This is a genomic window from Streptomyces sp. NPDC052910 (assembly GCF_055585605.1).
This window is the reverse complement of record NZ_JBVJJR010000002.1, coordinates 853,181-968,523: the sequence shown is the minus strand read 5'-3', so window position 1 is coordinate 968,523 and position 115,343 is coordinate 853,181. Positions and strand designations below refer to the sequence as shown.

The 115,343-nt window shown below is 71.6% G+C and carries 89 protein-coding genes, 1 tRNA gene and 3 pseudogenes (2 of these 93 running past the window's edge); 49 read left to right on the top strand and 44 right to left on the bottom strand.

Annotated elements, in window-relative coordinates; genetic code table 11:
- Positions 1–584, top strand: the end of a protein-coding gene (locus ACZ6X9_RS09765; RefSeq protein ID WP_469777396.1) for a Xaa-Pro dipeptidyl-peptidase. 1,384 nt of this gene lie to the left of the window's left edge; 584 of the gene's 1,968 nt are visible here — the last part of the coding sequence; its start codon lies beyond the left edge, outside the window; it ends in the stop codon at positions 582–584.
- A 256-nt stretch (positions 585–840) separates the two neighbouring features.
- Here ACZ6X9_RS09765 and ACZ6X9_RS09760 read toward each other — a convergent pair whose 3' ends face one another.
- On the bottom strand, positions 841–1,797 hold the full coding sequence (locus ACZ6X9_RS09760; protein WP_469777395.1) for an NAD(P)/FAD-dependent oxidoreductase: 957 nt from the start codon (positions 1,795–1,797) through the stop codon (positions 841–843).
- A gap of 353 nt (positions 1,798–2,150) precedes the next feature.
- Between ACZ6X9_RS09760 and ACZ6X9_RS09755 the strand changes: the two genes are divergently transcribed.
- The 3 genes from ACZ6X9_RS09755 to ACZ6X9_RS09745 all read left to right on the top strand — a co-directional run bounded on the left by ACZ6X9_RS09755 (position 2,151) and on the right by ACZ6X9_RS09745 (position 9,474).
- Positions 2,151–3,788, top strand: a complete 1,638-nt coding sequence (locus tag ACZ6X9_RS09755) for an ABC-F family ATP-binding cassette domain-containing protein (protein WP_469777394.1) — start codon at positions 2,151–2,153, stop codon at positions 3,786–3,788.
- Positions 3,789–4,085: 297 nt separating this feature from the next.
- Positions 4,086–8,039 (top strand): Pls/PosA family non-ribosomal peptide synthetase, encoded by a 3,954-nt coding sequence (locus tag ACZ6X9_RS09750; RefSeq protein WP_469777393.1) that lies wholly within the window; start codon positions 4,086–4,088, stop codon positions 8,037–8,039.
- 1 nt (position 8,040) lies between these two features.
- Positions 8,041–9,474, top strand: coding sequence for a M1 family metallopeptidase (locus ACZ6X9_RS09745; RefSeq protein ID WP_469777392.1), 1,434 nt, complete (start codon positions 8,041–8,043; stop codon positions 9,472–9,474).
- Between the two features lie 227 nt (positions 9,475–9,701).
- Here ACZ6X9_RS09745 and ACZ6X9_RS09740 read toward each other — a convergent pair whose 3' ends face one another.
- Both ACZ6X9_RS09740 and ACZ6X9_RS09735 read right to left on the bottom strand, forming a co-directional pair.
- Entirely contained in the window at positions 9,702–12,044 is a 2,343-nt protein-coding gene (locus tag ACZ6X9_RS09740) for a Tex family protein (RefSeq protein WP_469777391.1), read from the bottom strand.
- Positions 12,045–12,120: 76 nt separating this feature from the next.
- The gene (locus ACZ6X9_RS09735) at positions 12,121–13,017 is read right to left on the bottom strand and encodes an SCO6745 family protein (RefSeq protein WP_469777390.1); all 897 of its coding nucleotides are present in this window, start codon (positions 13,015–13,017) and stop codon (positions 12,121–12,123) included.
- A gap of 137 nt (positions 13,018–13,154) precedes the next feature.
- Between ACZ6X9_RS09735 and ACZ6X9_RS09730 the strand changes: the two are divergent.
- Positions 13,155–13,292: pseudogene (locus tag ACZ6X9_RS09730) on the top strand (GlxA family transcriptional regulator); the annotation flags it as partial.
- Positions 13,293–13,347: 55 nt separating this feature from the next.
- Here ACZ6X9_RS09730 and ACZ6X9_RS09725 read toward each other — a convergent pair.
- The gene (locus ACZ6X9_RS09725; protein ID WP_469777389.1) at positions 13,348–14,115 is read right to left on the bottom strand and encodes an enoyl-CoA hydratase/isomerase family protein; all 768 of its coding nucleotides are present in this window, start codon (positions 14,113–14,115) and stop codon (positions 13,348–13,350) included.
- Between the two features lie 266 nt (positions 14,116–14,381).
- Between ACZ6X9_RS09725 and ACZ6X9_RS09720 the strand changes: the two genes are divergently transcribed.
- Positions 14,382–14,927, top strand: coding sequence for an ATP-binding protein (locus tag ACZ6X9_RS09720; RefSeq protein WP_469777673.1), 546 nt, complete (start codon positions 14,382–14,384; stop codon positions 14,925–14,927).
- Here ACZ6X9_RS09720 and idi read toward each other — a convergent pair.
- The 3 genes from idi to galE all read right to left on the bottom strand — a co-directional run bounded on the left by idi (position 14,902) and on the right by galE (position 17,700).
- Entirely contained in the window at positions 14,902–15,513 is a 612-nt protein-coding gene (gene idi, locus ACZ6X9_RS09715; RefSeq protein ID WP_469777388.1) for an isopentenyl-diphosphate Delta-isomerase, read from the bottom strand. The two genes, ACZ6X9_RS09720 and idi, sit on opposite strands and share 26 nt — an antisense overlap.
- A 101-nt stretch (positions 15,514–15,614) precedes the next feature.
- Positions 15,615–16,556, bottom strand: coding sequence for a cation diffusion facilitator family transporter (locus tag ACZ6X9_RS09710; RefSeq protein ID WP_469777387.1), 942 nt, complete (start codon positions 16,554–16,556; stop codon positions 15,615–15,617).
- Between the two features lie 157 nt (positions 16,557–16,713).
- The gene (gene galE / locus ACZ6X9_RS09705; RefSeq protein ID WP_469777386.1) at positions 16,714–17,700 is read right to left on the bottom strand and encodes a UDP-glucose 4-epimerase GalE; all 987 of its coding nucleotides are present in this window, start codon (positions 17,698–17,700) and stop codon (positions 16,714–16,716) included.
- A gap of 262 nt (positions 17,701–17,962) precedes the next feature.
- Between galE and ACZ6X9_RS09700 the strand changes: the two genes are divergently transcribed.
- The 17 genes from ACZ6X9_RS09700 (at position 17,963) to ACZ6X9_RS09620 (ending at position 38,449) form a co-directional block, all read left to right on the top strand.
- Positions 17,963–19,789, top strand: coding sequence for a DUF5941 domain-containing protein (locus tag ACZ6X9_RS09700; protein ID WP_469777672.1), 1,827 nt, complete (start codon positions 17,963–17,965; stop codon positions 19,787–19,789).
- Complete coding sequence (locus ACZ6X9_RS09695; RefSeq protein ID WP_469777385.1) at positions 19,786–20,523, top strand: phosphocholine cytidylyltransferase family protein; 738 nt, start codon at positions 19,786–19,788, stop codon at positions 20,521–20,523. Before ACZ6X9_RS09700 ends, ACZ6X9_RS09695 begins: the two co-directional genes overlap by 4 nt.
- Positions 20,511–21,572 (top strand): iron-containing alcohol dehydrogenase family protein, encoded by a 1,062-nt coding sequence (locus ACZ6X9_RS09690; RefSeq protein ID WP_469777384.1) that lies wholly within the window; start codon positions 20,511–20,513, stop codon positions 21,570–21,572. The genes ACZ6X9_RS09695 and ACZ6X9_RS09690 overlap by 13 nt, the downstream gene beginning before the upstream one ends.
- On the top strand, positions 21,550–22,329 hold the full coding sequence (locus tag ACZ6X9_RS09685) for a CDP-alcohol phosphatidyltransferase family protein (protein WP_469777383.1): 780 nt from the start codon (positions 21,550–21,552) through the stop codon (positions 22,327–22,329). Before ACZ6X9_RS09690 ends, ACZ6X9_RS09685 begins: the two co-directional genes overlap by 23 nt.
- On the top strand, positions 22,326–23,222 hold the full coding sequence (locus ACZ6X9_RS09680; protein WP_469777382.1) for a glycosyltransferase family 2 protein: 897 nt from the start codon (positions 22,326–22,328) through the stop codon (positions 23,220–23,222). The genes ACZ6X9_RS09685 and ACZ6X9_RS09680 overlap by 4 nt, the downstream gene beginning before the upstream one ends.
- Positions 23,223–23,300: 78 nt before the next feature.
- Positions 23,301–24,245: an ABC transporter permease gene (locus ACZ6X9_RS09675; protein WP_469777381.1), complete on the top strand. Its 945-nt coding sequence runs from the start codon at positions 23,301–23,303 to the stop codon at positions 24,243–24,245.
- Entirely contained in the window at positions 24,238–25,026 is a 789-nt protein-coding gene (locus ACZ6X9_RS09670) for an ABC transporter ATP-binding protein (protein ID WP_436778712.1), read from the top strand. Before ACZ6X9_RS09675 ends, ACZ6X9_RS09670 begins: the two co-directional genes overlap by 8 nt.
- Positions 25,027–25,420: 394 nt before the next feature.
- Complete coding sequence (gene hpnC / locus ACZ6X9_RS09665) at positions 25,421–26,320, top strand: squalene synthase HpnC (protein WP_469777380.1); 900 nt, start codon at positions 25,421–25,423, stop codon at positions 26,318–26,320.
- Positions 26,317–27,267 carry a presqualene diphosphate synthase HpnD gene (gene hpnD / locus ACZ6X9_RS09660; protein ID WP_469777379.1) on the top strand — a complete coding sequence of 317 codons (951 nt, stop codon included), beginning with the start codon at positions 26,317–26,319 and terminating at the stop codon, positions 27,265–27,267. Before hpnC ends, hpnD begins: the two co-directional genes overlap by 4 nt.
- Before the next feature lie 103 nt (positions 27,268–27,370).
- Complete coding sequence (gene hpnE / locus ACZ6X9_RS09655; protein ID WP_469777378.1) at positions 27,371–28,822, top strand: hydroxysqualene dehydroxylase HpnE; 1,452 nt, start codon at positions 27,371–27,373, stop codon at positions 28,820–28,822.
- 88 nt (positions 28,823–28,910) lie between these two features.
- On the top strand, positions 28,911–29,975 hold the full coding sequence (locus ACZ6X9_RS09650; protein ID WP_469777377.1) for a polyprenyl synthetase family protein: 1,065 nt from the start codon (positions 28,911–28,913) through the stop codon (positions 29,973–29,975).
- A 119-nt stretch (positions 29,976–30,094) separates the two neighbouring features.
- Positions 30,095–32,116 carry a squalene--hopene cyclase gene (shc, locus tag ACZ6X9_RS09645; protein ID WP_469777376.1) on the top strand — a complete coding sequence of 674 codons (2,022 nt, stop codon included), beginning with the start codon at positions 30,095–30,097 and terminating at the stop codon, positions 32,114–32,116.
- On the top strand, positions 32,116–32,772 hold the full coding sequence (locus tag ACZ6X9_RS09640) for a phosphorylase family protein (RefSeq protein WP_469777671.1): 657 nt from the start codon (positions 32,116–32,118) through the stop codon (positions 32,770–32,772). Before shc ends, ACZ6X9_RS09640 begins: the two co-directional genes overlap by 1 nt.
- Positions 32,773–32,777: 5 nt before the next feature.
- Entirely contained in the window at positions 32,778–33,800 is a 1,023-nt protein-coding gene (gene hpnH / locus ACZ6X9_RS09635; RefSeq protein WP_469777375.1) for an adenosyl-hopene transferase HpnH, read from the top strand.
- Between the two features lie 35 nt (positions 33,801–33,835).
- Entirely contained in the window at positions 33,836–34,972 is a 1,137-nt protein-coding gene (gene ispG, locus ACZ6X9_RS09630) for a flavodoxin-dependent (E)-4-hydroxy-3-methylbut-2-enyl-diphosphate synthase (protein WP_469777670.1), read from the top strand.
- Positions 34,973–35,120: 148 nt separating this feature from the next.
- Complete coding sequence (gene dxs / locus ACZ6X9_RS09625; protein ID WP_469777374.1) at positions 35,121–37,001, top strand: 1-deoxy-D-xylulose-5-phosphate synthase; 1,881 nt, start codon at positions 35,121–35,123, stop codon at positions 36,999–37,001.
- Entirely contained in the window at positions 36,998–38,449 is a 1,452-nt protein-coding gene (locus ACZ6X9_RS09620) for an aspartate aminotransferase family protein (protein ID WP_469777373.1), read from the top strand. Before dxs ends, ACZ6X9_RS09620 begins: the two co-directional genes overlap by 4 nt.
- A 160-nt stretch (positions 38,450–38,609) precedes the next feature.
- Here the strand turns inward: ACZ6X9_RS09620 and ACZ6X9_RS09615 are convergent, their stop codons facing one another.
- Complete coding sequence (locus tag ACZ6X9_RS09615) at positions 38,610–39,380, bottom strand: tyrosine-protein phosphatase (protein ID WP_469777669.1); 771 nt, start codon at positions 39,378–39,380, stop codon at positions 38,610–38,612.
- Between the two features lie 226 nt (positions 39,381–39,606).
- Between ACZ6X9_RS09615 and ACZ6X9_RS09610 the strand changes: the two genes are divergently transcribed.
- A complete protein-coding gene (locus ACZ6X9_RS09610) occupies positions 39,607–40,398 on the top strand; it encodes an SGNH/GDSL hydrolase family protein (protein ID WP_469777372.1) in 792 nt (263 codons plus the stop codon).
- 223 nt (positions 40,399–40,621) lie between these two features.
- Here ACZ6X9_RS09610 and ACZ6X9_RS09605 read toward each other — a convergent pair whose 3' ends face one another.
- Positions 40,622–41,092: an ATP-binding protein gene (locus ACZ6X9_RS09605; RefSeq protein WP_469777371.1), complete on the bottom strand. Its 471-nt coding sequence runs from the start codon at positions 41,090–41,092 to the stop codon at positions 40,622–40,624.
- 165 nt (positions 41,093–41,257) lie between these two features.
- Between ACZ6X9_RS09605 and ACZ6X9_RS09600 the strand changes: the two genes are divergently transcribed.
- The 3 genes from ACZ6X9_RS09600 to ACZ6X9_RS09590 all read left to right on the top strand — a co-directional run bounded on the left by ACZ6X9_RS09600 (position 41,258) and on the right by ACZ6X9_RS09590 (position 43,678).
- The gene (locus ACZ6X9_RS09600; protein ID WP_469777370.1) at positions 41,258–42,124 is read left to right on the top strand and encodes a helix-turn-helix domain-containing protein; all 867 of its coding nucleotides are present in this window, start codon (positions 41,258–41,260) and stop codon (positions 42,122–42,124) included.
- Positions 42,125–42,127: 3 nt separating this feature from the next.
- Complete coding sequence (locus tag ACZ6X9_RS09595) at positions 42,128–42,388, top strand: DUF397 domain-containing protein (RefSeq protein WP_004941345.1); 261 nt, start codon at positions 42,128–42,130, stop codon at positions 42,386–42,388.
- A 462-nt stretch (positions 42,389–42,850) separates the two neighbouring features.
- Complete coding sequence (locus tag ACZ6X9_RS09590; RefSeq protein ID WP_469777369.1) at positions 42,851–43,678, top strand: SAM-dependent methyltransferase; 828 nt, start codon at positions 42,851–42,853, stop codon at positions 43,676–43,678.
- 58 nt (positions 43,679–43,736) lie between these two features.
- On the opposite strand, the gene ACZ6X9_RS09585 is transcribed toward ACZ6X9_RS09590, so the two are convergent.
- The gene (locus ACZ6X9_RS09585) at positions 43,737–44,309 is read right to left on the bottom strand and encodes a carboxymuconolactone decarboxylase family protein (RefSeq protein WP_469777368.1); all 573 of its coding nucleotides are present in this window, start codon (positions 44,307–44,309) and stop codon (positions 43,737–43,739) included.
- Between the two features lie 1,122 nt (positions 44,310–45,431).
- Between ACZ6X9_RS09585 and ACZ6X9_RS09580 the strand changes: the two genes are divergently transcribed.
- On the top strand, positions 45,432–45,995 hold the full coding sequence (locus ACZ6X9_RS09580) for a hypothetical protein (protein ID WP_469777367.1): 564 nt from the start codon (positions 45,432–45,434) through the stop codon (positions 45,993–45,995).
- A gap of 54 nt (positions 45,996–46,049) precedes the next feature.
- Here ACZ6X9_RS09580 and ACZ6X9_RS09575 read toward each other — a convergent pair whose 3' ends face one another.
- The 3 genes from ACZ6X9_RS09575 to ACZ6X9_RS09565 form a co-directional block, all read right to left on the bottom strand.
- Positions 46,050–46,667, bottom strand: a complete 618-nt coding sequence (locus ACZ6X9_RS09575) for a DUF6000 family protein (RefSeq protein WP_469777366.1) — start codon at positions 46,665–46,667, stop codon at positions 46,050–46,052.
- Between the two features lie 117 nt (positions 46,668–46,784).
- Positions 46,785–47,447 (bottom strand): hypothetical protein, encoded by a 663-nt coding sequence (locus ACZ6X9_RS09570; protein ID WP_469777365.1) that lies wholly within the window; start codon positions 47,445–47,447, stop codon positions 46,785–46,787.
- A complete protein-coding gene (locus ACZ6X9_RS09565; RefSeq protein ID WP_469777668.1) occupies positions 47,447–47,911 on the bottom strand; it encodes a DUF2199 domain-containing protein in 465 nt (154 codons plus the stop codon). The genes ACZ6X9_RS09570 and ACZ6X9_RS09565 overlap by 1 nt, the downstream gene beginning before the upstream one ends.
- Before the next feature lie 393 nt (positions 47,912–48,304).
- On the opposite strand from ACZ6X9_RS09565, the gene ACZ6X9_RS09560 reads away from it, so the two are divergent.
- The 3 genes from ACZ6X9_RS09560 (at position 48,305) to ACZ6X9_RS09550 (ending at position 50,960) form a co-directional block, all read left to right on the top strand.
- Positions 48,305–48,952: an alpha-ketoglutarate-dependent dioxygenase AlkB family protein gene (locus ACZ6X9_RS09560; RefSeq protein WP_469777364.1), complete on the top strand. Its 648-nt coding sequence runs from the start codon at positions 48,305–48,307 to the stop codon at positions 48,950–48,952.
- A gap of 217 nt (positions 48,953–49,169) precedes the next feature.
- The gene (locus ACZ6X9_RS09555; protein ID WP_469777363.1) at positions 49,170–50,354 is read left to right on the top strand and encodes an MBL fold metallo-hydrolase; all 1,185 of its coding nucleotides are present in this window, start codon (positions 49,170–49,172) and stop codon (positions 50,352–50,354) included.
- A 27-nt stretch (positions 50,355–50,381) separates the two neighbouring features.
- Positions 50,382–50,960 (top strand): hypothetical protein, encoded by a 579-nt coding sequence (locus ACZ6X9_RS09550; protein WP_469777362.1) that lies wholly within the window; start codon positions 50,382–50,384, stop codon positions 50,958–50,960.
- A 101-nt stretch (positions 50,961–51,061) separates the two neighbouring features.
- On the opposite strand, the gene ACZ6X9_RS09545 is transcribed toward ACZ6X9_RS09550, so the two are convergent.
- The gene (locus tag ACZ6X9_RS09545) at positions 51,062–52,516 is read right to left on the bottom strand and encodes an MFS transporter (protein ID WP_469777361.1); all 1,455 of its coding nucleotides are present in this window, start codon (positions 52,514–52,516) and stop codon (positions 51,062–51,064) included.
- Between the two features lie 64 nt (positions 52,517–52,580).
- Here ACZ6X9_RS09545 and ACZ6X9_RS09540 point away from each other — a divergent pair, with 64 nt between their 5' ends.
- Positions 52,581–53,561, top strand: coding sequence for an ArsR/SmtB family transcription factor (locus ACZ6X9_RS09540; RefSeq protein WP_469777360.1), 981 nt, complete (start codon positions 52,581–52,583; stop codon positions 53,559–53,561).
- Between the two features lie 263 nt (positions 53,562–53,824).
- Here ACZ6X9_RS09540 and ACZ6X9_RS09535 read toward each other — a convergent pair whose 3' ends face one another.
- The gene (locus tag ACZ6X9_RS09535; protein ID WP_469777359.1) at positions 53,825–57,061 is read right to left on the bottom strand and encodes an amidohydrolase family protein; all 3,237 of its coding nucleotides are present in this window, start codon (positions 57,059–57,061) and stop codon (positions 53,825–53,827) included.
- 409 nt (positions 57,062–57,470) lie between these two features.
- Complete coding sequence (locus ACZ6X9_RS09530) at positions 57,471–57,764, bottom strand: YiaA/YiaB family inner membrane protein (protein ID WP_469777358.1); 294 nt, start codon at positions 57,762–57,764, stop codon at positions 57,471–57,473.
- Positions 57,765–57,978: 214 nt separating this feature from the next.
- Here ACZ6X9_RS09530 and ACZ6X9_RS09525 point away from each other — a divergent pair.
- Positions 57,979–58,052, top strand: a tRNA-Pro gene (locus ACZ6X9_RS09525).
- Between the two features lie 59 nt (positions 58,053–58,111).
- Here ACZ6X9_RS09525 and ACZ6X9_RS09520 read toward each other — a convergent pair.
- The gene (locus ACZ6X9_RS09520) at positions 58,112–59,341 is read right to left on the bottom strand and encodes a tyrosine-type recombinase/integrase (RefSeq protein WP_469777357.1); all 1,230 of its coding nucleotides are present in this window, start codon (positions 59,339–59,341) and stop codon (positions 58,112–58,114) included.
- Between the two features lie 8 nt (positions 59,342–59,349).
- Positions 59,350–59,619: a helix-turn-helix transcriptional regulator gene (locus tag ACZ6X9_RS09515; RefSeq protein WP_469777356.1), complete on the bottom strand. Its 270-nt coding sequence runs from the start codon at positions 59,617–59,619 to the stop codon at positions 59,350–59,352.
- A gap of 421 nt (positions 59,620–60,040) precedes the next feature.
- Between ACZ6X9_RS09515 and ACZ6X9_RS09510 the strand changes: the two genes are divergently transcribed.
- Together ACZ6X9_RS09510 and ACZ6X9_RS09505 are read left to right on the top strand one after the other, a co-directional pair.
- The gene (locus tag ACZ6X9_RS09510; RefSeq protein ID WP_469777355.1) at positions 60,041–60,886 is read left to right on the top strand and encodes a DUF5655 domain-containing protein; all 846 of its coding nucleotides are present in this window, start codon (positions 60,041–60,043) and stop codon (positions 60,884–60,886) included.
- A gap of 60 nt (positions 60,887–60,946) precedes the next feature.
- A complete protein-coding gene (locus ACZ6X9_RS09505; RefSeq protein ID WP_469777354.1) occupies positions 60,947–61,903 on the top strand; it encodes an IS481 family transposase in 957 nt (318 codons plus the stop codon).
- Positions 61,904–62,568: 665 nt separating this feature from the next.
- On the opposite strand, the gene ACZ6X9_RS09500 is transcribed toward ACZ6X9_RS09505, so the two are convergent.
- The 4 genes from ACZ6X9_RS09500 to ACZ6X9_RS09485 all read right to left on the bottom strand — a co-directional run bounded on the left by ACZ6X9_RS09500 (position 62,569) and on the right by ACZ6X9_RS09485 (position 65,865).
- Positions 62,569–63,645: a terpene synthase family protein gene (locus ACZ6X9_RS09500; protein ID WP_469777353.1), complete on the bottom strand. Its 1,077-nt coding sequence runs from the start codon at positions 63,643–63,645 to the stop codon at positions 62,569–62,571.
- A gap of 5 nt (positions 63,646–63,650) precedes the next feature.
- Positions 63,651–63,806, bottom strand: a complete 156-nt coding sequence (locus ACZ6X9_RS09495) for a hypothetical protein (RefSeq protein ID WP_469777352.1) — start codon at positions 63,804–63,806, stop codon at positions 63,651–63,653.
- 15 nt (positions 63,807–63,821) lie between these two features.
- Positions 63,822–64,811, bottom strand: coding sequence for a polyprenyl synthetase family protein (locus ACZ6X9_RS09490; protein WP_469777351.1), 990 nt, complete (start codon positions 64,809–64,811; stop codon positions 63,822–63,824).
- Between the two features lie 643 nt (positions 64,812–65,454).
- On the bottom strand, positions 65,455–65,865 hold the full coding sequence (locus ACZ6X9_RS09485; protein WP_469777350.1) for a hypothetical protein: 411 nt from the start codon (positions 65,863–65,865) through the stop codon (positions 65,455–65,457).
- A gap of 185 nt (positions 65,866–66,050) precedes the next feature.
- On the opposite strand from ACZ6X9_RS09485, the gene ACZ6X9_RS09480 reads away from it, so the two are divergent.
- Together ACZ6X9_RS09480 and ACZ6X9_RS09475 are read left to right on the top strand one after the other, a co-directional pair.
- On the top strand, positions 66,051–66,836 hold the full coding sequence (locus ACZ6X9_RS09480; RefSeq protein WP_469777349.1) for an ArsR/SmtB family transcription factor: 786 nt from the start codon (positions 66,051–66,053) through the stop codon (positions 66,834–66,836).
- 335 nt (positions 66,837–67,171) lie between these two features.
- A complete protein-coding gene (locus tag ACZ6X9_RS09475) occupies positions 67,172–67,564 on the top strand; it encodes a hypothetical protein (protein WP_469777348.1) in 393 nt (130 codons plus the stop codon).
- Between the two features lie 25 nt (positions 67,565–67,589).
- Here ACZ6X9_RS09475 and ACZ6X9_RS09470 read toward each other — a convergent pair.
- Positions 67,590–67,874, bottom strand: a pseudogene (locus ACZ6X9_RS09470) (ATP-binding protein); the annotation flags it as partial.
- A gap of 86 nt (positions 67,875–67,960) precedes the next feature.
- On the opposite strand from ACZ6X9_RS09470, the gene ACZ6X9_RS09465 reads away from it, so the two are divergent.
- The 3 genes from ACZ6X9_RS09465 to ACZ6X9_RS09455 all read left to right on the top strand — a co-directional run bounded on the left by ACZ6X9_RS09465 (position 67,961) and on the right by ACZ6X9_RS09455 (position 71,488).
- Positions 67,961–68,176 (top strand): hypothetical protein, encoded by a 216-nt coding sequence (locus tag ACZ6X9_RS09465; protein ID WP_469777347.1) that lies wholly within the window; start codon positions 67,961–67,963, stop codon positions 68,174–68,176.
- A gap of 637 nt (positions 68,177–68,813) precedes the next feature.
- Positions 68,814–69,614 carry a methyltransferase domain-containing protein gene (locus ACZ6X9_RS09460; protein WP_469777346.1) on the top strand — a complete coding sequence of 267 codons (801 nt, stop codon included), beginning with the start codon at positions 68,814–68,816 and terminating at the stop codon, positions 69,612–69,614.
- Between the two features lie 842 nt (positions 69,615–70,456).
- The gene (locus ACZ6X9_RS09455; protein WP_469777345.1) at positions 70,457–71,488 is read left to right on the top strand and encodes a terpene synthase family protein; all 1,032 of its coding nucleotides are present in this window, start codon (positions 70,457–70,459) and stop codon (positions 71,486–71,488) included.
- Positions 71,489–71,685: 197 nt separating this feature from the next.
- On the opposite strand, the gene ACZ6X9_RS09450 is transcribed toward ACZ6X9_RS09455, so the two are convergent.
- On the bottom strand, positions 71,686–72,258 hold the full coding sequence (locus ACZ6X9_RS09450; RefSeq protein ID WP_469777344.1) for a TetR/AcrR family transcriptional regulator: 573 nt from the start codon (positions 72,256–72,258) through the stop codon (positions 71,686–71,688).
- A 145-nt stretch (positions 72,259–72,403) separates the two neighbouring features.
- Here ACZ6X9_RS09450 and ACZ6X9_RS09445 point away from each other — a divergent pair, with 145 nt between their 5' ends.
- Entirely contained in the window at positions 72,404–73,141 is a 738-nt protein-coding gene (locus tag ACZ6X9_RS09445) for an SDR family oxidoreductase (protein ID WP_469777343.1), read from the top strand.
- A gap of 55 nt (positions 73,142–73,196) precedes the next feature.
- On the opposite strand, the gene ACZ6X9_RS09440 is transcribed toward ACZ6X9_RS09445, so the two are convergent.
- Positions 73,197–74,363, bottom strand: coding sequence for an IS30 family transposase (locus ACZ6X9_RS09440; protein ID WP_469777667.1), 1,167 nt, complete (start codon positions 74,361–74,363; stop codon positions 73,197–73,199).
- Between the two features lie 206 nt (positions 74,364–74,569).
- On the opposite strand from ACZ6X9_RS09440, the gene ACZ6X9_RS09435 reads away from it, so the two are divergent.
- Complete coding sequence (locus ACZ6X9_RS09435; protein ID WP_469777342.1) at positions 74,570–75,493, top strand: recombinase family protein; 924 nt, start codon at positions 74,570–74,572, stop codon at positions 75,491–75,493.
- A 244-nt stretch (positions 75,494–75,737) separates the two neighbouring features.
- Here ACZ6X9_RS09435 and ACZ6X9_RS09430 read toward each other — a convergent pair whose 3' ends face one another.
- Both ACZ6X9_RS09430 and ACZ6X9_RS09425 read right to left on the bottom strand, forming a co-directional pair.
- Positions 75,738–79,007 carry an RHS repeat-associated core domain-containing protein gene (locus ACZ6X9_RS09430; protein WP_469777341.1) on the bottom strand — a complete coding sequence of 1,090 codons (3,270 nt, stop codon included), beginning with the start codon at positions 79,005–79,007 and terminating at the stop codon, positions 75,738–75,740.
- Positions 79,008–79,185: 178 nt separating this feature from the next.
- Positions 79,186–79,692: a hypothetical protein gene (locus ACZ6X9_RS09425; protein ID WP_469777340.1), complete on the bottom strand. Its 507-nt coding sequence runs from the start codon at positions 79,690–79,692 to the stop codon at positions 79,186–79,188.
- 481 nt (positions 79,693–80,173) lie between these two features.
- Here ACZ6X9_RS09425 and ACZ6X9_RS09420 point away from each other — a divergent pair.
- A pseudogene (locus ACZ6X9_RS09420) lies at positions 80,174–80,575 on the top strand (transposase family protein); the annotation flags it as partial.
- On the opposite strand, the gene ACZ6X9_RS09415 reads toward ACZ6X9_RS09420, so the two are convergent.
- The 3 genes from ACZ6X9_RS09415 to ACZ6X9_RS09405 form a co-directional block, all read right to left on the bottom strand.
- Complete coding sequence (locus ACZ6X9_RS09415) at positions 80,553–80,855, bottom strand: hypothetical protein (RefSeq protein ID WP_469777686.1); 303 nt, start codon at positions 80,853–80,855, stop codon at positions 80,553–80,555. The pseudogene ACZ6X9_RS09420 and the gene ACZ6X9_RS09415 sit on opposite strands and share 23 nt — an antisense overlap.
- A gap of 140 nt (positions 80,856–80,995) precedes the next feature.
- Entirely contained in the window at positions 80,996–81,838 is an 843-nt protein-coding gene (gene ddaH, locus ACZ6X9_RS09410; RefSeq protein WP_469777339.1) for a dimethylargininase, read from the bottom strand.
- Positions 81,839–81,903: 65 nt separating this feature from the next.
- The gene (locus tag ACZ6X9_RS09405) at positions 81,904–83,190 is read right to left on the bottom strand and encodes a lysine N(6)-hydroxylase/L-ornithine N(5)-oxygenase family protein (protein WP_469777666.1); all 1,287 of its coding nucleotides are present in this window, start codon (positions 83,188–83,190) and stop codon (positions 81,904–81,906) included.
- A 269-nt stretch (positions 83,191–83,459) separates the two neighbouring features.
- On the opposite strand from ACZ6X9_RS09405, the gene ACZ6X9_RS09400 reads away from it, so the two are divergent.
- Positions 83,460–84,104 (top strand): FMN-binding negative transcriptional regulator, encoded by a 645-nt coding sequence (locus ACZ6X9_RS09400; protein ID WP_469777338.1) that lies wholly within the window; start codon positions 83,460–83,462, stop codon positions 84,102–84,104.
- A 137-nt stretch (positions 84,105–84,241) separates the two neighbouring features.
- Here the strand turns inward: ACZ6X9_RS09400 and ACZ6X9_RS09395 are convergent, their stop codons facing one another.
- From ACZ6X9_RS09395 to ACZ6X9_RS09330, 14 genes are all read right to left on the bottom strand, one after another.
- Entirely contained in the window at positions 84,242–84,844 is a 603-nt protein-coding gene (locus ACZ6X9_RS09395; RefSeq protein WP_469777337.1) for an LmbU family transcriptional regulator, read from the bottom strand.
- Between the two features lie 526 nt (positions 84,845–85,370).
- Positions 85,371–86,219, bottom strand: coding sequence for a DUF4097 family beta strand repeat-containing protein (locus ACZ6X9_RS09390; RefSeq protein WP_469777336.1), 849 nt, complete (start codon positions 86,217–86,219; stop codon positions 85,371–85,373).
- 177 nt (positions 86,220–86,396) lie between these two features.
- Positions 86,397–87,536 (bottom strand): alpha-hydroxy acid oxidase, encoded by a 1,140-nt coding sequence (locus ACZ6X9_RS09385; protein WP_469777335.1) that lies wholly within the window; start codon positions 87,534–87,536, stop codon positions 86,397–86,399.
- A gap of 55 nt (positions 87,537–87,591) precedes the next feature.
- Positions 87,592–88,911, bottom strand: coding sequence for an aminotransferase-like domain-containing protein (locus ACZ6X9_RS09380; protein ID WP_469777334.1), 1,320 nt, complete (start codon positions 88,909–88,911; stop codon positions 87,592–87,594).
- 129 nt (positions 88,912–89,040) lie between these two features.
- Entirely contained in the window at positions 89,041–89,832 is a 792-nt protein-coding gene (locus ACZ6X9_RS09375; protein ID WP_469777333.1) for an ABC transporter permease, read from the bottom strand.
- On the bottom strand, positions 89,829–90,827 hold the full coding sequence (locus tag ACZ6X9_RS09370; protein ID WP_469777665.1) for an ATP-binding cassette domain-containing protein: 999 nt from the start codon (positions 90,825–90,827) through the stop codon (positions 89,829–89,831). The genes ACZ6X9_RS09375 and ACZ6X9_RS09370 overlap by 4 nt, the downstream gene beginning before the upstream one ends.
- A gap of 148 nt (positions 90,828–90,975) precedes the next feature.
- The gene (locus ACZ6X9_RS09365) at positions 90,976–91,338 is read right to left on the bottom strand and encodes a DUF1048 domain-containing protein (protein WP_469777332.1); all 363 of its coding nucleotides are present in this window, start codon (positions 91,336–91,338) and stop codon (positions 90,976–90,978) included.
- Positions 91,339–91,340: 2 nt separating this feature from the next.
- Positions 91,341–91,670 (bottom strand): PadR family transcriptional regulator, encoded by a 330-nt coding sequence (locus ACZ6X9_RS09360; protein WP_469777331.1) that lies wholly within the window; start codon positions 91,668–91,670, stop codon positions 91,341–91,343.
- A 116-nt stretch (positions 91,671–91,786) separates the two neighbouring features.
- Positions 91,787–95,011, bottom strand: coding sequence for an AMP-binding protein (locus tag ACZ6X9_RS09355; protein WP_469777330.1), 3,225 nt, complete (start codon positions 95,009–95,011; stop codon positions 91,787–91,789).
- A gap of 5 nt (positions 95,012–95,016) precedes the next feature.
- Complete coding sequence (locus ACZ6X9_RS09350) at positions 95,017–98,115, bottom strand: type I polyketide synthase (protein WP_469777329.1); 3,099 nt, start codon at positions 98,113–98,115, stop codon at positions 95,017–95,019.
- Position 98,116: 1 nt separating this feature from the next.
- Positions 98,117–106,774: a type I polyketide synthase gene (locus ACZ6X9_RS09345; RefSeq protein ID WP_469777664.1), complete on the bottom strand. Its 8,658-nt coding sequence runs from the start codon at positions 106,772–106,774 to the stop codon at positions 98,117–98,119.
- A 142-nt stretch (positions 106,775–106,916) separates the two neighbouring features.
- Positions 106,917–107,654: a thioesterase II family protein gene (locus tag ACZ6X9_RS09340; protein ID WP_469777328.1), complete on the bottom strand. Its 738-nt coding sequence runs from the start codon at positions 107,652–107,654 to the stop codon at positions 106,917–106,919.
- Entirely contained in the window at positions 107,651–108,901 is a 1,251-nt protein-coding gene (locus ACZ6X9_RS09335) for a cytochrome P450 (protein WP_469777327.1), read from the bottom strand. The genes ACZ6X9_RS09340 and ACZ6X9_RS09335 overlap by 4 nt, the downstream gene beginning before the upstream one ends.
- Complete coding sequence (locus ACZ6X9_RS09330; protein ID WP_469777326.1) at positions 108,898–109,149, bottom strand: phosphopantetheine-binding protein; 252 nt, start codon at positions 109,147–109,149, stop codon at positions 108,898–108,900. The genes ACZ6X9_RS09335 and ACZ6X9_RS09330 overlap by 4 nt, the downstream gene beginning before the upstream one ends.
- A 386-nt stretch (positions 109,150–109,535) precedes the next feature.
- On the opposite strand from ACZ6X9_RS09330, the gene ACZ6X9_RS09325 reads away from it, so the two are divergent.
- From ACZ6X9_RS09325 to ACZ6X9_RS09305, 5 genes are all read left to right on the top strand, one after another.
- The gene (locus ACZ6X9_RS09325; protein WP_469777325.1) at positions 109,536–109,751 is read left to right on the top strand and encodes an MbtH family protein; all 216 of its coding nucleotides are present in this window, start codon (positions 109,536–109,538) and stop codon (positions 109,749–109,751) included.
- Positions 109,752–109,856: 105 nt separating this feature from the next.
- Entirely contained in the window at positions 109,857–111,428 is a 1,572-nt protein-coding gene (locus ACZ6X9_RS09320) for an amino acid adenylation domain-containing protein (protein WP_469777324.1), read from the top strand.
- Positions 111,425–111,676 carry a phosphopantetheine-binding protein gene (locus ACZ6X9_RS09315; RefSeq protein ID WP_469777323.1) on the top strand — a complete coding sequence of 84 codons (252 nt, stop codon included), beginning with the start codon at positions 111,425–111,427 and terminating at the stop codon, positions 111,674–111,676. The genes ACZ6X9_RS09320 and ACZ6X9_RS09315 overlap by 4 nt, the downstream gene beginning before the upstream one ends.
- 34 nt (positions 111,677–111,710) lie before the next feature.
- On the top strand, positions 111,711–112,898 hold the full coding sequence (locus ACZ6X9_RS09310) for an NAD(P)/FAD-dependent oxidoreductase (protein WP_469777322.1): 1,188 nt from the start codon (positions 111,711–111,713) through the stop codon (positions 112,896–112,898).
- 42 nt (positions 112,899–112,940) lie between these two features.
- Positions 112,941–115,343: the 5' end (the start) of an amino acid adenylation domain-containing protein gene (locus ACZ6X9_RS09305; protein WP_469777321.1), read on the top strand. The gene runs 5,367 nt beyond the window's last position; only the first 2,403 of its 7,770 coding nucleotides appear in the window; the start codon lies at positions 112,941–112,943; its stop codon lies off the right edge, out of view.

Below are 115,343 nucleotides of genomic sequence, written 5' to 3'. Positions count from 1 at the left end.
ACCTGCGGCTCTCCGGCTCCTCCACGGTCCGGCTGCGGGTCACCCCGTCCACCGCCTCCGCCCACCTCTCGGCGGTCCTCGTCGACCTCGGCCCGGACACCATCCGCGACTACGCCGACGACGCCGAGGGCATCACCACCCTCGCCGACCGCACCTGCTGGGGCGCCGGCACCCCCGGCGACACCGGCTGCTTCAAGCGGACCGAGGCCAAGACCGCCCGCGTCGACCACACCGTCTTCAGCCGCGGCTGGGCCGACCTCGGCCACTGGGGGAGCGGCAAGCGCACCCGGGCCGTCACCCCCGGCACCCCCTACACCATCACCCTCGACCTCGCCGCGACCGACCACGTCGTCCCGGCGGGCCACCGGCTGGCACTGATCGTCGCGGGCACCGACCGCGGCCTCATCGAACCCGCCTCCACCACCCCGCGGTTGACCCTCGACCTGCCGGCGACCTCGGCGAACCTGCCGCTGGTCGGCGGGTACACGGCGTTCGTCCGCGCGACGAAGGGCGGCGTCCGGCCCCCGGCCCCGCCCGCCCACCCGCACGGCCTGGGGACACCGCGCCTGACGCGACTGCCCTGACGGCTCCACCGGGGGCGCGCCGTGGCCCGTCGGGTCGCGGCACGCCCCTCGCGCGCCGCTGGGAGCACGGCTCATCCGACGACGGCGAACGACGGCGAGAGGCCGGCGCGCCGCGGTTCCGTGCGCCGTTCCGTCGTGCCCCCGGGTCCCGCAGCCCCACCTCGCCGACGCGGCCTGTGAGGCGGCCGGACCGCGCCCGGGCGGCGCCGCCACCGTCGCCCTGCCGGAGCGGGGCGGACCCGCGGTCCGTCCCCCGCTACGCCCCCGACGCCAGTTCCGCCGCCTCCCGGGCGCACCCCCAGGAGACGGTGACCCCCGACCCGCCGTGCCCGTAGTTGTGCACCAGCCGCGCCCCGCCCGGAAGCCGCTCCGCCTCCACCCGTACCCGGGGGCGGGCGGGACGCAGGCCGACGTGGTGGGCCAGGACGCGGGCGCGGGTGAGATCCGGGTGGATCCGGGCGCACCGGGCGATGATCGCCTGGGCCAGGGACGGCACCGGGGTCCGGTCCCAGGCGTGGGCGTGCGCCGTCCCGCCGAGGACCAGGCCGTACGGCTGGGGGAGCAGGTAGGCCGGGTCGCAGGCGCCGTCCTCGGCGACGGTGAACCACTCGCGTATCCCCGGGTTCTCGACGACGACGAGCTGTCCCCGCACCGGGTGCACGTCCGGGTCGCCGGCGAGCCGGCCGGCGCCCAGTCCGGCGCAGTTGACGACGACGGGGGCCGCGCGGGCGGCGTCGCCCAGGGCGGCCACCGGGCGCAGGGTGACCGTGCCGCCGGCCCGGCCCAGGCGGCGCTGGAGGTAGCCGAGGTGGGCGGGCATGTCGGCCAGCGGCAGGCGGGCGCGGACGGCCCGGTCGTACCCCCGGGGCATCTCGTGCGGCGCCGCGTCGCGCAGTCCGGGCACGCCGGCCGCCCACGGGCCGAGTTCGCCGAGCGAGGCGCCGGCGTGCACCCCGTCCACCATGCGGACTCCGGTCTCCTCCGGATGCCGGGCCAGACCGGCCAGGACCGGCAGGGACGCGAGCGACCAGGCGGCCACGGCCCCGGCCGGTTCTGCGCGGTACGGCCACCACAGGCCCCCGGCCACCGCGGACGTGGTCCGCGCGGCGGCCTCCCGGGTCCAGACCTCGACCCGCAGACCGCGTTCCGCGAGGACGACGGCGGTGGTCAGGCCGATGACACCGGATCCCACGACGATCGCATCGCTCCCCATGGAGTGAAGGTACCGACAGGGCGGGCCGGTTGGGCGGGGATTGCCGAGCGGTGGGGGAGCGCTCGGCACACGACCGTGGAGTACGCGCCCCTCGGGCCCGCGCGCACCACCCGTGCCGGCGGGGTCCCGGACGGACAGGGTTCCGACGGACAGGGTCCCGGACGGACGGACGGGCTGAGGGCCCCGGCGACGCACCGGCTCCACGGCCCCCGCGGGCGCGCCGCCCCCCGGCGGTGCGGACGCTGAAAATCGCGGCGGCGCCCGACGCCGGGGCGGCGCCCGCACCGGCGGACGTCCCCCGCCCCGCACCGGCGGCGGCCCCCCGGCCCCGCACCGATAGAGTCGCCCCCGACATGAACGCCACCCTCGTCGCCAAGAATCTCGCCGCCGGCCACGGCGACCGCACCCTCTTCTCCGGGCTCGACCTCGTCGTCGCGCCCGGTGACGTGATCGGGCTCGTCGGGGCCAACGGTGCCGGGAAGTCCACCCTGCTCCGTCTGCTCGCCGGGCTCGCGGAGCCCGACGAGGGCACGGTCAGGACCAGCCCGCCCACCGCCACCGTCGGGCACCTCCCGCAGGAGCCGGAGCGGCGGCCGGGGGAGACGGTGCGTGCCTTCCTGGCCCGGCGCACCGGGGTCGCCGCCGCGCAGGCCGCCCTCGACAGCACCACCGAGGCCCTGGCCGCGGGCGCGCCCGGCGCCGACGACGCGTACGCCACCGCGCTGGAGCGCTGGCTGGCGCTCGGCGCCGCCGACCTGGACGAGCGGGCGGAGGAGGTCGTCGGCTCGCTCGGCCTCACCGTCGGCCTCGACCGGCCCATGACCGACCTGTCGGGCGGTCAGGCGGCCCGTGCCGGACTGGCCTCGCTGCTGCTCAGCCGCTACGACGTGTTCCTGCTCGACGAGCCCACCAACGACCTCGACCTGGACGGCCTGGAGCGGCTGGAGAGCTTCGTCACCGGGCTGCGCGCGGGCACCGTCCTGGTCAGTCACGACCGCGAGTTCCTCACCCGGACCGTCGACCAGGTGCTGGAGCTGGACCTGGCGCAGCAGCAGGTCACCCTGTTCGGCGGCGGCTACGGCGCCTATCTGGAGGAGCGCGAGCGCGCCCGCCGGCAGGCCCGTGAGGCGTACGAGGACTACGCGGACACCCGGGCCGCCCTGGAGGCCCGGGCCCGCACCCAGCGGAACTGGATGGAGAAGGGCGTCCGCAACGCCCGGCGCAAGGCCAACGACACCGACAAGATCACCCGGAAGACCCGGACCGAGGCCAGCGAGAAGCAGGCGTCCAAGGCCCGGCAGACCGAGCGGCTCATCGAGCGGCTGGAGACCGTCGAGGAGCCGCGCAAGGAGTGGCGGCTCAAGATGGAGATCGCCGCCGCGCCCCGCTCGGGCAACGTGGTGGCCACCGCGCGCGGGGCCGTGGTGCGCCGCGGCTCCTTCACCCTCGGCCCGGTGGACCTCCGGATCGACTGGGCCGACCGGGTCGCCGTGACCGGCGCCAACGGTTCCGGGAAGTCCACCCTGCTGGCCGCGCTGCTCGGCCGGCTCCCGCTGGACGAGGGCTCGGCCGCGCTCGGCCCGGGCGTGATCGTCGGCGAGGTGGACCAGGCGCGGGCCCTGTTCTTCGGCACGGAGGCGCTGCTGGACGCGTTCGGGGCGGCCGTCCCGGAGCTGGTGCCCGCCGACGTCCGGACGCTGCTGGCCAAGTTCGGCCTCAAGGCCGAGCACGTGCTGCGCCCCGCCGTGACCCTCTCACCGGGCGAACGGACGCGCGCCGCGCTCGCGTTGCTCCAGGCCCGCGGCGTCAACCTGCTGGTGCTCGACGAGCCCACCAACCACCTTGACCTGCCCGCCATCGAGCAACTCGAGTCCGCCCTCGCCTCGTACTCCGGGACGCTGCTGCTGGTCACGCACGACCGGCGGATGCTGGACGCCGTGCACACGACCCGGCGGATCATGGTCGAGGACGGCCGCATTATGGAGCGTTGAGCGCGCGGTTCCCTGTTTTCCTGCCCCTTTCGAGCGAATTTCCGACCGAAAAAACCTTCCTTCGCAGGTCAACTCTTCGCCAAGGCGTCACCATCACCCGCCCGGCCGAAAACCGTGGTTATCCGGTGAAACGGCACGTACCGTGGGAAAAGAGTGCGCCCGAGGCACCTCCGCCACGCGTTCGATATGCGGAACGTTGGCAACGCTTTGACGAACCCGTGGGCGCGGAGCGACGTCTGTGGGTGCGGACGTCCGTGGGGCGTCCGCTTCCCCACCGTCGAATCGAGGCGTAAGGCCATGTCCCCGACTCTTTCCCGTTCCACCCCCACCCCGCTGGCGCCGCCGGCGGGGCGGGCGCTGTACGGCAGCGCCCCGCCACCGGGGGAACGCACCCTGATCGACGTCCTCGACGCCACGGCCGCCGACCACCCCGACGTCCCGGCCCTCGACACCGAGACCGGTGTCCTCACCTACCGGGAGCTGTGCGCCGAGGTCGAGACCCGGGCCGAGCGGCTGCGCCGGGCCGGCATCGGACCGGGCGACCGGGTCGGCATCCGCATCCCCTCCGGCACCGCCGAGCTCTACCTCGCCATCCTCGCCGTCCTCCGCTGCTCCGCCGCCTACGTCCCCGTCGACGCCGACGACCCCGAGGAACGCGCCGCCACCGTCTTCCACGAGGCCGAGGTCTGCGCCGTCCTCACCGGCGACGGCGCCCTCACCCCCGGCCGCCGCAAACCCGGGGCCGCCGGGCCCCGCACGCCGCTGCCCGAGGACGACGCCTGGATCATCTTCACCTCCGGCTCCACCGGCGCCCCCAAGGGCGTCGCCGTCTCCCACCGCAGCGCCGCCGCCTTCACCGACGCCGAGGCCGCCCTCTTCCTCCAGGACGAGCCGCTCGGCCCCGGCGACCGGGTGCTCGCCGGCCTCTCCGTCGCCTTCGACGCCTCCTGCGAGGAGATGTGGCTGGCCTGGCGGCACGGCGCCTGCCTGGTGCCCGCCCCCCGCTCCCTGGTCAGAGCCGGCCACGAGCTCGGCCCCTGGCTCGTCGAGCGGGGCGTCACGGTCGTCTCCACCGTCCCCACCCTCGCCGCCCTCTGGCCCCGCGAGTCCCTGGACCGGGTGCGGCTGCTGATCGTCGGCGGCGAGGCCTGCCCGGCCGGCCTCGTCGAGCGGTTCGCCGTCCCCGGCCGCGAGATGTGGAACACCTACGGGCCCACCGAGACCACCGTCGTCGCCTGCGCCGCCCGCATGGAGCCCGGCGAACCCGTCCGCATCGGCCTGCCGCTCGACGGCTGGGAGCTCGCCGTGATCGACGAGGACGGCGAGCCCGTCCCGTACGGCGCCGAGGGCGAGCTGGTGATCGCGGGCGTCGGCGTGGGCCGCTACCTCGACCCCGCCAAGGACGCCGACCGCTTCCGGCCCTGCCCGGCCCTCGGCAGCGACCGCGCCTACCGCACCGGCGACCTCGTCCGGGCCGACGAGGAGGGCCTGGTCTTCACCGGCCGCGCCGACGACCAGGTCAAACTGGGCGGTCGGCGGATCGAGCTCGGCGAGATCGACGCCGCCCTCGGCGACCTCCCGGGCGTCCGCGGCGCCGCCGCGGCGGTCCGCACCACCCCGTCCGGCTCCCAGTTGCTCGTCGGCTACCTGGTCCCCGGCCCCGCCTTCGACCCGGCCGCCGCCCGCGCCCGGCTCAGCGAACGGCTGCCCGCCGCACTCGTCCCCGTCCTCGCCGAGGTCGACGAGCTGCCCACCCGCACCTCCGGCAAGGTCGACCGGAACGCCCTGCCCTGGCCGCTCCCCACCACCGGCGGTACCGCGCCCGGGCCGGCCGGGGAACTGCACGGCACGGCCGGCCGGCTCGCCGACCTCTGGGAGGAACTGCTCGGCGTCCGGCCCGGCGCCGACTCCGACTTCGTCACCATGGGCGGCACCAGTCTCACCGCCGCCCGCATGGCCTCCGCCCTGCGCGAGCACCACCCGGGCGTCTCCGTCGCCGGCCTCTACCGGCACACCGTCCTCCGTGACATGGCCGCGCACATCGACACCCTCGACACGCCCGTCGAGGACCCGGGGCCCCGCCGGGTCGTCCGCCCGCTGCGCCGCCGCACCGGTGCCGCTCAGATCCTGGTGCAGACCGTCCTCTACGGCGTCCAGGGGCTGCGTGCCCTGACCGGGCTCGCCGTCGCCGACAACCTCCTCGGCATCCTCGCGCCGCGCGTCTGGGCGCCCCACACCTCCTGGTGGCTGGTGGCCGTCGCCTGGCTGCTGCTGTTCAGCGCCCCCGGCCGGTTCGCGATCGGCGCCCTCGCCGCCCGCGTCCTCACCCGCGGGATCACCCCCGGCGCCCACCCGCGCGGCGGCCGCGTCCACCTGCGGCTGTGGACCGCCGAACGCACCGTGGCCGCCTTCGGCGTGCCCGCCCTGATGGGCACTCCCTGGGCCCGCTGGTACGCCCGCGCCCTCGGCTGCGCCGCCGGGCGGAACGTCGCCCTGCACGCCATGCCCCCGGTCACCGGCCTCGCCGAGTTCGGCGACGGGTGCAGCGTCGAGCCCGAGGCCGACGTCGCCGGCTGGTGGATCGACGGCGAGACCCTGCACATCGGCCCGGTCCGGCTCGGCGCCGACTCCCGGGCCGGCCACCGCAGCATGCTGATGCCCGGCTCCTCCCTGGGCGAGGGCGCCGAACTCGCGCCCGGCGCCTGCCTCGACGGCCACGTCCCGGCGGGCGAGACCTGGGTGGGATCGCCCGCCCGCCCGGACGCCGCCGCCCACCACCCGAGCGGCCCGGTCCGCCCCGCCGAGGACTGGCCCGCGCCCCGCCGCGAACGCTCCCGGCGCTGGTCCGCCGCCTACGCCCTGGCCCTCATCGGCCTGCCGCTGCTGCCCGTCCTTGCTGCCGTGCCCGCCCTCGCCGCCACCTTCTGGCTGATCAAGGACAGCGCCTCGCTCACCTCGGTCGCCGTCAGTCTGCTGCTCGCCGTCCCCGTCCTGACCGTGGTCACCACGGTCTGCTGGACGCTCGTCGTCGCCGGCACGGTCCGCGTCCTCAACCGGGGCATCCGCGCCGGCCTCCACCCCGCCTGCGGCGGAGTCGCCTGGCGCGCCTGGGTGATCACCCGGCTGCTGGACGGCGCCCGGCGCAACCTCTTCCCGGTCTACGCCAGCCTCGCCACCCCGGTGTGGATGCGGATGCTCGGCGCCCGGATCGGCCGCGGCGCCGAACTCTCCACCGTCCTGCCGCTGCCGTCCCTGCTCACCGTCGACGACGGCGCGTTCCTCGCCGACGACACTCTCGTCGCCCCCTACGAACTGCGCGGCGGCTGGCTCCGCCTGGGGACCGCGCACGTCGGCCGCCGGGCCTTCCTCGGCAACTCCGGCATCATCAGCCCCGGCCGGTCCGTCCCCGACCACGGCCTGGTCGGCGTCCTCTCCGACGCGCCCGAGCACAGCGAGCCCGGCACCTCCTGGCTGGGCCGGCCCGCCATGCCGCTGCCGCGCGTCGCCACGGTCGCCGCCGCGGAACGCACCTTCGCCCCGCCCCGGCGGCTGGTCCTGGCCCGCGCCGCCGTCGAACTCTGCCGGATCCTGCCGCTGATGTGCGGCCTCGCCCTCGCCGACCTGGTGCTGATCGGCGAACAGTGGGCCCTCACCCACGGCGGCCTCGGGCTCGCCGCGCTGATCGCCGCCCCCCTGCTGTTCCTCGGCGGCATCCTCGCCGGGCTCGTCGCCACCGCCGCCAAATGGCTGCTCATGGGCCGGTTCCGGAGCGGCGAACACCCGCTGTGGAGCTCCTTCGTCTGGCGGAACGAACTCTTCGACACCTTCGTGGAATCCCTCGCCGTCCCCTGGTTGGCGGGACCCTTCACCGGCACCCCCGTGCTGAACTGGTGGCTGCGCACGCTCGGCGCCCGCATCGGCCGGGGCGTGTGGTGCGACACCCACTGGCTGCCGGAGACCGACCTCATCACCCTCGGCGACGGGGTCACCGTCAACCGCGGCTGCGTCCTCCAGACCCACCTCTTCCACGACCGGATCATGCGCATGGACACCGTCCGCCTCGCCGAAGGCGCCTCCCTCGGCCCGCACGGCATCGTGCTCCCGGGCACCACCGTCGGCGCCCACACCGCCATCGCCCCGTCCTCCCTCGTCATGCGCGGCGAGACCGTCCCGCCGGGCACCCGCTGGGCGGGCAACCCCATCGCCGGGCAGCGGCCCGCGGCGGCACCGCAGCGAGAGGCCGCCGCGTGACATGGCAGTACGACACACGAGGACGGGCGGACACACCTGCAGCCGCCGCGTCCTGCTCGCGGCGCTGGCCGTCCCGATGACCGCCGCCGTCGTGGGCGGCGGCTCCCGCCACCGGCCCGCCCGCGACCAGCACTACTTCCCCCGGCACGGCTCCTACGCCCACCGCACCCTCGCCTACCACCTGGAGATCGCCTACGACCCCGGCCGCGACCGGCTCGACGGCCGCGCCCGCATCGAGGCCACCGCCAACGGAGCCCTGGACTCCGTCGAACTCGACCTCGCGAAACTCACGGTCGACGAGGTCCTCCTGGACGACCGGCCGGTGCCCTTCCGGCACCGCGACGGCAAACTCCGGATCACCGCCGACCGCACACTCGAACCGGGCCGCCCCTTCATCCTGGACATCCGCTACGGGGGCCGGCCCCGGCCCGTCCACTCGCCGTACGGCCCCATCGGCTGGGACCGCACGGGGGACGAACACGACGGCACGCTCGTCGCCTCCCAGCCGGTGGGCGCGCCGTCCTGGTTCCCCTGCAACGACCGCCCCGACGACAAGGCCGCCTACACCTTCGAGGTGACCGTCCCGGCGGGCTACGACGCCCTCGCCAACGGCTCCCTCGTCGACCACCGGGAGGAGAACGGCTCCGCCCGCTGGACCTACCACCACCCCGGCCCGATGGCCTGCTACCTCGCCGCCCTCTACACCGGCCGCTTCCACCGCGAGACCTGGAGCGAACGGGAGACCGACGGCACACCCGTACCGGTGCACGTCGCCTGCCCCACCGGCCTGGTCGACCGCGTCCGCCACGACCTCGCCCGCCAGGGCCGCATCCTCCGCCTCTACACCGACCTCTTCGGCCCCTACCCGTTCGAGTCCTACGGCGTGACCGTCGTCGACGCCGACCTGGCCGCCCCCGTCGAGAACCAGACCCTCTCCGTCTTCGGCCGCAACCACATGGACGGCCGGCGCGGCTGGGAGACGCTCGTCGCCCACGAGACGGCCCACCAGTGGTTCGGCAACAGCGTCAGCCTCGCCGACTGGCAGCACATCTGGCTCAACGAGGGCTTCGCCACCTACGCCGAGTGGCTCTGGTCCGAACACCTCGGCGAGGACGACGCGGACACCCTCGCCCGCCGCTCCCGCACGGACCTGGCCGGCCGCCGCCAGAACCTGCGGATCGCGGATCCCGGACGGCGGCATCTGTTCGACGACCGGGTGTACGTGCGGGGGGCTTGCGCCCTGCACGCCCTGCGGCTGGCCGTCGGGGACGACCCCTTCTTCCGCGTGCTGCGGACATGGCACGAGGGGCGGCGGGGCGGGAGTGCGGACACTCCCGGATTCCTCGCCCATGCGGGGCGCGTTGCCGCGCGGGAGGTGGGGGATGTGCTCGGGCCGTGGCTGTACGAGAAGCGGGTGCCGGAGTTCCGGCGGTAGGGGGGTGTGCCCCGGTCCCTCCCTTTCACCGTTTCTTGCGGGGGCGAGCCCCCGCACCCCCGAAGCGCCCTGCGGGCGCTGTCCTCAAACGCCGGACGGGCTGAAGTGCACGCCCGGGGCGGCACTATCCAGCCCGTCCGGCGTTTGAGGGCGAGCGGCGAAGCCGCGACAAGGGGGTCTGGGGGCGCAGCCCCCAGGAAACGGCGAAGGGGAGGGTCCGGGGCTCCCTACCTGCGGCCTTCCGGCCGCACAAGGCCCGCGCGCCGCAGCGCCTCGGCCATGGCGCCACCCGCCGCGGGCGGGGAAGCCTCACGCCGGGGCCGAGGCGCCCCACCGCGCCGGTTCTCCCGCGGCTCCCGCCGGCCGGAGGAGGCGGAAGCCTCGTCCTCCAACCGCAGCGTCAACGAGATCCGCTTCCGCGGAATGTCGACTTCGAGCACCTTCACCCGCACGATGTCCCCGGGCTTGACGACATCCCGCGGATCCTTGACGAACGTCTTCGACATCGCGGACACGTGCACAAGCCCGTCCTGATGCACCCCGATGTCCACGAACGCCCCGAACGCGGCGACGTTGGTGACGACGCCCTCCAGGATCATCCCGGATGCCAGGTCGCCGATCTTCTCGACGCCGTCCTTGAACGAAGCCGTACGGAACGCGGGCCGCGGGTCCCGCCCCGGCTTCTCCAGCTCGCGCAGGATGTCCGTGACCGTCGGCAGACCGAACGAGTCGTCCACGAAGTCCTCGGGCCGCAACGACCGCAGCACACCGGTGTTGCCGATGAGGGCGGCGACCTCACTTCCCGTCCGCTTGGCCATCGCCCGGACCACCGGGTACGCCTCGGGGTGCACGCTGGACCCGTCCAGCGGATCCTCGCCCCCGCGGATGCGGAGGAAGCCGGCGCACTGCTCGTACGCCTTGGGGCCGAGCCGGGCCACGTCCTTGAGCGCCTTGCGGGACCGGAAGGGCCCGTTCGCGTCGCGGTGGGCGACGATGTTGTCGGCGAGGCCGGAGCTGATGCCGGAGACGCGGGAGAGCAGCGGCGCGGACGCCGTGTTGACGTCGACGCCGACGCCGTTGACGCAGTCCTCGACGACGGCGTCGAGCGAGCGCGAGAGCTTCACCTCGGACAGGTCGTGCTGGTACTGGCCCACCCCGATCGACTTGGGGTCGATCTTGACGAGCTCGGCCAGCGGATCCTGGAGCCGGCGCGCGATCGACACCGCGCCGCGCAGCGAGACGTCCAGGCCGGGCAGTTCCTGAGAGGCGAAGGCGGAGGCCGAGTACACCGAGGCGCCGGCCTCGGAGACCATCACCTTGGTGAGGTTCAGCTCCGGGTGGCGGCCGATCAGGTCGGCGGCCAGCCGGTCCGTCTCCCGGGAGGCGGTGCCGTTGCCGATGGCGACGAGCTCGACGCCGTGCTCCTTCGCGAGCCGCGCGAGGGTGGCCAGGGAGGCGTCCCACTTGTTCTGCGGGACGTGCGGGTAGATGGTCTCCGTCGCCGCGACCTTGCCGGTGGCGTCGACCACGGCGACCTTCACGCCGGTGCGGAAGCCCGGGTCGAGCCCCATCGTGGCGCGGGTGCCGGCCGGGGCGGCGAGCAGCAGATCGCGCAGGTTCGCGGCGAAGACGCGGACCGCCTCGTCCTCCGCCGCCTGGCGCAGCCGCAGCCGCAGGTCGATGCCGAGGTGGACGAGGATCCGGGTGCGCCAGGCCCAACGCACCGTGTCCGCCAGCCACTTGTCGCCGGGCCGGCCCCGGTCGGCCACGCCGAACCGGCGGGCGACGGCCTGCTCGTACGCGCTGGGGCCCGCCGCGGGCTCACCGGCCGGCTCCGGGTCCAGGACGAGGTCGAGCACCTCTTCCTTCTCGCCGCGCAGCATGGCCAGCACCCGGTGCGAGGGCAGCTCGGTGAACGGCTCGGCGAAGTCGAAGTAGTCGGCGAACTTGGCGCCCGCCTCCTCCTTGCCGGAGCGCACCTTCGCGACCAGCCGCCCCCGCGTCCACATGCGCTCGCGCAGCTCGCCGATCAGGTCCGCGTCCTCCGCGAACCGCTCGGTGAGGATCGCCCGGGCGCCCTCCAGCGCGGCGGCCGGGTCGGCGACGCCCTTGTCCGCGTCGACGAAGGCCGCAGCGGCGGCGAGGGGTTCGACGCCCGGGTCGGACAGCAGTCCCTCGGCCAGCGGTTCGAGCCCCGCCTCGCGGGCGATCTGCGCCTTCGTCCGCCGCTTGGGCTTGAACGGCAGGTAGATGTCCTCCAGCCGGGCCTTGGAGTCGGCCTCGCGGATCCGCGCCTCCAGCGCGGCGTCCAGCTTGCCCTGCGAACGCACCGACTCCAGGACGGCGGTCCGCCGCTCCTCCAGCTCCCGCAGGTAGCGCAGCCGCTCCTCCAGGGTGCGGAGCTGCGCGTCGTCCAGCGCCCCGGTCGCCTCCTTGCGGTACCGGGCGACGAACGGCACGGTCGCCCCTCCGTCGAGCAAGTCGACGGCCGCCTTCACCTGCCGCTCCTGAACGCCGAGCTCCTCGGCGATCCTGCCTTCGACCGACGTACCGGTTGCCGTCACGATCACGCTCCGCTTTCTCATTCGGACTGCGCTCTGCATTGTGGCAGGTACCTCCGACAACGCGGGCCGCGCCGCCCCCGGCTCAGCCCTCGCCGGCGCCGTCCGCCGCGCGCGGGGAGCCCGTCGGCGATCCTCCGGCGGCGGCGATCCGGGCGGCCAGGCCCTCCGCCAGCTCCGTCAGCCGGGCCGTGCCGTCCGCCCCCAGGTGCTCCCACGGCCCGGCGTCCAGGCGGTCGGTGGCCTCCTCGACGTCCCGGCGCAGCGCCGCGCCCGCCGGGGTGAGCTCCCCGTCGGCGGCGAGCAGCCCGCGCTCGCGCAGCCGTCCCGCGCCGTCCTCCAGCTCCTCCGCGCTCCACCCGCGGGTGCGCAGCAGCCGCCGGGCCGGCGCGCTGCCGTCCCGCCCGGCCGCGTGGCTGACCAGTGCCTCGACGGGGTCGAGACCGGCGGCGGCCAGCGCCGCCAGGTGCCCGCCGCCGCGGTGTTCGCGGAGCATGGTCGCCGCGTGCCACAGGGCCAGGTGCGGGGCGTCGGGGACGGGCTGGTCCGCCTGGGCGGCGAACAGCGGCCGGGACGCGCGCTCGCCCGCCTCCGCCGCGCGCAGCGCGAGTTCCGCGGCCTCCACTGTCTCCGGCGCAGATATGACCCCCTCCCTCCCGTCGCCGAGCATCCGGCGCAGGGCGGCGTCACAGGCACGCAGCCGCGCGGCCACCGCCTCCTCGGGCGCCACCCGCTCCCACACCGCCGGCACGTGACGGGCCACCAGCTCGTGCTTGAACACGTGGAAAGCCGCCGTCACCGTGCCCGCCCCGACCCGCCCCATGGCACCGGCCCGCTCGGCGAAGTACCGGGCGTGCCCGTCCTCCACACCGAACGCGGCGAACTCCCGGGCGGTCTCGGGGGTGAAGTATGTGAAGACGTGCACAGCCTCCAGGGCGCGCCGGCAACGGCGGCCGGCCGAAAGGATCACGTTGGTGGTCATGCCCCGCACGCTAGGCGGCGGGCGGGTCGGTGCGGAAGACCGGAGGGTGCGCGGGGACGCCAGGGAGAGGCGTCATGGGTGGCAGGAAGGGTGGGAAGGACGTCATTGCCGCCGCCCGCCCCCGGGACCAGCATGTGATCACGACGCCTCGCCGCACCGTGCTCATCGTCCTCCACGAGGGGGTCCGGAGCCTCGACGTCACCGGTCCGCTCGAGGTGTTCACCCACGCCGGGGTCACGGTCGGCGACCCCGGCGCGTACCAGGTGCGCACCGCCCCCGCCGAGCTCGTGTCCGAGGGGAAGCGGGCGCGCGGCAAGGACTGACGGCCGGTCAGTTCCCGGCCGGGACGCTCCATGTGAACCGCGGCTCCCTGCGCTCCAGGAACGCCGTGACCCCTTCCGCCAGGTCGGCGCTCCCGCGCCCCTGTTCCGCCCAGTGGGCGACGCGTTCGGCCGGGACCGGGCCGGGGCGGGTGAACTCCTTCGCCGCGGCCTGGGTGAGCTGTGAGCGGGCGGCGAGCAGCCGGGTGAAGCCGGCGACGCGGGCGTCCAGCTCGTCCGGCGCCCACACCTCGTCCACCAGGCCGGTCCGCAACGCCCGGTCGGCGCCGATGAGTTCGGCGGAGTAGAGGAGGTACCGGGCGGTGGCCGGGCCGACCAGGCCGGTCAGCCGGCGGGTGGACGAGGCCGCGTAGACCACGCCCAGCCTGGCCGGGGTGACGCCGAACAGGGCGTCCGCGGCGGCGAACCGGAGGTCGCAGGCGGCGGCGAGCTGGCAGCCGCCGCCGACGCAGTGGCCGCGCACGGCGGCGACCGTCGGTTTGGGGAAGGCGGCCAGCGCCTCCTCGGCGGCGACGGCCAGGTCCTGTGGGTCGCCCTCGCCGCCGGAGGTGAGGGAGGCGATGTCGGCGCCCGCGCAGAAGGTGTCCCCCTCGCCGGTCAGCACCAGGACCCGGACGGCCGGATCCGCGGCACACCGCTCCAGCAGGGGCGGGAGCGCCCGCCACATGGCGGGCGTCATGGCGTTCCGCTTGGCGGGGTGGGCGATGCGGACCGTCGCCGTGCCGTGGGCGACGTCCAGATGCAGTGCGGGCTCCATGGACGGATGCTAACGGGAGGCGGGGGAGGGGCCGCTCGGGGCCACCGGCCGGCCCGGGCGCCCCGGGGTGGGGAGCGACCTGCTCCGGAGCGTTCCGCGAACGACGATCAGGGCAGCCAGGAACAGTCGCGAGAGTGACTGCGGCATACGCACGCGATCAAATAGCGTCGATTGACGGCGACTTCTGATCAGCCGTCCGCGCGGACTGTGGTCTTCCCAACACTCGACGTGTGCGGTGGAGCCACGGCGAGGGGTTGGTATCGGACATGGAGATCGTCGGGAGCGTCCCGCCCGAGCCGGGCCAGGCCCCGCCGCCCACGGCGCCCCGCGAGCCGGCCGGGCCGCCCGGGGCGGCGCCGCGCCCCGCCCGGCCGGGCAACTGGCGGTTCACCGCGCCCGCGCTCCCCACCTCGGTGCCCCGCGCCCGGCACGGCGTCCGCGACCTGATGCGCCGTCAGCGGGTGCCGCTCACCGCCGACCTGCTGGACGGCCTGCTGCTGATCGTCTCCGAGTTGGTCACCAACGCCGTCCAGCACGCCGCGCTGCTCTCCCCGGAGCTCACCGTCGAGGTCTCCATCGGCCCCAAGGAGGTGCGGGTGGCCGTCGAGGACGGCCACCCCTACCGGCCGCGTCCCCTGCTGCCCGACGAGGAGCGGATCGGCGGCCGGGGGCTGCTGCTCGTGCAGGCGGTCGTGGACGAGGCCGGCGGCAGTTACGACGTCGAGCACACCCCGGGCGGCGGCAAGGTCGTCTGGGCCGCCCTGCCGCTCACCGAAGCGCCCGCGCCTACCAGCCCGCCCCGGTGCCGATGACCTCGCGGATGGCGGGCCGCGCCGTGTCCAGCACCGTCATGAACCACGCGGAGAACGTCACCTCGGCCCGCAGCTTCTCCAGTTCGGCGGGGGTCACATAGGCGTACTCCTCCACCTCCTCGGGGTCCGGCTCCGGAGTGGCCCGCAGGGTCCCGACGAAGAGGTGGTTGTACTCCTGCTCCACCAGCCCCGACAGCGGGTCCGGGTGGTTGTAGCGCACCGTGCCCGCCTCCCGCAGCAGCGAGGGGGCCACGCCCAGCTCCTCGGCCGTGCGCCGGGTCGCGGCCAGGAAGGGCTGCTCGCCCGGGTACGGGTGCCCGCAGCAGGTGTTGGACCACACGCCGGGGGAGTGGTACTTGCCCAGGGCGCGGCGCTGGAGCAGCAGCCGCCCCCGCTCGTCGAAGAGGAAGACCGAGAAGGCCCGGTGCAGCCGGCCGGGGGCGAGGTGCGCGGAGACCTTCTCGGCGGTCCCGACGGTTCGGCCGTCCTCGTCGACCAGCTCCAGCATGATCGGTTCGGCGGCGTCGGGGGAGGCGGGGGCCGCGGCGGAGTCGGCGGAGCGGCCCTCGGCTGATGTGATCGGCATTGACCATCCTCGGGTGTCGGTCTTGGCCCTCAAGTCTGCCCCACGACGCCCCGGCGGGAACGCGGGGACCAAGGGGGGACGGGCGCGCGGACGGGCGCGGATCAGTGGCAGAGCCGCGCCTCGCGCTCCGCGTACCCGCCCGGTTCGAGCTGAAAGGTGCAGTGTTCGACGGCGAAGTGCTCCCCCAGACAGCCCTGGAGGTCGAGCAGCATCCGCTCGTGCCCGGCCGCGTCCAGCGCCTCCCGGTCCACCACGACGTGCGCCGACAGCACCGGCATCCCCGAGGTGATCGTCCAGACGTGCAGGTCGTGCAGGCCGGTGACCCCCGGCAGGGCCGTGATGTGCGCCCGGACCTCGTCCATGTCCACGTCCTTGGGCGCCGCCTCCAGGAGCACGTCCAGCGCCTCGCGCAGCAGCTTCAGCGTCCGGGGCACGATCATCAGCCCGATCAGCAGCGAGGCGACCGGGTCGGCCCGCGTCCACCCCGTCGCCATGATCACCAGGGCGGAGACCACGACCGCCAGCGAGCCCAGCGCGTCCGAGAGGACCTCCAGGAACGCCCCGCGCACGTTCAGGCTCTCCTTCTGCCCGCGCATCAGCAGGGACAGCGAGATCAGGTTGGCGACCACGCCGATCAGACCGAACACGACCGTCGTCCCGCCGGGCACCTCGGTGGGCGCGGTCAGCCGCTGCACCGCCTCGAAGAGGATGTAGCCGCCGACGCCGAGCAGCAGCAGGCAGTTCAGCAGCGCCGCCAGGATCTCGGCGCGCGCGTAGCCGTAGGTGCGCCGGCCGCCGCTCGGCCGGTTGGCGAAGTGGATCGCGACCAGCGCCATCCCCACGCCCACCGCGTCCGTCGCCATGTGACCGGCGTCCGCGAGCAGCGCCAGCGAGCCGGTCAGCGCCGTGCCGGCGATCTCCGCCACCAGCACCGACAGCGTGATGCCCAGGGCGATCCGCAGCCGCCCCCGGTAGGCCGCCGCGGCGGTGCCGGTCGGCGGGGGGCCGCTGTGCGAATGGCCGTGGTCGTGCCCTGCACCCATGTACGCCGCCTCCCGTGTCCCACCGGTCCCGGCGGCGGGTGCCGCCCGGCTCCTCAGTGAACTACGGGCGGGGGGCCCTGGGCAACGCGACACCGAACACCGTTGTCATCCCCTCTGACCTGCGGGGATTCCACCGCGGTCCGAGGGCCTGCCGGGCTCACCCGCCGGACGCGTCCGGATGGCGCAGCCGCCAGCCCTCCCAGGCCGAGACGACCATGCTCCGCACGTCGTGGCGCGGACTCCAGTTGAGCGTCCGGCCGATCAGGTCGCCGGCGGCGACGACCCGGGCCGGGTCGCCCGGCCGGCGCGGGCCCACCTCGGGCGTCAGGCCGGGACGGCCGGTGACCTCCCCGACCAGTTCGGCCATCTCGCGCACGGACACCCCGTGCCCGGTGCCCACGTTCAGCGTCAGGTCGCCCGCCTCCGGCCGCTCCGCCAGCCGGCGGGCCGCGGCCAGGTGCGCGGTGGCCAGGTCCTCGATGTGGATGTAGTCACGGACGCAGGTGCCGTCCGGGGTGGCGTAGTCGTCCCCGAAGATCCGCGGCCGCTCGCCCCGGGTGATCCGGTCGAACATCATCGGGATGATGTTGAACACACCGGTGTCGGCCAGCTCCGGCCGGGCCGCGCCCGCCACGTTGAAGTAGCGCAGACAGATGGTCGACAGGCCGTGCGCGGCGCCCACGGCCCGCACCAGCCACTCGCCGGCCAGCTTGGTCTCCCCGTACGGGTTGATCGGCAGGCACGGCGTCGCCTCGGTGACGAGGTCCACGTCCGGCATCCCGTAGACGGCCGCGGAGGACGAGAAGACGAAGCTCCGCACGCCCGCCGCGACGACGGCCTCCAGCAGCACGGTCAGCCCGTGCACGTTCTCCCGGTAGTAGAGCAGCGGCCGCTCGACCGACTCCCCGACCTGCTTCTTGGCGGCGAGGTGCACCACACCGGTCACCCCGTGCTCCTTGAGCGCCCGGTCGACGGTCTCCCGGTCCAGTACCGAGCCGCGGACCAGGGGCACGCCCCCGGACAGCCGCGCCGGGTCACCGCTGGACAGGTCGTCCAGGACGGCCACCCGTTCCCCGGCCTCCGTCATCGCCCGCGCCACATGGGCCCCGATGTACCCGGCCCCACCTGTGATCAGCCACGTCATGACGGCACCCTAGACCAGTCCCGGCCCCGCGCCCGTCCGCGCCGGACCGTGCCAGGGACCGGCCGGGAACCACCGCGGCGCCCCGCGCGTCCTCCTCGTGAGGCCCGGGCCGCACCCGGCGGTGAACGGCGGCTTCCAGTGATCCGATAGCCTCTGCCGACGTGCCGCACGCCACCGACGCCGGGGCCCGCGCGGCACCACCGCTGCCCGGACACCCGATGGACCCGAGGCGGCCAGGCACGCTTCCAAGGAGTGAGTTCGTCTGTCGACCGCCATCCTCACCGGCTTGCCGCCCGTCGGCTCCTCCCTGGAGGGCGACCTGCGGTCCCTGGGCTTCGACGTGCGCGTGGCGGCCGACGCCGCCGCGGTCTCCGCCGAACTGGCGGCCGCCCCGGCGAACGCCCGGGTCGCCCTCGTCGACCACCGCTTCGTCGGCCACACGCACAGCCTCCGGCTCGCGCTGACCGACCCCCGCTTCCCGGCCGCCGCGGTGCACGGCGCCCTCACGGTGCGGCCCGAGGCCCGGGCCGCGCTGCGGGACGTCGTCGCCCTCGCCGACGGCCGGCACCGGGTGGGCGCGTACGCAGGCTTCCCGGACGCCCCGGCCTCCCCGCTCGACGTCCTGCCGGACGCTCTCGCGGCCGGCCTGGAGGCGCACGGCGTCGCCGTCCACCGCCCCGAGCTGGGCGTGCTCGTCGCCGACGTCCCCCCGGACGCCCCGGCCCGGGCGCACGCCGTGCAGGCCGTCGCGGCCACCGACGACGAGGCGGTGCGGCTGCGGAACGCCGTGAAGTCCCGCGACGGGTTCTTCACCACCTTCTGCGTCAGCCCGTACTCCCGCTACATCGCCCGCTGGTGCGCGCGGCGCGGATTCACCCCCAATCAGGTGACGACCGCCTCGCTGCTGACGGCGCTGATCGCGGCGGCCTGCGCGGCGACCGGCACCCGCCCCGGGTTCGTCGCCGCCGGCCTGCTGCTGATCTTCTCGTTCGTCCTGGACTGCACCGACGGGCAGCTCGCCCGCTACTCGCTCCAGTACTCCACGCTCGGCGCCTGGCTCGACGCCACCTTCGACCGGGCCAAGGAGTACGCCTATTACGCGGGCCTGGCGCTGGGCGCCGCCCGTGGGGGCGAGGACGTGTGGGCGCTGGCGCTCGGCGCGATGGTCCTCCAGACCTGCCGGCACGTCGTCGACTTCGCGTTCAACGAGGCCAATCACGACGCCACGGCGAACACCAGTCCGACCGCCGCGCTCTCCGGGAAGCTGGACAGCGTGGGCTGGACGGTCTGGGCCCGCCGCATGATCATCCTGCCGATCGGCGAGCGCTGGGCGCTGATAGCCGTCCTCACCGCGCTCACCACCCCGCGGATCGTCTTCGCCGTGCTGCTGATCGGCTGCGCCTTCGCCGCCTGCTACACCACCGCGGGACGCGTCCTGCGCTCGGTCACCCGCAAGGCCCGCCGCACCGACCGCGCGGCCCGCGCGCTGTTCGAGCTCACCGACTCCGGCCCGATCGCCGAGACCGTCTCCCGGCTCACCCGCGTCAAGGGTGCCGTGACCGTCCCGCTGCTGGGCCTGCTCGGCACCGCCGCCCTGCTGGTCCCGCTGCTGGTCAAGCCCTTCGGCAGCCCCCTGGGCGTCGCCGGTGCCGCGGTCTACGCGCTCCTCACCGGCCTCGCGGTGTCCAGCCCGCTCAAGGGCCCCCTCGACTGGCTGCTCCCGCCCGTCCTGCGGGCCGCCGAATACCTGGCGATCCTGATCCTGGCCGCGCGCTCGGACGTCCACGGGGCGCTTCCCGCGGCGTTCGGACTGGTCGCCGCGGTCGCCTACCATCACTACGACACGGTGTACCGCATCCGCGGCGGCACCGGCGCGCCCCCGCACTGGCTGGTCCGGATGATCGGCGGCCACGAGGGACGGGCCCTGGCGGTCACCGTCGCCGCCGTCCTGTGGCAGGGCCAAGGCTTCACGATCGCGCTGACGGCCCTCGCGGCCGGCATCGCCCTCGCGGTGCTCATCGAGAGCATCCGCTTCTGGGTGTCCTCCGGGGCGCCCGCAGTACACGACGAAACAGGAGAACCCGCATGATCGGCCTCGTGCTGGCAGCCGGCGCCGGACGCCGTCTGCGCCCCTACACCGACACCCTTCCGAAGGCCCTGGTGCCCGTCGATGGTGAGACCACCGTCCTCGACCTCACCCTGGCCAACTTCGCGGAGGTCGGTCTGACCGAGGTCGCGATCGTCGTCGGTTACCGCAAGGAGGCCGTGTACTCGCGGCAGGCGGCGCTGGAGGAGAAGTACGGCCTCAAGCTCACCCTGATCGACAACGACAAGGCCGAGGAGTGGAACAACGCCTACTCCCTGTGGTGCGCCCGTGAGGTCCTCGGCCGCGGCGTGATCCTGGCCAACGGCGACACCGTGCACCCGGTCTCCGTCGAGAAGACGCTGCTCGACGCCCGCGGCGACGGCCAGAAGATCATCCTCGCCCTCGACACGGTGAAGAACCTCGCCGACGAGGAGATGAAGGTCATCGTGGACCCCGAGAAGGGCGTCCAGCGCATCACCAAGCTGATGGACCCGGCCACCGCCACCGGCGAGTACATCGGCGTCACCCTGATCGAGGCCGAGGCCGGCGCCGAGCTCGCCGACGCCCTCAAGGTCACCTTCGAGAAGGACCCCGACCTCTACTACGAGGACGGCTACCAGGAGCTCGTCAACCGCGGCTTCAAGATCGACACCGCGCCGATCGGTGACGTCAAGTGGGTCGAGATCGACAACCACGACGACCTCGCCAAGGGCCGGGAGATCGCGTGCCAGTACTGACGAGGCTCATCCCCTCGCCGGTCGTCGTCGACATCCGGGCCGGGGCCCTGGACGATCTCGCCATGGTCCTCGCGGACCAGCGGATCTCCAGCTCCGGCAAGCTCGCCGTCGCGATCAGCGGCGGCTCCGGGGCGGCGCTGCGCAAGCGGCTCGCCCCGGCGCTGCCCGGCGCCACCTGGCACGAGGTCGGCGGCGGCACCCTGGACGACGCCATCAAGCTGGCCGACGCCATGAAGTCGGGCCACTACGACGCGGTCGTGGGCCTGGGCGGCGGCAAGATCATCGACTGTGCGAAGTTCGCCGCCGCGCGCATCGGCCTGCCGCTGGTCGCCGTGGCCACGAACCTCTCCCACGACGGTCTCTGCTCGCCGGTCGCCACCCTCGACAACGACGCGGGCCGCGGTTCGTACGGCGTGCCCAACCCGATCGCCGTCGTCATCGACCTCGACGTCATCCGCCAGGCCCCCGGCCGCTACGTCCGCTCCGGCATCGGCGACGCCATCTCCAACATCTCCGCCGTCGCGGACTGGGAGCTGGCCAACCGGGTGCGCGGCGAGGACATCGACGGCCTGGCCGCCGCGCTGGCCCGGCAGGCCGGCGAGGCCGTGCTGCGCCACCCCGGCAACGTCGACGACGACGGGTTCCTCCAGGTGCTCGCCGAGGGCCTCGTGCTCACCGGCATCTCGATGTCCGTGGCCGGCGACAGCCGCCCGGCCTCCGGCGCCTGCCACGAGATCAACCACGCCTTCGACCTGCTGTACCCCAAGCGCGCCGCCCCGCACGGCGAGCAGTGCGGCCTCGGCGCCGCCTTCGCCATGCACCTCCGCGGCGCCCGCGAGGAGTCCGCGCTGATGGTCGAGGTCCTGCGGCGGCACAAGCTGCCCGTACTCCCCGGCGACATCGGCTTCACCGAGGACGAGTTCGTCCGCGCCGTGGAGTTCGCTCCGCAGACCCGGCCCGGGCGGTTCACCATCCTGGAGCACCTCGCCCTCACCACCGACCAGATCAGGGACGCATACGCCGACTATGCAGAAACCGTCAGTCGCTGAACTCCGGCCGGTCGTCCACCCCGCGGGGGTGAAGGACCGGCGCAGCGGTGAGCACTGGGCCGGCCGCCTGTACATGCGGGAGATCTCGCTGCGGGTGGACCGCCACCTGGTGAACACCCGTGTCACGCCCAACCAGCTCACCTACCTGATGACCGTCGCGGGCGTCCTCGCGGCCCCGGCCCTGCTGGTGCCCGGGATCGCGGGCGCCGTGCTAGGCGCGATCGCCGTCCAGCTCTACCTGCTGCTGGACTGCGTCGACGGCGAGATCGCCCGCTGGAAGAAGCAGTACTCGATGTCCGGGGTCTACCTGGACCGGGTCGGCGCCTACCTGTGCGACGCCGCCGTCCTCCTCGGCCTCGGCCTGCGCGCCGCCGACCTCTGGGGCGGCGGCCGCATCGACTGGCTGTGGGCCTTCCTCGGCACGCTCGCCGCGCTGGGCGCCGTCCTGATCAAGGCGGAGACCGACCTCGTCGGCGTCGCCCGCCACCAGAACGGCATGCCGCCGGTCAAGGAGGCCGCGGCCGAGCCGCGTTCCTCCGGCATGGCCCTGGCCCGCAAGGCCGCCGCGGCACTGCAGTTCCACCGGCTGATCCTCGGCATCGAGGCGTCGCTGCTGATCGTGCTCCTCGCGATCCTGGACCAGGCCCGGGGCGACCTCTTCTTCACCCGTCTCGGCACCGCCGTCCTCGCCGGCATCGCCGTCCTGCAGACGCTGCTGCACCTCGTGTCCATCCTCGCCTCGAGCAGGCTGCGATGAGCGCCCGGGGCCTGAAGGTCGGCGCGGTCGTCCTCACCATGGGCAACCGCCCCGCCGAGCTGCGCGCGCTGCTGGAGTCGGTCGCCAAGCAGGACGGCGACCCGATCGAGGTCGTCATCGTGGGCAACGGCGCGCCGCTGCCCGAGGTGCACGTCCCCGGGCTGACCGTGCGGACCGTCGAGCTGCCCGAGAACGTGGGCATCCCGGCCGGCCGCAACGTCGGCATCGAGGCGTTCGGCCCGGCGGGACGCGACGTCGACGTCCTCCTCTTCCTGGACGACGACGGGCTGCTGCCGAACCAGGACACGGCCGAGCTCTGCCGCCGCGCGTTCGAGGCCGACCCGAAGCTGGGCATCATCAGCTTCCGCATCGCCGACCCGGACACCGGCGTCACCCAGCGCCGGCACGTCCCCCGGCTGCGCGCCTCGGACCCGATGCGCTCCTCCCGGGTGACCACCTTCCTGGGCGGCGCCAACGCGGCCCGCACCCGGGTGTTCGCCGACGCGGGCTGCCTGCCCGACGAGTTCTTCTACGCGCACGAGGAGACCGACCTCGCCTGGCGGGCCCTCGACGCGGGCTGGATGATCGACTACCGGGCGGACATGGTCCTGCACCACCCGACCACCGCCCCCAGCCGGCACGCCGTCTACCACCGCATGGTGGCCCGCAACCGGGTGTGGCTGGCCCGCCGCAACCTGCCGGCCCTCCTCGTCCCGGTCTACCTCGGGGTGTGGATGCTGCTCACCCTGGCCAGGAAGCCCTCGCTGCCGGCGCTCCGCGCCTGGTTCGGCGGTTTCAAGGAGGGCTGGACGACGCCGTGCGGTCCGCGCCGGCCCATGAAGTGGCGTACCGTGTGGCGCCTGACCCGGCTGGGTCGCCCGCCGGTGATCTGACAAGCTCTTGTCTGAGAGCATCGGGCGCTGCCGGGGGACCGTCCCCGGCAGCGCACCTTGAGGACGAAAGTGTCAACAGTGAGCGAGACAACGCACGACAGTGCGGTCGCCATGAGTGCTGCACCGTCACCTGACGACGGGCTGTCGGCCGCCGAGCTGGCGAAGAAGTACGGCCTGTCGGTGAGCGGTGCGCGCCCGTCGCTGCCCGAGTACACCCGGCAGTTGTGGGACCGGCGGCACTTCATCCTTGCCTTCTCCCGGGCCAAGATGACGGCCCAGTACAGCAAGGCCAAGCTGGGGCAGGTCTGGCACGTGGCCACGCCCCTGCTGAACGCCATGGTCTATCTGCTGATCTTCGGCTTCCTCATGGGCCAGAGCAAGGGCATGGGAATCCCGGTCTACATCCCGTTCCTGGTGACGGGTGTATTCGTCTTCACCTTCACCCAGAGCTCGGCCCTCTCCGGGGTCAGGGCCATCTCGGGCAACCTCGGGCTGGTGCGCGCCCTGCACTTCCCCCGGGCCGCGCTGCCCATTTCCTTCGCACTCCAGCAGCTCCAGCAACTGCTGTTCTCCATGTGCGTGGTCTTCGCGTTCCTGCTCGGCTTCGGCCACATGCCGGCGCTGTCCTGGCTGCTGATCGTGCCGGTGCTGGTGCTGCAGTTCGTCTTCAACACCGGCCTGTCGCTGGTCCTGGCCCGGCTGGGCAGCAAGACCCCGGACCTGGCCCAGCTCCTGCCGTTCATCCTGCGGACGTGGATGTACGCGTCCGGCGTGATGTACAACATGGTCGAGGCGCTGAAGAAGGCCGACGCCCCGCAGTGGGTGGTGGACGTGCTGAGCGCCAACCCGGCCGCGGTCTACATCGACCTGATGCGGTCCTCGCTGATCACCAGCCACGCGGCGAGCAAGCACATCGACCTGCCCCCCCACGTGTGGCCGCTGGCGGTCGGCTGGGCGGCGCTCGTCGGCATCGGGGGCTTCGTGTACTTCTGGAAGGCTGAGGAGCAGTACGGCCGTGGCTGAACAGAGAACCGCCCCCGACGGGGCCCGTATCCCGACCGTGATCGCGGACGACGTGCACATCGTCTACCGGGTCTACGGCGGCAACAGCGGACGCGGCAGCGCGACCGCCGCGCTCAACCGGATCGTCAAGCGCGCCCCGAGCGCGGGCGTGCGCGAGGTGCACGCCGTGAAGGGCGTGAGCTTCACCGCGTACCGCGGTCAGGCGATCGGCCTGATCGGCTCCAACGGCTCCGGCAAGTCGACGCTGCTGAAGGCCATCGCGGGGCTGCTGCCCACCGAGCGCGGCAAGGTCTACACCGACGGCCAGCCGTCCCTGCTGGGCGTCAACGCGGCGATGATGAACGACCTGACCGGCGAGCGGAACGTCATCCTCGGCGGCCTGGCGATGGGCATGACCCGTGAGGAGATCCGCGAGCGGTACCAGGACATCGTCGACTTCTCCGGCATCAACGAGAAGGGCGACTTCATCACGCTGCCCATGCGGACGTACTCGTCCGGCATGGCGGCCCGGCTCCGCTTCTCCATCGCCGCGGCGAAGAAGCACGACGTGCTGATGATCGACGAGGCGCTGGCCACCGGTGACCGGTCGTTCCAGAAGCGCTCGGAGGCCCGGGTCCGCGAACTGCGCCAGGAGGCCGGCACGGTCTTCCTGGTGAGCCACAACAACCGCTCGATCCGGGACACCTGCGACCGGGTCCTGTGGCTGGAACACGGCCAGTTGCTGATGGACGGCCCGACGGACGAGGTCGTCCGGGCCTACGAGAAGGAAACCGCCCGCTGACGGCGGAATCGGGCCTCCCGCCGCGTGGTGCGGCGGGAGGCCCGATTCCGTTGGCGCGGTACGAATTGGCATGGACCCGCATATTGACTGGGACGGTCGAGGCGGGGCGTGGCATTGTATGGATCAAGCACGGACCTCGGCGAAGGCCGCGTGCTTGTACGGCGTACGCTGTAGCGTGCTGTGCCGGGAAGGCGCCGGGAGGCGCCGGGCACGGGGGGCGTTTCAGGGGCGGCTCACGGGGGAGCAGGGCAGGAGGCCGCACTGCGGCGTGTCCGAAATAGGATGTTCTGGGTCGGCAGTGTAGAACGGGAGATGTGACGGCGATGGCTGTGTTGGCTGCGGGGCCTCTCCAGATCAGAGGCGCATACGCCGTCTGTGGTCCGGGCAGCCCGCGATGACCGCGGGGACGGACGCGCACGCGCGTGCCGTGCTCGACAAGGCCGCGCACGAGAACTTCCCGGTCGCGCCGTTCTTCCTGCCGCGCGCCCGGCGTGACGACCTGATGGCGATCTACGGTTACGCCCGGCTGGTCGACGACATCGGCGACGGCGACGTGGCCCCCGGCGGGCGCGACGCCGAGCTGCTGGGCCTCGGCCGCGAGCAGGCGGACGACCGGATCGCCATGCTGGACGCCTTCGAGGCGGACCTGCGGCGGGTCTTCGCCGACCACGGCACGGGCCCGCGCCATCCGCTGCTCCGGCGGATCCGGCCGATGGTCCGGCGGCACGGCCTCACCCCGGAGCCCTTCCTGGGCCTGATCGAGGCTAACCGGATGGACCAGCGGGTGCGCCGCTACGCCACGTACGACGACCTGCTCGCCTACTGCGAGCTGTCGGCGAACCCCGTCGGACGCCTCGTCCTCGGGGTCACCGGGACGGCCAGCCCCGAGCGGATCCGCCGCTCGGACGCGGTCTGCACGGCGCTCCAGATCGTCGAGCACCTGCAGGACGTCGCGGAGGACCTGGCGCGTGACAGGATCTATCTCCCGGCCGAGGACATGGAACGTTTCCGGGTGACCGAGGCCGACCTCGCGCGGCCCAGCGCGGGCGCGTCGGTGCGCGCCCTGGTCGCGTTCGAGGCGGAACGCGCCCGGTGCCTGCTGAATGAAGGGACCCCCCTGGTGGGTAGCGTCCACGGCAGGCTGAAGCTGTTGCTCGCGGGGTTCGTGGGCGGGGGGAGGGCCGCGCTCCGGGCGGTCGCCGCCGCGGGACACGACGTACTCCCCGGACCGCCCAAGCCCACCAAGCTCAGCCTGCTGCGCGAGGTGGGGGCGACACTGCGAAGAGAGGGGTGAGCGGGACCGTGATCGGAACGCCACACGCGTCCGCACCGGTACTCGCCGCGTACAGCTACTGCGAGGCCGTCACCGGACAGCAGGCCGGCAACTTCAGCTACGGGATCAGGCTGCTGCCCACCGCCAAGCGGCGGGCCATGTCGGCGCTCTACGCCTTCTCCCGGCGGGTCGACGACATCGGGGACGGACCGCTGGACATCGAGTCCAAGCGGCTCCGGCTGGAGGAGACGCGCGCCGTGCTCGGCAGGATAAGGGAGGGCGACGTCGAGGAGGACGACACCGATCCGGTGGCCGTCGCCCTGGCGCACGCCGCGCGGCGCTTTCCCATTCCGCTCGGCGCGCTCGACGAACTGATCGACGGCGTTCAGATGGACGTTCGCGGCGAGACCTACGAGACCTGGGACGACCTGGCGGTGTACTGCCGCTGTGTCGCGGGGTCCATCGGACGGCTCTCGCTGGGCGTGTTCGGCACCGTGCCCGGCGCACGGGACAGCGAACGCGCCTCCGAGTACGCCAACACGCTGGGGCTGGCGCTCCAGCTCACCAACATCCTGCGTGACGTCCGGGAGGACGCGGCCAACGGCCGGACCTACCTCCCCTCCGACGACCTCGCCAAGTTCGGCTGCTCGGCCGGGTTCGGCTCCGCCGTCCCACCGGAGGGCGCCGACTTCACCGGCCTGGTGGCCTTCGAGGTCCGGCGCGCCCGGGCGCTGTTCGCCGAGGGCATGCGGCTGCTGCCGATGCTCGACCGGCGCAGCGGCGCCTGCGTCGCCGCGATGTCCGGCATCTACCGCCGGCTGCTCGACCGCATCGCCGAGACCCCGCAGGCCGTGCTGCGCGGCCGGGTCTCGCTTCCCGGCCGGGAGAAGGCCCTGGTGGCCGTCCGCGGGCTGTCCGGTTACGACGCGCGCAGCGTCCACCGGCAGACCGCCAGGGGGCGCGCTTGATGAGCCCCGCCCGCACCGGCGGGCCGGACGCGCGAGCCCCGCTCACGGGCGCAACCTCCTACGGCGCGGACGCGTCCCTGACAGCAGCCAGAAGGGTGGGAGCATGACGGAGACGGACGCACCCGCCGTACCTCCGGCCGACCGGTCCGGCCGCCCCGAGGGGGCGGCCGCCGTGGTGGTCGGGGGCGGACTCGCCGGCGTCACGGCGGCGCTGGAGCTCGCCGACGCCGGGCTGCGGGTCACGCTGGTGGAGGGCCGCCCCCGGCTGGGCGGACTCGCCTTCTCGTTCCGGCGCGGGGAGCTGACCGTCGACAACGGCCAGCACGTCTTCCTCCGCTGCTGCACCGCCTACCGCTGGTTCCTCGACCGGGTCGACGCCGGCCACCTCGCCACCGTGCAGGACCGGCTCGACGTCCCCGTCCTGGACGTCGGCCACCGCTCGGGCCGGCCACGGCTGGGCCGGCTCCGCCGGTCCGCGCTGCCGGTCCCGCTGCACCTGGCGGCGAGCCTGGCCACGTACCCGCACCTGTCGTTCGCCGAGCGGATGAGCGTCGGCCGCGCCGCGCTGGCGCTGCGCGGGCTCGACCCCGCCGATCCGGCCCTGGACGACGTCGACTTCGCCACCTGGCTGCACCGGCACGGGCAGTCCGCGCGGACCGTCGAGGCGCTGTGGGACCTGGTGGGTGTCGCCACCCTGAACGCCACCGCCGACCAGGCGGCGATGGGGCTGGCCGCCAAGGTCTTCAAGACCGGGCTGCTCAGCGAACCGGGCGCCGCCGACATCGGCTGGGCGAGCGTCCCGCTGGGCGAGCTGCACGACACGCGGGCCCGGGCCGCGCTGGACAAGGCCGGGGTGCGGGTCGCGCTGCGCACCCGCGTCACCGGGCTCACCCGGGGCGACAAGGGCGGCTGGCGGGTGGAGACCGAGACCGGTCCGGGCACCGGCGAGCGGCTGGACGCCGACGCCGTGGTGCTCGCCGTCCCGCAGCGCGAGACGCACGCCCTGCTGCCGGACGGGGCGCTGCCCGACGCCGGGCGGCTGCTGGAGATCGGCACCGCGCCGATCCTCAACCTGCATGTGATTTATGATCGCAAAGTCCTGCGGCAGCCGTTCTTCACGGCGCTCGGCTCTCCCGTGCAGTGGGTCTTCGACCGGACGCACTCCTCGGGGCTGGCGGAACGCACCGCGTCCGGGCAGTACCTGGCGGTCTCCCAGTCGGCCGCGCAGGACGACATCGACCGGCCGGTCGCCGAGCTGCGGGCGCGCTACCTGCCCGAGCTGGAGCGGCTGCTGCCGGCCGCCCGCGGCGCCGGCGTACGGGACTTCTTCGTGACCCGGGAGCGGACAGCGACGTTCGCCCCCGCACCGGGCGTCGGCCGGCTGCGGCCGGGCGCCCGGACCGACGCGCCCGGCCTCTTCCTGGCCGGCGCGTGGACCGCCACCGGCTGGCCCGCGACCATGGAGGGCGCCGTGCGCAGTGGTCTCAACGCCGCGGACGCGGCCCTCTCCGGGCTCGGCCGGACCTACCGCAGCCCCGTCCGGGAGGCGGTATGACCCAGCGAGCCGCCCCCGGCGGGGGCACCCCCATGGCGCGCGCCCCCCGAACGGGGTGCGCGTGAGCACGATCACCAGAGGAGAGACCGTGACTTCGGCGATCCCAGCCTGCGACACCGGCGACGTCAGCGCCCTGTTGGAGCGCGGACGGACGCTCGCCGCGCCGGTGTTGCGTGCCGCCGTCAACCGGCTCGCGGCACCGATGGACACCGTGGCCGCCTACCACTTCGGCTGGATCGACGTCGACGGGCGGCCGACCGACGGCGACAGCGGCAAGGCCGTCCGGCCCGCCCTGGCCCTGCTCTCGGCCGAGGCCGCCGGCGCCGCCCCGGAGACGGGCGTGCCGGGGGCGGTGGCCGTGGAGCTCGTGCACAACTTCTCGCTGCTGCACGACGACCTGATGGACGGCGACGAACAGCGCCGGCACCGCGACACCGTGTGGAAGGTGCACGGCCCGGCGCAGGCCATCCTCGTCGGCGACGCCCTGTTCGCGCTCGCGAACGAGGTGCTGCTGGAGCTGGGGACGGCCGAGGCCGGCCGGGCCACCCGCCGGCTGACCACCGCCACCCGCAAGCTCATCGACGGTCAGGCGCAGGACATCTCCTACGAGCACCGCGAACGGGTCACCGTGGCGGAGTGCCTGGAGATGGAGGGCAACAAGACCGGCGCCCTGCTGGCCTGCGCCGCCTCCATCGGCGCGGTCCTCGGCGGCGCCGACGACCGTACGGCCGACGTCCTGGAGGCGTACGGCTACCACATGGGCCTGGCCTTCCAGGCGGTCGACGACCTGCTCGGCATCTGGGGCGACCCGGAGGCCACCGGCAAGCAGACCTGGAGCGACCTGCGGCAGCGCAAGAAGTCGCTGCCGGTCGTGGCGGCCCTGGCGGCGGGCGGTCCGGCCTCCGAGCGGCTGGCGCGCATCCTCGCGGAGGACGCCAAGCTGACGGACGCCCAGCTCGCCGACTTCGACGAGGAAGAATTCGCCAGCCGCGCGGCGTTGATCGAGGAGGCCGGCGGCCGGGAGTGGACCTCCCAGGAGGCCCGCAGGCAGCACGCGACGGCGATCGAGGCACTGGACGGAGTCGACATCCCGTCGGAGATCCGGGCCCGCCTCGTCGCGCTGTCGGACTTCGTTGTAGTACGAAAGAGATGATGAGTATTCACCCGAACTAGCCATCGCGGTCGCCGGCCGGTGCGCTGCTCGCGTCGGTCGACGGAAACCCCAGGTACGGCAGTACGGCAGAGAAGCAACTCACTGCATTAGGGGAAACCATGACAGCGACGACCGACGGCGCCGGGGCTCTCCTGCCCCGTGCGGCCGAGGCCGGTCACAGTGCCACCGCTGTGACAGAAGTGAAGGAGGAGGCGGCCGGCGGAGCACCGGCCGCCGTCCGCGCGGCCGCCGAGCGGGCCACCGCCCGGGCGACCGAATACCTCCTGTCCCGCCAGGACGAGCGGGGATGGTGGAAGGGCGACCTGGAGACCAACGTCACCATGGACGCCGAGGACCTGATGCTCCGTCAGTTCCTGGGGACCGGGGACGACCGCACCTTCCGCGCCGCCGCCCGCTGGATCCGCTCGCAGCAGCGGCCCGACGGCACCTGGGCCACCTTCCACGGCGGCCCGGGCGAGCTGTCCGCCACCGTCGAGGCGTACGTGGCCCTCCGGCTGGCCGGGGACGCCCCCGAGGACCCCCACATGGCCGCCGCCTCCGCCTGGGTCCGCGAACGGGGCGGCATCGCCGCCACCCGGGTCTTCACCCGGATCTGGCTGGCCCTCTTCGGCTGGTGGAAGTGGGAGGACCTCCCGGAGATGCCTCCGGAGATCATGTTCCTCCCCAAGTGGATGCCGCTGAACATCTACGACTTCGCCTGCTGGGCCCGGCAGACCATCGTCCCCCTCACCGTCGTCGGCGCCCACCGGCCCGTCCGGCCCGCGCCGTTCGCCCTCGACGAGCTGCACACCGACCCCCGGCACCCCAACCCGCCGCGCCCGGCCGCGCCGGCCGCCTCCTGGGACGGCTTCTTCGAGCGCCTGGACAAGGCGCTGCACGCCTACCGCAGGGTCGCCGTCCGCCCGCTGCGCCGCGCGGCGCTCAACGCCGCCGCCCGCTGGATCGTCGAACGCCAGGAGAACGACGGCTGCTGGGGCGGCATCCAGCCCCCGGCGGTCTACTCCGTCATCGCCCTCCACCTCCTCGGCTACGACCTCGACCACCCGGTGCTGCGGGCGGGCCTGGAGTCGCTGGACCGCTTCGCCGTCTGGCGGGAGGACGCCGACGGGGAACCCGTCCGGATGATCGAGGCCTGCCAGTCCCCGGTCTGGGACACCTGCCTGGCCACCATCGCCCTCGCCGACGCGGGCCTCGCCCCCGACCACCCGGCCCTGGTGAAGGCCGCCGACTGGATGCTGGACGAACAGGTCCTGCGGCCCGGCGACTGGTCCGTGCGGCGCCCCCGGCTGGCGCCCGGCGCCTGGGCGTTCGAGTTCCACAACGACAACTACCCGGACGTCGACGACACCGCCGAGGTGGTGCTCGCGCTGCTGCGCGTCCGCCACCCGGACCCGGCGCGCGTCCGGGAGGCCGTCCGGCGGGCCATGCGGTGGACCGTGGGCATGCGGTCGAGGAACGGCGCCTGGGCCGCGTTCGACGTCGACAACACCAGCCCCTTCCCCAACAGACTCCCGTTCTGCGACTTCGGCGAGGTCATCGACCCGCCCTCCGCGGACGTGACCGCCCACGTGGTGGAGGCGCTGGCCGTCCTCGGCAAACAGCACGACCCCCGTGCCCGCGGTGGCGTCGAGTGGCTGCTCGCCGAACAGGAGGAGAGCGGCGCCTGGTTCGGCCGCTGGGGCGTCAACTACGTCTACGGCACCGGCGCGGTGGTCCCCGCCCTCGTCGCCGCCGGCCTGCCGGGATCCCACCCGGCCATCCGGCGGGCCGTCGCCTGGCTGGAGAGCGTCCAGAACGCCGACGGCGGCTGGGGCGAGGACCTGCGCTCCTACCGCGACGCCGACTGGATCGGCCGCGGCGCCTCCACCGCCTCCCAGACCGCCTGGGCCCTGCTCGCCCTGCTGGCGGCCGGCGAGCGGGACAGTCCCGCCGTGGAACGCGGGGTGGCCTGGCTGGCCGGCACCCAGCTTCCGGACGGCTCCTGGGACGAGCCCTACTTCACCGGCACCGGCTTCCCCTGGGACTTCTCCATCAACTACCACCTGTACCGGCAGGTGTTCCCGCTCACGGCCCTCGGCCGCTACCTGCACGGCGAACCCTTCGCTGCCCGGGAGGCATGATGGATCCCGGCACGGAACCACCCGTGGCGCCCCTGCTGGTCGCCTGCGCCCTGGGCATCGAGCGACTCGCCCTGCGCGGCGGCCGGCACGGCGCGGCGGGCTCCGCCACCATCCTGCGGACGGGCATGGGCCCGCAGGCGGCGGACCGTGCCGTGACCGCGGCGCTCGGCGGCGACGGCAGGTACGCCGCGCTCGCCGACGCCGCCGTGATCGCCACCGGGTTCTGCGCCGGCCTGGCCCCCGGGATGCACCCCGGTGACCTGGTCGTCGCCGACGAGACCCGGGACGCCGAGGGACGTACCGAGTGCGCCGGTGTGGAGCTCCTCGCCAAGGAGCTCGCCCGGGTGGTACCCAGGCGGACCATCCACACCGGCCCACTGGTAGGTTCCGACCATGTGGTGCGCGGGGCGGAACGATCCGCCCTGCACGCCTCGGGGGCGCTCGCGGCGGACATGGAGTCCGCCGCCACCCTCAGAAGCGCCGTCCGGGCCGGTCCGCGCCCGGTTGCGGCCGTCCGAGTGGTCGTGGACGCTCCCGAACACGAGCTTGTCCGCATCGGGACCCTGCGCGGTGGAATATCGGCATTCCGCGTGCTGCGCACCGTCCTTCCGGCCTTTTTTGCATGGCACCGTTCTTTGCTGCTCCCCAGGAGGTGAGCCAGATGGCAATGCCGCTTCGACAGTCCATCCGCGTCGGTACCTATCTCGCTGAACAGAAGCTGCGCAGGCGGGACAAGTTCCCGTTGATCGTGGAACTGGAACCCCTTTTCGCGTGCAACCTGAAGTGCGAGGGCTGCGGCAAGATCCAGCACCCGGCGGGGATCCTGAAGCAGCGCATGCCGGTGGCCCAGGCGGTCGGCGCGGTGCTGGAGTCCGGCGCGCCGATGGTCTCCATCGCCGGTGGCGAGCCGCTGATGCACCCGCAGATCGACGAGATCGTGCGGCAGTTGGTGGCGAAGAGGAAATACGTCTTCCTCTGCACCAACGCGATGCTGCTGCGCAAGAAGCTCGACAAGTTCACGCCCTCGCCGTACTTCGCCTTCGCCGTGCACATCGACGGGCTGCGCGAGCGGCACGACGAGTCCGTGGCGAAGGAGGGCGTCTTCGACGAGGCGGTGGCGGCCATCAAGGAGGCCAAGCGGCGCGGCTTCCGGGTCACCACCAACTCGACCTTCTTCAACACCGACACCCCCCAGACCATCGTCGAGGTCCTCAACTACCTCAACGACGACCTGAAGGTGGACGAGATGATGATCTCGCCCGCCTACGCCTACGAGAAGGCCCCCGACCAGGACCACTTCCTGGGCGTCGAGCAGACCCGGGAACTGTTCTCCAAGGCGTTCGCCGGCGGCAACCGGAAGCGGTGGCGGCTCAACCACAGCCCCCTCTTCCTGGACTTCCTGGAGGGCAAGGCCGACTTCCCCTGCACCGCCTGGGCCATCCCCAACTACTCCCTCTTCGGCTGGCAGCGCCCCTGCTACCTGATGAGCGACGGGTACGTGCCCACCTACCGGCAGTTGGTCGAGGAGACCGACTGGGACAAGTACGGCCGCGGCAAGGACCCGCGCTGCGCCAACTGCATGGCGCACTGCGGCTACGAGCCCACGGCCGTGCTGGCGACCATGGGCTCGCTCAAGGAGTCGCTGCGCGCCGTCCGCGAGACCGTCTCGGGCAACCGGGACTGACCGCCGTGACCGTGACGGAACCGGTCGCCCTCGGCATGCCCTCCGTCCCCGCCCGGATCGCCGACCGCCGGCCCAGCCGGCGGATCCGGGTGGGGTCGGTGGCCGTGGGTGGGGACGCGCCGGTGTCGGTGCAGTCGATGACGACCACGCGGACGTCGGACATCGGTGCGACGTTGCAGCAGATCGCGGAGCTGACCGCCTCGGGATGTCAGATCGTGCGGGTGGCGTGTCCGACGCAGGATGACGCGGACGCGTTGAAGGTGATCGCGGCGAAGTCGCAGATCCCGGTGATCGCGGACATCCACTTCCAGCCGAAGTACGTGTTCGCGGCGATCGACGCCGGGTGCGCGGCGGTGCGGGTCAACCCCGGCAACATCAAGCAGTTCGACGACAAGGTCAAGGAGATCGCCAAGGCGGCCTCGGAGGCGGGTACGCCGATCCGTATCGGGGTGAACGCCGGGTCGCTGGACCGGCGGCTGCTGCAGAAGTACGGCAAGGCCACGCCCGAGGCGCTGGTGGAGTCGGCTTTGTGGGAGGCGTCGCTGTTCGAGGAGCACGGCTTCCGGGACATCAAGATCTCCGTCAAGCACAACGACCCGGTGGTGATGGTCAACGCCTACCGGCAGCTCGCGGCGCGGTGTGACTACCCGTTGCACCTGGGTGTGACGGAGGCGGGTCCGGCGTTCCAGGGCACGATCAAGTCCGCCGTCGCCTTCGGTGCGCTGCTGGCGGAGGGCATCGGTGACACGATCCGGGTGTCTTTGTCGGCGCCGCCGGCGGAGGAGGTCAAGGTCGGCATCCAGATTCTGGAGTCGCTGAATCTGCGGCAGCGCCGGCTGGAGATCGTTTCGTGTCCGTCGTGTGGGCGGGCGCAGGTGGATGTGTACAAGCTGGCGGACGAGGTGACGGCGGGCCTGGAGGGCATGGAGGTGCCGTTGCGGGTCGCGGTGATGGGGTGTGTGGTCAACGGTCCGGGTGAGGCGCGTGAGGCCGACCTGGGTGTGGCGTCCGGCAACGGCAAGGGGCAGATCTTCGTGAAGGGCGAGGTCATCAAGACCGTGCCCGAGTCGAAGATCGTCGAGACCCTCATCGACGAAGCGACGAAGCTGGCCGGCGCCATGGCGGCGGCGGGCGTGCCCTCCGGGCCGCCCGCCGTCACCGTGACCGGCTAGCGAGAACCGACACGGGACCCGGCGCGAGGGGCCGGGGACGACCGGGGCGCCGACGGGCCGCAGGGCGGCCGGAGAGATCCGGCCGCGCGGGACGGCCCGGCGGCGGCCCGGAACAGAGAAGGCCGACTGAGCTAAGGAGGGGGCCGGCGTGTCGTTGCTGGAGAACATCCGCGGTCCGCGGGACCTGAAGGCACTGGGTACGGAGGAGCTCGACGAACTGGCGGAGGAGATCCGCCACTTCCTGGTGCACGCCGTCGCCAGGACGGGCGGACACCTCGGCCCCAACCTCGGCGTGGTCGAGCTCACCATCGCCCTGCACCGCTCCTTCGACTCGCCGTCCGACCGCATCCTCTGGGACACCGGACACCAGTCCTACGTCCACAAGCTGCTGACCGGCCGGCAGGACTTCTCCAAGCTCCGCAGCAAGGGCGGCCTCTCCGGCTACCCCTCCCGCGAGGAGTCCGAGCACGACGTCATCGAGAACAGCCACGCCTCCACCGTGCTCGGCTGGGCCGACGGCCTCGCCAAGGCCAACCAGGTGCTCGGCCACTGGAACCGGCACGTCGTCGCCGTCATCGGTGACGGCGCCCTCACCGGCGGCATGGCCTGGGAGGCGCTGAACAACATCGCCGCCGCCAAGGACCGCCCGCTGATCATCGTCGTCAACGACAACGAACGCAGCTACGCGCCCACCATCGGCGGCCTCGCCGACCACCTGGCCACCCTGCGCACCACCGACGGCTACGAGCGCTTCCTCGCCCGGGGCAAGGAGACGATCCAGGGGCTGCCCCTGATCGGCAAGCCGCTCTACGAGTCGCTGCACGGTGCGAAGAAGGGCTTCAAGGACGCCTTCGCCCCACAGGGCATGTTCGAGGACCTCGGCCTGAAGTACCTCGGACCGATAGACGGACACGACGTCGCCGCCGTCGAATCGGCGCTGCGCCGCGCCAAGCGCTTCCACGGCCCCGTCCTGGTGCACGTCCGGACGGAGAAGGGCCGCGGCTACCCGCCCGCCCTGGAGGACGAGGCCGACCGCTTCCACACCGTCGGCGTGATGAACTCGCTCACCGGCGCGCCGCTCACCCCCGCCACCGGCACCTCGTGGACCTCGGTCTTCGGCGACGAGATGGTCCGCATCGGCGCCGAGCGGCCGGACGTGGTGGCGCTCACCGCCGCGATGCTCCACCCGGTGGGCCTGACGAAGTTCGCCGAGCGGTTCCCCGACCGCGTCTGGGACGTGGGCATCGCCGAGCAGCACGCCGCGACCTCCGCGGCCGGCCTGGCCACCGGCGGCCTGCACCCGGTCTTCGCCGTCTACGCCACCTTCCTCAACCGCGCCTTCGACCAGGTGCTGATGGACGTGGCCCTGCACAAGTGCGGCGTCACCTTCGTCCTCGACCGGGCCGGTGTCACCGGCACCGACGGGCCCTCGCACAACGGCATGTGGGACATGTCGATCCTCCAGGTCGTCCCCGGCCTGCGGATCGCCGCCCCGCGCGACGCCACCCGGCTGCGCACCCAGCTTCGGGAGGCCGTGGACGTCTCCGACGCCCCCACCGTCGTCCGCTTCCCCAAGGCGACCGTCGGTCCCGACATCCCGGCGGTGGAGCGCGTCGGCGGCATGGACGTCCTGCACCGGGCGGAGACACCCGACGTGCTGCTCGTCGCCGTCGGCACCATGGCCGAGGTCGCGCTGGAGGCCGCCGGCCTGCTGGCCGCCCGCGGCACCGGCTGCACCGTCGTCGACCCCTGCTGGGTCAAGCCCGTCGACCCGGAACTGCCCGCCCTCGCCGCCGGGCACCGGATGGTGGCCGTCCTCGAGGACAACAGCCGCACCGGCGGCGTCGGCTGGGCCGTCGCCCAGGCGCTGCGCGACGCCGGCGTCGGCCTGCCCGTCGAGACCATCGGCATCCCGGAGCAGTTCCTGGCCCACGCCAAACGCTCCGAGGTGCTGGCCGACCTGGGCCTCACCCCCGCAGAGACCGCCGGCCGGATCAGCGCGGTCCTGGCCCGCAAGGAGAACGCATGACCGTCGAACCCACCGAGGACATCAAGGACGCCGGGAACTCCGAGAGCGCCGTGAACACCGGGAACGCCAAGGGCTTCGACCTCGCCCGGCTGCTCGCCGAGCGCGGCGGCGAGCGGTACGAGCTGCACACCCGGCACCTCAACCACCAACTGCCGCGGATGCTGCACACCATCGGCTTCGACAAGGTCTACGAGCGGGCCGAGGGCGCCTACTTCTGGGACGCCGACGGCGACGACTACCTCGACATGCTCGCCGGTTTCGGCGTGATGGGCCTCGGCCGCCACCACCCCGTCGTCCGCAAGGCCCTGCACGACGTCCTCGACGCCTCCCTCGCCGACCTCACCCGCTTCGACTGCCCGCCGCTGCCCGGCCTCCTCGCCGAGCAACTCCTCGCCCACGCCCCCCACCTGGACCGGGTGTTCTTCGGCAACAGCGGCACCGAGGCCGTCGAGACCGCCCTGAAGTTCGCCCGCTACGCCACCGGGAAGCCGCGCGTCCTGTACTGCGAGCACGCCTTCCACGGCCTCACCACCGGCTCGCTCTCCGTCAACGGCGAGAGCGGCTTCCGCGACGGCTTCGCCCCGCTGCTCCCGGACACGGCGATCGCCCTCGGCGACCTGGACGCGCTGGAACGGGAACTGCGGCGCGGCGACGTCGCCGCCTTCGTCGTCGAACCGATCCAGGGCAAGGGCGTGCACCTGCCCCCGCCCGGCTTCCTCCGCGCCGCCCAGGAACTGCTGCACCGGCACAAGGCGCTGCTCATCGCCGACGAGGTGCAGACCGGGATGGGGCGCACCGGAAAGTTCTTCGCCTATCAGCACGAGCTCGGTGTCGAGCCGGATCTGGTGTGCGTGGCCAAGTCACTGTCCGGCGGGTACGTTCCCGTCGGGGCGACCCTCGGCAAGGACTGGATCTTCAAGAAGGTCTATTCGTCGATGGACCGTGTCCTCGTCCACTCCGCCAGCTTCGGCTCCAACGCCCAGGCGATGGCGGCCGGCCTCGCCGTCCTCTCCGCCATGGAGGACGAGCGTGTCGTGGAGAACGCCCGCGTCACCGGCGACCTGCTGCGGTCGCGGCTGTCCGCCCTCGTCGACAAGTACGAGCTGCTGCACGACGTCCGCGGCCGGGGCCTGATGATCGGCATCGAGTTCGGACGGCCGAAGTCACTGGCGCTGCGGGGGCGGTGGACGATGCTCCAGGCGGCACGGAAGGGCCTGTTCGCGCAGATGGTGGTGGTGCCGCTGCTGCAGAAGCACCGGATTCTGACGCAGGTGTCGGGGGATCACCTGGAGGTCATCAAGCTGATCCCGCCGCTGATCATCGGGGAGCGCGAGGTGGATCGCTTCGTGGCGGCGTTCACCGCGGTGATGGACGAGGCGCACGGGGGCGGGTCGCTGATGTGGGACTTCGGGCGGACCCTGGTGAAGCAGGCGGTGGTGAATCGGTGAGGGTGCCCCTGTCCCTCCCCCAGAGGGGGCACCCCCATTTCGCCGTTTCCTGGGGGCTACGCCCCCAGACCCCCCTGTCCTCAAACGCCGGACGGGCTGTTTTCAGCCCGTCCGGCGTTTGAGGACAACCGCGCGGAGCGCGGTCCGGGGCCCCCGGCCGTCAGGCCGTCAGCAAGCGCTGCCGCAGCCGGTCGCGGTCCTCCGCCGAGAACTCCAGCCCCTTGGTCAAGTATCCCTCCACCGATCCCCACTTCTCGTCGATCGTCGCGAACGCCTCCGCCAGATACTCCGCCCGGGCCGCGAAAAGCGGAGCGAGCAGCTCCAGCGCCTCGGGCGAGGACGCGACCTCCCGTCGCACGGGGAACCGCCGGTGCGGCGCGTCGGACAACAGGTAGTCCGCCTCGATGGCGTCGCGCGGCACGCCGAGGGCGAGCAGCGTGACCGCGACGACGAGCCCCGCCCGGTCCTTGCCGGCGGCACAGTGCATCAGGGCGGGCACGTCCCCGTCGGCCAGTGCGCGCAGGACGCGGCCGTGTTCGGCGGTCCGCCCGGTGATGATCGCCCGGTAGGAGGCGGTCATCCGGGCCGCCGCCCGGCCCTCGGCGAGCAGGGCGCGCAACTGCTCGGGACCACCGTGGTGCACCATCCGCCAGAACTCGGTGCCGTCCGCCGGGTCGCTCATGGGCAGGTTGACGTGGCGTACGCCGGGCAGGGACACGTCCCGTCCCTGGTCCGCGATGTCGGCGGCGTTGCGGAAGTCGAAGACGGTGTGCAGGCCCAGCGAGCCGAGGAACGCCGTGTCCGCTTCGGTGGCCCGGGCGAGGTGGCCGCTGCGGAAGAGGACGCCGGACCGGACCCGTCGCCCGTCGGCGGCCGGGAGACCGCCCAGGTCACGGAAGTTGCGGACGCCCGTGAGCGTGGGTTCGGTCATTCCGGTCACGGGGACCTGCGGCGTCTGGGTCACGGGCGCTCCTCCGGTTCGACGGTGGCGCCGGTGGTCGCACGGCGCCGGTACGACCCTACGTCCGCACGGCCGCAGGGCCCCGGGTCGGTCCTATTCCGGATGAGGTGACGCAATCGGGGTGGGATACATCACGGCACGTCAACCCCTGGTTACGGTGGCGTAGGTCACTCGTCAGCAGGAATGATGGGCTGATGTGGCAGACGATTCGAATTCATTGAGCAAGAGCGCGATCGGGTCGTACGCAGCCGTCGGGGACAGCTTCACCGAGGGCGTCGGCGATCCGGGGCCCGGCGACTCGTTCATCGGCTGGGCCGACCGACTGGCCGTACTCCTGGCCGACGAGCGGGAGGAGCACACCTTCCGGTACGCCAACCTGGCGGTGCGCGGCAGGCTCCTCGACCAGATCGTCGAGGAGCAGGTGCCGCGGGCGAAGGAACTCGCGCCCGATCTGGTGACGTTCTGCGCGGGGGGCAATGACATCCTGCGGCCGGGTTCCGACCCGGACGACGTGGCGGAGCGGTACGAGGCGGCGGTGGCCGACCTCCGGACCTCGGTCGGCACGGTGCTGGTGTGCACCGGCTTCGACACCCGGGACGTACCGCTGCTGAAGCACCTGCGGGGCAAGATCGCCACGTATACGGCGCACGTCCGCGCCATCGCCGACCGGCACGACTGCCCGGTGCTCGACCTCTGGTCGCTGCGCTCGGTGCAGGACCGGCGGGCCTGGAGCGACGACCGGCTGCACCTCTCGCCGGACGGGCACACCCGGGTGGCGCTGCGCGCGGCGCAGGTGCTGGGCCTGGCGGTGCCGGCCGACCCGGACCAGCCGTGGCCGGCGGAGGGCCAGCGGACGCCGGCCGAGGTGCGGCGGGACAACATCCACTGGGCGCGCGAGCACCTGGTCCCGTGGATCGGGCGGCGGCTGCGCGGCGAGTCGTCGGGCGACCACGTGGAGCCCAAGCGGCCGGACCTGCTGCCGCTGTAGCGGACGACCCCCCGAAGCGGGACGACGCCCCGGAGCGGGTCGACGCCCCGGAGTGGGACGACGAGTGGGCCGTGGCGCGGCGAGCGGGCCGTGCCGCGCACGGATCGGGCCCCGGTCCTTCCCTCCTGTGTGACGGTGGGGGAGGGGCCGGGGCCCGATCCGTCGGATGCGGTCCTCAGGGGGGCGGGCGTCCCGCCTACGGAGGGGGGGGCGGGCGTCCCGCCTATGGACAGAGCCGCCGGTGCGGCAGGTCGGCCCAGACGATGCGGCCCCGGCCCGCGTCGTCCGGCCGGACGCCCCACGCCTGTGAGAGGGCCCCGACGAGCAGCAGTCCCCGCCCGCTCTCCTCGTCCGTCCCGCTGCAGCGCGCTCGTGGCTCGGTGGAGGCGCGGCCGTGGTCGGCGACCTCTATGCGTACCAGGGCCTCGTTCACCCGCAGATGGCAGCTCACCTTGTCGCTGTCCGTGTGCCGTACCGCGTTGGTGAAGAGTTCGGACACCACCAAGCGGGCGTCGTCGCAGGCGGTTTCGTCGATGCCCCACTCCCGCAGCCGGGTGAGGACTTGTCTTCGTGCCTCCGCCACCGAGGCGTTGAGGGCCGGGAAATTGAACCCGTAGGCATGGGCGGCCTGCGGGCGCCCGCCGAAGCAGCCGCCGCGGCGCCCCAGCGAAGGTGCGTCTTGGGAGGGGACCACTCCGCAACTATGTGCGATGCGAGACAGATGTGGCAAGCTTCAGTCTGTAAATTGCAGATTCGAAAGCGCAGCCTGTCGGCTTCGCGGACTGCGTGGCACACTGCTGGTCGGCGTGGGGTATGCCGCACGCCGGGACGCCAGTTGGCGTGGCAGGAGGAGGGGACAGTGAGGGACGCGCGGCCGGCAGGGGCTCCGACCGTGCTGCGTGTCGTTCTCGGCAAGCGGCTGCACGATCTGCGCGAGCAGGCGGGGCTCTCCTTCCAGGAGGCGGGCCGGGCGCTCGACGTCACCCACGCCACCATCCGCAGGATGGAAAAGGCCGAGGTCGGCCTGAAGGTCCCGTATGTGGAGAAGCTGCTGCGGATCTACGGCGTCGAGGACCCCGCCGAGATCGAGGGCTTCCTCGCCCTCACCCGGGAGGCCAACCGGCCCGGCTGGTGGCACCGCTTCCGGGACGTGCTCCCCGAGTGGTTCAGCGCGTTCGTCAGCCTGGAGGGGGAGGCCAATGTCATCCGCGCCTACGAACCGCACTACGTCCCCGGGCTGTTGCAGACGGAGGCGTACGCCCGGGCGGTGCTCCGCGCCGGGCAGCCGCACGCGCCGGACGCCGAGATCGAGCGGGCCGTAGCCGTCCGCCGCGAGCGGCAGAACCTGCTCGTCCGGGAGAACGCGCCCCTGCTGTGGGTGGTGATGGACGAGACGGTGCTGCGCCGGCCCATCGGCGGCCCGGAGGTCATGCGGGCCCAGATCGACCGGCTCGCCGAGGCCACCGCCATGCCGAACGTGAGGCTCCAGGTCATCCCGTACGCCGCCGGGCCGCACCCGGCGATGTACGGACCGTTCCACATCTTCCGGTTCCCCATCGAGGAGCTCCCGGACATCGCGTACGCCGAAAACCTCATCGGCGCCTCCTATTTCGACCAGCGCGAGGACGTCTCGGCCTTCCTGGAGGCACTGGACCGGATGTGCGCGCAGGCCGCGCCCGCACACACCACCAAGGCATTCCTGGGTGGCATTCGTAAGGAGATCTGAACCATGGATCGCATATACAACGGCATGCCCGCCACCGACCTCGGCACCGAGGGCTGGCGCAAGCCGTGGAGCGGCGGCAACGGGGGAAGCTGCGTCGAGGTCATGCGCCTGCGGGACGGCCGGGTCGCGCTGCGCCAGTCCACGGACCCGGAGGGGCCCGCGCTGATCTACACGCACAGCGAGATGGAGACCTTCATCCGGGGTGCCAAGGCCGGCGAGGCGGACTTCCTGCTCGCCGGGGCGGCGGAGGGGCCGCGGACGTGAACGGCCGGGCCGCCGAGGGGAGCCGGGGCCCGGTCGGCGTGAGCGGCGGAGCCGCGGCCGGCCGGCGGCCGGACGGTACGCGGCGCGCGCGGCGCCGCCGAGGACGACCGTAGGCGTCCCGCTCCGCCGGCGCCGCGCACCGGACGGGGGTCCGCGCCACAGGGACCCCGGCGTCGCCCGGTGCCACGGCGCCCGTACGGTGCACCGCGGGCCACGGGGGTGTCGGCGGAGCCCGTCGGGTACGGCGGAGCGGGACTGAACTGAACAGGGAAAACGCACGGGGGAAGCACAGGGGGAACTCTCCGCACGGGGGGAACCACACGGAGAACCCCCCGCGCAGGGAAACCGCATAGAGGAACCGCACAGTGAAGGGGCACGGCCGTCGGCCGGTCCGGTACGGGGGAGACCCGCCGGCGGGTCACCGGGCGGGCCGGCCGGAACAGCCGAGAGGGGCAGGGAGCAGTGACGGATCAGGGCACGGGCGGCGGGGGATTCGCGGCCGAGGAGATAGACACCAGCCGGCCGCACCCGGCCCGGATGTACGACTACTACCTGGGCGGCTGGGACAACTACGAGGTCGACCGCGCGGCGGCGGAACGTTTCATCGGGGTCCTTCCGGACGTCCGTGTCGCCGCCCGGGCCAACCGCGACTTCCTGCTGCGCGCGGTGCGCGAGGTCGTCGGCAGCGGTGTGCGCCAGATCATCGACATCGGCACCGGCATCCCCACGTCCCCCAACACCCACGAAGTGGCGCAGGGGATCGACCCCGACGTCCGCGTCGTCTATGTCGACAACGACCCGATCGTGGCGACGCACGCCGGGGCCAAGCTGACCAACAACGGCAACGCGAGCTTCCTGCTGGCCGACGTACGCGAGCCGGGGAAGATCCTCGCCCACCCGGATCTGCGCCGCCTGATCGACTTCGACCAGCCGGTGGCCCTGCTGCTCGTCGCGATCCTGCACTTCATCTCGGACGAGGAGGACGCGGCCGGAATCGTCGCCACCCTGACCGAGGCACTGCCCGAGGGCAGTTGCCTCGTCCTCAGCCACGGGACCACCGACTTCCACAGCGAGGCCGCCCGGGTCGCCGAGGACGCCTACAAGAACGCGACCGCCTCGGTGACGCTCCGCACGCACGCGGAGGTCATGCGGTTTTTCGACGGCTTCGAGCTGATGGACCCCGGCGTCGTCCAGGTGCCGAGCTGGCACCCCGACGGGGAACCGCCGACCCCGGAGGAGCTGGCCCGCGTGGGCATCTACGGCGGAGTGGGGGTCAAGGGCGGCCGGTGACGGACGGTCCTCGCGTCGGGGTGACGGCCGGTCCCCGCGCCGGGGCGGGGACCGGTTCCTAGGCCGGGGCGACGGCCGACTCCCGGGCCGGGACGTCACAGGTGTCCTTGAAACCCTGACTGGCCAGTCCCAGCGCGGCGTTGGTACGGGAGCGGAGGTTCTCGACCGCGATCATCTGGGTGAGCTCGACCAGCCGGGCGTCGTCCAGATGCCTCCGCAACCGCTCCACCAGGGCGTCGTCCACCGTGGGCGGCGTCGCCGTCATCGCCTCGGCGTACTCCATCACGTCACGCTCCAGCGGCGTGTAGACGTCGCTGTCGCGCCAGCGCGGCACGTCGCGCAGCTTCTCGTGCGCCATGCCGTGCTGCCGGTTCTCCCAGTAGCCGAAGTCCATGCACCAGGAGCAGCCGATGGACGCCGCCGAGGCCATCACGGCCAGCGCCTTCAGCCCGGGGTCGAGCCGCTTCCAGCGGCTCACGGCCAGCTCGAAGACGGACGTGGCGACCAGCACTCCGCGGTGGTGGCCCAGGGCGAGCAGCGGGTCGAGCACTTTGCCGTAGGCGCGGCGGCAGTACCGGGCCGCGAGACGGTTCAGCGGGGTGGCGGGCGGGTTCAGGGAAATGCGGGCCATGACGGTGACCGGGTCCTCTCGGGTCGCTCGAACGGTCGGCGGCCGGCGGGCGGCGGGACGCCGTTCCGCCGGGCCGTGGGATCGTGGGATCGCTTGCGGGGGTGGGACGGGCGAGGCCGCGCGGATGTGACAGGTTTCGGCAAATTGCATTACCTGCGTCGCCCGGACGTATCCGCCGGAGCTGCTGCCGCTGCCACCGCCGCATGAGAATCTCCGCCCGGGGCCCTGACGGGCCCCTGTGCGGGACCTGTTACGGCAAGGCCAATGCGACGGAATGCGGAGGGTGCGGGCACGTACGGCGCCCCTCGGCCCGCCTGCCTGACGGCAGCGTACGTTGCCAGAGCTGCGCACCCCGTCCACAGCACCAGTGCTCCGTCTGCGGTGAACAAGCTCCCGCCCAGGCCATCACTGAGTCGGGTCCCGTCCGCAGAAAGTGCTACCGGCCGCCCGTCCGTCGGTGCGGCACATGCGGAGAGCTCAGCCGCATCGTTCGGCGCGGCTCCGCCACCCGAGCGGAGAAGCGCCAGAGCTGTTACCGGCCGCCCGCCGAGCCGTGTTCCAACTGCGGCAAGGTCGCTCCCTGCGCACGCCGTCTCAACGGAAGGCCCTTGTGCCAGTCCTGCCATCAGCGTCCTGAAAGTCCCTGCGCACGGTGCTTCAAGGTGGCACGGGTACAAGCGGAGTGGCCTATGGGGCCCGTATGCAAAGCCTGCTACGGCAGCGTCCGGCGAAAGCCAGCAACGTGTCCGCTTTGTCAACAGCGACACCCACTGGTCGCGCGAGATGCCGGCGGAACGGACGTGTGCGGCCCGTGCGTCGGATCGGACCTCACCTACCCATGTGCGGGGTGCGATTCCAGCAGCGACGGCATCTACCGCGTCCGGTTGTGCTCACGGTGTTTCCTCAAGGCCCAACTGGCCGAACGACTCGGAGGCGATGAGGACGTGCTGCCCTCTCCTCTGGCAGCCACATGCCTAGCCCTGACCGGCGCCGGACGACCACACAGCGTGATCTACTCAGCTCGAACTCGACCGGTGGCTCGACGAAGGCAGCATCACGAGAAGGGACGTCAGACCCTTCATCACCTGGGCCGAGCGCCGCGGCCTCGCCTCGAACCTGAACGTGCCGCCCCCACGTATCGCCGCACCCAAGACGTTCATCAAAGAGGAAGAACGGGTTCAGCAACTGCGCCGCTGCCTCTCGGCAGAGGATCTCCCTGGCATCGTCCGCACCGTCGGGGCCCTGGTACTGCTCTTCGGATTTCCCTACGCGCGGCTCCTCGGCCTCACCACCCACAACGTGATCATCGGCGGCGACGTTGTGGAACTCAACATCGATGGGCACAGCCTGCGTTTGCCGCCCAAAGTCGATCAACTACTGCTCGAGCAGCGGAAAGTAAGCGCGGAGCGCTGGACTGTCAACCAGACAGCCGGCACAACACCGTGGCTCTTCCCCGGCCGGGAACCCGCACGATCCATCCGGTCCGAATACCTCGGCCTACTGCTCCGACGTCACGGCTTCGAAGGCCTCGCCAGCCGCAACAGCGCCCGTCTTGCCCTGGCCTCCGACATGCCGGCATCCGTCCTCGCCGACCTCACCGGCACAAGCATCAGCAACGCCACACGGTGGACCGGATACGCCAGACGCGACTGGCTCGACTGCATCGCGTCCCGCACGCAGACCTGACTGCTCCCCGGTCGACGGCCATGGTTCAGAGAGACCATCACGAGATGGGGGCGGTCATAGCACCTCTGCACATTCGTCGACGAATGCGCAGAGCCGACGAATGAGGCTCAAGAAGAAGGGGGTGGGGTCCGAGTCGCCCTTCATATGAGGTGCATCCTGGAGCCACTGCTGCCACAGGCCCCCCGGTTCTCGGAAGCGGTCGGCTTGACCACCTCCAATGTTCAGGTCGATGAACTGGAGAGCGCCCATGACGATGGTCTGGTCGTACGCGAGGTCAGGGCGGCAGAGGTAGCGATCCAGGTAGGCGGCGAGCAGATCAGCGTCGCGCGCCGTTCCGAAACTGGCTAGGGCCACGCAATAGGCCAGACCGGCGCAGCAGACCTCGCTGGCCAGCAGGAGTGCCCCGAGGTGCTCACGGAACTCGGTCCGGCGGGAGACAGCTACGAGCCAAGCCGCAGTTCTCCGCTCACGCCAGCCGCCCTCAAGAAGCTTGGCGACCTCATCTGCGGTGATGAGTCCCGCGTCCTCACGAAGGTCTCGCATAAACCGGTCGCACTCAGGACTTTGCATGCGCAGCAAGCCACCGCCGAGCTTCAGGTAGCGCCGCTCGGGCGTGACATAACGACGAACCAATGCCAGCAACTCAGCATCGTCGTGAGGATGGCGTATCACACTGGCGATCTTGCCTTGCCACCTCGGAACAGAGCCAGTCCTCCCTTGCCCCGATGTGAGTGAGTACGGCAGTTGGCACCTGTGCTGAAGTATGCGCTCAGACCCAAGGCCCGTAGGTCAGCCGCCGTAGAGGCCCCACTCGTCGAGGCCCCCGTAGATGTGCGCTTCGAGGCATTGCGGGGCGTCAAGGCCCACGGCCTCACCCCGGTACACGGCGACGAGGGAGTCCTTGCCCCGCCACCAAGAGTAGGCCACACCCTGTACTTCGGGGACCGGCTCGAATGCGCCAAGATCCAGTGCGTCGACGGCCTCGCGCGTGACCCTTGTGACGGTCGTGGCCCAGCGGCGGGCATGAGCGGCGAGCGCCAGGGATTCCACCCATCCATCAGTGCTGGCATGCAGGGGCGTCCACTGGTGGGCGTCGATGCCGAACGCACCGTCGGGGCCGATCATGAAGCTGTAGGCCATGGACACCCGGCAGTCCCCTGCCGGAAACGACCAGCCTTCCGCAGGCACCTCCTCGGGGCAGTCGGCGTCCAGGATGCGCGGACCGCCTTCGTAGAACGGGGCCGGCGGCAGGGCGAGGCCGCCCCAGCGGTCCTGGAAGGCAGCGGCCCGATCGATCTCCGTAGCGGGGATCCCGTGCTCGATCCACGCGTCGCGGTGTCGCCGGATGTCCTGCCGGCGAACACGTATGCCCTCCGTCTCGATGAACCGCTGGGCCCTGCGGCTCAGGCCGGCAGGCGCGACCGGGACGGACGATCCGGGCTGGTCAGCCATTACTGCTGCTCGCCGTCTCCGGAGTGGAGCACGGCCGACGCAATCTCCCGCACGCGCTCCAGGCTGATCCCTGTGCGCTGCTCGATGGCGAGGGGGTGGTCGGTGGGCTCCAGCTCGACGAAGGGACGCTCGCCGACCGGACGGGTATGGACGCGCGTCTTCAGGTTGAGCGTCGTCGCCGGGTATACCGAAAGATCGGTGCTGAGCCAGCCGAAGTACGGCTTCTCGGCCTCGCGGCCGGGCCTGTCCCACAGATCCGAGGCTCGGGAGAAGCTCTCTCGGCTGAGCGAGACCCAGACGCCCCAGGAGAACAGCTCGTCACTGCCGATGACCGGTATCTCGATCAAGCCCTTGACGAAGTAGTGCTGACCGCGGACCACGCACTGGTCCGTAGAGAGCAAGCAGTCCTCGGCGTCGGCGAAGGCCGGCTCCCACACGGCGGGGGCCTCGGCCGTGTAGCTCATCGGCAGCTCAGGGTGGTGGGCCCCGCAGCACGCGCAGGTGAACCCCAAGTCACTGGTCATGGGCCCGGAGCCTAGCGACGGACTCCAGCCGTACCCGAAGGGGGCTTACTCGGCCACCGCTCTGCGCGGCCAACCACCACGTTCAGTCACAGATGGCTCCCCCGAGGACAGGCGATGGCACGTGGCTTCCTTGGCGCCGGAATACAGCAGCTACGGAACAAGTGCACTCCCCAACATGGCGTGCCCCACACGGCACTCGCCCCCGCCCCGGTGCCGCTCTTGCGCGCTCTTGGGGAGGGCGGGCTCCCGGTACCGGCCTCGCGCGCCCTCCCAGGGCTCCCGTGCCGGGGCCTCGCGCACCCCCCCCCGGACGACAGCGCCTAGCCTGGACGCATGCGCGACGAGCTGTTCCCCCGGGCGCCGGCCGAGGTGGCGCCGGGGGCCGTGCACGTCCCCGGCTGGCTGGACGAGGCCGCGCAGCACCGCCTGCTCCGGGCCTGCCGGGAGTGGGCGAGACCGCCCGCGGGCCTGCGGACCGTCCGGATGCCGAACGGCGGCGAGATGTCCGTCCGTACGGTCTGCCTGGGCTGGCACTGGTACCCCTACGGGTACGCCCGGACGGTCGTCGACGGCGACGGCGCCCCGGTCAAGCCGTTCCCCGACTGGCTCGGCGTACTGGCCCGGGACGCCGTGGCCCACGCCTACGGGACACCGCCCGGCCCCGAGCCGTACGACATCGCGCTGGTCAACTTCTACGAGGCGGGTGCCCGCATGGGCCTGCACCGCGACGGCGACGAGAAGTCCGACGCCCCCGTCGTCTCGCTCAGCCTCGGCGACTCCTGCGTCTTCCGGTTCGGCAACACCGAGACCAGGACGCGCCCGTGGACGGACGTCGAACTGCGCAGCGGCGACCTGTTCGTCTTCGGCGGACCGTCCCGCTACGCGTACCACGGCGTACCCCGGACGTCCCCGGGCACGGCGCCGGCGGGGCTCGGCCTGACCGGGCGGCTGAACGTCACGCTGCGGGTCAGCGGCCTGTGAGGAACGTGGGCGGGGAGGACCGAATGCCGCCCGGTGACCGGCGACCCGTGACCATCGGCGGGTCACCGCGATCGGTGGCCGCTGAACGTGACCGCCGACTGGTTACCGACGGTCGTCCCGGGAGCGCTGTTCGCGCACGGAAAACGATCAAGCATGGCGCGGGCGGGTGGGCCCGTCCGATAATGAGACGGACCCGTTCCCCACACCTGGAGGTGCCGTGACCGGCTTCCGCGTCCCCAGAACCCCTCTCGACGCGCTCCGCCCGGCCGCGTTCGGCGCCGACCCGGCGGGGGAGCGGATGGCCCGCATCCGGCGCTCGCCCCACTTCGCCGGCGGCACCTTCGTCAATCCCCCGGGCCCGGAACGGCCCCCGAGCACCCGCTCGATGCTGGCCTACCTGCCCACCTACTTCCGCAAGGAGGAGCGCGTCCGGCGGGCCCCCGCCCACCCGGTGCCCGTGCACCCGACGACCGTCGCCGACCTGGCCGGGCCCGTCGCGTCGGGGCTGCGGCTCACCTGGATGGGTCATTCCAGCGTACTGACCGAGATCGACGGCCACCGGGTGCTGTTCGACCCCGTCTGGTCCGAGCGCTGCTCGCCGTTCGCCTTCGCGGGCCCCCGCCGCCTGCACCCGGTGCCGATACCGCTCGCCGAGACGGGACGGGTGGATGCCGTGGTCATCTCCCACGACCACTACGACCACCTGGACATGCCGACCGTCCGCGCACTGGCCCGGACGGGGACGGAGTTCGTCGTCCCGCTCGGCGTCGGCGCGCACCTGGAGCACTGGGGGATCCCGGCGGGACAGATCACCGAGCTCGACTGGCACGAGACCACCATCGTCGGCGAACTCACCCTCACCGCCACCCCCGCCCGCCACTTCTGCGGCCGCGCGCTGCGCAACACCCAGCACACCCTCTGGGCGTCCTGGGTCGTCGCGGGCCCCAGGCACCGCGTCTTCCACAGCGGCGACACCGGCTACTTCCCCGGCTTCGCCGGAATCGGCGAGCGCTACGGCCCGTTCGACGCCACCATGATCCAGATCGGCGCGTACAGCGAGTTCTGGCGCGACATCCACATGGAACCGGAAGAGGGCCTGCGCGCCCACCTCGACCTCCAGGGCTCCGCCCCCGCCGAACGCGGCGTCCTCCTCCCCATCCACTGGGGCACCTTCAACCTCGCCCCGCACCCCTGGGAGGAGCCCGCCGAACGCACCGTCACCGCCGCCCGCCGGGCCGGCGTCCGCTACGCCGTCCCCCGCCCCGGCCGGCCCTTCGAACCGGCGGCCGGCCTGGAACCGGACGAGTGGTGGCGGGCCGTCGCCGCCGAGTCCCCGCAGGGCCGGGCCGCCGGCCGGACCCCCGCCCCGGCGGCGCGACTGGACCTCGCGGCGGAACGGTGACGCACGGCGGCGGGGCGGGCCCCGGCGGTGAGTAGTTTTGGCCTGCACCGGCGGCGCGTCCACGACGACCGTCTGCCGGCCGCACACCGCCGGTGTGATCTGCGGTCCTGCCTGGCGAGCTTCGCTCCCTACGGCTTCCGTGCCACCTACCGCCACCTCACCCTGAGCGCGCGGATCCCCGGAAACCCGGAGGACGATCCCGCGTCCCTGGTCCGCGCCGTCGAGGAACTGCACACCGCCCGCGAACTGTGGCTCGCCCACGTGCGGGACCAGGCGGCGGAGCGGCGGGCGGAGAAGGCGCTGGGCCGGCGCCACGAGCCCACCGGCGACGCCTGGCGCGCCGCGTACGGGTGGCGGACCTGGCGGCGGGGCTGGAACAACGTCGCCTGGTGTCCCGACCCGGCCGTCCACCCGACCGAACCGCTGCCGGTCGTGATCGAGCGAGTGATCCGTCGGGCCGCGCCGGCCGAGGGGACGGGCGCGTCCCTCGGGTGCCGGGTCTGCGGGGAGTGTGACGGCATGCGGGACGGGGACGAGCGGCCGTACCGGCCCGGTGGCGGGGCTCCTGGGGCGGCGTGCGGGCGGTGTGGCGTCGGGTGGCTGTAGAGGGCGGTGGGGTGCGCTCTCGCTCGTCAGTTGGGCGCGCATTCGCTCGTCACTTCCGCCTCGGTCCCCCGTCGGTCACTATCACCCCTGTAGCCCTGTAGCTACAGCCCCCGCCGTCCCACGACCACCGCTGCTTGGTGCGCCAGTGCCACCACGGCGAGGAGCCCGGCGAGCGCGCACACGCCCGTCCAGCCGCACAGGCCGTACACCCGCGCGCCCGCCCAGGAACCGGCGCTGCCGCCCAGGTAGGCGCAGGTCATGAAGGCGGCGCTGATCCGGCCGCGGGCGTCGGGACGGATCGCGTGATTGCGGACCGTGTGGGCGACCATGCCGGACTGCATGCCGACGTCCAGGAGCAGGGTGCCCACGGCCAGGGCCGTCAGCCCGGCCGTGCCGCCGAGCGAGCCGGCCGACAGGATCCCGGCCGACGCGACGACGCCGGCCAGGCAGACCAGCCCCACGGCCTCCGGACCGTGCCGGTCCACCAGGCGTCCCGCCACCGGCGTGCACAGCATCGTCCCGGCGTTGACCAGGGCGAGCGCCCCGGCCGCCGGCGCGCCGAGGCCGTACCGGGGGCCGGCCAGCAGCAGGGCGACGCCGGTCCAGACGGCGGAGAAGCCGGCGAAGACCGCGGTCTGGTGGAAGCAGGAGCGGCGCAGGGCCGGTTCGGCACGCAGCAGGCGGAGCTGCTCGGCCAGGAGCGCCGGATAGGAATGGGTGGTGGCGGGCGCGCGGGCCGGCAGAACGCGGGCCAGGACGGCCGCCGTGGCCAGCGTCAGGACCGCCGCCGTCACGTACGGGGCCCGCCACCCGAGCCACTCGCCGAGGCCGCCGCCGGAGGCGCGGGAGAGCAGCATCCCGCCGAGGGCGCCGCTCAGCAGTGTTCCGCTGGTGACCCCGCGCCGGTGTTCGGGTACGAGCCCGGCCGCCAGCGTGCCGGCCAGCGGTGCGACGACCGTCGCCGTTCCGACCAGGGCGCTCGCTCCGACGAGCGGCGGCAGCGAGGGCGCGGCGGCCGCGGCCAGCAGGCCCAGGCCGGTGGTGCCCAGCAGCGCCACGAGCAGCGGCCGGTGCGGCAGCCGGTCGCCCAGCGGTACGAGCAGGAAGATCCCGGCCGCGTAACCGAGTTGGGCCGCCGTCACCACCAGGGCGGCCGAACCGGCGGAGACGTGCAGTCCGGAGGCGATCACCGGGCCGAGTGCCTGCGGGAAGTAGACGTTGCCGACCGCCACCCCGCAGGCGACGGCGAGAAGCAGGACGACCCGGGGGACGGGGGTGGGAGGGGGAGGGGGAGTGGGGATGTGGATGCGGTCGGCCCCCGTAGCGGGTCGCTTGCGAGTCCCCTTGCGGGTCCCCTTGCCAATTCCCGTGATGATCTCCGCGCGGGTTCCCTTGCAGATCCCCGTAGTGGTTCCCGTGCGGATCCCCGTAGTCGTTCCCGAAGCGGTCCCTGTGGTCGTCGTGCCGGGCCCGTCGTCGGTGCGTCGGTCCGGGCCGGTGGCGGCGTCCGGGTGCGGAGAGGCGGCGTCACTCGCCTCGTCGATGTGCTGCGTCATGTACGCAAGTCCACGACCGGAGAACGCCGTTGCCCAGCGATGTAGTGTCCGGCTTAATGGTCCGGTGATCACCTTCGCGCTCGGCGTCGACGACCTCGCGGGCACCAGGTTCGCGATCTCCCCGCTTCAGGAGGTCATGGGCAGCCTCTGGGTGCTGCGCGATCCCGGCCGGTACCCGCTGCACGGGCCCTGGCGCCGGGCGGCCCTGGCCGCCACGGCCGGGCTCGACATCCGGCCGCTGCTCGCCCTGGTCGGTCCGACCTTTGCCCTCCCCGACTTCCTCACGCCGTGGCCGGCGGCCTTCGCCCCGGCCATCGAGGAGGAACTGGCCGTCGTCCGGCGTACCCCCGCCGCCACCGTCCGCCGCGACCTTCTCGCGACGTACGCGCCGCACCGGCCGCCGGACGGCATCCTGCGCGTGGTCACGGCGCCCGGCGACGCGCCCGTCCTCGCGTACCGGGAGGCGGTCTGCGACCTGCTCCAGCGCTACTGGGACCTGGTCTTCCGGCCGGCGTGGCCGCACCTGCGCCAAGTGCTGGAGGCCGACGTCACCCACCGCGCGCGCCGGCTCGCCACGGGCGGCGTGCGGCTGCTCTTCTCCGACCTCCACCCCAACCTGCGCTGGGGCGACGGTGTCCTGCGCATCGACCGGATGATCGGCCACCACCACGTCGACGCGTCCGGGAGAGGACTGCCGCTGGTCCCCTCCCTGTTCGCCTACAAACCCGTCCCGCCCCTGGGCGCCGACCGGCCGCCGGTGCTGACCTACCCCAGCCGCGGCGTCGCGACGGCCTGGGCGCCGCCGCCCGGTCCGGCGCCGGACGATCTGGTGGCGCTCCTCGGCGCGCCCAGGGCCCGCCTGCTCACCCTGCTCGGCGAGGCCGCGACCACGGCGGCCCTCGCCGGACGCCTGGGCGTGACCCCGAGCGCCGTCTCCCAGCACCTGCGCGTCCTGCACACCACGGGCCTCGTCAGCCGCGTCCGTGACGGGCGGTACGTGCTGTACCGGCGGAGCGTGCTGGGAGACCGGCTGGTGGGGGCGTGAGGGGCGTGAGGGGCGGACGGGGTGTCAAGGGCGCGAGGGGTCTGAACGGCGTGAGGGGCGGACAGGGTGTGAGGGGCGGTCTGGAGTGCGGGGCCCCGGCCCTCGGCGACCGCTGATTCCCTGGCGACCGCTGAGCCTTCGGCGACCGCTGAGCCAACCCCTCCGGCGGCCGCTGAGCCAATCCCTCAAGCGGCTTCCCCCGAGCCGATCCCTCCAGCGACCCCCTAAGCCCCCCCTCGGCCGACCCCCGGTTCAGCCGCCCCTCAGTGCCCCGGATCGCAGCAGGAGTCCCGCCGCAGCAGCCGCCCGACCTCCAGCCACTCGCCGTGCGTCGAACTGCCGCGCCGGGCCGCCGGGGCCTGGTCGCCACCGTAGGCGTCGAGCAGCTTCCGCTGTTCGAACGGGATCCCGCCGCGGAGCACGGACTCCGTGCGCACCAGCGAGTCGAAGTCGGTGAAGGGGTCGCCGTCGACGATCGTCATGTCGGCGAGCTTGCCCGCCTCCAGGGTGCCCAGGTCCCGTTCGGCGCCGAACACCCGGGCCGGGATCGCCGTCGCTGTGCGCAGCGCCTCGGCGGGGGAGAGGCCGTGGCGGTGCAGGGCGCGCAGGCCCATGTGCAGGGAGAGACCCACCGGTACCAGCGGTGCGTCGGTGCCGAGGGCGACGAGGCCGCCGCCGGAGAGGATCCGCCGGTAGACGTCCACCTCGGTACGGAGCGTGGCCAGTTGGTCGCCGGTCGGCCGCTCGGCGGCGGTCTTGCGAACCAGCTCCACGTCCCACGGCGGCATCAGCCGGGTCACCCGCGGGTCCTCGGCGAGCCCCGGCTGCTCGCCGAGCAACGGGGTCGAGGTGAAGATGGTCGCGATCATGTGGAAGTCGGTACGGGTGTAGATCTCCCGCACGTCCTCGTACGCCCGGCCGCTCGCCGACGTGGCGTGCCCGAACTCCAGCCGCTGCGTGGCCTGGAGGTGGGTCGTCAGGTCCTGGCCGAGCTGGACGCCCGGGGTGCACAGGTGGGAACCGGTCCGCACCCCCAGCACCTCGTGGGCGTGCCGGGCCGCCTCCTCGATCACCCAGCCGGGCGCGCGGACGTACGTCTTCACGAAGTCCCAGTCCAAGGCCGCGGCCCGGGACAGCGACCGGCGCAGGCCCTCACGGGTGCGGTGCGCCCGGCCCATGCTGTACGCGACCCGGGCGCCGTCCAGCAGCTCGCCGCAGGTCAGCAGGCGCGGCCCGGCGAGGTCGCCAGCGGCCACGGCCTCCCGGATGCGCGCCTGCTCGTAGGAGGCGCCGCCGAGCGAGACGGCCGTGGTGATCCCGTAGGCGAGCTGGAGGGCGGTCTGCCGGCCGCCGTAGGTGATCTGCCAGGGGTGGGTGTGCGCGTCCCACAGGCCCGGGAGCACCGTCCGCCGCGACGCGTCCACCCGGCGCCGCGCGGCGCGCCGCGCCCGGTGCGGTTCGACGGCGTGCACCCGGCCGTCGCGGACCAGGACGTCGACGTCCTCCCGGACGGTGTTCCCGGTGCCGTCCCAGAACCGGCCGGCGTGCACGACCGTGTCGACGGGGGTCGGGCGGCGGTAGCTCAGGGAGACGGGGACGGTCCGGGCCCGGCCCCCGTCCACGTCGAGCAGCCGCAGCTTCCCGGCCGACAGGTAGAGGATCCGGCGCGAGTCCGCCGACCAGGACGGGTGGTCGGCCGCCTCGTCGGTGAGCCGCCGGGGCGCGCCCGCGGGGGTGCCGTCGGGCTTCACCGGCAGCACCCACAGCGCGGACTCGCTGATCACCGCCATGTGGCGGCCGTCCGGCGACCACACCGGGCCGGAGTCGTAGCGGTCGGCGACGGAGGCGTGCGGGGCCAGGGCGTGCAGCCGGGAGGTGCCGTCGGAGGTGTCGACGACGCGGATGAGGTTGTAGCCCTCGCGGAACCGCTGGTTCAGCCGGTTGCGGTCGCAGTACGCGACGTACCGGCCGTCGGGTGACCAGCTCGGCCGGCCCGGCAGCCCGCCGCCGCCCATCGGCGCGGCCAGGACCCGGTCGGTGCCGGCGGCGAGGTCGCGGACGAGGAGGTTGCCGGACAGGTCGAGGCAGGCGAGCCGCTTGCCGTCGGGGGAGAGCGACGGGCTCACCCGGCCGCCGCCGGCCAGCTCGGTCTCCTCACCGGACTCCAGGTCGTGCCGGCGGACGGCGAGCAGCCCGGAGCGGTCGTCGGCGTAGACCAGGGCCTTGCCGTCGGGCGTCCAGGACGGGCCGAGGAGGTAGCGGGTGGCGTCGGCGCGCACCACCCGGCGGGGCGCCGCGCCGCCGTCCACGTCGGCGACCCAGAGCGCGTTGAGCGCGGCGAACGCGACCCGGCGGGCATCCGGGGACAGCGCCGGCAGGTGCACCGCCCGCACCCGGCCCACGCCGCCGACCTCGACGTCGTACCGCTTGACGCGGTACCGCGGCCGGTCGACCGGCAGCTTCGCGGAGAACGGGACGGTGGCGACGGTCGACGCCGTCGGCTCCTTGCCGCCCCCGGCGGGGGCGACGCGGACGACCCGGAACTGACCCTCGACGGTCAGCAGCAGCTCGTCCCGTGAGATCCACCGCGGCGGCACCGGCTCCACGTCACCCTCGACGGGCACGGCCGCGCCGTCGACGACCAGGGCGCAGGACGCGGTGGGGGCGGCGGTCGTCCGCAGATACGCCAGCCGCCCGCCCGGGCTCACGGCCGGCGTCATGACCTGCGCCTTCGCCGTCTCGGTGTGTTCGACGCGGACCGGCCCCCGGCCGTCGGCCGGCACCGAGGCCACCGTCCGGGACACCAGTGCGTCCTTGGTCGCCTGGCCGCGGACGAACAGCAGCCGCTTGCCGTCCGGCGACCAGACCGGGTCGAAGTCCTCCCAGGCGCCGTCCTGGAGCGGACCGTCCTGGCCCTTCAGCCCGGTCACCCGGGTCAGCGCGCCGGTCCGGACGTCCACCGTCCAGATCCGGTACGGGCTGCCAGCCACCGGGTCGCCCTCGCGCTCCGAGGCGAACGCGATGCGGGTGCCGTCGGGCGACCAGGCCGGTCCCCGGTCGTCCCAGGGCCCGTCGGTGAGCTGCCGGAGCGCGGTGCCGTCGGGGCGCAGCGTCCAGATGTGGAAGCCGCCGCCCCGGTACGCGCAGACGGCCAGCAGCCGGCCGTCCGGCGAGTGCACCGGGCGCGTCGGCTCCAGGTCCGGCGGTGTGATCGCCACGGCGTCCCCGCCCTTCCGGGGCAGCGACCACAGCACGTTCTGCACCTCGGCCACCACGCGGTCGCCGAACAGCGACGCCGAGCCGTTGGTGGCGGCGGTGAAGGACAGCACGGGCGACGAAGCGGAGGCCGCCACCCCACCCACGGAACCCGGCGCCGCCTCCGCCGGCACCGCGACCACCCCGGCCACCCCGGCGACGGCGGCGGTACCCGCGGTGGCCTGGAGGAATCTGCGCCGGGAGAGAGGGGAGAGGCGAGTGCCCGAGGGGCCCTGGACGTCCAACTGTCCTCCTGGGGTGCGGGAGTTGCGCGGGGCGCGAGAGGAAGATCTCGACAGGATCATCATCGTTCACGGTGCGCGGTCCCGGGTCAACACCCAGCGGAAACGGGCCGCCCTCGCGGGGCGCCGGCACTCTTGGGACGCCGGCACCCGGGGGGCGCCGGCACTCTGGGTGCGCCGCCCGCGGGAAGACCGCGCCTGAGGAGACCGCGCCTGAGGTCATCGGCGCCTCGGCATCGACACCTCCTCGGGATCACCGCCTTCTCGGGAGCCCCCCTCGCGATCACCACCCTCTCGGAATCGCTGACCATGTGGGAACGCTGACCTCATGGAATGGACCACCGTGGGATGGAATGGACGACCGCGGGATGGAATGGATCACCGCGGGATGGAATGGATCACCGCGGGCCGATCACAACCCCTCCACCTTGAACGCGTCCTGCTCGATGAGCAGCTTGTCGAGCCGTGCCTTGTCGACCCGGTTGGTGATCTCGTCCACCTCCTGCCGGTCCCGCACACACTTGGCCAGCGTGAACGCCGACGACACCACGAAGATCAGCCCCAGCGCCAGGAACCCCCGCTCCCAGGCGCCCACCGGCAGCTTCACGATCCCGACCGCCAGCGCCGCCAGCGACAGTCCGAAGGAGAGGGCGGCCTGGATGTAGAACGCGGTGGTCGTCGGCCGCTGTATCGATGGAGTACTCATGCCCGGCAGCGTCCCGGACCGGGGCCACGGGCCACATGAGTACCCCTACTCATCTCCACCCCCCACTCCCGGGCCCCCTACCCATGCCCCACCGGGCCCCACCCCCGCCCGGCCCCGGCCCACCCCCGCCAAACCCGTGCGCGACCACCCCACGGCGTGCGGTATTGTTCTCTTGCGCGGTCGGCAAGGGCACCAGCCCAAGCCGGACGAGCACCGGGACGTGGCGCAGCTTGGTAGCGCACTTGACTGGGGGTCAAGGGGTCGTGGGTTCAAATCCCGCCGTCCCGACGGTACGAAAGAGCCTCTGATCAGCGGGAAACCGCAGGTCAGAGGCTCTTTTCGTAGGGTCAGCGGACGATGCGCAGGTGCCGCACCGGGGCGGGCTCTGGGACCAGTTTGGGACCAGGGGCCTCTCGGCGGCTTTCGGTGAGGTAGCGGCTGAGGGCGGCGCCGGCCAGGTGTATCGACCGGCGGTCGGGGTGCAGGTACCGCTGTGTCGTGGTGATCGAACCGTGCCCGGCGATCATGCGCAGCACGTGCAGGGGGACACCGGCGTCCGCCATCCACGTCAGCCCCGTGTGCCGCAGATCGTGGCGGCGCAGGTGCTCGTATCCGAGGCGGACGACGACCTCGTCCCAGTGGGTGGCGTCGCGCAGGATGGCGGTGGTGATGCGTCCGCCGAGCGGTCCGGTGAAGAGCCGGGCCATGGGGTCGTGCCCGACCGCGTCGAGCCGCGCACCGACCATGGGGCGGAGCTCGGGAATGATGGGGACCGATCGGCGTCGTTTGCCCTTGGTGCCCTTGTCGATGAGGCCGCCGGGGCCCGGGGTGGTCTGGCGGCAGCAGTTCCACATCCAGGTGCGGCGGTCGATGTCCTGGGCGCGGACGCCGGAGACCTCGCCGATGCGGGCGGCGGTGCAGGCGGCGAAGCGGACGGCGTCGCCCCAGCCCAGGTATTGGTCGTGGGAGCGCTCGACGAGGGCGTTGGCCAGGTCGTCCAGGGCGTCCCAGTCGCGCAGGGCGAGGGAGCGGGGATCGTCGAGTTCGTCCTCGACCTGCTGGTACGTTCGCTGCCAGCCGGTGATCTTGGCGGGGTTGACGTCGATGATGCCGTCGCGGACGGCCTGCTCCATAACGCGGTTCAGCGGGGCGATGGAGTTCTTCACCGTGGAGCGGCCGTGTCCGTCGGCGATCCAGCCGTAGACGGTGCGGTCGACAACTCCGTTGGTGACGACGGGAATCTCGAGGTGCCCGATCGCGGGGACGACGCGCAGCCGCCAACCCGCACCGTACGGGTCCATGGTCTTGGGCTCCAGGCCGCGCATGGCCAGGTCCCACTCCAACTCCCCGTACTCGGCGAGCGACATGGTCGCCACCGCGGGACTGACGCCGCGCCGGGCGATGCGCTCCATCCGTTTGATCCAGGACTGCGCATCGTCGTCGGTGGGCAGCATCTGTGAGCGGGACAGGCGCTCGCCCGACTCGGGGTCGTACCAGCGGACCCGCGCCCGGTGCGGGTTGGGGAAACCCTCCCGATACTCCACGTCCACCGTCAGCTTCACGCCGATCGGCGGCATCTGCTTTATCACCGGGCGGCCCGCGCGGGGTCGATCCGGCAGCCTGAAAGCCACTGTTGCACGTCACGGGCGCTGTACATCACCGCCCGCGGCGAGAGCCGCACGAAGGGCGGCCCCTGCGGCGGCCTGGCGGTGCGCCACCGGCGGATGGTCGAGGGGTCGCGCTTGAGCAGGTGGGCAACCTCCTCGGTGGAGAGCCATTCGGCGTTCACGGTGCTCGCCGGAGCGTCGTCGGTTTCGAAGTGAGCGGATATGTGCGGTGGCGCGTGATCGTGCATGGGCATCCTGGGCGTGAAGAGCGCGGTTCCGAATTCCCGTAGCGGCAACCGGTTGTCCGGCTGATTCCGGCGAGACGCAACAGTAGGTCGATCTCTCCGGAAGTCCACCTGCACGGGCGCCGATTCTCTGACGGAGAACAGGCAGTAGAACCAGTTTCTTCAGCAGCCCCGGTTTGGGTAACCGGTGATCCCTTGGTATAAGCGTGCACAAGCCCGCAGATTCAGCCTCTTGAAAGGGCCTCGTCGCAGAGGGATTCTGGTGGAACGAGCCTCCGCGGTGGTCCGTGGCGTCGGATGGACGGCACGAGGACTCCCCAGCCCCGCGGCTGGTCAATGGAATACTTCCGAGCTCCGATGAGGTTGACTCCGTTCAGTTGACGAGGGGGTGTTGGAAGCGAAGCTATTCCATACGAAAGGCGTCGTGACCGAGGTGACATCGAACCTCGCCGAGGCCGAGGTGGACGTGCAAGCCCTTGTCGAGGCAAACCTCGAGGCGATGCTCGGCGTGCGCTTCCTGGCGAGCGAGTACAGCACGGGGCCTGTGCACGGCGGCCGGATCGACACGCTGGGAATCGACGAGAACGGTGCCCCGGTAGTCATCGAGTTCAAGCGTGCGACGGATGCCGGTGTGATCAACCAGGGGCTCTTCTACCTGTCATGGCTCGTGGACCACAAGGCGGAGTTCGGGCACCTGGTCCACGATCGGCTCGGTGCAGCGGTCGCGGCACAGGTGCTGTGGAGCGCGCCGAGGCTGATCTGCATCGCCGGCGACTTCACCCGTTACGACGTGCACGCTCTCCGGGAGCACCGGCGCAGCATCGATCTGGTCCGTTACCGCTTCTTCGGCGACGACCACTTCGGCCTGGAGACCGTCGCCTCCGTCGCCGCCCAGACGGCACTGCCGCGCGCCCGCCGGACGAGCGTTATCGCGGAACCCCTCCGCGCGGCTGAGGGGGCGATGGAGGAGCTGTACGCGGAAGTTGACCAGGTTCTGCTGGGGCTCGGTGACGACATCACCAAGGTCCAGCGCAAGACCTACCGCGCGTACCAGCGCCTGCGGAACTTCGCCTGCGTCTGCCCACCGCAGAAGAACAAATTGCTCGTCTATCTCAAGGCCAACCCCAAGGAGGTCGAGCTCGTCCCCGGATTCACCCGGGACGTCACGGGGCTCGGCCACCACGGGACCGGCGACCTGGAAGTGCAGATGCGCACGGACCGGGACCTAGATGTATTGATCACGAGCGTTGTTGACACTCGCAGGTCTTGATCATGGCGAAGACCTCCGGTGTGGTGGAGCTGTCTAGGACTGCACCGCACGGAGGTCTTCGTGTCCCACCGTAATGCCCGGCTGACCGTTCACGGCAGGCGGCTGCTCATCGAGCGTGTCCGCTCCGGCCGTCCCGTCGCGCATGTCGCGGCCGAGATGGGCATCTCGCGGCCCACGGCCCACAAGTGGCTGTGCCGCTGGAAGGCAGAGGGAGAAGCCGGCCTGCACGACCGTTCCAGCCGGCCCCACAGGACTCCGCACCGGACGTCGGCGGACACCGAGGACCGGGTCTGCCGTCTGCGGCAAGAGCGCAAGCTGGGCCCGGCCCGCATCGGCCCGATCCTGGGCCTGCCCGCCTCGACCGTCCACCGCATCCTGACCCGGCACGGCCTGAACCGCCTGGCCTTCCTCGACCGGCCCACCGGGCAGGTCATCCGCCGCTACGAACGCAGCCGGTCCGGCGAGCTGGTCCACGTGGACGTCAAGAAACTCGGCCGCATCCCCGACGGCGGAGGCTGGCGCGTCCACGGCCGTGCCGCCTGCCCCGACCGCCGCCGCACCACCGGCTTCGACTACATCCACTCCGCCGTCGACGACCACAGCCGCCTGGCCTACAGCGAAGTCCACCCCGACGAGAAGGCCGCCACCTGCGCGGCCTTCCTCAAACGGGCCGCGGCCTTCTTCGCCGCCTGCGGCATCGTGCGTATCGAACGCGTCCTGACCGACAACGCCTGGCCTTATCGCAAGAGCTTCGCCTGGCGGCAGGCACTCGCCGATCTGGGCGCGACCGGCAAGCTCACGCGCATCTACCGGCCGCAGACCAACGGCAAGGTCGAACGCTTCAACCGCACCCTGCTCGACGAATGGGCCTACCTACGGCCCTACACCAGCAACGACGAACGCACCGCGGCCCTGGCAGACTTCCTGCACGGCTACAACCACCATCGCTGGCACACCGCACTCGGCGGCCACCCACCGATCAGCCGCGTAAACAACGCTTCAGGTCAATACACCTAGAGCGTGCCCAGGACCTGTTCCGGCTCAGCTACGCGGCGGCGTAGGCGCCAGCGGCTGGGTCGGCATGTGCCCGGGCAGCGGGGACTGAGGTTGTCAGTTTGGTCTCGTTGCGACTTCTCGACGCGGCGGTCATGGACGGGCGATGGATTTCCCATGGTGCAGTGGATCCCCAGTTTCGCTAACCGGGGATCCACTGCTAGATGCGCTGCATTGGAGGACGGAAATCCCCGCACTACCAGTCGGGCGGTTCGGCGGTGCCATCGCACGGTTGATGGTGTTCGATGACGCCCCGGTTCGGATTGGCGCGCGGAGACTCACAACGCTGGGTCGCGCGAAGGGAGCCGGTGAGCTCTCGCCGGCTCCCTCCAGTCCAGAGACGAACCAGCAGCATGGCGGCTCTCACCGGCCGGTGTGTCCACGGAAAGGCTGCCATTCGACACGATCTGGGCCGGTGAGGAGGCTGTGGTGTTGCCGTGCTACAAGAAGTCGCTGACCGGTGTTTCGGAAACGGCGAAGGTCCACTTGACGCCGCAGCCGGTGGGGTCGACCGGACGAGGATCACGCTGCCGCCATACGAGAAGTTCAGGCGTACCTGGCTTCGGGGCGGCCGCCACCTCTTGACTCGGGAGCAAGCCGGGCACACCCGGTGACAGCATCAAGTGTCATCAAATGTCCCAGATCCAGGCCAGATCGCTGTAGGGGGGTGGGGTGGTGTCAGCGGGGTTCCAGACCGTGGGATGGTCGACAACGGTGAGTCTGGGCGGGGCGATGGTGAGCCCGGGGTTGGTGTAACGGGCGCTGGTGGCGGTGAAGTGGGCAGTGACCGGGACCCAGGCGGGCAGGTCTGCGGCGTAGCGGCGCAGTGCGGGCCGGGGGTCTTCGAAGAGGCGTTGTTGCAGTTGCAGCATCTTGCCCAGGAGCCGTTCATACAGGTCCCAGACAGCGATGAGACTGGTGGTCAGGTCGGTGCCGTGCTCTTCGGCGACGACGGAGACGATGCTGGAGGCGGCTCCGACCTGGCCGAGGACGAGTTCTTTGGCGATGGAGAGGACGTCGTTGATGAGGGCGCAGGCTTGCAGGACGGTGACCGAGAACGCACGGAGCACGGGGTCGGCGTACTCGGTGGCGGTGAGGGTGTAGCCGCCGCCGGCAGGGGGCAGCGCGCACAAGGTCATCAGCCCCGCCTTCTGCCACCGCATGCGCAGCCACTCGCCTACGGTGGGCGGCTGTGGCCGGGCGTCCAGGGCGATGCGCCAGAGCTGGCCGGTGAACCAGACGGCGTTCTCGGCGAAGAACCGCTCTGCCCCTGACGGTTCCAGCGCGGCGGCGAATTCGGTGCGCCAGTCACGCAACGCGGTCAGCCAATGATCGTTCGGATGCGGGGCCATCGGCGGCCAGTTGACAACACGGATGGCTTCACAGACGTGTGCCATCAAGGCGGGCAGGTTGCCGGCGAGGGTGTCGAGGTGGTCATCCCACAGGAACGCCCAATAGAACCACGCCGCGGCCGCGCGGGCGGCCGGCGGGGTCAGATTCGGCAGTGCCCCCGCCGTCAGGTAGCCCAGATTCTGTGTGGCGCCGTGCGAGTCTTCCTCGCACAGGCCGTGGTCGGTGGCCCATCGGCGGCCGTAAGCGTCCAGTGCTTCGGGCCCGTCGGGGTGGAAGACCAGGGGGACCGGTGACCAAATCTCCACTTGGTCGACGGGCAGGCCGGTGAGCTCCGACAGTGTCTTGGCCGCCATGGCAGTCATCCTTCAAGTGAGGGGAAGGATCGGTCGGTCGCCTGCGGAGCGTTGACGGCGGCCTTGTCGATGGGGTCGGCGTGCGGGCGGCCGCGGAAAGGCACGACCTGCCGGATCCTGATCTCACCCGTCGCGAGCCCCAGCGCCTGGGCCGGTTCCATGGAGGTCTCCTAGGTTCAGATGGTGCGGTGGACCGCCCGGTTGGCCATGACGGCGAGTTCGGACCTGGCTGGGCCGTCGGGGCACAGCCGGTGCAGGATCTCCAGAGCTCGCTCCAGGTGGTGGCGGACCCGGTCGTGAGCGGCGGCCCGGCCTCCCGCCTCCTCGATCAGCTCCGCGCACCGGTCGGCCGCGCCCGCGCGGGAGGCAGCACCCTGGGCGAGCATCGACCGCAGCGAGGCAGCCGCCTGCCCCTGAGAGGCCAGTGCCGCCAGGAGCGGGTAGCTGTTACGTCCCTCGGTCAGGTCGCCGCGGTGTGGCTTGCCGGTCTGTGCGGGGTCTCCCCACAGGTTCAGCAGGTCATCGGTGATCTGAAAGGCAGCCCCTACATGAAGGCCGAACGTCCGCAGCACAGCGATGTGCTGATCGGTGGTTCTCGCGGTCAGGCCGCCCAGTGCGCACGCCGCCCCGATTAGCGCCCCCGTCTTCCCGTCACACACCGCCCCATAGGCATCGGGGTCCTGCGGGACGCGGGTGTCGGCCCACTCGCCGCCGATCATGGCCTGCACCGCTCTGGTCAGCTCCGCCACCCCGTAGGTGTTCAGCGGGTGCCCAGCCGCGTTGAGCTCCTGCACGGCCAGGAAGAACAGTGCGTCCCCGGCCAGGATCCCCGCCGCTGGCCCGTGCCTGGCCCACACGGTCTCCCGGCCCCGGCGACAGCGGTCGCCGTCGATGAGGTCGTCGTGCAGCAGAGAGGCGTTGTGGACCAGTTCCACCGCCACGGCCGCGTGCACGGCCTCGATTCCGTCACCACCCATGGCCCGGTCCCACGCCAGGGTCAGGGCCGCACGGTACAGCTTCCCGGCATCCAACGGCGCCTCCCGCTGCCCGGACGAGCCGAAATGCCAGAAGGCCAGTTCTCCCACGGCGGGAGGAAGGCTTTCCAGTGCCTTGCTCAACCGCGGGACGACCACGTCACTGGCCGTGCCGACAGGTCTCAGGCTCACAGGTGTTCCTCCCATGGCGGCGCGACGTGCCCGCCGGTAGGGGATGCATCCATGGCGGAATGGATTGTGACCGACCGCCACCACGAACTGAGATGCGATAACCAGCCGCTTACTGAGCGTTTCGTCCCCTGGATCTGTGTGGTTCCAGCGGGTCAGGCGCCGCGCGGGTTCGGGGTGGCTTCGCCGGTGATCCACCTGTCCATAACCGACCTCATCGTCCGCCGTCTCACCGGCGACAGCACCCTCTCCTGGCGCGACCCGACGACATCACACTGAAGTTCCCCATCTAGAAAAATACCGGGAGAAAACGGCCTTTGAGATGAATTTCGTCACTACCCGGGTTGGGCTCGGACCGCTTTTCCGCTGGGACTTTGGATGTGTGCTGTCCTGGACGTGCCGGACAGAGCCTCGGCGGCACGACGTTCCGGAATTTTCGTGGTCGCCACGGCTCAGAACCATCGTCTGTTCGCCGGTGGGGCGGAAGCCGTGGACACTGAGCATGGCCTGGGGGCGTAGGGGGCGGTCACGGCGCCAGGGTGTTTGGGGCGTCAACCGAGCCGGACGCGGGCTTGAAGGGTGGGGTCGGGCAAGTGGGCTCGATTCGCGAGGCCCGGACGGACGGGTGCCGGCCGAGGGTGTGGGGTTATCGGGTGATGCGCTGCGTGGGGGATGCGGGAGGGCGGGTGACGCGGGGTGGTCCGGCCCGGGCGGCTGTCGGTGCAGGAGGCGTGAGAGGTCGGGTCGGTGGCGGTGGGGGTGTGATGGCCCGTTGCCAGCGGGTGCGGACGGCGCTCAGCTCGGCGAGGGTGCGGCGGCTGCCGGTGATGAGCTGGTGGGGGCTGTTGGTCGGATCGTCCGTGAACGCCTGGATCCGCAGGGCGGCGAGGTGGGTGTGCGCGAGCAGGGCACGCCGAAGGACGCGCTCACCCCAGTGTTCCGGCGAGCCGACCGGGGTCGACACCAGGGCCATGAGGTGGGCCGGTGTGAGGCCGGCGGTGAGCAGGCCGCGGTACTGGGCCTCCCGGAGCACCGTGACCAGATCGGACGGGATCACCTCGGTGTGCCAGGGCTGTCAAGGATCCGGTAGCGGTACGGCGGGCGCCCCGCGCAGGAGGGGCCGGTCAGGGCGACGGAACCCGTCAGCCCCGCTGACACTGACGCGCTGGGGCACCGTCCCCAGACTGCCAGCTTGACAGGCAACCGGAAGGTTGCCAATCTGGGCGGTAGGGGTTGGATGACATGGACGAAGTGTTCAAGGCGCTCGCGGACGCGAGTCGCAGGCGGCTGCTGGACCGGCTGAACGAGCGGGCCGGGCAGAGTCTGCGCGAGCTGTGCGCGGGGCTGGAGATGTCCAGGCAGGCGGTGTCCAAGCACCTGGCGGTGCTGGAGGGCGCCGGCCTGGTCACGGCGGTCCGGCACGGCCGGGAGAGGCTGCACTACCTCAACCCCGTACCCATCCACGATGTCGCGGACCGCTGGATCGGCAGGTACGAGCGGGGCCGGCTGGCCGCGCTCGGCAATCTGAAGCACGCCCTGGAAGGAACGGCGATGAGCAAGCCCGAATTCGTCTACACGATCTACATCCACACCACACCCGAGAAGCTGTGGGAGGGGCTGACCAGCCCGGAGTTCCTCAAGCAGTACCACGGCGGCTGGGCGCCGTCCTCCGACTGGCAGGCCGGCTCGAAGGTGCTGTGGCCGGTCGAGGACGGCGGCGAGCCGCAGGACCTCGGCCAGGTCGTCACCGAGTCGGAGCCCGGCAAGCGGCTCGCCTACACGTGGCACACGCTGCAGCCGATGCACCAGGAGATGTTCGGCATGAGCGACGCGGAGTTCGCCGAAGCGGTCAAGGAGCGCTCGAAGGTCACCTTCGACATCGAGCCGGCCGAGGATCCGGAGCTGGGCATGAAGCTGACCATCACCCACGACGGTTTCACCTCGGCCGAATCCAAGATGCTGGAGGGCGTAAGCGGCGGCTGGACCATGATGCTGTCGGAGCTCAAGACGATCCTCGAGAAGGCCTGACCGTTTTTCGGCAGGCCGCTGCCACCGGATCGGCGCCACACGTTCGACCTCGGGTCGGCGGATGCCGGGGGCGGCAAAGATATCCTTGATGACCAGTGCGACGGGAGAGCAGTAGTAGGAGGCGCGTGACAGGCCCGCTTCGCACTTCCCGTGCACAGGTGGCAATATCGCTCTGATCCGGCCCCGCTTCTCCGGCTTGAGTGGGCCCCTTTCGTGGATCGACGAGGATTTGATCTCGGGCCGAAGCGGACCCGGCTTCCGGCTCGACTTGGCCCCGCTGGGGCTAGCGGTCGGGTAGCTCCGCTGGCTCGGTGCATGCGTGAGATCGTGGGCAGATGACCGCCACTGCTGAGAAAGCGCTCCCGAGGCGGCCAGACGACCGCAATGCGTCCATCCTGCGCTTCGCAGTGGAACTCGTTGCCTGGGTCACAACGCCCTGGGCACTGGCCGGTTATTCGTGGTTGCTTGCCGTTCTGTCCGTGGTGCTCCTGATCGGCCTCCCAACATGTTTGTCCACTCCGGGTGACAAGAACAGCGTGATCATTGCAGTGCCCGGCTGTGTCACGATTCTTCTGGTCCTGCTCCAGGCCGCCGCGGCCGTGACGTTCTCGTGGTCGGTCTGGCCGGCGTGGGCGGCAGGCTCGGTAACATTGCTGGCTATGGCCATTTTCGTCACCGAGCGCCGACGCTGGCGGTGGCTTCTGTCAGCCCGACAAACCGCCAACTGAGTCCCCTGGCACGGGAGTCCAGGGCCTATTTCGCCTGCTGCCTGGCCTTGGTCCGTGCGAGGCGGTAGGACTCGGTGCCGGTTTCGACGATGGTGTCGTTGAAGGTGAGGCGGTCGACGATGGCCGCGCAGAGACGAGGGTCGGTGAAGGTCTTTGTCCAGCCTCCGAACGATTCGTCGGAGGCAATCGCGACGCTGTTCTTCTCTTCACGTTCGGTGAGAACCTGGAAGAGCATCCCGGCTCCGCGCCGGTCCGGTTCGAGATAGCCCAGTTCATCGATGCAGAGAAGATCGGCACGTCCGTAACGGGCACGCCGACGCCTCGGCGGAGGCGGCCTGCCGTTTCGCCGAGGCCGCGCACCCTACGGGTTGGAGCGCCGTCGCTGTCGAGGACGCCGTGGACGCGATCGGCACCCTGGTGGGGGCGCTCTCTCCCCTGGACCCATACTCCGCGCGGCTCCTCGCCCCGATCACGGACGCGACCGCGGCGCTGCTCGAGCACCTCGTGCGTTCCCAGAGCGATGACCAGACCGCCGTCATCACTGACGTCCCCGCCCGACAACGGCGACGTCGGCTCGGCCCCGGCCGTCAGCACGACCACGGGACGCGATAGCCCCGCCCGGCCGAGACCGCGTCCGCCGCGCTGGTCGAGCCCCTCCCCGTCCACGGAACCGGCGCCTACGGGCTCGTCCTCGCCTCCGGTCGAGCTCAGCGCGGGGCGGAGGCCGCGCGTGGTGTGGAACCTCGTCGCCGCGGTGGGCAGCCGTCCCTCCACCGGTACGCGCACCGACTGGCACTGCGGTCCCGGCCGGGCTGCGAGGGGCTCGCCGGCTGAGGACGCCCGTCCGCCGGCTCCGCTGAGAAGGACGCCGGCCGTCGCGGCCCCGGGGTTCAGCGGGGCGCGGGGCCGGCGGCTACCGCGGCCGCCGCTCTCGGCGACGCGCTCGTCAGGTTCGGACCGAGCACCTACGCCCGCACTCTGGACTCCGGACAGGTCATTGCCGGCATGAGCCCCGACTCGGCGCAGCAAGTCGCCTCTACTCTGGCCGGCAAGGAGGCGGATCGGAAGGGGCGAAGGCGGGGGCTCGGCCACGGCCGGAGGGGCATCGGGGCCACCATCGTGCCCCGGTGGCGAAGGGGCGGCTGCAGGGCACCGTCCGTCTCGGCGCTCTCCCGGCCGGCAGCAGGGACGCCCTACTCGCTGAGCGATTTCGCCCGCACGGCCTGCCCGCGAGCCGTAGGGTCCGTCCATGGGCGACTTCTACGTGCCGCACGCCTTCTCCGACATCGACGCGCACCCCCGCCCCGTGCGCCTGGTCAACGCGCTGTACCGTCTGCGGGCCGATCCGTTCTTCGTCTCCTACAAACAGCGCTTACGCCACCTTTTGCGAGCCCAGGCCGGCCGGCGCTTCCTCGATGTCGGAGCCGGCACGGGAGACGCCGCTCGGGAACTCGCCGAGGAGTCCGGCGCCCAGGTCGTCGCCTGTGACCTGTCCCGGATCATGTGCACCGAGATGAAGCACGCCGGCCTGCGGCAGGTCGCCGTGGCCGACGGCCACCGCCTGCCGTTCAAGAGCGCGCGCTTCGACGGGGCTTGGGCAGACCGCGTCCTGCAGCACGTCGAGGATCCCGACCGGGTGCTGGAGGAGATGCTGCGGGTCGTCCGTCCCGGAGGCAGGATCGTCGTCTGCGACCCGGACACCGCGACCCAGGCCCTGAACATCGAGGACCACCGCTTGGCCGCCAAGATCCTGGGCCTGCGCCAGACGGCCGGCATCCGCCACGGCACCTTCGCCCGCCGCGTCCCCGGCCTTCTCACCGCACGCGGTCTGCTCGACGTCCAGGTCGAGGCACGTACCCTGCTCGTCCGAAACAAGCGCACCATCGACGACATGATGGGCGTCCGCGACTGGGCCGACGCCTTCGCCGACCGCGGCTACATCGACCGGTCCGAGGCACAGCGTTACAACACGCTCCTCGATGAGGCGATCGAGGGCGGTCAGTTCCTGTACTCCGTCACCTATTTCCTCACCTCCGCCACCGTCCGGTAGGCGACGAGGGCGCCGCCACCTGATCCCGTCGGCCTGCCCCACAGTCGGGCCGCAGGGCCCATCGCCCTCACCCTGCTCGGCGCCGACCTCGATGAACAGCAGCGGCACCCGTTCCGCGAGGCGGTGAGCACGATGTCGGCGTGCGCGCTCGCTGACGCCGCCGGCCCGGAGAGCCGGAGCGCGGGCGCGGTGGAGGACGCGGGCCGCCGCCCTGGAGGTGCCGGCCGGCGCCCACGCGCATCTCGACCCGGAGTGCGCGGAGATTCTGTCCGTCGTGCCCGTTGCCGCGGCCGCCGTTCTGGAGCGCGCCGAGCACGCCCGGACCGGCGGCAGCCGGCAGGACCACGGCCCACGGCCGGGGCGGCTCCGGGACCGGCACGGCACTTCGGCAGGCGCTGACCGTGCACGGCCTCACCCGGCACCGCGTCCACCAACTCGGAGCGGCGCTGGTCACCGTGACCTTGGACGCCGCCGATGCGCAGGCCCGGCTGAGGACGACCGGCCGCCCGACGTAGGTGGCAGGGTGCCGGCGGTCCGTCTCCGACTGCGCGACCGGGCGCGGTGTGTGGTTAGCGCAGGAGAACAGAACCTCATGCCATTCGCAAGGGTGCCACCATTCAGCACATGCACGCATCCGAGAACGGACTCGTCTTCCCATGGTGCTGCGTGACTGGTCTCCTGGAAGGGCTCGCACGGTGTGGACGGTGTGAGGCACCCGCTGAAATCGATCAGCGCCGGGCTCTGAGACGCAGGGTTTCGCCCAGCCACGGGAGCTCAGTCTTCCATGGGCCGTACTTCCCCATAGCGTCGCACGATGTGAACAGCGGAGGAGGCGCATACGCATGTATCAGAGCACTCCATTCGACCTGCCCTTCGCTCCGGTGGATTTACCCGACCTCACCGATGCTCGGGAACGTCACCTGCGGTGGGTCAGTCACTTCGGGCTGCTGCGCGGCGAAGCAGCGTTCAAGACGTATGTGGACTGGGCGCTGGATGCGGCCGCGGTACTTTTCCACCCCCAGCCGGTGGGAGCCGATCGTGACCTGGCCATCGACTTCTACGGTTGGCTGGTGTTCTGGGACGGTCAGTTCGACAGTCCCCTGGGGAAAGACCCTGAGGAAGCGGCACGCATCGTTGACCAGGTAGTAAGCGTGGTGCGCCACCGCCCACGCGGGGGGCTCGCGGCCGACAGTCTCGCTCCGGCAGCGCAGGCATTGCAGGACCTGTGGCGCCGCGAAATCGTCGGCATGTCATCACGTTGGCAGGAGCAAGCTGCTGAGAACTGGGCCGCCTACCTCACCGCCCACCTGACCGAGACGGTCAATCGCCACCACCACGTCTCCTTCACCCTGGATGAGTTCCTGCGGGTCAGGGATGCGGCGGGCGGAATGGCCGTGATTCTGGATTTCGCCGAGAGGCTGAACAACTTCGAACTGCCCGGCGCAGTCCGGTCACACCCTGTCGTGCAGGAAATGCGGCAGATCACGGTACGCGTCGTCGACTTCGTCCAAGACGCACTGTCTTTGGAGAAGGAAGCAGCGCGCGGAGAACCGCACAACGCGGTACTCGTCATCGCACACGAGCGCCGGTGCACGCGCGAACAGGCCGTCGGCGAAGTGCAGGCACGGGTACGCGTCCTCACCGACCGTTTCCTTGACCTGGAGGCACGGATGCCGTCGGTGTGCGATGAGCTCCACTTGGCCCTGGCCGAACGGGAGTCCACCTACCGTTACATCGATGCCATGCGCACCACCATGCGCGGCAACTACGACTGGTGCCGCACCTCGCCCCGCTACGCGAGCCGCTCCGTCACACGGCCGGACGAGCCCGGATACCTCACAGAGATCGTCACCATCGGCATGGCCGGCATCTGACCTGGCGCACGGATCGCTAGCGCGGGCACCGCAACCTGAATCTTCTCGGCAGCAACAGCTTCACCGCCAGCGTCCCGGCCGCCGGCGCCCTGCGCCCGCTACGCGACCCCGACGGACCCGAGCCGGACGAGGACGACGACAGCGAGGAATGACCGCCCGAGGCCCTGCGGTGGCGGAGCGGACCCACGCACGAGTCGTCACGGGCGGACCGTAAGGCCGTCCAGGGTGAGGTCGAGCAGGCGCTCGGCCTGCGGTCGGTGTTCAGCACCCGCCGAGGTGAGGGCGATACCTTCCAGGGCCGCACCGATGTCGGTGGGCCGGATGTCAGTGCGGATCGCCCCGGCGGCCGTGCAAGCGTCCATGAGTGAGGTGATGGCGGCCTGGATCATTTCCCGGCTGTGACCATAAGGATTGCTTCCCGTCGCGGCGATGGCGCGCAGGGCGTCGATCATGCCGTACTTGGCGGTGACGTAGTCCAGGAACAGGCGTGTCCACGCACGCAGCGCCTCTACTGGCGGCTTCTGCGCAAGTAGAGCGGGGGCGGCGTCGCACAGGTGGGCCACCTCGTTGCGGTAGACCGCCTCTATCAGGGCCTCCCGGGTGGGGAAGTTGCGGTACAGGGTCGCACTGCCCACGCCTGCTTCCTTGGCGATGCGTTCCAGGTGTGCATCCAGCCCCTCCGTCGTGAAGACGCGTACCGCGGCCGTAAGGATCTTCTCCCTGTTCCGCCGCGCGTCAGCCCGCAGCGGGCGAAGCGTCCCGTCGGTCATCAGTGCTCGCCATCCCCTCTTCGAAGCCTTCCGAACTTGCTAACCGGATGCGCCCCCACTTACGGTGGGGCTAACTGGGGGCACCTCCGGTTTCACTGTAGGTCACAGTACTGACCTGCGCGCACCGCATGGAAGGAAGTCGATCATGTCGGGCATCCAGGGCAAAGTCATCGCGATCACAGGTGCCAGCAGCGGCATCGGTGAGGCAACTGCGGCCTACCTCGCCGAAAGGGGCGCCCAGCTCGTGCTCGGAGCCCGGCGCGAGGACCGGCTGAATGCCGTCGTGGACGGCATCACGGCGAAGGGCGGCACCGCCACCGGCGTCCTCGTCGACGTCACGCGTCGCGAAGACCTCCAGCGCCTGACGGGCACGGCCATCGACCAGTACGGTCGACTCGACGTCCTGGTCTCCAATGCGGGCACGATGGCCGTCTCGCCGTTCGACGACCTGCGCCAGGACGACTGGGACGCCATGGTCTCCACCCACATCACCGGCCTGCTCAACGGCATCGGGGCGGCTCTGCCCATCTTCCGCCGGCAGTGCTTCGGCCAGTTCGTCAACGTCGGCTCCACCGCGGCCTACGTCGTCAAAACCCCACAGGCGGTCTACGCGGCCACCAAAACGGCGGTAAAGGTGCTGACCGAGGGCCTACGCCAGGAGTCGGGATCCAACCTGCGCGTCACCCTCGTCTCACCCGGCTTCACCAACACCGAAGGCGTCGGCAAGGGAGCCAGCCCTGAAGCCGCGGCCGCATTGACCCGGCAGCGGGACGAGATCGCCATGCCGCCCTCGGCGATTGCCTCCGCCATCGGCTACGCCATCGAACAACCCGACGGCGTCGATGTCAGCGAGATCGTCGTCCGCCCCACCGTGCAAGCCTGACAGCGGCGAGTCGGGCTACTCGAAACCGCCGCCCTGTCGTCAAACGATGGCGGGCTCAAACGGTCGGTGCATCACTGCTGTTCAGAAGGTCATCGTAGACCTCTGCGGGAGTGCGGTAGCCGTGGGTCTTGCGTGGACGGTGGTTGAGCTCGTGGGCGATGGTGCCCAGGTCAGCCTGGCTGAACGTGCGGAGGTCAGTTCCCTTGGGGAGGTACTGCCGTAGCAGCTGGTTGGTGTTCTCGTTAGTGCCGCGTTGCCACGGGCTCCGTGGCCTGTAGAGGTAGATCGGCATCCGGGTCTCGGCGGTGATGCCCTGGTGCTCGGCTATCTCCCGGCCGCGGTCCCAAGTGAGCGTCCGCCGCAGTTGGGGCGGGATTCTGAGGAGGCTCCTGGTGAGGTGCGGGGTGACCTGCTCGGCCTTGATGCCGTCGGGCAGCGCGACGATGGTCGTGTAGCGGCTGGTGCGCTCGACCAGCGTGGCGACAGCCGAGGGCCGGGTGCCCATCACGAGGTCGCCCTCCCAATGGCCGGGGACCTTGCGGTCCTCGACCTCGGCGGGGCGGGCGGTGATGGACACCATGCCTCGGATGATCCCCCGGCCCGTGGGCCGGCGGGCGAGCTTCGGACGGCGCATCGGCCTGCCTGACCTCAGCCGCTGGGTGAGGCTGCGGTCGATTGCTTGGCGCCGGCGAGGGTCGTAGAGCGAGAGGTAGATCGCTTCATGCGAGATCTGCATGGAGGCGTCACCAGGAAACTGCCGTCGCAGCCATCCTGCGACCTGCTCGGGCGACCAGCACAGAGCCAGCTTGGCCTCCACCAGGGCGCGCAGAGCGGGTCGTTGAGTGAGCTTGGCCTGCTTGGGTCGGCGCCCGCGTTCGTAGGCGGCTGTATCGGCGGTGGCGGCTCGGTCGCGGTCTCGGCCGCCGTTGCGGGAGATCTCGCGGGAGACGATCGAAGGGGACCGGCCCAGCCGCCTGGCCAGATGCCGGGCCGATTCCCCGGCGGCGATGCCGCGAGAGATCTCCTCCCTCTCGCTGCCATTCAGGTGCCGCTCTGACCGCGTTTGCGGGGCGAGGCGGATGCCGCCGCTCTGGTACAGGGAGCGACGAGCGTTCTGCATCGGCGCCCCGAGCGCCCGCCCGATCAGGCTGAACGACTGCCCCTCGCGCCAGCGTCTCCATATCTCGTCCTGCTGAGCTGACGAGAACCCGTAGTCACGCACCTGTGCCTCCACGATCACATGATCATCCGTGGGTGGTGCGTTGATCACTTGAGGGTGCCATCGTTTGACGGCAGGGCGGCAGGCGCACCCAATGAACCAAAATCCGGGGGTTCAGGCCGGCCCGAATCCAATCAGGTCCGATGGTGATTGCCGACAGGGTTTGACGACAGATAGGGTCCGATCTTCCGTGCGGAAGAGACCCCTCGGTGGCGAATCTGGTCTACAAGCGGGTCTCGACCGACCAGCAGTCCACCGCCCGGCAGCACCTCGTCCTGGACGAAGCCGGGATCGCGGGCCCGGTCGTCTTCGAGGAGGACGGCGGCACCTCCAGCCGCCTCCACCCCCTCCAGCGCCCGAAGTTCCGCGATCTGCTCGCGTACGCGCGGCCCGGGGACACCGTGCACATCTCCGAGATGTTCCGCCTGGTGCGCGGCAACCAGCACATCCTCGACATCCTGGACGTCCTCCATCGCGACCGCCTCGCCCTGTGTATCCATGACGGCGCGTTCTCCGCGATGGACCTCACCGCCCGCCACCCGCGCACCGGCGAGCTGCTGTCCACCGTGAATTTCATGGTGCAGACCCTCGCCGCCGCCGGCGAACTCCAACGCGACCTCCAGCGCGAGCTCACCTACGACGGCCTGCGGGCCGCCGAGGCCAAGGGCAACAAAGGCGGGCGCCGCCCCGCCGTGGCGGCCGACAGGACCGACGCCGTGCGCACCGCGTACCTGGAAGGCCGGTCCATTGCCGCCCTCGCCCGCGACCACGGCGTCAGCCGCGGTGCCATCCGCACGGCCGTCGCCGACCTCCTGCCCGACCACACTGTCAGCGAGGAGGACGCGCCTGCCCTGGAGCTGCCGGTCACGCTCGACATGTCGGGCAAGTTCGCCGGCTTCCTTCACGCGGCCGACCTGGAGCCCGCCAAGCGGGCCGCGCTCGACCAAGGGGGTGAACGTATGGCACGGCCAGGGCTACACCCTGCGCGCGTCAGCGCCGTCCCCGCCGGGCGCACCACAAGTTTGGCCCGGCCTGACCGGCAACGATCCAAGACCGTCAGGCTTTGCAACAGCCCGCCCCCGGGGCATGGTTATTCTCGGCCTACTGGCGGCCTGGCTGCTTTTTCCTCATGATGTTCAGAAACGTTGCCATGCCGGCACAGATGACGACGATAAGAGCCAGGAAGACCCACCCTCCGGAATTCCCGGAAGCTATCAGAAAGACACCGAACAGAACTCCTACCACGGCAAGACATGTGGTGATGGCCGTGTAGCGCTTCACGACCGCGCGCTGTTCCAAGCTCCAGCCGACGCGAGGCATGTGATCTCCTTCTCTCCGATTGAGGGCTGGGAGGAGTTTCCTCCCAGCCCTGTTCTCTTAACCTCCTACGGCATTGGACGCTATCTGACCAGCGCTCCATGAGACGGCCGCGCACTGCAGTGAAGAGCCGAGCGATATGCCAGCCGTTGCCGGCGCAAGAGCCGCGGCAGTTGTGAGGCAGGCCCCTGCGGTGATCCCGCCGGCGACGACGCCCGCGACATCGCCCCAGAGTGCCTTGGTGTCCCTCGTGGCCAGGTGATAAATTCCCGTGCCCAAATCACCTACTGGTCCCAGAGCGTCCGCAATCCCACTCAGACTCCAAGTTCCGTTCGGGTCCATACGGTTGACGGGGTCACCTGCGGCATAGAGGTAGGCGTTGCTTTCCATGCCGCTGGGGTCGGGGTGAGTGAAACGGCCGAGGTTGGGGTCGTAGTAGCGAACGCCCATTTTGTACAGACCCGACGAGTCCTGGTAGGCGCTTGTGTAACGGAAGGGCTGGTTGGTTCCCGAGTTCGTGCGCTGCTCGCCGTAGGGGCCGTAGGAGTAGGTGGCCGTGCGTTTGCCGGACGCGTCGACCAGGCCGATGACGGAGTTCTGGGCGTCGGTCAGGTAGTACTGGCTGGCGCCTCCGCTCTTCATGGCCACCAGCGTTCCCGAGGGCTCGCGGATGAAACCGGTGGCCGCGCCGGAGACGCTCTGGCCGGTGATGCCGACCGCAGTGTTGGTGAAGGTCGTGGAACCGGCCTTCAGGCGTTGGGCGTTGTCGGTTCCGGCGTAGGTCTGCTCGGTGGTGGTGCCGGACTGGGTGTAGGCGCCGAGCTGGGTGAACGGCGTCCAGGACTCGGCAGTGCGGGTGCCAGTGGGGCTGGCGGCCGAGGTCTCGTTGCCCGCGCCGTCGTAGGTGAAGGCGTCGTTGCCGTTGTACGAGGTCAGCTCGCCGGCGTCGTTGTAGACCGCCTTCTGCTCGGCGCCGTCGCAGTCGGACGGCAGGGACGTGCCCGAGGAGCGGCCGGTGCGGTTGCCTGCCTTGTCGTAGCAGTAGGACCAGCCGGCCGTCGTGGAACCGCTCTTGGTCTCCACGGCCTTGGTCAGCCGGCCCAGCGTGTCGTAGGTGTAGGCCAGGGCTGCGCCGTCAGTGGTGCGCTTACGGACCTTGTCGGTGTCCTTGCCCGAGTTGGCGTAGTCGTAGGAGATCGACGACAGGGTCGTGGAACCGGACTTGGCCTCGACCTTCGTGGGACGGCTGGAGTCGTCGGAGGTGACGGTCTGCGTGGTGCCGCCGGGGAAGGTGGTCTTGGTGCGGTCGCCGTTTTTGTCGTAGGTGAAGCTGGTTTTGGCGCCGTCGGGTTCGGTGACCGAGGTCAGCTCGTTGGCGTCGTCGTAGCCGTAGGTCACCGTGCCCGCCGAGTCGGTGGCGGTGGCTACGTTGCCGGTGGCGTCATAGGTGATCGACGTGGCCGGGGTGCCGGGCAGAGCGCGGGTGCGTTCGCGGTTCTGCTCGTCGTAGGTGAAAGTCGACGTGCCGCCGGGGGCTGTGCGGGTCTTGAGGTTGCCGTCGCCGTCGTAGGTGAACGAGGCGTCCGACGAGCCGGCGCTCTGGGTCTTGATGCGGTCGCGGTTGTCGTAGGTGTAGGTGGTGATGGTGCCGCGGCCGTCGGTCACCGTCTTCCGGCGGCCGAGGTCGTCATAGGTGTAGGTGATCGGCTTGAGCGGGGATGGCGGGGTGACCTTGGTCAGGTTGCCCTTGGAGTCGTAGGTGTACGACGTCTTCTTGTCCCGCGGGTCGGTGGCGCTGCAGCGCTGGCCGGGCAGGCCACCGCAGTCCATGGTCCCGGACTTGGGGTTGTAGTCGTAGGTCCACTTGGCGCCGGTGCCGCTCGTGGTGGAGTCGGTGGAGGTGAGCAGGTTGCCGGAGTTGTCGTAGCCATGGGTCGTCTTCTCCGCCGAGGCAGAGGTGGCCGTCTCCGGGAAGTAGCCGCTGCCCTTCTTCACCCACGTCGCCGACGCCGAGGCCCCGGTGGGCAGGGTCGCGGTGGTGGGGTTGAAGGCGCTGTCGTACTTGTAGCTGGTGACGTTGCCGTCCTCGGGCGCCGCGCCCATCGCGTCGGTGGCGGTGGCGATGTCGTTGTCCGGACCCCAGGACTTCGAGCGGGTGTGACCGAGCGGGTCCTCGGTCTTCTTGGTGCGCCAGTAGCCGTCGACCGTCTTGAGCGTGTTCTTGCCGCGCGGGTCGGTGACGCGCACCACGCCTTCGGCGTCGGGGTTGTTGTCGGGGGGCAGGATCCAGCGGAAGGCCGTGGTGTTGCCGGCGCCGGTGGAGTTGGTGACCACTCGGGTGACGGAGGCGACCTTGTCGCTGTCCCAGGTGAACTTCGTCTGCCGGCCCTCCGCCGTCGTGACCTTGGTCAGACGCTTGGAGGTGTCGTAGTCGAAGGTGGTGGTCTTGCCGTCGGTGTCGGTAAAGGTCTTGATCAAGTCACCGCTGTAGGTGTAGCCGATCGTCCGGTCGGTGTTGTCGGTGACCTTGGTGATGTGCGTACCGTCGTTGGTGAATGTCAGCGTCCGGCCCGAGGCAGAGGTGATCTTCGAGGTGAGGTTCCCGGAGTAGGTGATGGTGGTCGCGTTGCCGTTCTTGTCCTCCACCTTCGACACCCGCGCGACGCCGGTCGTGCCGGAGCGGGAGAACGTGGTCTTCTCCCCCGTGCGGCGGCTGGTGAGCGTGAAGGACTTCTTGTCGGATGCCTCGGTCAGGTCCTGCTTGTAGCCCCTGGCGGGGGTGAAGCCGGAACCGGAGCGGGCGAAGACACCCACCGTGCCGGAGGGCCCCTCCACCGAGACGCCGTCGGCGGTGGTCTCCTCGATGCGATAGTCGGCGCCGGACGTGGCGTTCCAGCCGACAGTATTGAGGCTGTTGAAGGTGTTGCCGTAGGCCAGACCCGGGCCGGCGTCGGCGATGTCGAAGCCGTCGACGGTCAGCAGCAGGTTGCCGTTCCCGTAGTTGACCTGGGCGCTGACTCCATCGGAGAGCTGGGCGGTGTAGAACTCCGACCACGGGACCCGGCCGGTGCCGAGGGCGTAGAAGCCGGGCTCGGCGGCGGCCGACTCGACCACCGGCCGCCCGGCTTGGCCGGTCGCCCTGAACGCCGTACTGGCCGGGGCCTTTGTCTTGCCCAGGGGTGAGGGGGGCGGCTTGGCCGCCGCGGCGGTGGCGGGGGCGGTCGCCGGCTGGGCGGTGGCGGGGACAGCGGTGGCCATGGTGACGGTCGCGGTGGCCGCGACCAGGATCGACAGCGGCAGCCAGTGTCTGCGGCGCCGTAGTGCGGGCATGCGAGGATTCACGAAGGTCTCTCCGATGCGTTGAGATATGGAGCAGGACGGGGCGGCACCCATGCAGAGGTGCACCCCGTCCTGCTCGGAGGAGGCCGTACGTGTTACTGGCCGGCGGCGTGTTACTGGCCGGCGGCGTGTTACCGACCGGCGGTGTGGCGCCGGTACGGGACCCGCGTCAGCAGCGCTGGGACGTGCGCGTGTGCAGTGTCTGAGGGTCGTTGGGGATGCTGATCGTCCCGTCGCCCGAGGTGCACTCGTTCGCCGTCTTGGCCGCGTTGCCCCAGAACTCCTGGGAGTGAGTGCCGAACACATCCCTGCGGCCCACCAACGCGTTGCGCTTGTAGGACCACACACCGACCGTCAGGTCGAAATTGATCTCCTTGTCCAGGAACGACTTCCAGGCCCACACGTAGCCGTAGTTCTCATCGCACTTGGCCGAGTAGAACTGCTTGACCGAGGCGATCTTCTCCGTGCCCCGGTAGATGTACTCCGTCGTCCCGATCTGCGCCGCGTCCGAGCACACCCCCGCCGCCGTCGCCACGCTACTCAGCGGATTACCGGCTTCCGTGCCCGCGGTCCCGGCCGCTTCGTTCGCCGCCCGTTCCTGCGGCGTCTGCCCCGGCCCCTTCGCCGCCGAGGCGACCCCGCCGCCCAGAACTGACAACGCTGTCGCCGCAGCCACGGCGAAACCCGTCATACGCGCACGTCTCACGTGCTTTACCCCCTGGGAAAGCGCGCAGCCCCCAGCCGCCCGAACGAGCCTCGGGCGCCGCACACAGTGGACAGCGCACCCGACTGGTGCGCCTCCTCATCCTCATCACACAGCACACCGGAATCCCGCGTTCCATCCGTATGAATACCAGGCGTAATAAAAACTACACAGGGTAAATAAATGGATGCTCGCCGCCTAAGCCTTCGAATCCATGGTTCGCGTGCGTCATTGCCGCTGCCGCCTAGGTGTGAACGAGTGCGCATTGCGCTTTCCCAGGAGATGCATTGAAGTGTGATGTGCGCCACAGGCATGCTTTTCGATGCAGCGGGCACACGAGGACGTTTGACACGCCACCAACTACCTTTGCGGGCAGCCGCGTTGCTGATCACTTCAGCATGAGGTTGGTTCAGGGGCTTGGCGGTTGGGCCGAGATGGCCGCGAAGTTCTGCGGGTGTGCGTTGAGCTGGCGCCGGATGACCTGTGGGAACGTATTGCCCCGCTGCTCCCTCCTCGTCCGCCGCGACGTCGGCGATGCCCGGCCCGGCTGCCCGCTGATGACCGGGCTGCTCTGCGGGCATCGGCTGCAGTGCGGTGACCTGCTGGCGGCGCCTTCGGGACTGGACTGAGGCCGGGGATGTTGCCCCGTCTGCACGAAATCCTCCTGGCGGAGCTGCGGCGGGCCGGCCTACTGAGATGGATGACGCCGCGGCCGACGGCTCACACGCCCGGGCTCTCAAAGGGGGCTCACACCGGACCTTCGCCGGTCGACCGCGCCCGTCCGGGCAGCAAGCACCACCTCGTCGTCGATCGCCACGGCACCCCGCTCGCCGTCACGTTGACCAGCCGAGGCAGGACAGGGGGAGGGTTTCACGGAGGGGCGGGGCGCCCGTGCCGTGGTGTGGGCGGCGGAGGACGTCGATGCTTCGGCCGTCCCTGGAGAGATGGTCGATGCGTTGGGCCACCAACTCCCCGGCCCTGGTGCGGGTGTCGAGTAGCACCGCCAGTATGGCGATGAACCTGGCATGGCCGGGTGAGCGAACCCTCGACAGGTCGCGTCGCAGCCGACGTCGCAGGGATCCGAGCCGCTCGTTCTCGGGGGCGGGCTTCGGCGCGACGGTCCCGGCGGTCTCCATGGCGATGACCGGAAGTCCCGCCGCCCGGCGGATGATCTCCAGGCAGGGCCGGGAGTGTCGAGCGGGAACGGCCTGAATCCGGTCCCGCGTCGGGCGGTCGACGTGGGACCGGACTCCTGGTGGCCCTCAGGGCTCGTGCCTCAGGCGCGGAGTTCGAGGGTGCAGCACTTGACGCTGCCCCCGGCCTTGAGCAGTTCGGTCAGGTCGGCACCGATCGGGTTGTAGCCGCGCTCGCGAAGCTGTGCCGCGAGGCCGGTGGCGGCCCGGGGAAGAACGACGTTGTGCCCGTCCGACAGCGCGTTGAGGCCGAAGACGGCGGCGTCGGCCGGGTCGGCGAGAATCGCCTCGGGGAAGCGCTCGGCCAGGACCGCCCGGCTCTCCGGGGAGAAGGCCGCCGGGTTGTACATGATCTCCCCGTCGCCGAGGACCGACAGCGCCGTGTCCAGGTGGTAGAACCGGGGGTCGACGAGGGTGAGGCCGATCACGGGACGGCCGAAGAAATCCCGCACCTCGTCGTGGGCCCGCGGGTCGGAGCGGAACCCGGTGCCGGCCAGGATTTCCCGGCCGGTCCAGAGGAAATCGCCCTCGCCTTCATTGATGTACTCCGCCTGCTGGACCGCGGACCAGCCGCCGCGCCCGAACCACTCCAGGTAGGCCGCTGACTCGTCCTTGCGCTGGTCGTGCCGGAAGCGGGCCACCAGCACCTTGCCGTCGATGACGATCGCGCCGTTCGCGGCGAAAACCATGTCGGGGAGTCCGGGCACGGGCTCGATGAGCCGGATGTCGTGGCCCAGCTCGACGAAGGTGTCGAACAGGCTCTTCCACTGGGCCAGTCCGGTGTCGGTCGACGTGGGGCGGTCCGGGTCCATCCACGGGTTGATCGAGTAGGTGACGTCGAAGTACATCGGACGACACATCAGGTATCGCCGTGGCGTGACCGTGCGGTGTGCGAGCGCTGTCTGCTCCGACTGGGTGTGCGGCACCTTCGTTCCCTTCGGTTGGGCTGTTGGGGATGGTCGAGCGTTGCTTGACCGGTTCCGGCGGAGGATCAGCCGACCTTGAGCGTTCCCAACCCCTGCTGGCTCCGCCGGTAGATGATGGAGTCGGCGATTTCGCCGCTGCGGACGGCGAGGTTCGACAGCAGGGACGAGGTCAGGCCGTGGCTGTGCTCGGTGCCGCCTTGGAGGTAGATGCCGAAGGGGAGTTCGGGCGTGGTGGCGATCCGATAGTCGCGTTCCATGACGTACCGTCCCGCTTCGTCCCGGAGGCAGTAGCGGTTCAGATCGCCGAGCAGGGCGGTCGGCTCCATGGAGTCGTACCCGGTGGCGAAGATCAGCGCGTCGACCGTGACCACCCGGCGTTCCGGGTCGAGCTGCGCATCGAGGGTGAGCTTGACCGCGTCTCCGGTCCGGTCGACTGACGCGACCCTGGTCAGATTGAGGAAGTGCAGCCGCTTGGTACCGCGGACCTCTTCCTCGTACGAGCGCCGGTAGAGGTCCCGGATGACCTCGTCGTCGACGACCGAGTAGTTGGTGTTCTTGTGGTAGCGCCAGAAGGCGTCCTTGGTCTTGGCGGTGCCGAAGTAGTAGTCGTCAACCGCGCCGGGGTCGAATACCTGGTTGGCGAACGGGGTGTCGTCCGCGATGGAGTAACCGTAGGACGGGATGACGGCGGACACCTCTGCGTGCGGGAGCGCGTCGTGCAGGAACCTGGCGATCTCGGCCGCGCTCTGGCCGGCGCCGACCACGGCCACGTTCTTCAACTCGTCGGGGTTCAGCTCGGAGTACCGGGTCAGGAACTCCGAGCTGTGCCAGACGCGGTCACCGCGCTCGACGCCCTCGGGCATGCGGGGGACCAGCCCGGTCGAGATGACCACATTGCGGGAGTGGACCAGCGTGTGGCCGGCCGGCGTGCCGACCTCGATCTCCAGATGCTCGGGCTCCGCGGAGCCGGCCCGCTCGGGCAGGCGGATCGCCGTGACCTCGGAGCCGTAGGAGACGTCGTAGTCGATCCTCGCCGCCGCCCACTCCAGATACCGGTGGAACTCCTGGCGGGTCGGGAAGAAGTCCTGATTGTTGACGAACTGAGCCAGTCGGCCCGACTCGTGCAGATAGGTGATGAAGGTGAACCGGGACCCCGGATTTCGGAAGGTCGCCAGATCCTTCAGGAAGGAAATCTGCATGGTCGCCGACGGCAGCAACATGTTCCGGTGCCACCCGAATTCGGCCTGCCGCTCGAAGAAGGTGGCATTGAGCTGGTTCGGTGGGCCCACCCGATACTCTTCCAGAGCGATCGCAAGCGACAGGTTCGAAGGGCCGAAGCCTATTCCGACCACATCGTACGGCTCGGATTCATGAGTGCCCACAGTAAGTTCTCCCTCAATGTGGCCTAGGCAGGGAAAGGTCGGGAATACGACGTCAACGTAGGGCAGGCCGGCAGGTGCAATCAAGAGTTCCGGCGGCCGGAACGTCGCCCGCTGTCCCGTCGACAGGACAGCGGTGACAGATTATCGGGAATGCGGCTCGATTGCCTTGGAGGTCGGCTACGTTGGTGCGCCGGGGGCCCGTGCCGGGCCGGAAAACAAAGAAAGGACGGGAGTCCGGAATGTTTGTTCCCAATTTTTATCGCGAACCGGACGGTTCGTGGATGCCCGACCTGATCCGCAGCAATCCCCTCGCGCTGATGGTGTCCAACGGGAACCCGACGGACGGGCCGTTCGCCACGCATCTGCCGATCATCCTGGACCCCGAGCTGGGCGGCGAATGGCCCGATGACCTCACAGGGATCACGCTGTGGGGCCACATGAACCGCGCGAATCCGCACTGGAAGGCGCTCGAATCGGGCAGTGTCGTGCTGCTGACCTTCACCGGTCCGCACGCCTATGTCTCGCCGGCCGTGTACGGGAAGGGGCCGGCCGCGCCGACCTGGAATTTCACGGCCGTCCACGTACATGGCGTGCTGGAGAAGATGGAGTCGCCGGACGAGACGCTGGCCGTGGTCCAGTCCACTGTGCGGGCCTTCGAGACGGACCTTGGCAGCGGGTGGGACATGTCCGAATCCCTCGACCATTTCCGCAACATCGCGCCCGGTGTGGGCGCGTTCAGGATCCGGGTGACAGGGGCCGAGGGCATGTTCAAGCTCAGTCAGGAGCAGGCACCCGAGGTTCGCGCCCGGGTGAAGGAGTCGTTCGAGGGGCGTGGGTGCACCCGCCATGGCATGGTCGCCGAAATGATGGGCCGGCTGACATGAGCGCGGAGGTTTCCATCAATGGCCAACGGGTAGTCAGTTCTGCGGCCGCGTAGTTGAGTTACGCGGCCGCAGAAGCTCCCCTGCCACTCCTCGCGCTGCCCGGACGAGGAGAGCGGTCGTGCTGATTTCGTTTTGGGTCAGCCGGACGACTTGGCCTGGGCCGCGGAGTTTTCCAGTACCTGTCGGGCGGCTCGGTCGAGGGTCGCCAGCACCCACTGCTCGAAGTCGGTGCCCGATTGCTCGGCGGCTTCGTGCCACCACTGCATGCGACTGCCGGGTACCGCGAGCCGCCGTATCGGCTCCGCCTGCCGCTGCTCCGGCACCCGCTCGTCGTTCGCCGCGCGAATGGCATTGCGGAGCTGTTTGGTGGTCCACTTCATCCGCTCGGCCCGGTCGAGCCAGAGGTCCTGTTCGGGGACCGGAAGGGACGCCAGCTCAGCGTGGTGCTGGAATGTCAGGGCCGGCCTCCTCCGCTCGAACTCGAAGCGCCGGGAGACCCAGGCATAGTTCCGCAGGGTCTGGTACCGGAGTCCGACTGCCCTGATGCCCCGCTGATACCGGTCGGTGTAGTGGTCCTTCCCGTACACCAGCCAGTCGCCGAGCCACCAGGATGAAGAATCCACGAGTCCGGCGATCTGGCGCCCGGCCCGCTCCCACTCCTCGAAGGCCATTCCCTGAGGGATCCGGAGTCCCGTCCTGGTCGTCAGAACCTGGTAATTCTGCGCGTCCGGCTCATGCATTCTTCGGTGCATGAGCCGGACATTTCCCTGGTTGCTGACCTCATCCATTGCTGCGATCTCCTGTCGATTGCGCGCCGGGCAGAAAATGCTGACGGGATTCGACACCAGTTGAATGATCTGGATTCAGTCGACCGTCGTCACACAGGGAAAGCCGCGAGCAATGGGCTCTGCGAATGCGTCGACAGCCGGCGCTCTCCAGCCGGCCGGCTGTCCCCCGTGAGTGCCGTCGAAGAGTAGATCTCACTTCGTCCCGAGGATCAAGACAGTTCGGCGCACCTGTCGATCACAGCCCGGCCCACACGGTGGTCCGCTAATCGAACCGGGCCGCTTCTGTGACTTTTACACATCCTTAACGCGTTGGGTCGTCGATGGCGGGCCCGGAGCTTGGCCGTCCCGGCGACGAGCGGGTAACGTGCGGGTCAAGACACCATTATCGGAATGCTTCGTCAAGGAGCATTCGTCCCAAAATCGTGCCATCCAGTTCAACGGGGGAACTTCAATGGCCGAGCCGGCCCTGACGCGCGCCTCAGCTCGTTTCGGTGCGCTGCACCACGATGTCCCCTACCGCCGTGTGGGCGTGCAGCTCGACGGGCTCGGCCGGGGCTTCCGGCGGAGCGAGCACGTTCAGCGACCGGTAGACGTGGCCGGCGGTCGAGCTGAGGTCGAACCGCGGAGCGGTTCCGCGGGCAAGGCCGACCTCCAGATCGCCGAGGACGGTCCGCAGGGCGACCGAGCCGCGCTGGACCTCCTTGACCCGGATGCTTCCGTGCCCGGTCGTGGCCTCCAGTGAGCCGTGCGCGCGGCCGATGTGGATGTCACCGGTCTCGGCGTGGATACGTACCCGGTCGCTGACCTCGCCGACCTCGGTGTGGCCGCTGCTCCGATGGACCGTCGCCGTACCGTCGACCGTCCGGATGAACACGTCTCCGTAGTCGACCCTCATGTACACATCGCCGGTCGCCTGTTCGACGGAGACGTCGCAGAGCCCGAGTCCCAGCAGTAACGGTCCGGTGCGGTGGAGTCGGATGTGGCCGTGGCCGGTGCTCAGCCGGCAGGCTCCGATCCGGCCCTCGCAGGAGAGGTTCAGCGTCATCGCCTCCCCGTGGACGCTCGAATCGAGTGGAAGCTCGATCGCCACGCTCACCTTGCCGTTCCGCTCGGGCGGGCCGGTCGAACCGGGGGCGGCCACCAGGAGCCGGCCGTCCGAGAAGGAGACGAGTGTCCTCTCCGCGCAGATGACGTCGCAGGGCTCGGCGGGGTCGCTCGGGCGGACCTCCACGACGGTGTCGGTGCGGTCGCTGGCGGTGATCCGGACGTCACCGAAGCCGAGTTGGAGCGTGGCGAGAATGGCTCCGGAAGTGTCGAAGGTTGGCAAGGCGAGCCTTCTGGACATATGCGGTGACCGCCGCCCGCGGCGAGTGGCCGGCAGATGACGGGTCGCATGGGGCGGGTGAAGCTTCGGGGGCAACTATGGACACCGGGTCGCACTGTTTCGCGAGCACCAGGATGTCACGTACCGCCAGGTGGGAGCGGAGGTTTGCTGCGACTGCCATCAAGTTTCCTGCGGAACGTCCCACATGGCGGTGCGGAGGTCGGCCGCCTCGCGGACCGACGCACAGCCGGCCAGCCCCAGGGCATCCCGGAACTCCTCGGCCAGCAGGCCGAGTACGGTGTCCACCCCCTGCTCACCGCCCGCCGCCAACCCCCACATCACCGGGCGGCCGACCAGCACCCCCGTGGCACCCAGGGCCAGTGCCCGGAGCACATCGGTTCCGCTGCGGACCCCGCTGTCGAAGAGGACCTCGCAGCCGCCCGCCACCGCGTCGGACACCGCGGGCAGCATCTCGATCGAGGGGATCGCGCCGTCCAGTTGCCGTCCCCCGTGGTTGGAGACCACCAGGGCGTCGACACCGCTTTCGACGGCGCGACGGGCGTCGCGGGGATCGAGAACGCCCTTGAGGATCAGGGGCAGTGCGGTCCTGGCGCGGAGCCTCTCGACGGACTCCCAGGTGAGCGCGGCCGTCATGATCGCGCCGGTGTGGGCCGCCACCGCGGAGGTCCCCCGGCGCGACTCGTGCGCCTTCGACGAGGCACCGCCGGTGAGGTTCGCCGCCGTGACCTCCGGGGGGAGGCTGAAGCGGTTGCGGATGTCGCGTAGCCGGCGTGCCATCCAAGGGACGTCCACGGTGAGCATGAGGGCCTCGCAACCGGCTTCCTCCGCTCTGGCAACGAGCTCGAAGAGCTTGGTCTCGTCGCGGAGCCAGTACATCTGGAACCAGGTTCGGGCTCCCTCGGCGGCGATCCGCTCGATGGGGAAGCTGCTCAGCATGCCGGCCGTGAACGGCACACCGGCCCGTTTCGCCGCCCGGGCCACGGCCAACTCACCCTCAGGGTGCAGGAGTCGATGGTAGGCCACCGGCGCGACGGCCAGCGGCAGTCCGGCGGTCCGTCCGAGGAAGGAAGCCTCGGTGGAACAGTCGGAGACGTCGCGCAGCACGCGCGGCACCAGATGGATCCGGTCCAGGGCCCGCCGGTTGGCCGCGAGGGTGGACTCGGTGCCACTCCCTCCGGCGACGAAGTCCCGGACGCCCTTCGGCAGCAGCGCCGCGGCGGAGAGTTCCAGTTCGGGCAGGGAGAGCGGGACCGGGTCACCGGCGGACCCGGGATCGGTGGACTTGTCGGACGCGCTCACGATTTTCCCATCAGCAGCGGTGTGGTCGGAAGGAGGGAGCCGGCAGCCGTCGGTGTCAGTGCCCGGTCTGCTTCTCGATGAGGAGGGCGAGCCGGTCGAGTCCGGTCTCGATCTCCTCCGGCCGGAGGTGGCTGAAGGACAGCCGCATGACGTTCCGCGGCTTCGAGTCGGCGTAGAAATGATGGATCGGCGTCCACAGGACCCGGTGGTCGCGGGCGCTCCGCTCCAGCAGCTCGTCGTCGGCCGGGAAGGGAACGGTGACGAGGACGAAGAAGCCGCCGGCGGGCGTGTTCCAGGAGACGCCGGGGAATTTCCCACCGCCGAGGCGCCGCTCCAGCCCGGCCAGCACCTGACGGAGGTTCTCCCGGTAGGTGGCGATCTCGCGGGCGTTGGCCGCACGCAGACTGTAGTCGTTCGTCAGCAGCTTCCCTGCGACGACGGCCTGGGCGATCGGCGACGTGTTCACCGTGACCATGCTCTTGATTTTCGAGAGCTGGTCGGCCAGCGTCCGAGAGCCGCCGGAGCCGCCGGTCACCTCTTGGTCCGCGACCACATAGCCGACGCGGGCGCCCGGAATGCCGGTCTTGGCGAACGAGCCCAGGTAGACCACCCGCGCCGAGGTGTCAAGGGACTTGATGGTCGGCGGTCCGGCGGGGTCGCCGAACAAGCCGTACGGGTTGTCCTCCAGGATGAGGAAGTCCTGGTCGGCGGCGATCGCGAGCAGTCGCTCCCGCGCCTCCCGGCTCAGCCTGGCCCCGGTCGGGTTGGCGAAGTCGGGCACGATGTACAGGGCCCGGGGACGCAGCCCGTCGGCCTTGGCGGCGGCGACGACCGTCCTCAGGTCGTCGAGATCGATGCCCTCGGACGACTCCCGGACCGGAAGCAGCGGCATGTCGACGAGCTGGGCTGCTCCGTGGATCCCGACGTAGCTCGGCGTCACCGCCAGCAAGACGTCCTGGTCGCCGGAGCGCAGGGCACGCAGCGTCAGGTACAGCGCCTCCTGGCAGCCGACCGTGACCACGATGGACTCCGGGTCCGCGGTGATGCCCTCGTCCACGGCCAGGTGCCGGGCGACCAGGTCGTGGATGATGCCCTTGGTGCGCCCGTACTGCATGATCGTCCGGCGCACCGCCGGCTCGTCGCCGTCGAGCTTCGCCGTCAGGTGGGCGCGGTAGGCGTCGAGGTAGCGGTGGATGTCGTCGAGGTCGAAGTAGCCCTCGTACGGACGCCCGGCCGCCAGGGAGACGGCGTCCGGAAAGCGCTGCGCCACTTCGTTGAGGAAGTTCATCGATTCGCTGACCGGCGTGTTCAGCGAATCGTGGAGGTCGGCCAAGGACAGTCGGACCGGTCGGTCTGCCGAGAGCTCGTTGTTCATGCGGTGTCCCACCCCTTGGGTCTGTGGTCGTGGTCCTGGCCGGGCACACCGGCCGGGCGGCGTACCGCCGGCGTGAGGCCGGGGTACGCCGCCCTTCAGGGACGGGCTGCGGGGGTTCAGCCCGTCGGCTTATTTGGGGTCGCGGTTGAACTGCACCATCGACCAGCGGTAGCCGAGGGCGGTCAGGGCGACGCACCAGCCGACCGCGATCCAGCCGTTGTTGCCGATCTCGGTACCGAGCAGCAGGCCGCGGAGGGTCTCGATGGCCGGGGTGAAGGGCTGGTACTCGGCGATCGGCTTGAACCAGCCCGGCATCGTGTCGGCCGGGATGAAGGCGCTGGAGATCATCGGGAGGAGGATCAGCGGCTGGGCGCTGTTGGCGGCGGCCTCGGCGTTCGGGCTGCCCAATCCGATGCCGACCGCGAGCCAGGTGAAGGCCAGGGCGAACATCACGATCAGGCCCAGCGCGGCGAGCCACTCCAGGGCGGTGGCGTCGTGCGAGCGGAAGCCGATGGCCAGGGCCACGGCGCCGACCAGGATGACGCTGGCGACGCACTGCAGCACGCTGCCGACGACGTGTCCGATGACCACGGAACCACGGTGGATCGACATGGTGCGGAAGCGGGCGATCAGGCCCTCGCTCATGTCCATGGACATGTACACCGCGGCGCCGATCACGGTGCTGCCGATGGTCATCATCAGGATGCCGGGCACGATGTAGGCGATGTACTCGGAGCGGTCGGCGCTGCCGCCGCCGATGCCCGCGCTCATCACGTCGCCGAAGATGTAGACGAAGAGCAGCAGCAGCATGATCGGCGCGAGCAGCAGGTTCAGCGTGCCGGACGGGTAGCGCCGTGCGTGCAGCAGGTTGCGGCGCAGCATTGTGGTCGAGTCGCGGACAGCGAGCGAGAGGGAGCTCATCGGACGCTCTCCTTGGGCTGGTCGGGGACGGCGGCGGGGACGGTGGCGGGGCCGGTGAGGGCGAAGAACACGTCGTCGAGGTCGGGGGTGTGCACGGTCAGTTCGTCCGCCTCGATGGCGGTGGCGTCCAGCAGGTCGAGGATGGCGCGCAGCTCGCGCGGGGTGCCGTCGCTGGGGATCTGCAGGGCGAGCGCCTCGTCGTCCCGGGTGACCTCGCGCAGCGCGGCGGCGGCGGCCTGGTAGGCGTTCGGGTCGGTGAAGCGCAGTCGGACGTGTCCGCCCGGGATGAGCCGCTTGAGCTCCTCGGCGGTTCCCTCGGCGGCGATCTTGCCGTTGTTGAGGACGGCGATGCGGTCGGCGAGCTCGTCCGCCTCCTCCAGGTACTGGGTGGTGAGGAAGACGGTGACGCCACCGGTGACGAGCCGGCGGATGATCTGCCACATGTTGTGCCGGCTGCGCGGGTCGAGACCGGTGGTCGGCTCGTCGAGGAAAATGATCCGCGGGCTGCCGACCAGGGTCATGGCGATGTCAAGGCGGCGCTTCATACCGCCGGAGTAGGTGTTGGCGGGCTTCTTCGCGGCCTCCACCAGGTCGAAGCGCTCCAGGAGCTCGGCGGTGATCCGGCGGCCCTCCTGCTTGGACAGGTGGTGCAGGTCGGCCATGAGGAGCATGTTCTCCTCGCCGGTGATCAGGCCGTCGACGGCGGAGAACTGGCCGGTGACGCCGATCGCGGCGCGCACGGCCTGCGGATTGGTGGCGAGGTCGTGGCCGGCGACCTGCGCCTGTCCCGCGTCGGCGCCGATCAGGGTGGAGAGGATCTTCACGGCGGTGGTCTTGCCGGCGCCGTTCGGGCCGAGCAGCGCGAACACGGACCCGGAGGGGATGTGCAGGTCGATGCCGTCGAGGACCACCTTGTCGCCGAACGACTTGCGCAGACCGACGGCGGAGATGGCGGCCGACGACGGCCGGCCGTCGCCCCTGCCGGATGTGGGCATGACTGGTGACGCCATGAAGTGCTCCCGTTCGGAGGCTGAGTTGGCTTGGGGGGGAGTGAGGCTTGAGGAGGGTGTTGCCCGGGATGGGGGGACAGGTCCCGTGGCGCGGAGGGGTCCGCGCCACGGGACCATCGGCCCCTCGCCTGAATTAGCGCGCGGCGCGGGCGATGTGGTCGGTCAGCTTCTTCCGGGCGCCGGCCGGTATGTAGGTGCCGCCGGCCTCCGAGTAATTCCGGGCGAACGTGTCGGCGAACTCCGCCGGGTCCTCGCCGACGATCTCGCGGATCGACGTTCCGTCGGCCACGGCCTGCTCGAACAGGTCGAGGAGGTCCTCGAACATCGACGCGTTGCTGTCGGCGTCGATCGGCACGAAGTGCATCAGGTAGTGCTCGATCGCCTCGACCGCGGCCCGGTGGTTCGCGGGCAGTTCTTTGGTGCGGGCCTTGTAGGCCTTCCAGCGCTTCTTGGGCCCGATCACCTTGGCGATGAAACCGGTGCTCTCGTCGGTCATGGTCATTTGTTCCCTTCGCGTAGCTGCTCCAGTCGTTCCGCGAGGAAACTCCATGTCCTCCAGAACTCTTCGAGGTACTCCCGCCCCTGGGCGTTGAGCGAGTGCACCTTCCGCGGCGGCCCCTTCTCCGAGGAGACCTTTCGCACGTCGACGAGACCGCGCTTCTCCACTCGGAGGAGCAGCGCGTAGATGGTCCCTTCGGCGATGTCGGAGAAGCCCTGCTCCCGCAGCCGCGCCGTGATCTCGTAGCCGTAGGCGGGCCGGTCGGACAGCGACGCGAGGATGACGCCCTCCAGGGTGCCCTTGAGCATTTCCGTCACGAGCTTGGCCATGGAGCACCTCCCTCCTGTACTAGTTGGTGACGCTGAGTACTGCTACACAGTAACGCTGACTACTGGTACCTAGCAAGAGGGAATAGTGAATCCGTCGGCCGTCCGAAGGGCGGCGCTCACAGAACCGCGCCGTCCTTCGTCCTGCGGCGCAGGGCGGGCCTGTCGGACCGGGCGACGTCCTCCCACAGGTCGGACAGGCCGGCGATGCTGCGCGCCGCGAACAGCGTGCGGATGGACACCTCCTGGTTCAACTCCGCCCGGATCAGGCCCACCAGCCGGATCGCTCGCAGGGAGTTGCCGCCGAGCTCGAAGAAGTCCTCGTCGATGCCCATCGTCCGGCCCAGTTCGAGGACTTCGGCGAAGGCCTCGGCCAGGATCCGCTCGGTGCGGTTGCGCGGGGCTCGGTACGGTCCGTCGAACGCGGGCGCGGGCAGCGCCGCCCGGTCCACCCAGCCGCCGGCGGTCTCCGGCAGGCGTTCCAGCGGCACGAACACCGACGGCACCATGACCTCCGGCAGCCGCTCGGCGGCGAACCGGCGTAGGTCCGCGGAGGAAGGGCCGGCCCCGGCACCACTGTCGCCCACAGGGACCACGTAGGCCACCAGCCGCCGCTGCCCGGCGTCGTCCGTCCGGGCGACCACCACCGACCGGGCCAGCCCGGGATGCCCGGACAGCACCTCCTCGACCTCGGCCGGCTCGACCCGGACACCCCGGATCTCCGCCCGGGCGTCGGCCGGGCCCAGGTGTTCGAGGAGTCCGTCGCCGGTCCACCGCGCCCGGTCGCCCGTGCGGTACATGAGTCCGCCGGGCGGACCGGCGGGGCACGGCACGAACCGTTCGGCGGTCGCCCCCGGCCGTCCGGGGAAGCCGCGCGCCACACTGGTCCCCGCGATGTACAACTCGCCTGCCACGCCTGCCGGGACGGGCACCAGCCCCGGGCCCAGGACGAGGAGGACGGTGCCGTCCATCGGACGCCCGGCCGCGCCGGGGTCGTCCACCGGTGCGTCCGCGCCCGGGTCGTGCGGCTCGGCGAACACGGTCGATCCCGTCGGGCCGTGGCTGATGACGACCGTCAGCCCGGGGCAGGCGTCCCGTACCGCGCGCACCGCGGCGGCGGGCACCCGGTCGCCGCCACCGGTCCACACCTCACGCAACCCGGCGAGCACCCCGGGGCGTTCCGCCGCGATCGCCGAGAAGACGCCGGCGGGCAGCCAGACCGTGCAGATCCCGTGCGCCGCTCGCGCCCCGGCCAGGGCGTCGGGGTCCGGTTCCCCCGGAGGCGCCACGAGCACCCGGCCGCCGGTCAGCAGCGGCACCCACAGTTCGAGGGGAAGCCCCTGGGAGGTGGCCGGCGTCTGCCACAGCACGCCGACGCCGCCCCGCTCCCGCCACCGGCCGTCCAGGACGAACCGCGTCAGGTTGCGGTGCGTCACGGCGACGGCGGTGGCCGTGCCGGCCGGCCCGGAGCCGTGCGTCAGGGCCAGCAGGCCGTCCGCATGCCCCGGCATCGGAACGTCCGTCACCCGGTCGCCGCCGGCTTCCTGTTCGAGGTCGTCGAGCAGGACCAGCGGCACGGCCGGATCATCGGGCAGCGTGTCGGCCGTCGTCCGGTCGGTGAGCAGGAACCGGGCCGGGAGGCCGCGGACCGCCGAAGCGATCCGCTCCGCCGGGGCCGCCGCGTCGACCGGCAGACAGGCTCCGCCCGCCTTCGCCACCGCCAGCAGGACGACCGCCAGGTCGACCGACCGGGGGAGGCCCACCGCCACCACCGTTTCCGGTCCCACCCGCCGCCGGCGCAGCGCCCCGGCCAGGCGGTCGGAGCGCTCGTCGAGCTCCCGGTACGAGACGGTGGAGTCACCGGACACCAGCGCGACGGCGTCGGGCGTCCGCTCCACCTGGCGGGCGAACAGTTCCGGAACCGTGGCGCCGCTGTCGGCCGGGCCGGCCGGCGCCGCGAGCGCCCGGCCCCACCCGGCGCCGCCCGTCGGGTCCAGCGCCCCGACCGGCCGGTCGCCGTCGGCCAGCAGGGCGTTGATGTGCGCGATCAGGTCCTCGCCGAGGAAGCGCAGCTCGGCGCGGGAGTACAGGCTCGCGGGGGCGTCCAGTCTCAGGTACAGATCGCTGTCGGCGCTGCCGTTGCCGTAGACGCCGATCGCCAGTTCCTCGAAGGTGCCGGTGGTACCGGCGAGGAAGGTGGCCGGGCTGTCACCGAAGAGCAGGCGCTGCGGGAACTCGACGACGTTCACGACGGCGCCGAAACTGCCCCGGCCGTCCAGGACGGTGCCGCTCGCGCGCTGGATCTCCGAGTAGTGACAGGCCGAGTGGCCGAAGATCTCGTACGTTTCGTCGCCGATCGCCTCGGCGATCTCGCCGAAGGTCGCGCCGAGCGGGACCTTCACCCGCACCGGCACCACGTTCACCGCCAGGCCGGGCGTCCGGCTCGCCACCCCCACCCGGTTGCCCACGGCCAGCGAGAAGAGGAACTCCGGACTGTCACAGCGGTGCCGCAGGAACACCGCCGTGGCGGCGGTCACCATCGAGGACAGCCACACGCCCATGGACCGCGCGGCCTCGGCCCACCCGTCCGCCTCGGCACGCGGCACGGTCAGGGTCCGGCTCACCATGCCGATGGGTTCGGTCAGTTCACCCCAGCGGTCGGCGTCGCCCAGCGGTTCGGAGAGCGCGGAGCGCATCGCCGCGGACAGCGCGACGCGCGGCACCTGTGCGGGGGCGGGCGCGTCCGCGAGGTAGTCGCGCCAGAACTCCCGGTCCTGGGCCGCCTGTTCGGAGACGCGGTACCTGGCCGTCTCGGCCGCGAACGACTCGGCGTCCCACGGATGGGCCGGCTCGGGCACGTCCGCACCCCGCGAGAGTGCCGTGTACACCTCGGCGAAGCGCCGCGACAGCAGGAAGGACGCGCCGTAGCCGTCCGAGATCAGATGGTGGTAGACGATCACCAGCAGCGAGCGGGCCGCCGCGAGCCGGACCACGCCCAGCCGGAACAGCAGATCCCGCTCCAGGTCGAAGGGCTGCCGCAGCACGTCGGCCAGCGCCTCGCGGGCCGCCCCCTCCGGATCGTACTCGGCACGGACGTCCAGGAAGAACGGCCGCCAGTCGCCCAGCTCCCGGGGCACCAGGCGCAACCCGCCGTCGCCGTCGACGAAGTTGACGCGCAGCACCTCCGCCTCGCCCATCACGTGCCGCAGGGCGGACTCCATGACCGCCGCGTCGAGCTCGCCGTCCACCTCCCACAGCGTCAACGCGTGGTTGAGCGTGTCGGGGAACATCTCCTGCGCCCGCCACAGCCCTTCATGTGCCGACGACGCACCGAACGAACGCACAGGGATCATCCTTTCAACTCGGTCATGATGTGCTCGGCGACCCGCCGAGGTGTCGGGTGCCGCAGCACGAGGTTCGGCCTCAGCCGGAGTCCGGTCGTCGTGGCCAGGCTTTTGCTCAACTGCATCGAGAGCAGTGAGTCGAAGCCGATCTCCTGGAACTCCCGGTCCGGTTCGATCGCCTGGTGGGAGGCGTGCCCCAGCACGGCGGCGACCTTCTTGCGGACGTGCTCCAGGACGAACGTCGCCGCCTCCTCCGCGGACAGGGCGGCGAGCACGTCCGGCAGGGCGACGGGCTCCTCCTCCGGCGCGGGCACCTCCGGCACCGGCGCCGTCCCGCCCGCCGGTGAGGAGTCCAGCCAGTAGCGCTGCCGCTGGAACGCGTACGTCGGCAGTTCCACCCGGCGGCGCGTCCCGAACAGCGCGTCCCAGGCCACCGGCCCGCCGTGGACGTGCAGTCGGGCCAGCGAACCGAGCACGGCCTCGACCTCCCCGCGGTCCCGGCGCGCCGAGGACAGCACCACCGCGTCGTCCAAGTCCTCGACGGTCTCCTGCACCGGCACGGTCAGTACGGGGTGCGGACCCATCTCGACGAAGACCCGGAACCCGCTCTCGGCCAGCCGGCGGACGGTGGGCTCGAAGAGGACCTGCTCGCGCAGGTTGCCGTACCAGTACTCGCCGTCCAGCGCGGCTGTGTCGACGGCCCTGCCGTACCGGGTCGAGTGGAACGGCACCGCCGACGTCCGCGGGCTCAGGCCGGCCAGCGGGCCGGTCACCCGGTCGCGGACCCGGGCCACATGGTGCGAATGGGAGGCGTAGTCGACCGGGATCCGCTTGGCCTGCGCGCCCTCGGCCCGCATCTTCCCGACGAACTCGTCGAGCGCCTCGGGCTCGCCGGAGACCACCACGGCCCGGGGGCCGTTGACCGCGGCGATGCTCACCCGGTCCTGCCACGGTGCCAGCCGGGCCGCCACCACCTCCGCGGACTCCGCGACCGAGGCCATTCCGCCGTGGCCGACCAGTTCCACCAGGGCCTTGCTGCGCAGCGCCACGACCTTGGCGGCGTCACGCAGCGACAGCGCGCCGCAGACGTGGGCGGCGGCGATCTCGCCCTGGCTGTGTCCCACCACCGCGGCCGGCTCCACGCCCCAGGACCGCCACAGGGCGGCCGTGGCGACCATCACGGAGAACAGCGCCGGCTGGACCACGTCCACCCGGTCCAGCGCCGGTGCGCCCGGCACGCCACGCAGCACGTCGAGCAGCGACCAGTCCACCCACTCGGACAGCGCCCCGGCGCACGCGTCGAGGCTGCGCGCGAAGACCGGGAAGACCTCGTACAGTTGACGGCCCATTCCGACCCACTGGGACCCCTGGCCGGGGAACACGAAGACCGCGCCACCGGGCTCGCCGGCCGCGCCGCGCACCACCGCGGCGGACTCCTCGCCGTCGGCGAGCGCGGCCAGGCCGCTCAGCAACTCCTCGCGGCCGCGGCCCAGCACCACGGCGCGGTGCTCGAAGCGGGTCCGGCCCGACACCAGCGACCAGCCGGCGGCGGCGAGGTCGAGGCCCGGGTCGGCGGCGGCCGCCTCGCGCAGTCTGCGGGCCTGCCGCTCGACGGCGGCCGGGGTGCGGCCGGACAGCACCCAGGGCACGAGGCCGCCGACGACACTCGGCGCGCGCTCCGGCTCGGGTTCCTCTTCCGGTGCCTCCTCCAGGATGACGTGGGCGTTGGTGCCGCTGACGCCGAACGAGGAGACGCCGGCACGCCGCGGATGACCGTCCGCCCGGATCCACTCACGGCCCTCCACCAGTAGTTCGACGGCACCGGACGACCAGTCGACGTGGCGCGAGGGCGCGTCCACGTGCAGAGTCTTGGGGAGGTACCGGTGGCGCATCGCCATGACGGTCTTGATGATCCCGCCGACGCCGGCGGCGGCCATCGAGTGACCGATGTTCGACTTCAGGGACCCCAGCCGGAGCGGCTTGTCCTCGGCCCGGCCCTGGCCGTAGGTCGCCAGCAGGGCACCCGCCTCGACGGGATCCCCCAGCGTGGTCCCGGTGCCGTGGGCCTCCACCAGGTCCACCTCGGCGGCCGACACTCCGGCGTTGGCCAGCGCCGTGCGGATCACCTTCTCCTGGGCCCGGCCGTTGGGCGCGGTCAGCCCGTTGCTGGCGCCGTCCTGGTTGACCGCGGAACCGCGCAGGACGGCCAGCACCGGGTGGCCGTTGCGCCGGGCGTCGGAGAGCCGTTCGAGGAGCAGGACGCCGACGCCCTCGGCCCACCCCGTCCCGTCGGCGCCGTCCGCGAAGGACTTGCACCGGCCGTCGGGCGACAGGCCGCGCTGCCGGGAGAACTCCACGAAGAGCGCCTGCGTCGCCATCACCGCCGCTCCGCCGGCCAGTGCGAGCGAGCACTCCCCGGACCGCAGCGACCGCATCGCGAGGTGCACGGCCACCAGCGAGGACGAGCACGCCGTCTCCACGGTCACCGCCGGTCCGGTCAGGCCCAGTTGGTACGCCACCCGGCCGGTGGCGACGCTCAGCGCGCTGCCCTGCAGCAGGTAGCCCTCCAGCTCGCCGCCGCCGGTTTCCAGGAACCGCATCCCGTACTCGGGGAACATCACCCCGGAGAAGACGCCGACCTCGGAGCCGCGCACATCGGCGGGCACGATGCCCGCCCGCTCGAAGACCTCCCAGGAGGTTTCCAGCAGCAGGCGCTGCTGCGGGTCGACGGCCAGGGCCTCCCGCGGGCTCATGCCGAAGAACGCCGGATCGAAGGAGGTCGCGTCCGTCAGGAAGCCGCCGTGCCGCGTGTACGAGCCGCCGAGCCGGTCCGGATCCGGGTCGAAGACGTCCGGCCACCCGCGGTCCTTCGGGAACTCGCCCACCACGTCCCGGCCGTCCCGGACCACGTCCCACAACTCCTCGGGGGAGGACACGTCCCCCGGGTAGCGGCAGGCCATGGCCACCACGGCGATCGGCTCCCCGCGGCCGGCCTTCAAGGCCTCGTTCTCCTGCCGCAGGCGGTCGCGCTCCTCCAGCAGCGCGCGCAGCGCCCGTTCGACCCGGCCACCGTCCTCCGTCCGGTGTTCCCCGGAGTTCTCCATGTCAGTTACCCCTCTCGTCCAGGGCCAGGTCGATGAGTGCGTCCAGGTCCAGGGCGGCCAATGTGTCGGTGCCGGTGTCCGCCGTGCCGGTGTCCGGCGCCTGGGGCCGGCCGGCGCACGCCAGCACCAGGTCCAGCAGGCCCGCGCTGCGCAGCGCCTCGATCGGGACGGTGCGCAGCACCTCGCGGATGTCCGCGTCCTCGGCCGACCCGGTGACCGGCGCCGGACGCAGCAACTCGTGCAGGTGCCTTCCCAGTTCACGCGGGGTCGGGTAGCTGAAGACGACGGTCGCGGCCAGCCGCTGCCCGGTCGCGGAGGCCAGTCGGTTGCGCAGCTCGACGGCGGCCAGCGAGTCGAAACCGATCTCCTTGAACGCTTTGTCGAGGCTGACGGTGTCGGCGCTGCTGTGGCCCAGGACGAGCGCGGCATCGCTGCGGACCAGGGCGGTGAGGGTGTCCTCGGCTTCCTCGGGGGAGAGCCGGGCCAGCCGGTCGCGGAGCGCGTCGGCGCCGGTCGCCACGGCCGCGGCGACCTTGCGGACGGGAGTGCGCACCAGCCCCCGGAGGACGGCGGGAAGGGTGCCGCTCTCCAGTCGCGGACGGAGCAGGGCCGCGCTGATCCTGGCCGGGACCAGGCAGGCGGTGCCGGCGGCCCGGGCCGCCTCGAACAGGGCCACGCCTTCGTCCGCCGTGATCGGCTTGATCCCGAAGCGGGCCATCCGGGCCAGGTCGGCGTCCACCAGGTGGCCGGTCATGCCGCTGCTGTCGGACCACAGGCCCCAGGCCAGTGAGGTGGCGGGGAGTCCGGCGGCCCGGCGCCGCTCGGCGAGGGCATCGAGGAAGACGTTGGCCGCGGCGTAGTTGCCCTGGCCCGGCATACCGAGCACGCCCGCCACCGAGGAGAAGAGGACGAACTCGGTGAGCCCGGTGTCACGGGTGAGCTCGTGCAGGTGCCAGGCGGTGTCGGCCTTCGGGCGGAACACGCGCTCGACGCGCTCCGCCGTCAGCGAGCCGATGGTGCCGTCGTCGAGGACACCGGCGGTGTGCACGACGGCGGTGAGCGGGTGGTCGGCCGGGACGGCCGCGAGGAGCGCGGCGAGGGCCGCGCGGTCGGACGTGTCGCAGGCCGCGATCGTGACCTTCACGCCCAGCCCGGACAGTTCGGCGGCCAGCTCGGCCGCGCCCGGCGCCTCGGGGCCGCGCCGGCTGGTCAGCAGCAGGTGACCGGCCCGCCCGGCCGCCGCGTACCGACGCGCGATCAGCGCGCCGAGGGTGCCGGTGCCGCCGGTGATCAGGACCGTGCCGCCGGTCGCGTCCACCGGCTCGGCGTCGCTGCCCGCGGCCGACGGGGTCTCCCGGACGAGCCGGGGCACGTACAGCCGCCGCTCGTCGTCCCGCAGGGCCACCTGCGGCTCGCCGCTGACCAGCGCCGCGCGGAACGCGTCGGCGGCGACGGCGTCCGGGTCCGCCACGTCGATCACGCCGAAGCGGCCCGGGTTCTCGGCCTCGGCCGTCCGGATCAGACCCCAGACCGCGGCGTCCGCGGGGCCGGGCGACTCGGCACCGGCGCCGGCCGCGACGGCGTTCCTGGTGACGAACACCAGTCGGCTGTGGTCCAGCCGCTCCTCGGCCAGCCACGACTGGATCAGCTCCAGGGCGTACCGGACGGCCGCACGCGCGGCGCCGGGGACGTCCTCGCCCGAGCCCGCGCCGGTGCCGCCGCGCTCCAGCAGCCCGGTGGCGACGACCAGCTCCGGGAGCGGGGTGCCGGCCGCCAGCAGCGCGGCCGGTCCCTCGTGGCAGTCGACCGTGCCCCCGCCGGACAGGGAAGCGACCAGGGCCTGCGGAACGGCGGCGCCCAGGAACGCCACGCGGCCGGTCGCGGTGGCCGGCAGCTCGGTCGCGGGAATCCAGGCCAGACGGTACAGATGGTCGGGACCTCCCGTCGGGGCGGCCTTCGCCAGATGTTCCGTGCCGATCGGCCGGATCGCCAGCGAGGCCACTTCGGCCACCGGCTGCCCGGTGGGGTCGGCGAGCCCGATGCGCAGCGTGCCCGCCTCGGCGGGGCGGACCCGGACGCGCAGCGCCCTGGCGCCCACGGCGTGCAGCCGGACGTCCGACCAGGCGAACGGCAGCGGCACCTGGTCCGCTCCCGGCTCGGGACCGGTGCCGACGATCGCGTGGAGCGCGGCGTCGAAGAGCGCGGGGTGGAGCCCGTAGTGCTCGGCGGCGTCGGCGGTGCCACCGATGGTGGTGCCGTCGGTGGGCAGGGCGACCTCGGCGTAGAGGGTGTCGCCCTGGCGCCAGGCGGCGGTCAGACCCTGGAAAGCGGGGCCGTAGTGGTAGCCGCGGTCGGCGAGGTCGTCGTAGAGGGTCTCGGTGGGCACGGGGGTGGCGCCGGCCGGCGGCCAGACCGCCGGGTCCGCCCACCCGCCCTGGTCCGGCACCGCGGGTTCCCGGGAGGTGAGGACCCCGGTGGCGTGGCGGGTCCACGACCGGTCGGCGTCGGCGTCCTCGGACCGGGAGTGGATGGTGAGGGCCCGGCGGCCCTCGCCGTCGGGTGCCGCCGCGTGCACCTGGAGGTGTACGCCACCGTCGGCCGGAAGCGGGAGCGGAGCCTCCAGGGTGAGGTCCTCCAGATGCGGGGTGCCGGTCGCCTGACCCGCGTGCAGGGCCAGTTCGACGAACGCGGTGCCGGGCAGCAGGGGAGTGCCGTGGACGGCGTGGTCGGCCAGCCACGGGTGGCCGCGCAACGACAGGTGGCCGGTGAAGACGTCCCCGTCGCCGTCCGCCAGGGCGACGGCCGCGCCGAGCAGGCCGTGGCCGGCCGAGGACAGACCGAGGGCATGCGGATCGGCGGCGGTGGCACTGGACGGCCGGAGCCAGTAGCGCTGCCGTTGGAAGGGGTAGGTGGGCAGGTCGAGGTGGGTGGGTGGGGTGGTGGGGAAGAAGCCGGTCCAGTGCGCGGGGGTGGTGGCGGCGAGCGAGGTCAGCACGCGCTGCCAGGTGTCGTCTTCGCGGCGCAGGGTGCCGGTGATGGTGACGGCGGCCCGGTCGGTGGCGTCGTCGGCCGTCTCCTGGAGGGGGTGGGTGAGGACGGGGTGGGGGCTGACCTCGATGAAGAGGGTGTGCCCGTCGTCCAGCAGACCGCGGGTGGCTTTTTCGAAGGCCACGGTGGCGCGGAGGTTCTCGTACCAGTATTCGGCGTCCATGACGGTCGTGTCGGGCATGGGGCCGTTGGCGTGCTCGCCGACCGTGGAGTGGAACGCCACCTGTGCGGCGCGCGGGCGCACCGGGGCGAGTGTGTCGAGCAGTTCGTCCCGGAGCGCCTCGACGTGGGAGGTGTGGGAGGCGTAGTCGACCGGGATCCGGCGGGCCTCGATGCCCTCGGCTTCGCAGTGGGTGAGGAGCCGGCCGAGCGCGTCGGCGTCGCCGGCGACCACGGTGGCCGACGGTCCGTTGACGGCGGCGACGGCCACGTGCTCCGCCCAGCGGGCGATGAGCTGCTCGGTCTCCGCCACGGTGAGGGGCAGGTGGACCATGCCGCCGTGGCCCGTGATGCGTGCGATGGCGCGGGAGCGGAGGGCGACGATGCGGGCGGCGTCGTCGAGGGTGAGGATGCCGGCGATGTGGGCGGCGGCGATTTCGCCTTGGGAGTGGCCGACGACGGCGTCGGGGGTGGTGCCCAGGTGTTCCCAGAGGCGGGCGAGGGAGACCATCATCGCCCAGAGTGCCGGTTGGACGACCGCGTCGCCTTGGAGGGTGGGGGCGCCGGGGGCTTGGTGGAGGACATCGATGAGGTTCCAGCCGGTGTGGGGTTGGAGTGCGGTGGCGCAGGCGGTGAGGTGTTCGGCGAAGACCGGTGAGGTGCGCATGAGGTGGGTGCCCATGCCGGTCCATTGGGAGCCCTGGCCGGGGAAGACGAAGACGGTTTTGGCGGGGTGGGTCGTCGCGGTGCCGGTGACGACCCGGGGTGAGGGTTCGTCCGCGGCGAGTGCGGTCAGCGCGGCCCGGAAGTCGGCGGGTTCGCGGCCGATCAGGACGGCGCGGTGGTCGAAGAGTGTCCGGGTCGTGGCGAGGGCGTGGCCGATGTCGGCGGGGGTCGTTCGCGGGTGGCGGTCGAGGTGGTCGAGGAGCTGTTGGGCCTGGTCGGCCAGGGCGGCCGGGGACTTCGCCGACAGCGTCCACGGCACCGTCCCGTCCGTCACCACCACCGGCTCCGGTGTCTCCTGGCCGGTTTCGTCCTGCGGGGCCTGTTCGATGATGAGGTGGGCGTTGGTACCGCTGATGCCGAAGGAAGAGACCGCCGCGCGACGCGGGCGTCCCGTCTCCGGCCAGGACCGCTCCTCGGTGAGCAGTTCCACCGCGCCCGCCGTCCAGTCCACGTGCGAGGACGGCTCGTCCACATGGAGGGTCTTCGGCAGGGTGCCGTGCCGCATGGCCATCACCATCTTGATCACGCCGCCCACGCCCGCCGCGGCCTGGGAGTGACCGATGTTCGACTTCAGCGAGCCCAGCAACAGCGGCCGACCCTCGGGCCGGTCCTGGCCGTACGCGGCGATCAGCGCTTGCGCTTCGATGGGGTCACCGAGGGAGGTGCCGGTGCCGTGCGCCTCGACGGCGTCGACGTCCCGCGCCGACAGACCCGCGCCGGCCAGGGCCTGGCGGATCACGCGCTCCTGGGAGGGCCCGTTGGGGGCGGTCAGGCCGTTGCTCGCGCCGTCCTGGTTGATCGCCGACCCGCGGACCACCGCCAGTACCCGGTGACCGTTCTTCCGCGCCTCGGAGAGCCGCTCCAACAGCAGCAGACCCACGCCCTCCGACCAGGCCGTGCCGTCCGCCGCCTCGGCGAACGCCTTGCACCGTCCGTCCGGCGCGAGCCCGCGCTGCCGGCTGAACTCCACGAGCAGGCCCGGTGTCGCCATGACGGCGACACCACCGGCGAGCGCGAGGTCGCACTCGCCGTCGCGCAGAGCCTGAGCGGCCATGTGTATCGAGACCAGCGAGGAGGAGCAGGCGGTGTCCACCGTCAGGGCCGGACCCTGGAGGCCGAGCGTGTACGAGATGCGGCCCGAGGCGACGCTCGCGGTGTTGCCGGTCAGCAGGTACCCGTCGTAGCCGGCGGCGCCGTCGTGCAGTCGCGGGCCGTACTCCTGGGTCATGGCGCCGACGAAGACGCCGGTCCGGCTGCCGCGCAGCGCGGTCGGGTCGATGCCCGCCCGCTCGATGGCCTCCCAGGAGGTCTCCAGGAGCAGTCGCTGTTGCGGGTCCATCGCCGTCGCCTCGCGCGGGCCGATGCCGAAGAACGCGGGGTCGAAGCTCGCCGCGTCGGACAGGAACCCGCCCTTGGCGAGGTACGACGTGCCCTGGCGGCCCAGGTCGGGGTCGAGGAGCCTTCCGAGGTCCCAACCGCGGTCGGTGGGCAGGTCGGAGATGGCGTCGACGCCCTGGCTGACGAGGCGCCACAGGTCCTCGGGACCGCGGACGTCCCCCGGATAGCGGCAGGCCATGCCGACGATCGCGATCGGCTCGTCCGCGTCGACGGCGAGCGGAGAACCGTGGGCGGCGGCGCCGTCGGGCTCGTCGTCCGCACCCAGCAGTGCCATTCGGAGGTGGCGGGCGACGGCGGTGGGGGTCGGGTGGTCGAAGAGCAGGGGCGCCGGCAGCTTGAGGCCGGTGAGGGCGCCCAGGCGGTCGCGCAGTTCGACGGAGGCGAAGGAGTCGAAGCCGAGGTCCTTGAACGTGCGGTCGGCGTCCACGGTGTCCGAGGTGACGTGTCCGGTGATGGCCGCGACTTCGGCCCGGATCCGGTCGGTGAGGATCCGCTCCTGCTCGGTCCGGGACGCCTTCCCGAGACGGTCGAGGAGCGGCGAGGACACGGTGGGAGCGGTGAGCCGAGTGGTGTCCTCGGGGCGATCGGTGACCACCTCGGCGGAGGCCTCGGACTCGGCGTCGGCGGGGCCGTCCGCCGGCAGGTCGATCCAGTGGCGCTGTCGTTGGAAGGGGTAGGTGGGCAGGTCGAGGTGGGTGGGTGGGGTGGTGGGGAAGAAGCCGGTCCAGTGGGCGGGGGTGGTGGCGGCGAGCGAGGTCAGCACGCGCTGCCAGGTGTCGTCTTCGCGGCGCAGGGTGCCGGTGGCGCGGGCGTGCCGGCCGGCCTGGTGGTGATCGAAGGTCTCCTGGAGGGGGTGGGTGAGGACGGGGTGGGGGCTGACCTCGATGAAGAGGGTGTGCCCGTCATCCAGCAGCGAGTCGGCGGCGGTCCGGAAGTGGACGGCGGTCGCCAGGTTCTCGTACCAGTACTCGGCGCCCATCACCGTGGTGTCGGCCACCGGCCCGCCCAGGTGGCCGGCGACCGTGGAGTAGAACGCGACGGTGCCCGGCCGCGCCCGGACGGAGGCGAGGGTGTCCAGCAACCGGTCCCGCAGCGGGTGCACGTGGGAGGTGTGGGAGGCGTAGTCGATCGGGACGCGTCGGGCCCGGATGCCGGCGTTCTCGCAGTGGGCCAGCAGTTCCTCGACGGCGGTGATGTCACCCGCGACCACGGTGGCCGACGGTCCGTTGACGGCGGCGACCGGCAGCCGGCCGTCCCAGCGCGCGGCCAGCTCCGAGGCGTCGGCCAGGCTCAGCGGGAGGGAAACCATGCCGCTGAGACCCGCGATCCCGGCGAGAGCCCGGGAGCGGAGGGCGACGATGCGGGCGGCGTCGTCGAGGGTGAGGATGCCGGCGATGTGGGCGGCGGCGATTTCGCCTTGGGAGTGGCCGACGACGGCGTCGGGGGTGGTGCCCAGGTGTTCCCAGAGGCGGGCGAGGGAGACCATCATCGCCCAGAGTGCCGGCTGGACGACCGCGTCGCCTTGGAGGGTGGGGGCGCCGGGGGCTTGGTGGAGGACGTCGATGAGGTTCCAGCCGGTGTGGGGTTGGAGTGCGGTGGCGCAGGCGGTGAGGTGTTGGGCGAAGACCGGTGAGGTGCGCATGAGGTGGGTGCCCATGCCGGTCCATTGGGAGCCCTGGCCGGGGAAGACGAAGACGGTTTTGGCGGGGTGGGCCGTCGCGGTGGCGGTGACCACTCGGGGTGAAGGTTCGTCCGCGGCGAGTGCGGTCAGCGCGGCCCGGAAGTCGGCGGGTTCGCGGCCGATCAGGACGGCGCGGTGGTCGAAGAGCGTCCGGGTCGTGGCGAGGGCGTGGCCGATGTCGGCGGGGGTCGTTCGCGGGTGGCGGTCGAGGTGGTCGAGGAGCTGTTGGGCCTGGTCGGCCAGGGCGGCCGGGGACTTCGCCGACAGCGTCCACGGCACCGTCCCGTCCGTCACCACCGCCGGCTCGTCCGCCCCGGCCGTGCTGTCCTCGGGCGTCCACTCGCGCAGGACGACATGGCAGTTGGTCCCGCCCATGCCGAAGGAGCTGGTGCCCGCGATCAGCGGGCGGTCCGGCCGGGGCCAGGGAGTGAGGTCCTGCTGGACCCGCAGCCGGAGTTCGTCGAAGGCGATGTCCGGGTTGGGCGTCTCGAAGTTGCGGCTGGGCGGCAGCTCGCGGTGCCAGATGCTGAGCACCGTCTTCAGGAGGCCGGCGACCCCCGCCGCACCCTCCAGATGACCGATGTTGGTCTTCACCGACCCCACGCGCAACGGCCGGTCCGCGGGCAGACCGGTGCCGAGCGCGGCGCCCAGGGCGGCGGCCTCGATGGGGTCGCCCACGGGTGTGCCGGTGCCGTGCAGCTCGACGTACTGAACGTCTTCGGGGGCGGTCCCGGCGTGCTGGTGCGCACGGCGGATGACCTCCGTCTGGGCGCGGGCGCTGGGGACGGTGAGGCCGGGGGTGGCCCCGTCGTTGTTGACGGCGCTGCCCGTGATGACGCAGTAGATCCGGTCGCCGTCGGCCCTCGCGCGGGACAGCGTCTTCAGGGCCAGGTAGACGCCGCCCTCGCCGCGTACGTAGCCGTTGGCCCGGGCGTCGAAGGTCCGGCACAGCCCGTCGGGGGAGAGGGCGCCGAACTTGGTCGAGCCGATGGTGCTCTCGGGGGCGATCGCGAGGTTGACGCCGCCGGCGAGCGCGAGCGTGCACTCACCGGCGCGCAGGCTCTGCGCGGCCAGGTGCACCGCCACCAGCGAGGAGGACTGGGCCGCGTCGATGGCGAGGCTCGGGCCGTTGAGGCCGAGGGTGTAGGAGAGGCGGTTGGCGATGATGCTGCGGTGGAGTCCGGTGACGGTGTGGCGGTTGATGCGCTGGGTGGTGCCGTGCTTGTGGAAGCGGATGGCGTAGTCGTCCCAGATGGCTCCCACGAAGACGCCGGTCCGCGTTCCCGCCAGTTCCGCCGGGATGATGCCGGCGTCCTCCAGCGCCTCCCAGCCGAGTTCCAGCATCAGCCGCTGCTGAGGGTCGGTCATGGCGGCCTCGTTCGGGGAGATCCCGAAGAAGTCGGCGTCGAAGCCGGCGATGTCGCCCAGGTAGCCGCCGCGCGTGGTGACGACCTTGCCGGGGGCGGTGGCATCGGTGTCGAGCAGCCGGCGCGCGTCCCAGCGGTCGGTCGGTACGTCACCGATTCCGCTGCGGCCGTCGCGCAGCAACTCCCAGAAGGCGGTGGGGTTCTCCGCCGCGGGCAGGCGGCACGACACGCCGACGACGGCGATGGGTTCGCGCGCTGACGCCTCCGACTCGTGCGCCACCCCCTCGTGCGGCGGCCGGGCCTCACCGGCGACGTGCGACGAGCGGGATCGGTAGTTGTCGGCGTCCTGCACCGAGGCCTCCACGGTAGTTGCCAGAAGAACAGGTGTAGCTGCGGGTCGTCCGGGGTCGAACGACACCGGGTCAACGCCGGGTGGTCAGCAGCTCCCGCAGTTCGTCCGGCGCGTCCATGAAGTCGTGGTGGCCGCCTGCGACGACCCGGAACTCGACCGAGTCCGCGTACCGGCGCCACCCTTCGAGCTCATCGGGAGTCACCTCGGGGTCGTCCCGCCAGTGCAGGACGACGATGGGGCAGTCCAGCGGCACCGGTTCGGCCCGCCGGTACGCTCGCGCGGCGTCCAGGTCGCGCAGCAGTACGCCCAGGCCCATCTCGATCATGCCGGGGGAGGGCTCGATCCCCCGGTCGCGGACGACCGCCTCCAGTTCGGCGCGCAGCTCGGGCTCGGTCATGGTGAGCATCCGGTCACGCGAGGCGTCGTGCGGCGCCGGCTGGCCCGACACGAAGAGGCGCTCAGGCCGGGGCAGTCCCCGTTCGGCGAGCCGGACGGCGGTCTCGTACGCGGGCAGTGCGCCCGCACAGTGCCCGAAGAACGCGAACGGCCGGTCCAGGAAGGGTTCCAACTGCCCGACCAGTTCGTCGGCGAGGTTCTCGTAGCTGCCGTAGTGGGGCGCGGCCAGCCGGTTCTCGCGGCCGGGGAATTGCACCGGGCAGACCTCGGCGTCGCCGATCGCGGCCGGCCAGGCGCTGAACGCCGAGGCCCCGGACCCCGAGTAGGGGAAGCAGAAGAGCCGCGCGGGGTGGTCGGCGGAACGCGGCCGGACGAACCACGGAGAGGCGGCGGAGGCGGAGCCGGAAGTCATGGCGTCTTTCGTTTCTGGGCGACGATGGGGAGATGGGTCATCCCGGCGATGAAGTACGAGCGCAGGTGCTGCGGTTCACCGGCGGGCTCGATCGACCCGAACCGCTGGGTCAGCTCCTCGAAGAAGACGCGCAGGGTCATCCGGGCCAGTGGCGCCCCGATGCAGAAGTGCGAGCCGAACCCGAACGCGACCTGGCGCTTCGCGCCCTCGCGCGTGATGTCGAAGCGGTGCGGGTCGGGGAACTGGGCCTCGTCCCGGTTGGCCGAGCCGATCCAGGCGACGACCGCCCCGCGGGCCGGCACGGTGCCACCGGCGATCTCCACGTCGTCCACCGCGTACCGCATGAAGTTGCAGGCGGCCGATGTCCAGCGCAGTCCCTCCTCGACCAGGTTCGGGATCAGCGACGGGTCGGCCTGTGCCTTCTCGAACTGCTCGGGCCGCTCGACAAGGGCCTGCACCGTGCCCGAGACGGTGTGCGGCGTCGTCACATTGGCGCCCAGCAGGATGCTGTAGCCGTCGAGGGCGATCTCCTCGTCGGTCAGCGGCGCGCCGCCCGGGCGGACGCTCATCAGGTGGTGGAGCAGGCTGTCGCCGTCGCGTCCGTCCGCCCGCCGGGTCTTGACCCACTCCTTGACGTAGCTGAGCAGCTCGTGGTGGGCGATGGCCAATGTCGCGGCCTCGCTGACCTGCTGGAAGTGCGGGTCCGAGGGGGCGGTCACCATCGCGGTGAGCCGGACGAGTTCCTCCCAGTCCCGCTGCGGGATCCCGAGCAGCGGGCCGGTGACCATGGCCGGGAGCAGCAACGCCCGCTCGGCGAGGTCGAAGACCTCCCCCTCGAGCGCCGGTTCGAGGAACCGTACGACCGTCCGGCGGATGCTGTCCTCCCAGGACCGCACCGCGCGCGCGGTGAGCTTGGTGCCGAGCGGCCGGCGGACCTCGGTGTGCCGGGGCGGGTCGGTGGAGGTCATCAGCGTGCCCGCCGCGACGTCGTCCACCCCGAGGTGGGTGACCACGGTGCCACGCTCGGAGGTGAAGGCGCGGTGGTCGCCGAGCACCCGGCAGACATCCTCGTAACGGGTGACCGACCAGAACTCCCGTCCGTCGGCAAGCACTTGGTGGTGCAGCGGCGCCTCGACGCGCATCGCGTCCCAGACCGGGTGGGGATCGCCCGAGGTGTAGAGGTCCAGGTCGAACAGGTCGACGCGGTCGAGGTCGATGTCACGCGCGGGACCCGGCGTAAGCCTCACCGGCCGGTCCTTCCGCGCGCGATCAACTCGGCCACCCGCTGCGGGGTTTGCGCGAGGTAGAAGTCGCGGACGGACAGCTCGACGCCGTAGTCCCGGGACACCTGCTCGATGATCTTGATCCCGATCAGCGAATTGCCGCCGAGCGAGAAGAACTCGTCGTCCGCTCCGACGTCGCGGGGGCCGAGGTGCTCCCCCCACAGCGCCGCGACCTCCCGCACGAGCGACTCCGGCGCACCCGACGATTCCATGGCCTTCCCTTCCTTTTTCGCGCCGAATCCTGTACCGAACGGGAATTCCCGTTCTGAAGGAGTCCGGGGAGTTATTCCGGGTATTCTTCCGGAGAATTATCCGCCCCCGAGGGGCCGTTCCGGGCCAACGTAATTGGCCGGTGAAGCCCGGCGCAAGGGACGCCGGTGCCGGGTGCCCCGTCGGGCGCCGCTTGTCCCGCTGACAGGACACGCATTTGCCCTTGTGGCATTGGTGACCCGGTCCATAGTGTGGCGTCGGCATTCCGGGCCGGCTGCGGATGCCGGGCGCCCTGCCGACAGGATTACGCCGTTCTTTGAACCCGCGCCGGCGCTCTGTGATACCCCTTTTTCGAGTCAGCCCTTGACAATAAATGAGGACGGTGGCAGTGAGCACGAACCCCTTTGACGACGAGGACGGCCGCTTCTACGTCGTGGTCAACGACGAGGAGCAGCACTCCCTGTGGCCGACCTTCTCCGAGGTGCCGGCCGGCTGGCGGGTGGTTTTCGGTGAGGCCGCCAAGGCCGAATGCCTGGAATACGTCGAGCGGAACTGGACCGACATGCGCCCGAAGAGCCTGCGGGAGGCCATGGCGGCGGGCTGACCGAGGCCCGGCGCACCATCCGGACGGGCCCCGGACGGGTTCCCTTCCCCGGGTGCGGCCGCCGGGCTCGCCCCGTCCGGACACCAGTCGCACAGGAGGCAGTTGATGATCCTTCAGGGTAAGCGGGTCGATCTGCCCGCGGTGCCCGTCGTCCATGGGCGGTTCGAGGCGCACGCCGCCGCCACTCCCGACGCCCTGGCCGTCGTCTGCGCCGGGCAGCGAGTGACCTACGCGGAATTGGACGCGCGGGCGAACCGGTTCGCACGCTTCCTGACCGGGCGCGGGCACGGCCGGGGCGCCAAGGTCGGCGTCTGCCTCGACTACTCGGCCGACATGCTGGTCGCCATCCTCGGCACGCTGAAGGCGGGCGCGGCCTACGTGCCGCTCGACCCGGCCTACCCGGCGGACCGGCTCCGGCTGCTCGTGGAGCGGATTCCCGGCCTCGCCCTGATCGTGGCCTCCCCGGACACGGCCGGGCTGGTCGAGTCGGCGGCGGCCGAGACCGTCGAGCTCGCACGGATGGCCGACGAGTTGCAGTCTCTTCCGGCGACCGCTCCGGACGTCTCCGTCACCGGGGACGACCTCTGCTACGCGGTCTTCACGTCCGGCTCGACCGGGACGCCGAAGCTCACCGCCGTGCGGCACGAGGGTTGGTTCAACCTGATGAACTGGCTGACGGTCGAGTACGGTCTGAGCCGCGACTCGCACAACCTGGTGGTCAGCGCCTTCGGGTTCGACCTCTCCCAGCGCAGCCTGATGACACCGCTGTTCTGCGGCGCCACCCAGTACCTGATGGCGAGCCGGAACTTCGACCCGCTGCTGGCGTACCGGATGCTGACCGAGCACGGGATCCGCACGGTGCACTGCGCCGCCAGCACGCTGTACCTGCTCGTGGACTGGGAGACCGCCCGCGGCGGTGCGGCGCTCGCCGGGTTGGACTACGTGCTCTTCGGCGGCGAGCCGCTGAAGGCGGAGCGGATCCTGGACTGGGCGCGGCGCGAGGGCAACACCTGCACCCTGCTGCACCAGTACGGCGTCGCGGAGTGCACGGACGTCGCGACCTCGTTCGACCTGGCCGGCTACCGGCCCGGCGAGCACGAGATCGCGCCGGTCGGCAGGCCGGCGCACAACACCGGGATCCACCTCCTCGACGAGGAGCTGCGCGGGGTCGCGCCGGGGGAGTCCGGCGAGATCTGCATTTCCGGGATCAGCGTCGGCGCGGGCTACCTCGACGGCACGGGCCCGGAGTCCGGGAAGTTCACCACGCTCGAGGTCGACGGTGAGACGCGCAGGCTGTACCGCACGGGCGACCGCGGGTACGTCACCGAGGCCGGCGACCTGGTCGTCCTCGGCCGGACCGACGCGCAGGTGAAGGTGCGTGGCATGCGCATCGACCCTGCCGACATCGAGCGCGCGCTGGGCCGGCTGGACGGCGTCCGGGAGGCCGCGGTGGTGGTGGCCGACACCGGCGCCGGCGAGGCGGAACTCGTCGCGTTCGTCGTCCCGTCGGACGGCGAGGTCGCCGAGGACGACCTGCGCGCCCGTTTGCTGACGACATTGCCGCGGAACATGGTTCCGTCCCGGTGCGTGACCATCGCGCGGCTGCCGTTGAGCCCGCACGGAAAGGTCGACCGCAAGGTGCTGGTCGATTCCTGTCGACCGAGAGGAACGCGATGATCGCCGAACGGGTGCGCGCCATTTGGTGCCGGGAACTCGGGCACGACGAGATTTCGATGGACGATGATTTCTTCGCCCTCGGCGGCCAGTCGCTGATCATGTCGAAGATTCAGATCGCCTTCATCGAGGAACTGGGCGTCGAGGTCGCCATCGACCAGATGTACCTCAATCCGACGGTGGCCTCGATCTCCGCCTACCTGGAGAACGACTCCTCCGTCCATTCCGATTCATCCGACTCCGGCTGCTGAGGCCCATGAAAATCCACTTGGTAAGTGAGGCGTCATGTACGACGTGATTGTCATCGGTGCCCGTTGTGCGGGTTCGCCGGCGGCCATGCTGTTCGCTCGGCAGGGATATCGCGTCCTGCTGCTGGAGAAGGCGAAATTTCCGCAGGACACCCTCTCCTCGCACTACCTCCACCAGCCCGGTGTGGCCCTGCTCGCCAAGTGGGGCTTGCTCGACGAGCTCCGCAAGGCGGGTGCCCGGCCGATCGACCGCCAGAGCTACGAGGCGCTCGGCGTCCGGCTGGAGGGCTTCTCCCTGCCGGTCGACGGCCACCGGACCACGTACGCGCCGAGGCGGTTCGTGCTGGATCCCATCCTCGCGCGCGGGGCCGTGGCCGCGGGCGCGGACTTCCAGGAGGGCTGCGCGGTCACCGGCCTGGTCCACGAGGGCGACCGGGTCGTCGGGGTGAAGTACACGACCCCCGGCGGCGCCGAGGCGACCGAGCGGGCCCGACTGGTCGTCGGCGCGGACGGCATGCGGTCGCTGGTGGCCCGCAAGGTCGGCGCGCCGATGGTCGTCGAGCGCCCACGGATGACCTGCACCTACTACAGCTACTGGTCCGGGGTTCCCGCGAACTTCGAGCTGTACGAGCGGCCGGGGCGCTGGATCGCCCTCGCCCCCACCAACGACGACCTCACGCTGATCATGACGTACTTCCCGCAGAGCGAGTTCGCGGAGGTCCGCACCGCGGTGGAGGCCAACTACCTCGAAGCCGTCCGCACCACGGCGCCGGCGCTGTTCGAGCGGATGTCCGCCGGCGAGCGCGTGGAGCAGATGTACGGCACCGGCGCGCAGGAGAACTACTTCCGCAAGGCCTACGGACCCGGCTGGGTGCTGGTCGGCGACGCGGTGCACCACAAGGACTCCATCACGGCCCGCGGCATCACCGACGCCTTCATCCAGGCACAGACGCTCACCGACCACATCGGCGACCGGCTGCACGACGACGCCGCGCTCGAGACGGCGCTGAAGCGTTACGAGCGGGACCTGGACGGCAATCACTACAGCTTCTTCCAGGGCGCCCTCAACGTGGCCGAGCTCAAGCCCGAGCGGCACACCGAGATGATCCGCAAGCTCGTCGGGCACCAGGAGTTGATCGACCGCTACTTCTCGACGGTGTCGGGTGCGTACTCCTTCGACGACTTCTACAACAACGAACTCCTGACCGTACTCGACCAGAGCTGACCGGCGGATAACTCCCCGACAGTCCGCCGATTTGGAGACCCAATGATCCCGTTGTCGTTCGCGCAGCGCCGGCTGTGGTTCGTGGACCGGTTCGAAGGCCCGTCGCCGACCTACAACGGCGCTTTCGCCCTGCGGCTGGACGGTGAACTGAGCGTGGGCGCGCTGGAGTCGGCGCTGCGCGATGTCATCGGAAGGCACGAGATCCTCCGCACCGTCATCGTCGAGGACGGCGACGGCGTCCCGCACCAGCAGGTGCTGGCGCCGGACCGCGCGCCCCTCGGACTCACGGTGACCGAGGTCTCGACGGAGGAGGAGCGGGCGGCGGCGGTCTCCGAGTTCGCCACCGGGACCTTCGACCTGGCCGCCGACCTCCCGTTCCGGGCCCGCCTGCTGCGGAGCGGACCGCGCGAGCACACGCTGGTCGTGGTGATGCACCACATCGCCGTGGACGGGGAGTCCTTCGGTCCGCTGTTCCGTGACCTCAACGCGGCGTACACGGCCCGCGTGGCGGGCGGCGTCCCGGGCTGGGAACCGCTTCCGGTGCAGTACGCGGACTACACGCTGTGGCAGCGGGATCTGCTCGGCGACGAGTCCGATCCGGACAGCCTGGCCGCTCGTCAGTTGCGGTACTGGCGGCAGACCCTGGCCGGTCTGCCGCAGCCGCTGGCCGTGCCCACGGACCGTCCGCGCCCGAAGGCGATGGGGCACGACGGCGATCTGGTCCGGCTTCCGATCGGCCCCGAGCTGCTGCGGTCGGTCGAGAAGCTGGCCGCCGAGGCGGACACCACGCTGTCGATGGTCATGCACGCCGCGCTCGGCGTCCTGCTGCACCACCTCGGCTGCGGCGACGACCTGCCGATCGGCGCGCCGATCGCCGGCCGGACCGATCGCGAACTGCGGGACCTGGTCGGGTTTTTCGTCAACACCTGGGTGCTGCGCGTCGACCTCTCCGGCAATCCGAGCTTCACCGAGCTGCTCGGGCGGGTGCGGGAGCGGGCGCTGGCCGCGTACGACAACCAGGACATGCCCTTCGAGCGGCTGGTGGAGTTGCTCAACCCGGAGCGCTCCACCGCCTACCACCCGTTCTTCCAGGTCATGCTCGCCTGGCAGCAGCCCATCCCGGAGATGGAGTTTCCGGGTCTCGACGTCCGATTCGAGCAACTCGGCACCCGAACGGCGAAGTTCGACCTGTTCTTCAACCTGGTCCCGGACGCCGCGGGTGGCGCGGAATGCCGGCTGGAGTACCGCACCGACCTGTTCGACCAGAGCACCGCCGAAGACCTCGCCCACCGCTTCGTCCGGGTGCTGGAGCGGCTGGTGGCCGAGCCCGCGCGTCCGGTCGGCGGCCTCGACGTGCTCGGCGCCGACGAGCGTGAACGGGTGCTCGGCCTCTTCAACGGCGCCGCCCCGGTCTCGTCCGGGCTGACGGTCCCGGAGCTGTTCGAGCGCCAGGTGGCCAGAACGCCGGACGCCCCGGCGGTCGTCTGCGAGGACCGCACGCTGAGCTACCGGGAACTCGACGAGCGGGCGGACCGGCTCGCCCACGAGCTGGTGCGGCGCGGCGCCGGGCCGGAGGACCTGGTGGTGCTGGCGCTGCCGCGCACCGAGGACCTGGTGATCGGCATGCTCGGGATCCTCAAGTCCGGTGCCGGCTACCTGCCGATGGACCCGCAGTACCTGAGCGGGCGGGCGGCGACCGTGCTGGCCGAGGCGGCACCGAGGTTCGCGGTCACCGACACCGAGTCGTGGCAGGACCTGCCGCGGGACGGCATCTCGCTGGTCGACCTCGACCACCGCGCGGGGTGGGAGACCTCGGCCGGCACCGATCGGATCACGCCGCCGCGGCCGGACAATCTGGCGTACGTCATGTACACCTCCGGCTCGACCGGCAAGCCGAAGGGCGCGGCGGTCACCCACCGCAACGTCGTCGACGGTGTGCTGGAGCTGGTGCGCGTGCTGGAGGCGCCGCCCGGCTGGCGGATGCTGGCCGGCACCTCGGTCAACTTCGACGTCTCGGTCTTCGAGCTGCTGACCACCCTGTTCACCGGCGGCACCGCCGAGGTGGTGCGCGACGCGCTGGTGCTCGGCGAGCGGGACGGCTGGGACGGCCAGGTCATCAGCGCCGTCCCCTCAGTGCTCGGCGAACTGGTGGAACACCTGGGCAAGGCGAAGGACGTGCGCAGCGTCGTCCTGGCCGGCGAGGTGCTGCCGGCCAGGTTGGTACGCCAGGTGCGCGAGGCCCTGCCCGGTGTGCAGATCGTCAACTCCTACGGCCAGAGCGAGAACTTCTACGCCACCACCTTCTCCCTCGGCGGGGCCGAGGACTGGACGCGGGGCGAGGTCGCTCCGATCGGCACCCCGCTGGGCAACATGCGCGCCTATGTACTGGGCCCGGGGCTCGCCCCGGTGCCGCAGGGCGTGACCGGTGAGCTGTATCTGGTCGGG

What these genes read in the sequence shown, in the direction of transcription:
- ACZ6X9_RS09760 (WP_469777395.1), bottom strand. Translation starts at nt 1,797, where the DNA reads ATGGGGAGCGATGCGATCGTCGTGGGATCCGGTGTCATCGGCCTGACC.
- ACZ6X9_RS09755 (WP_469777394.1), top strand. Translation starts at nt 2,151, where the DNA reads ATGAACGCCACCCTCGTCGCCAAGAATCTCGCCGCCGGCCACGGCGAC.
- ACZ6X9_RS09750 (WP_469777393.1), top strand. Translation starts at nt 4,086, where the DNA reads ATGTCCCCGACTCTTTCCCGTTCCACCCCCACCCCGCTGGCGCCGCCG.
- ACZ6X9_RS09745 (WP_469777392.1), top strand. Translation starts at nt 8,041, where the DNA reads ATGGCAGTACGACACACGAGGACGGGCGGACACACCTGCAGCCGCCGC.
- ACZ6X9_RS09735 (WP_469777390.1), bottom strand. Translation starts at nt 13,017, where the DNA reads ATGACCACCAACGTGATCCTTTCGGCCGGCCGCCGTTGCCGGCGCGCC.
- ACZ6X9_RS09725 (WP_469777389.1), bottom strand. Translation starts at nt 14,115, where the DNA reads ATGGAGCCCGCACTGCATCTGGACGTCGCCCACGGCACGGCGACGGTC.
- ACZ6X9_RS09720 (WP_469777673.1), top strand. Translation starts at nt 14,382, where the DNA reads ATGGAGATCGTCGGGAGCGTCCCGCCCGAGCCGGGCCAGGCCCCGCCG.
- idi (WP_469777388.1), bottom strand. Translation starts at nt 15,513, where the DNA reads ATGCCGATCACATCAGCCGAGGGCCGCTCCGCCGACTCCGCCGCGGCC.
- ACZ6X9_RS09710 (WP_469777387.1), bottom strand. Translation starts at nt 16,556, where the DNA reads ATGGGTGCAGGGCACGACCACGGCCATTCGCACAGCGGCCCCCCGCCG.
- galE (WP_469777386.1), bottom strand. Translation starts at nt 17,700, where the DNA reads ATGACGTGGCTGATCACAGGTGGGGCCGGGTACATCGGGGCCCATGTG.
- ACZ6X9_RS09695 (WP_469777385.1), top strand. Translation starts at nt 19,786, where the DNA reads ATGATCGGCCTCGTGCTGGCAGCCGGCGCCGGACGCCGTCTGCGCCCC.
- ACZ6X9_RS09685 (WP_469777383.1), top strand. Translation starts at nt 21,550, where the DNA reads ATGCAGAAACCGTCAGTCGCTGAACTCCGGCCGGTCGTCCACCCCGCG.
- ACZ6X9_RS09680 (WP_469777382.1), top strand. Translation starts at nt 22,326, where the DNA reads ATGAGCGCCCGGGGCCTGAAGGTCGGCGCGGTCGTCCTCACCATGGGC.
- hpnC (WP_469777380.1), top strand. Translation starts at nt 25,421, where the DNA reads ATGACCGCGGGGACGGACGCGCACGCGCGTGCCGTGCTCGACAAGGCC.
- hpnE (WP_469777378.1), top strand. Translation starts at nt 27,371, where the DNA reads ATGACGGAGACGGACGCACCCGCCGTACCTCCGGCCGACCGGTCCGGC.
- shc (WP_469777376.1), top strand. Translation starts at nt 30,095, where the DNA reads ATGACAGCGACGACCGACGGCGCCGGGGCTCTCCTGCCCCGTGCGGCC.
- ACZ6X9_RS09640 (WP_469777671.1), top strand. Translation starts at nt 32,116, where the DNA reads ATGGATCCCGGCACGGAACCACCCGTGGCGCCCCTGCTGGTCGCCTGC.
- hpnH (WP_469777375.1), top strand. Translation starts at nt 32,778, where the DNA reads ATGGCAATGCCGCTTCGACAGTCCATCCGCGTCGGTACCTATCTCGCT.
- ispG (WP_469777670.1), top strand. Translation starts at nt 33,836, where the DNA reads ATGCCCTCCGTCCCCGCCCGGATCGCCGACCGCCGGCCCAGCCGGCGG.
- ACZ6X9_RS09620 (WP_469777373.1), top strand. Translation starts at nt 36,998, where the DNA reads ATGACCGTCGAACCCACCGAGGACATCAAGGACGCCGGGAACTCCGAG.
- ACZ6X9_RS09615 (WP_469777669.1), bottom strand. Translation starts at nt 39,380, where the DNA reads ATGACCGAACCCACGCTCACGGGCGTCCGCAACTTCCGTGACCTGGGC.
- ACZ6X9_RS09595 (WP_004941345.1), top strand. Translation starts at nt 42,128, where the DNA reads ATGGATCGCATATACAACGGCATGCCCGCCACCGACCTCGGCACCGAG.
- ACZ6X9_RS09585 (WP_469777368.1), bottom strand. Translation starts at nt 44,309, where the DNA reads ATGGCCCGCATTTCCCTGAACCCGCCCGCCACCCCGCTGAACCGTCTC.
- ACZ6X9_RS09570 (WP_469777365.1), bottom strand. Translation starts at nt 47,447, where the DNA reads ATGGCTGACCAGCCCGGATCGTCCGTCCCGGTCGCGCCTGCCGGCCTG.
- ACZ6X9_RS09565 (WP_469777668.1), bottom strand. Translation starts at nt 47,911, where the DNA reads ATGAGCTACACGGCCGAGGCCCCCGCCGTGTGGGAGCCGGCCTTCGCC.
- ACZ6X9_RS09560 (WP_469777364.1), top strand. Translation starts at nt 48,305, where the DNA reads ATGCGCGACGAGCTGTTCCCCCGGGCGCCGGCCGAGGTGGCGCCGGGG.
- ACZ6X9_RS09545 (WP_469777361.1), bottom strand. Translation starts at nt 52,516, where the DNA reads ATGACGCAGCACATCGACGAGGCGAGTGACGCCGCCTCTCCGCACCCG.
- ACZ6X9_RS09530 (WP_469777358.1), bottom strand. Translation starts at nt 57,764, where the DNA reads ATGAGTACTCCATCGATACAGCGGCCGACGACCACCGCGTTCTACATC.
- ACZ6X9_RS09520 (WP_469777357.1), bottom strand. Translation starts at nt 59,341, where the DNA reads ATGCCGCCGATCGGCGTGAAGCTGACGGTGGACGTGGAGTATCGGGAG.
- ACZ6X9_RS09515 (WP_469777356.1), bottom strand. Translation starts at nt 59,619, where the DNA reads ATGCACGATCACGCGCCACCGCACATATCCGCTCACTTCGAAACCGAC.
- ACZ6X9_RS09500 (WP_469777353.1), bottom strand. Translation starts at nt 63,645, where the DNA reads ATGGCGGCCAAGACACTGTCGGAGCTCACCGGCCTGCCCGTCGACCAA.
- ACZ6X9_RS09495 (WP_469777352.1), bottom strand. Translation starts at nt 63,806, where the DNA reads ATGGAACCGGCCCAGGCGCTGGGGCTCGCGACGGGTGAGATCAGGATC.
- ACZ6X9_RS09480 (WP_469777349.1), top strand. Translation starts at nt 66,051, where the DNA reads ATGGACGAAGTGTTCAAGGCGCTCGCGGACGCGAGTCGCAGGCGGCTG.
- ACZ6X9_RS09475 (WP_469777348.1), top strand. Translation starts at nt 67,172, where the DNA reads ATGACCGCCACTGCTGAGAAAGCGCTCCCGAGGCGGCCAGACGACCGC.
- ACZ6X9_RS09460 (WP_469777346.1), top strand. Translation starts at nt 68,814, where the DNA reads ATGGGCGACTTCTACGTGCCGCACGCCTTCTCCGACATCGACGCGCAC.
- ACZ6X9_RS09455 (WP_469777345.1), top strand. Translation starts at nt 70,457, where the DNA reads ATGTATCAGAGCACTCCATTCGACCTGCCCTTCGCTCCGGTGGATTTA.
- ACZ6X9_RS09450 (WP_469777344.1), bottom strand. Translation starts at nt 72,258, where the DNA reads ATGACCGACGGGACGCTTCGCCCGCTGCGGGCTGACGCGCGGCGGAAC.
- ACZ6X9_RS09445 (WP_469777343.1), top strand. Translation starts at nt 72,404, where the DNA reads ATGTCGGGCATCCAGGGCAAAGTCATCGCGATCACAGGTGCCAGCAGC.
- ACZ6X9_RS09430 (WP_469777341.1), bottom strand. Translation starts at nt 79,007, where the DNA reads ATGCCCGCACTACGGCGCCGCAGACACTGGCTGCCGCTGTCGATCCTG.
- ACZ6X9_RS09415 (WP_469777686.1), bottom strand. Translation starts at nt 80,855, where the DNA reads ATGGAGACCGCCGGGACCGTCGCGCCGAAGCCCGCCCCCGAGAACGAG.
- ACZ6X9_RS09400 (WP_469777338.1), top strand. Translation starts at nt 83,460, where the DNA reads ATGTTTGTTCCCAATTTTTATCGCGAACCGGACGGTTCGTGGATGCCC.
- ACZ6X9_RS09395 (WP_469777337.1), bottom strand. Translation starts at nt 84,844, where the DNA reads ATGCATGAGCCGGACGCGCAGAATTACCAGGTTCTGACGACCAGGACG.
- ACZ6X9_RS09380 (WP_469777334.1), bottom strand. Translation starts at nt 88,911, where the DNA reads ATGAACAACGAGCTCTCGGCAGACCGACCGGTCCGACTGTCCTTGGCC.
- ACZ6X9_RS09375 (WP_469777333.1), bottom strand. Translation starts at nt 89,832, where the DNA reads ATGAGCTCCCTCTCGCTCGCTGTCCGCGACTCGACCACAATGCTGCGC.
- ACZ6X9_RS09370 (WP_469777665.1), bottom strand. Translation starts at nt 90,827, where the DNA reads ATGCCCACATCCGGCAGGGGCGACGGCCGGCCGTCGTCGGCCGCCATC.
- ACZ6X9_RS09365 (WP_469777332.1), bottom strand. Translation starts at nt 91,338, where the DNA reads ATGACCGACGAGAGCACCGGTTTCATCGCCAAGGTGATCGGGCCCAAG.
- ACZ6X9_RS09360 (WP_469777331.1), bottom strand. Translation starts at nt 91,670, where the DNA reads ATGGCCAAGCTCGTGACGGAAATGCTCAAGGGCACCCTGGAGGGCGTC.
- ACZ6X9_RS09350 (WP_469777329.1), bottom strand. Translation starts at nt 98,115, where the DNA reads ATGGAGAACTCCGGGGAACACCGGACGGAGGACGGTGGCCGGGTCGAA.
- ACZ6X9_RS09340 (WP_469777328.1), bottom strand. Translation starts at nt 107,654, where the DNA reads ATGACTTCCGGCTCCGCCTCCGCCGCCTCTCCGTGGTTCGTCCGGCCG.
- ACZ6X9_RS09330 (WP_469777326.1), bottom strand. Translation starts at nt 109,149, where the DNA reads ATGGAATCGTCGGGTGCGCCGGAGTCGCTCGTGCGGGAGGTCGCGGCG.
- ACZ6X9_RS09320 (WP_469777324.1), top strand. Translation starts at nt 109,857, where the DNA reads ATGATCCTTCAGGGTAAGCGGGTCGATCTGCCCGCGGTGCCCGTCGTC.
- ACZ6X9_RS09315 (WP_469777323.1), top strand. Translation starts at nt 111,425, where the DNA reads ATGATCGCCGAACGGGTGCGCGCCATTTGGTGCCGGGAACTCGGGCAC.
- ACZ6X9_RS09310 (WP_469777322.1), top strand. Translation starts at nt 111,711, where the DNA reads ATGTACGACGTGATTGTCATCGGTGCCCGTTGTGCGGGTTCGCCGGCG.